This window comes from Mesorhizobium sp. M4B.F.Ca.ET.203.01.1.1 (genome assembly GCF_004791025.1).
In the GTDB taxonomy this organism is placed as follows: Bacteria; Pseudomonadota; Alphaproteobacteria; order Rhizobiales; family Rhizobiaceae; genus Mesorhizobium; species Mesorhizobium abyssinicae.
Map to the genome: position 1 here is coordinate 1 of NZ_SRUO01000011.1, position 111,257 is coordinate 111,257.

110 protein-coding genes and 1 riboswitch (1 of these 111 running past the window's edge) are annotated in these 111,257 nt (G+C 65.4%); of the genes, 56 read left to right on the plus strand and 54 right to left on the minus strand.

Annotation, left to right across the window (positions count from 1 at the left end; all coding sequences use genetic code 11):
- Positions 1–473: 473 nt before the first annotated feature.
- Entirely contained in the window at positions 474–695 is a 222-nt protein-coding gene (gene rpmE, locus EN846_RS21925) for a 50S ribosomal protein L31 (protein ID WP_023668748.1), read from the minus strand.
- Positions 696–900: 205 nt separating this feature from the next.
- Between rpmE and EN846_RS21930 the strand changes: the two genes are divergently transcribed.
- Complete coding sequence (locus tag EN846_RS21930) at positions 901–2,703, plus strand: ABC transporter transmembrane domain-containing protein (RefSeq protein ID WP_135859625.1); 1,803 nt, start codon at positions 901–903, stop codon at positions 2,701–2,703.
- A gap of 17 nt (positions 2,704–2,720) precedes the next feature.
- On the opposite strand, the gene EN846_RS21935 is transcribed toward EN846_RS21930, so the two are convergent.
- A complete protein-coding gene (locus EN846_RS21935; RefSeq protein WP_127392558.1) occupies positions 2,721–4,205 on the minus strand; it encodes a carboxypeptidase M32 in 1,485 nt (494 codons plus the stop codon).
- A 152-nt stretch (positions 4,206–4,357) separates the two neighbouring features.
- Between EN846_RS21935 and EN846_RS21940 the strand changes: the two genes are divergently transcribed.
- Positions 4,358–4,711: a DUF1304 domain-containing protein gene (locus EN846_RS21940; RefSeq protein ID WP_127392557.1), complete on the plus strand. Its 354-nt coding sequence runs from the start codon at positions 4,358–4,360 to the stop codon at positions 4,709–4,711.
- Between the two features lie 62 nt (positions 4,712–4,773).
- Here the strand turns inward: EN846_RS21940 and EN846_RS21945 are convergent, their stop codons facing one another.
- The 9 genes from EN846_RS21945 to EN846_RS21985 all read right to left on the minus strand — a co-directional run bounded on the left by EN846_RS21945 (position 4,774) and on the right by EN846_RS21985 (position 12,809).
- The gene (locus tag EN846_RS21945) at positions 4,774–5,199 is read right to left on the minus strand and encodes a hypothetical protein (protein WP_127392556.1); all 426 of its coding nucleotides are present in this window, start codon (positions 5,197–5,199) and stop codon (positions 4,774–4,776) included.
- A 241-nt stretch (positions 5,200–5,440) separates the two neighbouring features.
- On the minus strand, positions 5,441–6,472 hold the full coding sequence (locus tag EN846_RS21950) for a peptidoglycan -binding protein (protein WP_127392555.1): 1,032 nt from the start codon (positions 6,470–6,472) through the stop codon (positions 5,441–5,443).
- A gap of 1 nt (position 6,473) precedes the next feature.
- On the minus strand, positions 6,474–7,499 hold the full coding sequence (locus tag EN846_RS21955) for a MotA/TolQ/ExbB proton channel family protein (protein WP_127392554.1): 1,026 nt from the start codon (positions 7,497–7,499) through the stop codon (positions 6,474–6,476).
- A 196-nt stretch (positions 7,500–7,695) separates the two neighbouring features.
- A complete protein-coding gene (locus EN846_RS21960) occupies positions 7,696–8,382 on the minus strand; it encodes a hemolysin III family protein (protein WP_127392553.1) in 687 nt (228 codons plus the stop codon).
- A gap of 98 nt (positions 8,383–8,480) precedes the next feature.
- Entirely contained in the window at positions 8,481–9,290 is an 810-nt protein-coding gene (locus EN846_RS21965; RefSeq protein ID WP_127286859.1) for an inositol monophosphatase family protein, read from the minus strand.
- A gap of 26 nt (positions 9,291–9,316) precedes the next feature.
- The gene (gene efp / locus EN846_RS21970) at positions 9,317–9,883 is read right to left on the minus strand and encodes an elongation factor P (RefSeq protein ID WP_127286858.1); all 567 of its coding nucleotides are present in this window, start codon (positions 9,881–9,883) and stop codon (positions 9,317–9,319) included.
- A 139-nt stretch (positions 9,884–10,022) separates the two neighbouring features.
- Positions 10,023–11,072, minus strand: a complete 1,050-nt coding sequence (locus tag EN846_RS21975; protein ID WP_187331444.1) for a tetratricopeptide repeat protein — start codon at positions 11,070–11,072, stop codon at positions 10,023–10,025.
- 46 nt (positions 11,073–11,118) lie between these two features.
- Positions 11,119–11,766 (minus strand): thiamine phosphate synthase, encoded by a 648-nt coding sequence (locus tag EN846_RS21980; RefSeq protein WP_127392551.1) that lies wholly within the window; start codon positions 11,764–11,766, stop codon positions 11,119–11,121.
- 143 nt (positions 11,767–11,909) lie between these two features.
- Positions 11,910–12,809 carry a DMT family transporter gene (locus EN846_RS21985; protein ID WP_127392560.1) on the minus strand — a complete coding sequence of 300 codons (900 nt, stop codon included), beginning with the start codon at positions 12,807–12,809 and terminating at the stop codon, positions 11,910–11,912.
- Positions 12,810–12,941: 132 nt separating this feature from the next.
- On the opposite strand from EN846_RS21985, the gene EN846_RS21990 reads away from it, so the two are divergent.
- Positions 12,942–13,382 (plus strand): Lrp/AsnC family transcriptional regulator, encoded by a 441-nt coding sequence (locus EN846_RS21990; protein WP_127283750.1) that lies wholly within the window; start codon positions 12,942–12,944, stop codon positions 13,380–13,382.
- Between the two features lie 84 nt (positions 13,383–13,466).
- Here EN846_RS21990 and EN846_RS21995 read toward each other — a convergent pair whose 3' ends face one another.
- A complete protein-coding gene (locus EN846_RS21995) occupies positions 13,467–14,564 on the minus strand; it encodes an adenylate/guanylate cyclase domain-containing protein (RefSeq protein ID WP_127283770.1) in 1,098 nt (365 codons plus the stop codon).
- A 161-nt stretch (positions 14,565–14,725) separates the two neighbouring features.
- On the opposite strand from EN846_RS21995, the gene EN846_RS22000 reads away from it, so the two are divergent.
- A complete protein-coding gene (locus tag EN846_RS22000; protein ID WP_127283751.1) occupies positions 14,726–15,160 on the plus strand; it encodes an SRPBCC domain-containing protein in 435 nt (144 codons plus the stop codon).
- 40 nt (positions 15,161–15,200) lie between these two features.
- Here the strand turns inward: EN846_RS22000 and EN846_RS22005 are convergent, their stop codons facing one another.
- On the minus strand, positions 15,201–15,659 hold the full coding sequence (locus tag EN846_RS22005; protein WP_127394031.1) for a GNAT family N-acetyltransferase: 459 nt from the start codon (positions 15,657–15,659) through the stop codon (positions 15,201–15,203).
- A gap of 175 nt (positions 15,660–15,834) precedes the next feature.
- Here EN846_RS22005 and EN846_RS22010 point away from each other — a divergent pair, with 175 nt between their 5' ends.
- Positions 15,835–16,605, plus strand: a complete 771-nt coding sequence (locus EN846_RS22010) for a sulfite exporter TauE/SafE family protein (protein WP_128346409.1) — start codon at positions 15,835–15,837, stop codon at positions 16,603–16,605.
- A 43-nt stretch (positions 16,606–16,648) separates the two neighbouring features.
- On the opposite strand, the gene EN846_RS22015 is transcribed toward EN846_RS22010, so the two are convergent.
- Positions 16,649–17,200: a DUF2269 family protein gene (locus EN846_RS22015; RefSeq protein WP_127393340.1), complete on the minus strand. Its 552-nt coding sequence runs from the start codon at positions 17,198–17,200 to the stop codon at positions 16,649–16,651.
- Positions 17,201–17,728: 528 nt separating this feature from the next.
- Here EN846_RS22015 and EN846_RS22020 point away from each other — a divergent pair.
- The 7 genes from EN846_RS22020 (at position 17,729) to EN846_RS22050 (ending at position 22,570) form a co-directional block, all read left to right on the plus strand.
- Positions 17,729–18,259, plus strand: a complete 531-nt coding sequence (locus EN846_RS22020) for a DUF1465 family protein (protein WP_127393339.1) — start codon at positions 17,729–17,731, stop codon at positions 18,257–18,259.
- Between the two features lie 320 nt (positions 18,260–18,579).
- Positions 18,580–19,092 carry a crossover junction endodeoxyribonuclease RuvC gene (gene ruvC, locus EN846_RS22025; RefSeq protein ID WP_127283756.1) on the plus strand — a complete coding sequence of 171 codons (513 nt, stop codon included), beginning with the start codon at positions 18,580–18,582 and terminating at the stop codon, positions 19,090–19,092.
- 61 nt (positions 19,093–19,153) lie between these two features.
- The gene (locus tag EN846_RS22030; protein ID WP_127283757.1) at positions 19,154–19,405 is read left to right on the plus strand and encodes an AbrB/MazE/SpoVT family DNA-binding domain-containing protein; all 252 of its coding nucleotides are present in this window, start codon (positions 19,154–19,156) and stop codon (positions 19,403–19,405) included.
- Between the two features lie 2 nt (positions 19,406–19,407).
- Complete coding sequence (locus EN846_RS22035) at positions 19,408–19,821, plus strand: type II toxin-antitoxin system VapC family toxin (RefSeq protein WP_127283758.1); 414 nt, start codon at positions 19,408–19,410, stop codon at positions 19,819–19,821.
- 14 nt (positions 19,822–19,835) lie between these two features.
- Complete coding sequence (ruvA, locus tag EN846_RS22040; RefSeq protein WP_127283759.1) at positions 19,836–20,456, plus strand: Holliday junction branch migration protein RuvA; 621 nt, start codon at positions 19,836–19,838, stop codon at positions 20,454–20,456.
- A gap of 43 nt (positions 20,457–20,499) precedes the next feature.
- On the plus strand, positions 20,500–21,537 hold the full coding sequence (ruvB, locus tag EN846_RS22045) for a Holliday junction branch migration DNA helicase RuvB (protein WP_127283760.1): 1,038 nt from the start codon (positions 20,500–20,502) through the stop codon (positions 21,535–21,537).
- A gap of 130 nt (positions 21,538–21,667) precedes the next feature.
- Positions 21,668–22,570, plus strand: a complete 903-nt coding sequence (locus EN846_RS22050; RefSeq protein WP_127393338.1) for a metallophosphoesterase — start codon at positions 21,668–21,670, stop codon at positions 22,568–22,570.
- A 27-nt stretch (positions 22,571–22,597) separates the two neighbouring features.
- On the opposite strand, the gene EN846_RS22055 is transcribed toward EN846_RS22050, so the two are convergent.
- Positions 22,598–23,848: a cellulase family glycosylhydrolase gene (locus tag EN846_RS22055; RefSeq protein WP_128274978.1), complete on the minus strand. Its 1,251-nt coding sequence runs from the start codon at positions 23,846–23,848 to the stop codon at positions 22,598–22,600.
- Positions 23,849–23,900: 52 nt separating this feature from the next.
- On the opposite strand from EN846_RS22055, the gene ybgC reads away from it, so the two are divergent.
- The 10 genes from ybgC to ftsH all read left to right on the plus strand — a co-directional run bounded on the left by ybgC (position 23,901) and on the right by ftsH (position 34,410).
- Entirely contained in the window at positions 23,901–24,374 is a 474-nt protein-coding gene (gene ybgC / locus EN846_RS22060) for a tol-pal system-associated acyl-CoA thioesterase (RefSeq protein WP_127393784.1), read from the plus strand.
- A 287-nt stretch (positions 24,375–24,661) separates the two neighbouring features.
- A complete protein-coding gene (gene tolQ / locus EN846_RS22065; protein ID WP_126057874.1) occupies positions 24,662–25,372 on the plus strand; it encodes a protein TolQ in 711 nt (236 codons plus the stop codon).
- Positions 25,373–25,381: 9 nt separating this feature from the next.
- Positions 25,382–25,834 (plus strand): protein TolR, encoded by a 453-nt coding sequence (gene tolR, locus EN846_RS22070; RefSeq protein WP_126057875.1) that lies wholly within the window; start codon positions 25,382–25,384, stop codon positions 25,832–25,834.
- Positions 25,835–25,841: 7 nt separating this feature from the next.
- Positions 25,842–26,999 (plus strand): TonB family protein, encoded by a 1,158-nt coding sequence (locus EN846_RS22075; protein WP_127393783.1) that lies wholly within the window; start codon positions 25,842–25,844, stop codon positions 26,997–26,999.
- A 39-nt stretch (positions 27,000–27,038) separates the two neighbouring features.
- On the plus strand, positions 27,039–28,343 hold the full coding sequence (gene tolB, locus EN846_RS22080) for a Tol-Pal system beta propeller repeat protein TolB (RefSeq protein WP_127283765.1): 1,305 nt from the start codon (positions 27,039–27,041) through the stop codon (positions 28,341–28,343).
- Positions 28,344–28,394: 51 nt separating this feature from the next.
- Complete coding sequence (locus EN846_RS22085) at positions 28,395–28,772, plus strand: four helix bundle protein (RefSeq protein ID WP_127393193.1); 378 nt, start codon at positions 28,395–28,397, stop codon at positions 28,770–28,772.
- A gap of 232 nt (positions 28,773–29,004) precedes the next feature.
- The gene (gene pal / locus EN846_RS22090; RefSeq protein WP_127283767.1) at positions 29,005–29,511 is read left to right on the plus strand and encodes a peptidoglycan-associated lipoprotein Pal; all 507 of its coding nucleotides are present in this window, start codon (positions 29,005–29,007) and stop codon (positions 29,509–29,511) included.
- Between the two features lie 279 nt (positions 29,512–29,790).
- Entirely contained in the window at positions 29,791–30,894 is a 1,104-nt protein-coding gene (gene ybgF, locus EN846_RS22095) for a tol-pal system protein YbgF (RefSeq protein ID WP_127393192.1), read from the plus strand.
- Positions 30,895–30,949: 55 nt separating this feature from the next.
- The gene (gene tilS / locus EN846_RS22100) at positions 30,950–32,350 is read left to right on the plus strand and encodes a tRNA lysidine(34) synthetase TilS (protein ID WP_127393191.1); all 1,401 of its coding nucleotides are present in this window, start codon (positions 30,950–30,952) and stop codon (positions 32,348–32,350) included.
- 125 nt (positions 32,351–32,475) lie between these two features.
- Complete coding sequence (ftsH, locus tag EN846_RS22105) at positions 32,476–34,410, plus strand: ATP-dependent zinc metalloprotease FtsH (RefSeq protein ID WP_127311644.1); 1,935 nt, start codon at positions 32,476–32,478, stop codon at positions 34,408–34,410.
- A 369-nt stretch (positions 34,411–34,779) separates the two neighbouring features.
- On the opposite strand, the gene EN846_RS22110 is transcribed toward ftsH, so the two are convergent.
- Together EN846_RS22110 and EN846_RS22120 are read right to left on the minus strand one after the other, a co-directional pair.
- Positions 34,780–35,238 carry a hypothetical protein gene (locus EN846_RS22110; RefSeq protein ID WP_127312334.1) on the minus strand — a complete coding sequence of 153 codons (459 nt, stop codon included), beginning with the start codon at positions 35,236–35,238 and terminating at the stop codon, positions 34,780–34,782.
- A 600-nt stretch (positions 35,239–35,838) separates the two neighbouring features.
- A complete protein-coding gene (locus EN846_RS22120; RefSeq protein ID WP_135859419.1) occupies positions 35,839–36,858 on the minus strand; it encodes a hypothetical protein in 1,020 nt (339 codons plus the stop codon).
- Between the two features lie 370 nt (positions 36,859–37,228).
- Between EN846_RS22120 and glmM the strand changes: the two genes are divergently transcribed.
- From glmM to EN846_RS22155, 7 genes are all read left to right on the plus strand, one after another.
- Entirely contained in the window at positions 37,229–38,581 is a 1,353-nt protein-coding gene (gene glmM, locus EN846_RS22125) for a phosphoglucosamine mutase (protein ID WP_127393485.1), read from the plus strand.
- A 234-nt stretch (positions 38,582–38,815) separates the two neighbouring features.
- Positions 38,816–39,667, plus strand: coding sequence for an outer membrane protein (locus EN846_RS22130; protein ID WP_127311747.1), 852 nt, complete (start codon positions 38,816–38,818; stop codon positions 39,665–39,667).
- Between the two features lie 205 nt (positions 39,668–39,872).
- Positions 39,873–40,742: an outer membrane beta-barrel protein gene (locus tag EN846_RS22135; RefSeq protein ID WP_127393486.1), complete on the plus strand. Its 870-nt coding sequence runs from the start codon at positions 39,873–39,875 to the stop codon at positions 40,740–40,742.
- Positions 40,743–40,938: 196 nt separating this feature from the next.
- On the plus strand, positions 40,939–42,114 hold the full coding sequence (locus tag EN846_RS22140) for a phosphoserine transaminase (RefSeq protein WP_135913957.1): 1,176 nt from the start codon (positions 40,939–40,941) through the stop codon (positions 42,112–42,114).
- A gap of 69 nt (positions 42,115–42,183) precedes the next feature.
- On the plus strand, positions 42,184–43,785 hold the full coding sequence (gene serA, locus EN846_RS22145) for a phosphoglycerate dehydrogenase (RefSeq protein ID WP_135860861.1): 1,602 nt from the start codon (positions 42,184–42,186) through the stop codon (positions 43,783–43,785).
- Positions 43,786–44,050: 265 nt separating this feature from the next.
- Positions 44,051–45,349 carry an adenylosuccinate synthase gene (locus EN846_RS22150; protein ID WP_127285153.1) on the plus strand — a complete coding sequence of 433 codons (1,299 nt, stop codon included), beginning with the start codon at positions 44,051–44,053 and terminating at the stop codon, positions 45,347–45,349.
- A 74-nt stretch (positions 45,350–45,423) separates the two neighbouring features.
- Positions 45,424–47,121 carry a hypothetical protein gene (locus EN846_RS22155; protein ID WP_135859421.1) on the plus strand — a complete coding sequence of 566 codons (1,698 nt, stop codon included), beginning with the start codon at positions 45,424–45,426 and terminating at the stop codon, positions 47,119–47,121.
- 65 nt (positions 47,122–47,186) lie between these two features.
- Here EN846_RS22155 and EN846_RS22160 read toward each other — a convergent pair whose 3' ends face one another.
- The 3 genes from EN846_RS22160 to EN846_RS22170 all read right to left on the minus strand — a co-directional run bounded on the left by EN846_RS22160 (position 47,187) and on the right by EN846_RS22170 (position 49,964).
- Entirely contained in the window at positions 47,187–47,429 is a 243-nt protein-coding gene (locus EN846_RS22160; protein WP_127286941.1) for a type II toxin-antitoxin system CcdA family antitoxin, read from the minus strand.
- A 68-nt stretch (positions 47,430–47,497) separates the two neighbouring features.
- Positions 47,498–49,318: an ABC-F family ATP-binding cassette domain-containing protein gene (locus tag EN846_RS22165; protein WP_127394084.1), complete on the minus strand. Its 1,821-nt coding sequence runs from the start codon at positions 49,316–49,318 to the stop codon at positions 47,498–47,500.
- Between the two features lies 1 nt (position 49,319).
- Positions 49,320–49,964: a thiamine diphosphokinase gene (locus tag EN846_RS22170; RefSeq protein WP_135859422.1), complete on the minus strand. Its 645-nt coding sequence runs from the start codon at positions 49,962–49,964 to the stop codon at positions 49,320–49,322.
- 101 nt (positions 49,965–50,065) lie between these two features.
- Positions 50,066–50,179: riboswitch (TPP riboswitch) on the plus strand.
- A 43-nt stretch (positions 50,180–50,222) separates the two neighbouring features.
- Here EN846_RS22170 and thiB point away from each other — a divergent pair.
- The 4 genes from thiB (at position 50,223) to EN846_RS22190 (ending at position 55,750) form a co-directional block, all read left to right on the plus strand.
- Positions 50,223–51,227: a thiamine ABC transporter substrate binding subunit gene (gene thiB / locus EN846_RS22175; RefSeq protein WP_127392909.1), complete on the plus strand. Its 1,005-nt coding sequence runs from the start codon at positions 50,223–50,225 to the stop codon at positions 51,225–51,227.
- A gap of 411 nt (positions 51,228–51,638) precedes the next feature.
- Positions 51,639–53,249, plus strand: a complete 1,611-nt coding sequence (gene thiP, locus EN846_RS22180; RefSeq protein ID WP_127392910.1) for a thiamine/thiamine pyrophosphate ABC transporter permease — start codon at positions 51,639–51,641, stop codon at positions 53,247–53,249.
- The gene (thiQ, locus tag EN846_RS22185) at positions 53,249–54,016 is read left to right on the plus strand and encodes a thiamine ABC transporter ATP-binding protein (RefSeq protein WP_189523710.1); all 768 of its coding nucleotides are present in this window, start codon (positions 53,249–53,251) and stop codon (positions 54,014–54,016) included. The genes thiP and thiQ overlap by 1 nt, the downstream gene beginning before the upstream one ends.
- A gap of 258 nt (positions 54,017–54,274) precedes the next feature.
- Entirely contained in the window at positions 54,275–55,750 is a 1,476-nt protein-coding gene (locus tag EN846_RS22190) for a M48 family metalloprotease (RefSeq protein ID WP_245493465.1), read from the plus strand.
- A gap of 17 nt (positions 55,751–55,767) precedes the next feature.
- Here EN846_RS22190 and EN846_RS22195 read toward each other — a convergent pair whose 3' ends face one another.
- Positions 55,768–56,631 carry an RNA polymerase factor sigma-32 gene (locus EN846_RS22195; RefSeq protein WP_127285705.1) on the minus strand — a complete coding sequence of 288 codons (864 nt, stop codon included), beginning with the start codon at positions 56,629–56,631 and terminating at the stop codon, positions 55,768–55,770.
- Between the two features lie 337 nt (positions 56,632–56,968).
- Between EN846_RS22195 and EN846_RS22200 the strand changes: the two genes are divergently transcribed.
- From EN846_RS22200 to EN846_RS22210, 3 genes are all read left to right on the plus strand, one after another.
- Positions 56,969–57,742, plus strand: a complete 774-nt coding sequence (locus EN846_RS22200; RefSeq protein ID WP_127392912.1) for an amino acid ABC transporter substrate-binding protein — start codon at positions 56,969–56,971, stop codon at positions 57,740–57,742.
- Positions 57,743–57,897: 155 nt separating this feature from the next.
- Positions 57,898–58,578: an ABC transporter permease subunit gene (locus EN846_RS22205; RefSeq protein WP_127311582.1), complete on the plus strand. Its 681-nt coding sequence runs from the start codon at positions 57,898–57,900 to the stop codon at positions 58,576–58,578.
- Positions 58,575–59,339, plus strand: coding sequence for an amino acid ABC transporter ATP-binding protein (locus EN846_RS22210; protein ID WP_127394329.1), 765 nt, complete (start codon positions 58,575–58,577; stop codon positions 59,337–59,339). The genes EN846_RS22205 and EN846_RS22210 overlap by 4 nt, the downstream gene beginning before the upstream one ends.
- A 171-nt stretch (positions 59,340–59,510) precedes the next feature.
- Here the strand turns inward: EN846_RS22210 and EN846_RS22215 are convergent, their stop codons facing one another.
- The 6 genes from EN846_RS22215 to EN846_RS22240 form a co-directional block, all read right to left on the minus strand.
- Positions 59,511–60,092, minus strand: a complete 582-nt coding sequence (locus EN846_RS22215) for a CarD family transcriptional regulator (RefSeq protein WP_127285709.1) — start codon at positions 60,090–60,092, stop codon at positions 59,511–59,513.
- Between the two features lie 430 nt (positions 60,093–60,522).
- Positions 60,523–60,861, minus strand: coding sequence for a ferredoxin FdxA (gene fdxA, locus EN846_RS22220; RefSeq protein WP_006202440.1), 339 nt, complete (start codon positions 60,859–60,861; stop codon positions 60,523–60,525).
- A gap of 158 nt (positions 60,862–61,019) precedes the next feature.
- Entirely contained in the window at positions 61,020–61,406 is a 387-nt protein-coding gene (locus tag EN846_RS22225) for an RNA-binding S4 domain-containing protein (protein ID WP_128275510.1), read from the minus strand.
- Between the two features lie 12 nt (positions 61,407–61,418).
- Positions 61,419–64,781: a helicase-related protein gene (locus EN846_RS22230; RefSeq protein WP_135898998.1), complete on the minus strand. Its 3,363-nt coding sequence runs from the start codon at positions 64,779–64,781 to the stop codon at positions 61,419–61,421.
- Positions 64,782–65,539: 758 nt separating this feature from the next.
- Positions 65,540–66,265: an acetoacetyl-CoA reductase gene (gene phbB, locus EN846_RS22235; protein WP_127285533.1), complete on the minus strand. Its 726-nt coding sequence runs from the start codon at positions 66,263–66,265 to the stop codon at positions 65,540–65,542.
- A gap of 118 nt (positions 66,266–66,383) precedes the next feature.
- The gene (locus EN846_RS22240; RefSeq protein WP_127285534.1) at positions 66,384–67,568 is read right to left on the minus strand and encodes an acetyl-CoA C-acetyltransferase; all 1,185 of its coding nucleotides are present in this window, start codon (positions 67,566–67,568) and stop codon (positions 66,384–66,386) included.
- Between the two features lie 301 nt (positions 67,569–67,869).
- On the opposite strand from EN846_RS22240, the gene phaR reads away from it, so the two are divergent.
- A complete protein-coding gene (gene phaR, locus EN846_RS22245; RefSeq protein WP_127285535.1) occupies positions 67,870–68,481 on the plus strand; it encodes a polyhydroxyalkanoate synthesis repressor PhaR in 612 nt (203 codons plus the stop codon).
- A 100-nt stretch (positions 68,482–68,581) separates the two neighbouring features.
- Here the strand turns inward: phaR and EN846_RS22250 are convergent, their stop codons facing one another.
- Positions 68,582–69,724, minus strand: coding sequence for a citrate/2-methylcitrate synthase (locus tag EN846_RS22250; protein WP_128275948.1), 1,143 nt, complete (start codon positions 69,722–69,724; stop codon positions 68,582–68,584).
- Between the two features lie 109 nt (positions 69,725–69,833).
- On the opposite strand from EN846_RS22250, the gene EN846_RS22255 reads away from it, so the two are divergent.
- Both EN846_RS22255 and EN846_RS22260 read left to right on the plus strand, forming a co-directional pair.
- A complete protein-coding gene (locus EN846_RS22255) occupies positions 69,834–70,922 on the plus strand; it encodes a citrate synthase/methylcitrate synthase (RefSeq protein ID WP_127285536.1) in 1,089 nt (362 codons plus the stop codon).
- 185 nt (positions 70,923–71,107) lie between these two features.
- Complete coding sequence (locus EN846_RS22260; RefSeq protein ID WP_128346153.1) at positions 71,108–72,238, plus strand: patatin-like phospholipase family protein; 1,131 nt, start codon at positions 71,108–71,110, stop codon at positions 72,236–72,238.
- 15 nt (positions 72,239–72,253) lie between these two features.
- Here the strand turns inward: EN846_RS22260 and EN846_RS22265 are convergent, their stop codons facing one another.
- Positions 72,254–72,850 carry a TetR/AcrR family transcriptional regulator gene (locus EN846_RS22265; protein WP_127285538.1) on the minus strand — a complete coding sequence of 199 codons (597 nt, stop codon included), beginning with the start codon at positions 72,848–72,850 and terminating at the stop codon, positions 72,254–72,256.
- A 125-nt stretch (positions 72,851–72,975) separates the two neighbouring features.
- Between EN846_RS22265 and EN846_RS22270 the strand changes: the two genes are divergently transcribed.
- The 6 genes from EN846_RS22270 (at position 72,976) to EN846_RS22295 (ending at position 81,154) form a co-directional block, all read left to right on the plus strand.
- On the plus strand, positions 72,976–73,437 hold the full coding sequence (locus EN846_RS22270; protein ID WP_127285539.1) for a (2Fe-2S)-binding protein: 462 nt from the start codon (positions 72,976–72,978) through the stop codon (positions 73,435–73,437).
- A 2-nt stretch (positions 73,438–73,439) separates the two neighbouring features.
- Positions 73,440–75,713, plus strand: coding sequence for a xanthine dehydrogenase family protein molybdopterin-binding subunit (locus EN846_RS22275; protein WP_128275794.1), 2,274 nt, complete (start codon positions 73,440–73,442; stop codon positions 75,711–75,713).
- Positions 75,710–76,318, plus strand: a complete 609-nt coding sequence (locus EN846_RS22280) for a hypothetical protein (RefSeq protein WP_127310918.1) — start codon at positions 75,710–75,712, stop codon at positions 76,316–76,318. Before EN846_RS22275 ends, EN846_RS22280 begins: the two co-directional genes overlap by 4 nt.
- A 161-nt stretch (positions 76,319–76,479) precedes the next feature.
- Positions 76,480–77,655: an efflux RND transporter periplasmic adaptor subunit gene (locus EN846_RS22285; RefSeq protein ID WP_127392858.1), complete on the plus strand. Its 1,176-nt coding sequence runs from the start codon at positions 76,480–76,482 to the stop codon at positions 77,653–77,655.
- Positions 77,656–77,727: 72 nt separating this feature from the next.
- Complete coding sequence (locus EN846_RS22290) at positions 77,728–80,898, plus strand: efflux RND transporter permease subunit (protein WP_127392859.1); 3,171 nt, start codon at positions 77,728–77,730, stop codon at positions 80,896–80,898.
- A gap of 97 nt (positions 80,899–80,995) precedes the next feature.
- Positions 80,996–81,154 (plus strand): DUF3309 family protein, encoded by a 159-nt coding sequence (locus tag EN846_RS22295; protein ID WP_127283862.1) that lies wholly within the window; start codon positions 80,996–80,998, stop codon positions 81,152–81,154.
- 50 nt (positions 81,155–81,204) lie between these two features.
- Here EN846_RS22295 and EN846_RS22300 read toward each other — a convergent pair whose 3' ends face one another.
- Positions 81,205–82,164: an SDR family oxidoreductase gene (locus EN846_RS22300; RefSeq protein WP_127392860.1), complete on the minus strand. Its 960-nt coding sequence runs from the start codon at positions 82,162–82,164 to the stop codon at positions 81,205–81,207.
- 94 nt (positions 82,165–82,258) lie between these two features.
- Here EN846_RS22300 and EN846_RS22305 point away from each other — a divergent pair, with 94 nt between their 5' ends.
- The gene (locus EN846_RS22305; protein ID WP_127392861.1) at positions 82,259–83,152 is read left to right on the plus strand and encodes a LysR family transcriptional regulator; all 894 of its coding nucleotides are present in this window, start codon (positions 82,259–82,261) and stop codon (positions 83,150–83,152) included.
- A 78-nt stretch (positions 83,153–83,230) separates the two neighbouring features.
- Here the strand turns inward: EN846_RS22305 and EN846_RS22310 are convergent, their stop codons facing one another.
- From EN846_RS22310 to EN846_RS22325, 4 genes are all read right to left on the minus strand, one after another.
- Positions 83,231–84,406, minus strand: a complete 1,176-nt coding sequence (locus tag EN846_RS22310; protein WP_189379564.1) for an MFS transporter — start codon at positions 84,404–84,406, stop codon at positions 83,231–83,233.
- Between the two features lie 220 nt (positions 84,407–84,626).
- On the minus strand, positions 84,627–85,541 hold the full coding sequence (locus EN846_RS22315; protein WP_348630828.1) for an alpha/beta hydrolase: 915 nt from the start codon (positions 85,539–85,541) through the stop codon (positions 84,627–84,629).
- Between the two features lie 85 nt (positions 85,542–85,626).
- Positions 85,627–85,935 (minus strand): DUF1244 domain-containing protein, encoded by a 309-nt coding sequence (locus EN846_RS22320; RefSeq protein ID WP_127393989.1) that lies wholly within the window; start codon positions 85,933–85,935, stop codon positions 85,627–85,629.
- Positions 85,936–85,965: 30 nt separating this feature from the next.
- A complete protein-coding gene (locus tag EN846_RS22325; RefSeq protein WP_127393990.1) occupies positions 85,966–86,766 on the minus strand; it encodes an N-formylglutamate amidohydrolase in 801 nt (266 codons plus the stop codon).
- Positions 86,767–87,011: 245 nt separating this feature from the next.
- Between EN846_RS22325 and EN846_RS22330 the strand changes: the two genes are divergently transcribed.
- Together EN846_RS22330 and pyk are read left to right on the plus strand one after the other, a co-directional pair.
- On the plus strand, positions 87,012–87,506 hold the full coding sequence (locus tag EN846_RS22330; protein WP_127283857.1) for a DUF1036 domain-containing protein: 495 nt from the start codon (positions 87,012–87,014) through the stop codon (positions 87,504–87,506).
- Positions 87,503–88,942, plus strand: coding sequence for a pyruvate kinase (gene pyk, locus EN846_RS22335; protein ID WP_127283856.1), 1,440 nt, complete (start codon positions 87,503–87,505; stop codon positions 88,940–88,942). Before EN846_RS22330 ends, pyk begins: the two co-directional genes overlap by 4 nt.
- A gap of 9 nt (positions 88,943–88,951) precedes the next feature.
- On the opposite strand, the gene EN846_RS22340 is transcribed toward pyk, so the two are convergent.
- The 4 genes from EN846_RS22340 to ykgO all read right to left on the minus strand — a co-directional run bounded on the left by EN846_RS22340 (position 88,952) and on the right by ykgO (position 91,547).
- Positions 88,952–89,416, minus strand: a complete 465-nt coding sequence (locus tag EN846_RS22340) for a hypothetical protein (protein ID WP_127393589.1) — start codon at positions 89,414–89,416, stop codon at positions 88,952–88,954.
- Positions 89,416–90,477 (minus strand): alpha/beta hydrolase, encoded by a 1,062-nt coding sequence (locus tag EN846_RS22345; RefSeq protein ID WP_127393588.1) that lies wholly within the window; start codon positions 90,475–90,477, stop codon positions 89,416–89,418. The genes EN846_RS22340 and EN846_RS22345 overlap by 1 nt, the downstream gene beginning before the upstream one ends.
- Positions 90,478–90,657: 180 nt before the next feature.
- Complete coding sequence (locus EN846_RS22350; RefSeq protein WP_127393587.1) at positions 90,658–91,254, minus strand: hypothetical protein; 597 nt, start codon at positions 91,252–91,254, stop codon at positions 90,658–90,660.
- Positions 91,255–91,421: 167 nt separating this feature from the next.
- A complete protein-coding gene (gene ykgO / locus EN846_RS22355; protein WP_006203764.1) occupies positions 91,422–91,547 on the minus strand; it encodes a type B 50S ribosomal protein L36 in 126 nt (41 codons plus the stop codon).
- A gap of 244 nt (positions 91,548–91,791) precedes the next feature.
- Between ykgO and EN846_RS22360 the strand changes: the two genes are divergently transcribed.
- Positions 91,792–92,214, plus strand: a complete 423-nt coding sequence (locus EN846_RS22360) for a lysozyme inhibitor LprI family protein (protein ID WP_127393586.1) — start codon at positions 91,792–91,794, stop codon at positions 92,212–92,214.
- Positions 92,215–92,222: 8 nt separating this feature from the next.
- Here EN846_RS22360 and EN846_RS22365 read toward each other — a convergent pair whose 3' ends face one another.
- The 12 genes from EN846_RS22365 to EN846_RS22420 form a co-directional block, all read right to left on the minus strand.
- A complete protein-coding gene (locus tag EN846_RS22365) occupies positions 92,223–93,299 on the minus strand; it encodes a 5-(carboxyamino)imidazole ribonucleotide synthase (protein ID WP_127393585.1) in 1,077 nt (358 codons plus the stop codon).
- Positions 93,296–93,793: a 5-(carboxyamino)imidazole ribonucleotide mutase gene (gene purE, locus EN846_RS22370; protein WP_128346974.1), complete on the minus strand. Its 498-nt coding sequence runs from the start codon at positions 93,791–93,793 to the stop codon at positions 93,296–93,298. Before purE ends, EN846_RS22365 begins: the two co-directional genes overlap by 4 nt.
- A gap of 96 nt (positions 93,794–93,889) precedes the next feature.
- Positions 93,890–94,801 (minus strand): anti-sigma factor, encoded by a 912-nt coding sequence (locus EN846_RS22375; RefSeq protein ID WP_127394314.1) that lies wholly within the window; start codon positions 94,799–94,801, stop codon positions 93,890–93,892.
- Positions 94,798–95,337 (minus strand): sigma-70 family RNA polymerase sigma factor, encoded by a 540-nt coding sequence (locus EN846_RS22380; RefSeq protein WP_128346802.1) that lies wholly within the window; start codon positions 95,335–95,337, stop codon positions 94,798–94,800. The genes EN846_RS22375 and EN846_RS22380 overlap by 4 nt, the downstream gene beginning before the upstream one ends.
- Before the next feature lie 46 nt (positions 95,338–95,383).
- Entirely contained in the window at positions 95,384–95,728 is a 345-nt protein-coding gene (locus EN846_RS22385) for a cupredoxin family copper-binding protein (RefSeq protein ID WP_127287105.1), read from the minus strand.
- Between the two features lie 18 nt (positions 95,729–95,746).
- Positions 95,747–96,703, minus strand: coding sequence for a metallophosphoesterase (locus EN846_RS22390; RefSeq protein WP_127394210.1), 957 nt, complete (start codon positions 96,701–96,703; stop codon positions 95,747–95,749).
- Between the two features lie 110 nt (positions 96,704–96,813).
- Positions 96,814–97,989: an aminotransferase class V-fold PLP-dependent enzyme gene (locus EN846_RS22395; protein ID WP_245493488.1), complete on the minus strand. Its 1,176-nt coding sequence runs from the start codon at positions 97,987–97,989 to the stop codon at positions 96,814–96,816.
- A gap of 42 nt (positions 97,990–98,031) precedes the next feature.
- On the minus strand, positions 98,032–98,493 hold the full coding sequence (locus tag EN846_RS22400; protein WP_127394310.1) for a RidA family protein: 462 nt from the start codon (positions 98,491–98,493) through the stop codon (positions 98,032–98,034).
- A gap of 92 nt (positions 98,494–98,585) precedes the next feature.
- Positions 98,586–99,380, minus strand: a complete 795-nt coding sequence (locus EN846_RS22405; RefSeq protein WP_128346799.1) for an amino acid ABC transporter ATP-binding protein — start codon at positions 99,378–99,380, stop codon at positions 98,586–98,588.
- Positions 99,381–99,384: 4 nt separating this feature from the next.
- Positions 99,385–100,035, minus strand: coding sequence for an amino acid ABC transporter permease (locus EN846_RS22410; RefSeq protein WP_127287158.1), 651 nt, complete (start codon positions 100,033–100,035; stop codon positions 99,385–99,387).
- A 1-nt stretch (position 100,036) separates the two neighbouring features.
- Positions 100,037–100,702 (minus strand): amino acid ABC transporter permease, encoded by a 666-nt coding sequence (locus EN846_RS22415; RefSeq protein ID WP_126057930.1) that lies wholly within the window; start codon positions 100,700–100,702, stop codon positions 100,037–100,039.
- A gap of 98 nt (positions 100,703–100,800) precedes the next feature.
- Complete coding sequence (locus EN846_RS22420) at positions 100,801–101,682, minus strand: transporter substrate-binding domain-containing protein (RefSeq protein ID WP_127391567.1); 882 nt, start codon at positions 101,680–101,682, stop codon at positions 100,801–100,803.
- Between the two features lie 129 nt (positions 101,683–101,811).
- Between EN846_RS22420 and EN846_RS22425 the strand changes: the two genes are divergently transcribed.
- A complete protein-coding gene (locus EN846_RS22425; RefSeq protein WP_127391568.1) occupies positions 101,812–102,612 on the plus strand; it encodes an IclR family transcriptional regulator in 801 nt (266 codons plus the stop codon).
- Positions 102,613–102,642: 30 nt separating this feature from the next.
- Here the strand turns inward: EN846_RS22425 and EN846_RS22430 are convergent, their stop codons facing one another.
- Positions 102,643–102,846, minus strand: coding sequence for a YdcH family protein (locus EN846_RS22430; protein WP_126057933.1), 204 nt, complete (start codon positions 102,844–102,846; stop codon positions 102,643–102,645).
- Between the two features lie 242 nt (positions 102,847–103,088).
- Here EN846_RS22430 and EN846_RS22435 point away from each other — a divergent pair, with 242 nt between their 5' ends.
- The 3 genes from EN846_RS22435 (at position 103,089) to EN846_RS22445 (ending at position 105,712) form a co-directional block, all read left to right on the plus strand.
- A complete protein-coding gene (locus EN846_RS22435; protein ID WP_006203778.1) occupies positions 103,089–103,268 on the plus strand; it encodes a YdcH family protein in 180 nt (59 codons plus the stop codon).
- Positions 103,269–103,601: 333 nt separating this feature from the next.
- Positions 103,602–104,852, plus strand: coding sequence for a flavodoxin-dependent (E)-4-hydroxy-3-methylbut-2-enyl-diphosphate synthase (gene ispG, locus EN846_RS22440; RefSeq protein ID WP_127391569.1), 1,251 nt, complete (start codon positions 103,602–103,604; stop codon positions 104,850–104,852).
- A 5-nt stretch (positions 104,853–104,857) separates the two neighbouring features.
- On the plus strand, positions 104,858–105,712 hold the full coding sequence (locus EN846_RS22445) for a lytic transglycosylase domain-containing protein (protein WP_127391570.1): 855 nt from the start codon (positions 104,858–104,860) through the stop codon (positions 105,710–105,712).
- Positions 105,713–105,791: 79 nt separating this feature from the next.
- Here the strand turns inward: EN846_RS22445 and EN846_RS22450 are convergent, their stop codons facing one another.
- The gene (locus EN846_RS22450; protein ID WP_127391571.1) at positions 105,792–108,128 is read right to left on the minus strand and encodes a response regulator; all 2,337 of its coding nucleotides are present in this window, start codon (positions 108,126–108,128) and stop codon (positions 105,792–105,794) included.
- Positions 108,129–108,236: 108 nt separating this feature from the next.
- On the opposite strand from EN846_RS22450, the gene EN846_RS22455 reads away from it, so the two are divergent.
- Positions 108,237–108,560 (plus strand): hypothetical protein, encoded by a 324-nt coding sequence (locus EN846_RS22455; RefSeq protein ID WP_127391572.1) that lies wholly within the window; start codon positions 108,237–108,239, stop codon positions 108,558–108,560.
- A complete protein-coding gene (locus EN846_RS22460; protein ID WP_127391573.1) occupies positions 108,557–108,763 on the plus strand; it encodes a hypothetical protein in 207 nt (68 codons plus the stop codon). The genes EN846_RS22455 and EN846_RS22460 overlap by 4 nt, the downstream gene beginning before the upstream one ends.
- Positions 108,764–108,769: 6 nt before the next feature.
- On the opposite strand, the gene EN846_RS22465 is transcribed toward EN846_RS22460, so the two are convergent.
- A complete protein-coding gene (locus tag EN846_RS22465; RefSeq protein WP_127391574.1) occupies positions 108,770–109,786 on the minus strand; it encodes a zinc-dependent alcohol dehydrogenase family protein in 1,017 nt (338 codons plus the stop codon).
- 25 nt (positions 109,787–109,811) lie between these two features.
- Entirely contained in the window at positions 109,812–110,207 is a 396-nt protein-coding gene (locus EN846_RS22470; protein ID WP_127391575.1) for a cupin domain-containing protein, read from the minus strand.
- A gap of 205 nt (positions 110,208–110,412) precedes the next feature.
- Between EN846_RS22470 and EN846_RS22475 the strand changes: the two genes are divergently transcribed.
- On the plus strand, positions 110,413–111,257 hold the 5' portion of the coding sequence (locus EN846_RS22475; protein WP_127283435.1) for a LysR family transcriptional regulator. 49 nt of this gene lie beyond the right edge of the window; the window shows 845 of its 894 coding nt (coding positions 1–845); it begins with the start codon at positions 110,413–110,415; the stop codon falls past the right edge of the window.

Here is a 111,257-nt window from a genome sequence, read left to right on the forward strand (position 1 = left end):
CATGCACATCCAGCCGATCCTTCGAAACGTCGATGCCAACAACGATTTCCATCCTATCCCATCCTTGCCTAATCGGGCTTCGCTTGCGGCCCAGGCGACTGTTCGGGGTCGATGGAACGGCGGACGATGACCCTCGCTCTCCCACGGGCTTCAAGGCCCAAAGATGCTCCGGTCTCTCGTCCGCCACCGCACCTGCTGCAATAGCAGAGTCGGCAAGGGACAAGTTACAAGGATGCCGGCAGGCAGGTGAGGGGCAGCGCCAGCCTATGATATCGGTGTCGTTTTACCGCGACGAGTCCTGAACTTCCAAGGCCGGCTATGTTGCCGATGGCCGAACCTACCAACGCTGGCGCCGCCCCTCATCCGCCTGCCGGCACCTTCTCCCCGTATAGTGACGGGGAGAAGGGAGCTGTCATGGCAACAAAAAACCCGCCTCGAGGGCGGGTTTTTCAAAATCTGCAGGCGCGCCTGGCTTAGAGGCCGAAGCCTTCGAAGCGCTTCTTGAACTTCGACAGGCGGCCGCCGCGGTCGAGCAGGGTCTGCTGGCCGCCGGTCCAGGCCGGGTGCGTGGTCGGGTCGATATCGAGGTTCATCGTATCGCCTTCCTTGCCCCAGGTCGAACGGGTCGAGTATTCGGTGCCATCGGTCATGACGACCTTGATGGTGTGGTAGTCGGGATGGATGTCGGCCTTCATTGTCGTTTTTCCTGGCTTGTGGCGCTGCCGACGGGCCCATGGCCTGCGTCGATGCGCCCCTTTTTTAAAACTCGAAGCCGCAGCTATTGAGGAGCCACGGCTTCTAAAACGGTCGGCGAGCCTATACATCAGCCGGAATTGAATCACAAGGCCGCGGCGGGCGCATATTGCACGCACTGCCCGAAGGCGGCCAGAGGAAACGCTCATGGCGGATATCAGTGGCGATGCAGACGGGCGCCGGCGCTCGCTCGGGCCGCTCAAGCGCCTTTATCCCTACATCTTCCGCTACCGCACGATGGTCGTCGGCGCGCTCATCTCGCTGGCCGTGGCGGCGGGGACGACGCTGGCCTTGCCAATGGCCGTGCGGCGTATGATCGATAACGGGTTCTCGTCCTCCGGCTCGACCTTCATCGCCGAATATTTCGCAGCGCTGGTGGCGATGGCGGCGCTTTTGGCGGCTGCATCGGCGGGGCGCTACTATTTCGTCATCACGCTTGGCGAGCGCGTCGTCGCCGACATCCGCCGCGACGTTTTCGCCCATGTCACGACGCTGTCGCCGGCCTTCTTCGACAAGGCCCATTCGGGCGAGATCGTGTCGCGGCTCGCCGCCGACACCACGCAGGTGAAATCGGCGGTCGGCGCCACCGCCTCGGTGGCGCTGCGCAACGTCATCCTCGGCCTCGGCGCGGTGGCGATGATGGTGTTCACCAGCCCGAAACTGTCCGGCCTCGTCATCGCCGCCATCCCGCTCATCGTGCTGCCGCTGGTCGCCTTCGGCCGTTCGGTCAGGCGCAAGTCGCGGCAGGCGCAGGACACGCTGGCCAACGCCACCGCCTATGCCAGCGAGCAGATCGGTGCGGTGCGCACGCTGCAGGCCTTCACCAACGAGACGCTGGTCACCGGCCGTTTCTCCGCAGCAGTGGAAGCCGCCTTCGAGGCGGCGCGCGGCTCGGTCCTCGCGCGCGCCTTCCTCACCTTCTTCGCCATCTTCATGATCTTCTCCTCGGTGGTGGCGGTGCTGTGGTTCGGCTCGCGCGACGTGCTCTCCGGCACGATGTCGGCGGGCACGCTCGGCCAGTTCCTGCTCTATTCGGTGTTCGCCGCCGGCGCGCTCGGCGCGCTGTCGGAAGTGTGGGGCGAGCTCGCCCAGGCGGCGGGTGCTGCCGAGCGGCTGACCGAGATCCTGGCCGAGAAGCCGGCGATCCAGCCGCCCGCCGATCCGCGGCCGCTGCCGGCGAAGGCGAAAGGCGCGATCAGCTTCGACGACGTCTCCTTCTCCTATCCGGCGCGGCCGGACCGCGCCGCCGTGCATGGTCTCAGCTTCCAGGTGAAGCCGGGCGAGACGGTGGCGATCGTCGGCCCCTCCGGCGCGGGCAAGAGCACGGTGTTTTCGCTGATCCTGCGCTTCTACGATCCCGAGACGGGCCGCATCGTCATCGACGGCGTCGATCTGCGGGAGGCCGATCCCGCCGCGATCAGGCAGCGCATCGCCATCGTGCCGCAGGACGTCACCATCTTCGCCGCCAGCGCGCGCGACAACATCGGCTTCGGCCGGCCGGGCGCCAGCGATGCCGAGATCGAGGCGGCGGCGAAGGCGGCGCTTGCCGACGAGTTCATATTGAAGCTCGACAAGGGTTATGACAGCCAGGTCGGCGAGCGTGGCGTGACGCTTTCCGGCGGCCAGCGTCAGCGCGTGGCGATCGCCCGCGCCATCCTGCGCGACGCGCCGATCCTGTTGCTCGACGAGGCGACCTCGGCGCTCGACGCCGAAAGCGAGACGCTGGTGCAGACGGCGCTGGAACGGCTGATGCAGGGCCGCACCACCATCGTCATCGCGCATCGGCTGGCGACGGTGCTGAAGGCCGACCGCATCCTGGTCATGGAAGGCGGCCGCATCGTCGAGGAAGGCACTCACCAGAGCCTTGTCGCCAAGGGCGGCATCTATGCACGGCTGGCCAAGCTGCAGTTCGAGACCGGCGCCAGTGCTTTTAGAGGCGCGGCTGAGTAGTCACGCTTCGTGCGGGCTCAGACGCCATAACGCTTGCGCAGATGTTCGGTGAAGTAGGCTGCGTTAAGCTTCTCGCCGGTGGCGCGTTCGAGCAGCTCAGGCGTCGACCAGCGCGAGCCCTGCGACCAGATCCTCTCACGGCGCCAGGCGTTGATGGCGCTGAAATCGCCCTTGGCGAGGTCGTCATCGGCGGACGGATGCTCGCGGGTCAGCGCCGCCCATTGCTGCGCCGCCATCATGGCGCCCAGCGTGTAGGAGGGGAAATAGCCGAAGGCGGCGCCCGGCCAGTGAACGTCCTGCATCGGTCCGTCGGCCGGATTGTCGAGCGTCGACAGGCCGAGATAGTCGCGCATCCTGGCGTCCCAGGCCTCGGGCAGGTCGGCGACCTCGAGCCGCCCCGAGACCAGTTCTTGCTCCAGTTCGTAGCGCAGGATGACGTGCAGCGGATAGGTCACCTCGTCGGCATCGACGCGGATCAGGCCGCGCTCGACCCGGTGCACATGCGGCAGGATATCGTCGAGCGACCAGGCCTCGCCGAGATGCCGCTCGACCACCGGCAAGGCCCAGCGCCAGAAGGCCGGGTTGCGGCCAATTTGCTTTTCGACGAACAGGCTCTGGCTTTCGTGGACTGCCATGCCGCGCGCCTTGCCGAGCGGCCAGTGCGCCCAGGCCTTGGGCAGGTTCTGCTCGTAGAGCGCATGGCCGGTCTCGTGCAGCACGCCCATCAGCGCCGACAGGAAATCGGAGGTCTTGTAGCGGGTGGTGATGCGCACATCGCTCGGCACGCCGCCGCAGAAGGGATGGTGCGACACCGACAGCGAGCCATGGGTGAGGTCGAAGCCGACGGCTGCCATCATGGCGAGGCCAAGCTCGCGCTGGCGGTCGATTGCGTAGCTGCCGGAAAGCGGCTTCAACGGATGCCTGGCCAGCCGCGCCTCCTGCGCCGCCAGTGCTTCCGGCACGAATTCCCGAAGGAAGCTCTTCAGCTCGGCGAAGACTGGCGTGATGTCGGCGGCGCGGTTGCCGGGGTCGTACTGTTCCATCAGCGCGTCATAAGGGTCGAGGCCCAGCGCATCGGCGCGCAGGGCCGCCTCCTCGCGCACCAGGGCGACGACACCTTCCAGCGCCGGCAGGAAGCCCGCCCAATCGTTCCTGGCGCGCAGGTCGCGCCAGAGCTGCTCGGAGCGCATGCGCGCCGTCGTCTGGCGCTCGACGAACTCGACCGGCAGGCAGGTGAGGTTGGTGTATTGCCGGCGCAACTCCCTCACCGCCGCCTGCTGCTCCTCGTTCAGCGCTTCCTCCTCGGCCGCCGCGATCCAGTCGCCGATCTCCGGCGCCGTCGCCCGGGCGTGAAGCATGCCGGCTAGCGCCGACATCGCCTCGGCGCGCTTCTCGCCGCCGCCGACCGCCATATGCGTCGCCTCGTCGGCGCCGAGGATGGCGAGCGCATGCTCCAGCGCTTCGAGCTTGTGGCCGAGGTCGTCGAGTTTCTGAAAGGACATGGCGGCTCCGGTCTGGTCAGCTAGCGAATTGGACGGCGCGAAAAGATACCAACGCGCCAGCCTTGGCAACCCTGCCGCGCAGGGTGCTCAAACCATCTTGCGTGGACAAGCCCGCGCGTGATCAATGCTGGCATCGAAAGCGGAGGGGGAAAATGATCGGCAACATACTGGTCGCGCTGGTGGCGCTGATCCACTGCTACATCGTCTATCTGGAGATGGTGCTGTGGGATACGCCGCAGGGCCACAAGGCGTTCAGGCTGACGCCGGATTTCGCCAAGGCATCCAAGGTGCTGGCCGCCAATCAGGGGCTCTACAACGGGTTCCTCGCCGCCGGCCTGATCTGGGGGCTCTATCTAGGCGCGGCCGGCTTCCAGGTCAGGATGTTCCTCCTGATCTGCGTCGCCATCGCGGGCCTCTACGGCGCGGCGACCGTCGGCAGGAAGATCCTGTTCATCCAGACCGTGCCGGCCGCGCTTGCCATCATCGCGCTCTGGCTGGGCTGGTAAAAAGGACGCCCTTGGGACGGAGTTCCCTCGGGCGCCAGGTGTCCCTTCCTCGGGTCGAGCGATCAGCCGTTGGGATAGTGCCCGCCGTCGGCGCCGTCGCCCATCAGGAAGCCGGTCCCGCTGTCGATGCGCAGCGCCTGGTCGACATTGTCGAGCCGGCGCAGCAAATCATGATACTGCGCAGCCGGTATCCTGCCGCGATCGGCGGCGGCGGTTTTCGCGGCGGCCTGGCTGATATGGGCGGCGCGCATATGCAGCGTCTGCGCCTCGGCCTGCGTGATCGTGTTGTCCTGCCTGGCGTCGGTGATGCCCTGGTCGACACCCTGCACCTGCGCCATAAGGCCCGCCACGCGCGGACCGGTGAAGTCGGTCGGCGAGGATTCATCGAGTGCGCCCTTGTGATGTCCGGCAGCGTAGGCGCCGGCGAGCGGAGCGGAGGCGAGAATGGCGGCAAGCGTTGCAGTCTTGAGAGAGATTGAAGAGCGCATGGCGGCGCTTCCTTCTGCTGGGGAAGGGAGCGGCCGCGCCGCTCCGCCTTCCGACCTTCCGGGCCGTCCGGTTCCGTCGCGTCGCGATGGGAGGCATCGCCGGCGGTTCTCGGCCCTGCGCGGAAAACTAGGAGCGCCCGGTCGTGAAGTGTAATTAAAAAAAGATAATCTTTTCAGGCCTTGCCGGCCTGGCTGCTGCGCCCTAGCGTTGAGCCGGCGAACAAATTCGCGTGATACGCGATCACCGTTCAGTGAGCTTCAACTCGATGCGGCGGTTCTTGGTGCGCGCTTCGTCGGTGTCGGCGGGGTCGAGCGGCTGGAACTCGCCGAAGCCGGCAGCGACCAGCCGATTGGCCGGCACGCCGTTCTCGATCAGGAACTTCACCACCGAGGTCGAGCGCGCCGTCGACAGCTCCCAATTATCGCGATAACGGCCGGTGCCGGACAACGGCTTGTTGTCGGTGTGGCCGTCGACGCGCAACACCCAGCTGATCTCCGGCGGGATTTCCTTCTGCAGTTCGATGATGGCGTCGGCGAGCTTCTTCATCTCGACCTTGCCGGCATCGTTGATTTCCTCGGAGCCAGTCGGGAACAGCACCTCCGACTGGAAGACGAAGCGATCGCCGACGATGCGGATGTTCTCGCGGTCGGCGAGGATCTCGCGCAACCTGCCGAAGAAGTCGGAACGGTAGCGGTTCAGCTCCTGCACGCGCTGCGCCAGCGCGACATTGAGGCGGCGGCCGAGATCGGCGATCTTGGTGTTGGAATCGCGGTCGCGCGCTTCCGACACGTTGAGCGCGTCCTCGAGCGCGCCGATCTGCTTGCGCAGTGCTGCGATCTGCTGGTTGAGGATCTCGACCTGGCTCAGCGCCTGCTGGCTGATCTGGCGCTGGCTGTCGAGTTCGCCGGAGAGGGTGGCGGCGCGCTGGTTGGCGGCGTCGCCGGCGCCGGCGCCTTGCGCCAGCAATTGTTCGAGCCGGCTCTTTTCCGCCTCAGACGCCGACAGCGACGCCTGCAGATTGGCGAGCGAATCCTCCCTGTCCTGCGTCGTCGAGCGCTCCAGCGCCAGCAGCTGGGTCAGTTCGTTGATCTGCGAGTTGAGGCGGTTGAGCACCGTGTCCTTGCCGGAGATCTCGCGGCCAAGCAGGAACTGCGCCAGCACGAAGACGGTGAGCAGGAACATGATGGCGAGCAGCAGCGTCGACAGCGCGTCGACGAAGCCCGGCCAGTAGTCGATGCGGCGATCGGCACGCCGCGCCCGCGCCAGTGCCACGTCAGTGCACTCCCTGCTTCTTCAGGGCGTCGGCGATCTTTTCCAACGTGTTGCGCATCGCCTTCTGCTCGTCGGACTGCGCCTCGACCCAATCGCGCATGATCTGCTGCTCCGAGCGCATGTTCTTGACCAGGCCGGAAATGCCGTCGGCGAGATTGGCCATGGCGGTGGCGACGCGCGGGTTGGAGCCGCCGCCATTCTCCTGCAGGCTGCGCAGCCGCTCCGACAACAGGCGGATCTCGTCGGAAGGCTCGCTCCTGGCATTGTCGGATACGACGATGTCGGAGGAAAGGTCGGTGACCGAGGACAGCCAGTTCTCGAGCTCGGTATAGAAGCGGGTCTGGGCCCGGCCGGCCTGCAGGTCGAGGAAGCCGAGCACCAGCGAGCCGGAGAGGCCGAACAGCGAGGACGAGAACGCGGTGCCCATGCCGGCGAGCGGCGCCGACAGGCCCTGCTTCAGTGAATCCAGGACGGCGGCGGCGTCGCCGGTGCCGGGATCGAGCGCTTCGATGGTTTCGCGGATCGAGCCGATGGTGCCGAGCAGGCCCCAGAAGGTGCCGAGCAGGCCGAGGAACACGAGCAGCCCGACCAGGTAGCGCGAGGTGTCGCGGCTCTCGTCCAGGCGGGTGGCGATCGAGTCGAGCATGGTGCGCATCGAGGTCGTCGAGAAGGCGACCGTCGACGAGCGGCCGATCATCGCCTTCATCGGCGCCAGCAGCACCGGTTCGGTGGTCTCCGAGCCGGCGCGGAAGGAGTTGACCCAGCGCACCTCGCGAAACAGGCGCCCGACCTGGGCGAAGGCGAGCAGGATGCCGACCACCAGCACGCCGATGATCAGTCCGTTGAGGCCCGGATTGGTGGCGAAGGCGGTCGAGACCTGGCGGGTCAGGATGGCGGCGATGAAAGCGACGATGATCAGGAAGATCAACATGGTCAGCAGGAAAACCTGCGGGCTCGACAGTTTATGAGGGTCGTAGATCAGAACGTCGGAGCGTCTGCCGATGCCGAAGGATCTGAGAAAAGCCATTCGTGCCCCGTTTCCGATGCGGCTGCCGCCGATCAACCAGTTCGCGACTCTAAACGGAATTGTGACCAAATTGAATGGCGCTTGGCAAGAATGCCGAGCCGGGCTTGCGGCCTGTTCCATCCCGATGGGAACGGGATGGGGCTCCATCTTCCTGTTGCGGCATGATCTTTTCCGAAAACCGGTTCGGGGTCATGCCCTAGAAGCGGTTTATCACCAGACAGTCGACCATGGCGGCCAGGTGCAGGCCGGCGCCGGTGACGACGAAGCCGTGCCAGACGGCGTTGTGGAAGCGCAGGCCCTTCCAGGCGAAGAAGATGACGCCCAGCGAATAGACGATGCCGCCGGCGACGATCAGCGCGATCGATGTCGCCGGCAGGGTCTGGACGAACGGGCCGACAAGCACGATGCCGCTCCAGCCTATGGCCAGGTAGAAGACGATCGCCAGGCGGTCGAAGCGACCGGGGAACAGCACCTTGATGGCGATGCCGACCACCGCCGCCGTCCACACCAGCACGATCATCGAAACGGCCAGCGGCGAGCCGTCGAGCTGGGCGAGAAAGGGCGTGTAGGTGGCGGCGATGAGGAGGTAGATCGCGGCATGGTCGAAGCGGCGCAGGATCCACTTCGCCGGCGACGACACCGGCCACAGATTATAGGCCAGCGACACCGAGAGCACGGTGAGCAGCGCGACGACATAGAAGGCGGCGGCAATGTATTCGCCGGGTCCGGCATGGAAGGCTGCAAGCGCCAGGAAGGCCGAGCCCGCGGCGATCGCCAGCACGATGCCCACCGCGTGAACGATGCCGTCGGCGATCATTTCGGCGCGCGAATAGTGCCAGCGTCCGACGAACGGGATCTCGATCTGTGGCCCTGAATTGCTCATGAGCGGTCCTGCATCGCCCTCATCTGGGCGCTTGCCGGACAGTATTTCAAGCTTTGGTTGCGGTTTTGCGACTGCGGCGCTTCAGCGCGGCGCGCCCGTCAACCGGATTTGCCGGATGACAGCGGCTTCTTGACGGTCTTCAGCAGCGCGCGCTGGATGATCTCGTTGCCGGCGACGACAGAACCACGTTCCAGCATCTCCTGGCCGCCCTCGAAATCGGAGGCGAAGCCACCAGCCTCGCGGATCAAAAGCAGGCCGGCGGCGATGTCCCAGGCCGACAGGCCGACTTCCCAGAACCCGTCCATGCGGCCTGCGGCGACATAGGCGAGGTCGAGCGAGGCGGAGCCAAGGCGGCGCACGCCCGACACCTCGGCCATAACGTTGCGCAGCTCGATGAGGAAATTGCCGTGCTGGCCGCGGCCGAGATGCGGCACGCCGCAGCCGATCACAGAATCGATGAGCTTGGTGCGGCCGGCAACCCGCAGCCGGCGGTCGTTCATGAAGGCGCCGCCGCCGCGCTCGGCGGTGTAGAGCTCGTCCATCGCCGGATTGTAGACGACGCCGGCGACGACCTGGCCCTGGCGCTCCAGCGCGATCGAGATGGCGAACATCGGGATGCCGTGCAGGAAGTTGGTGGTGCCGTCGAGCGGATCGACGATCCAGCGGTGCTGGCCGTCCTCGCCCTCGACGGCGCCGCGCTCTTCCATCAGGAAGGAATAGCCGGGCCTGGCCTTCGACAGTTCGGTAAACAGGATGTCCTCGGCCTTGCGGTCGGCCTGGCTGACATAGTCGCCCGGCCCCTTCATCGACACCTGCAGGTTCTGCACTTCGCCGAAGTCGCGCGACAGCGAGCGGCCGGCTTTCATCGCGGCCTGGACCATGACATTGAGGATCGCGGAACGCGCCATTTTTTCGTTTCCTGCTGCTAGGCGCTTTAGTCTGCGCGGCGCACGTAAGTGATCTCGTTGGTGTCGACGATGATGCGCTCGCCGGCACCGATGAACGGCGGCACCAGCACGCGGATGCCGTTTTCCAGCACCGCCGGCTTGTAGGACGAGGCGGCCGTCTGGCCCTTCACCACCGGGTCGGCCTCGGTGATGGTCAGCGTCACCTGGTCGGGCAGCGAGATGCCGATCGGACGCTCCTCATAGAGCTGGACCGTGACCATCATGCCATCCTGCAGGAAAGCGGCGCGGTCGCCGACGAAATCCTTGTTCAGCTCGAGCTGCTCATAGCTTTGGGTGTCCATGAACACCAGCGCGTCGTCCTGTTCGTAGAGGAAGGAAAAATCCTTGAGGTCGAGGCGGATCTGCTCGACGGTCTCGGCCGAGCGGAAGCGCTCGTTGAGCTTGGTGCCGTTGATCAGGTTCTTCAGCTCGACCTGGTTGTAGGCGCCGCCCTTGCCGGGCTTGACGGTGTTGGTCTTGACCGCGACCCAGAGGCCGCCATCGTGCTCGATGACATAGCCGGGACGGATTTCGTTGCCATTGATCTTGGCCATGATGATGTGATCCGGAATGAGATTTTCGCCACGAACGGCGATTTGGCGCTTCCAAGACCACAAATCGCCAGGAGAGGCAAGGGAGCGGGGCGACGCAGCCCGATCGGCGGCTGCCTCGTGCCCGCTGCCCGCCGGCGCGTCAGGGCAAGCGGTTCGCCTTCTGCAGCGCCTGCTTGGTCTGGTCGTCGTCGAGCCCTTGCAGGAAATCGTCCATCTGAGGGTCGATCAGCCCGGCGCGGCGGGCGACGATATACCAGGCACCGGCAAGGATCAGATCCGGGTCGGTGCCGATGCCTTCCATGTAGAGCTTGGCGAGGCGGTTCTGGGCGGCGACATTGCCGCCCTCGGCTGCCTGTTTCATCCAGCCGAAGCCCGACTTCAGGTCGCGGCTGCCGCCGCGCCCCTCGATCATCCAGGTGGCGAGGTCGATCTGCGCGGTGTCGTAATTCTGCCTGGCGGCCTGCGCCAAAAGGGTGCGCGCCTGGGAGTCGTCGCGCGGCTTGCCGCCGACGCCGTTGGCGTAGATCTGCGCCATCGCATATTGCGCGTCGGCCAGTCCCGTCGCGGCGGCGCGCTCGTAATAGGTGGCAGCCTTGGCGATGCCGGCGTCGCCGGGATCCTGCTGGACGAGCAGTTGCGCGAAATTGAACTGCGCCAGGCGGTTGCCGGCCTCGGCGGCGGCCTGCATCAGCGCATACGCGGCCTTCTCGTCCTTCTTGACGTAGCGGCCGTCGAGCAGCATCAGCGCGTACTGGAATTGCGATTCCGGCACGCCCTGCTCGGCGGCGAGCGCGTACCATTTGGCGGCCTCCGCGGCGTTGAGCGGCACGCCGAGCCCGCGCGACAGAATCTCCGCTACCAGGGTCTGCGCGGCGGGATCGCCATTCTGGGCACGCGCCAGCGCGAGATTGTAGGCGGTCTTGTAGAGCCCGCGCTGGAAGGCGCCATAGGCGGGATCGGCCGGCTTCGCGCCGAACCGATCGGGGTTGATGCTGTCGGCCGAAGGCAACGGCGCCGTGGTAGCGGGCTGCGGCAAGGGCGTGGCGATAGGCTTGTCGACATGCACGCCTGTGGCCGGTGCGCCCGCGGCTGGCGCGTTTGCAGCCGGTGCGCTTGCATCCGGCTCGCCCGCATCCGGCCGGGGCTGCGGCAGCGGAACGGTCTGTGCGGCTGCCGCCGCCTCGGTCATGAAGGCCGCGGCGAGAACCGCGAGGGGAAGCACGGACCGGCGCACCTCAGTCCTCGAAGCGGGGCGCGGTTTCGTCGAGCAGCGCATTGGCCGCCGCGACCGCCGCCCTGGGATCGGTCCCGTCGGCGAAGACGGCGCTGGACAGGGCCACGAATTCGGCGCCGGTGGCGGCCACCGCCTCGACCGATGCAAGGTCGGAGCCGGCCATGACGATGCATGGGATCTCGATCATCTCGGCCCACCATTGACCAAGCGACAGGTTGCGCGGATGCGGCTCCGGCTTGTTGTCGTAGCCGAAGCGGCCGAAGAACATATAGTCCGGCCGCGCCTCGCCGAGCTCCAGCGCGTCGTCGCGGGTCTTGGCGCCGCCGGCGCCGACCATCATCTTTCCCTGGAAATGTCCGATGGTCTCGGCGAGCTCCTGGCTGGAGACCTCGACATGGATGCCGTCGGCCTGAACGCGGCCGGCGATGCGGGTGTCGCCGGCAATGACGACCGCCACGCCCGCCGCTTGCGCCGCGGGCACGATCTTCTCGGCGAAGGCCTGGAAGGAAGCCTCGTCCATGCCGTTTTCCGGCAGGATGAGCGAGGCGACGTCGCCGCCGTCGAAGGCCGCTGCAATGCGCTCGGCCGGCGCGTCTTTCGGCGCGATCAGCACGATACGGCAGCGATTGGGCGGCGTGGCGTCGTTCATTGGTCTTCGATCCCGGTTTTCGCCTATGCCGGGCGAAGATGGTTGCATTGCGGCATAGAGCAAAGCGCCCGGTTTGAACAGGCGGGCAAGCGGGATCGTTATCGTGAAGGCGAATGCAGGCCTGGGGCGCCGGGCGCGTTCCGTCACTCGGCCGGTTGCGGGCCCGGTGTCTTTCGCTTCCACGGCGTCCAGCCGAGGGTCATGCCGGCGGCGGCGATCAGGATGGCGGCGGCGCCAACGATCTGGGCGGGGTGCAGCCGATGGCCGAAGGCGCCGACATCGACGAGGATCGCCACCACCGGATAGACGAAGGAGAGCGCCCCTTGCAGATGCGTCGGCAGTTTCTGGATGGCGCCGTACATCAAAATGTACATCAGGCCGGTGTGGACGACGCCAAGCGTCGCCAGCATCATCCAGCTCCAGGCGTCCGTGGGGAGGTGGGAAAGATTGGCGAAGGGCGCCAGCATGAGAACGCCGACGCAGACCTGGATAAGCGCGATCAGATGCGGCGGCGTGCCCTTGAGCGCCTTGGTGACGATGGCCGCCACGGCCCAGAAGAAGGCCGCGCCCAGCGCCATCGCGATGCCGGTCGCATAGTCGGTGCCGACGTCGCCGGCATCGGGGCCGGTTTGGACGATCAGCAGCATGCCGGCGAAGGCGATGCCGAGCCAGGCCAGCTTGGTCAGGGTCAGCCGTTCGCCAAGGAAGAGCGCGCCGAAGCCGACCAGCATGAAGGGCTGGGTGTTGTAGACGGCGGTGGCGATCGAGATCGAGGCGCGCGGAAAGGCGCTGAACAGGAGCAGCCAGTTGATGACGATGGCGGCGCCGCCAAGCGCGGCAAGCGCGACGACGCGCGGCGTCAGCGTGCCGCGCAGCAGGCCAAGCGCCGCGCAGATGACAAGCAGCGTCGCCGCGCCGAAGGCGCAGCGCCAGAACACCACGTCGATGGCGGGCTGGCCCGAAAGCACGACGAACCAGCCGATCGTGCCGAGTATCGCCATTGCCGCGGTCATTTCGACCGTGCCGCGCAGCGTATTGCTCATGAAAGACCCCAAAGATTTTCGAGGCTTCATGATCACAAGAGGTCGAGGTCATTTCCATGCTGCGAAAAAGATGATATCGCCTATTCGCCTAATTAAAAAAGGCAGAAATGGCTTTCATCGTGGAATGTGAAAATGCTCGACGATCTTGACCGGCGCCTTCTCGACATCCTCGTCCGAGATTCCAGGACGTCGCTGAAGGATCTCGCGCAGCAGGTCGGCATGTCGTCGCCGAGCGTTTCGGAGCGGTTGCGGCGGCTCGAGGAGCGCGGCGTCATCCGCGCCTTCACCATCGATGTCGATCCGGAAGCGCTCGGCTACCCGCTGCAGGCGATCGTGCGCATCCGGCCCCTCCCGGGCAAGCTGCACATCGTGCAGAAGCTGATCGAGGAGACCCCTGAATTCGGCGAATGCGACAAGGTGACGGGCGACGACTGCTTCGTCGCGCGGCTGTTCGTGCGCTCGATCGGCGAGCTCGACCGGCTTCTCGACCGGATCGCCGACAAGGCGGAAACCAGCACCGCGATCATCAAGGCGCAGCCGATCCGGCGGCGCCCGCCGCCGCTCGGCATCTAAGCCACCCAGGAAAAGTGGAAAAACAGTTCCGTTCGGAATTGCGTAAAAACAATTCGCTGTTTGCGTGAAAGGGGACTGTTGAGGTCACCCGTCCGGCAGGCCGAAGACGGCACACGGTCTAGCGATTCCGCGCAATAGATGTTCGCCCAGCGGGACCACGGGCGTTGATGTTTCCGCCGCGACAGCGCCCGAAATCAGCACGCTCCGTCCTAGCGGCCGGCACAGGCCCTCGAGCCTGCTGACGAGATTCACGGCCGGGCCGATGGCGGTGAAATCCAGCCGGTCGGCTGTGCCGATATTGCCCCACACCATGTCGCCCAGATGCAGCGCCATGCCGAACTGCAGTTCGGGCATGCCCTGTGTGGCGCGGACCTGATTGAGCTGCGCCATTCCCGCCCGCGCCGCTCCGATCGCGCGCAACGCCGCCTCGCAAGCCTCCGAAGCCGAGCGCTCGCCGACAGGAAAGATCGCCAGCACCCCGTCGCCGATGAATTTCAGCACCTCGCCGCCAAAAGCGTGAACGGCGCCGGCGATGCGGTCGAAGCTGGCGTTGAGCGCCGCCACGACCTGTCCGGCGTCCGTCTCCTCCGACAGGGCGGTAAAGTCGCGCAAATCGCTGTAGAGCAGGACGGCGCGGATCGTCTCGCCAACCTCGCGCCGAGAACGGCCGGCCAACACCTGCGCCGCGCTTCGCTGCCCGAGATAGGCCTGAAGCAGGGCCGACAGCGCCGACCTGGCGGCGAGAGCGGCAAGTGGCGCAGCGGCGAAGCGCGCCACCTCGTCCAGTGTATTCGATTCCTGCTCCGCGAGAGGGCGGACCGCGACCCAATTCAGTTTTGGAGTCTCGGATTGCGCATCCTGACGTCCGGGCCCAACCGTGTAATCGTGCACGACACCGGTACCCAGTCCCGCCAGCCAATCGCGTCCGAGATCGCCCTCCCCGGCTCCAGGCATCATGCCGGCGCCAAAACCCAGCGCCTCCATGACGAGGCCTGTCTCGGCCCGCCACAGCCAGGCGCGGCGCGTTATGATCGGATGCGGTGCGGCGAGCGTCAGGGCTCCGCCGGCGAGCGGCAGCCCATCGTCAACCAGCCGCGCGCCGAGTGTGGCCAGAAAGTCATCCGGTTGGACGGCGACGCCGGCGTGGTCGACCAACCAGGCGAGAGTTGCAGAAAGCCGCATCGACACGATCATGCTTCGGCGTTCCGCCGCTGTCACCAGCGCGAAATGCCCAAGGCGTTTTTTGTTGAAAGGAAGGCCGATCTGGCGTCGAATCGAATGCGCTGGTCCGGCGCCGCCTGTCGGGCGAGCCATGTTGGCGCGCGCACACCCAGGAGATTTCGATGGCTGAACCCTTGATCGTTCGTCGTGAGGTGCAGATCGCGGCGCCGCCGGCGACGGTCTTCGCCTTCCTGGCCGATCCCGACAAGATCGTGCGCTGGATGGGAACGGAGGCCATGGCAGAGCCCCACCCCGGCGGTCTTTACTTGCTGAATTTGGCAGGAAGGGCCACGGCACGCGGCCAATTCACCGAGGTCGTACCTGTCCACCGCCTGGCCTACAGCTTCGGCTGGGAGGGCAACGACCAGACGCCGCCCGGTTCGAGCCTCGTTGAAATCGACCTGGTCGAAGAGTCCGGCGGAACGCGGGTCAAACTCACCCATAGCGGCCTTGCCGACCGAGAGATTTGCGACAGCCACGAGAAGGGCTGGACGCATTATCTGAGCCGGCTCGCAATCGCCGCCGCCGGTGGCGACCCGGGACCGGACAAGATGTAGGGCTGCGGCCGCGATTGCCGACAGCCAACGACACCAACCGCTAGAGATCCAGCTTGTAGCCGATGTGGCTGGCCTTGAAGCCGAGCCGCTCGTAGAAGCGGTGCGCGTCCGCCCGGCTCTTGTTGGTCGTCAGCTGGACGACCCTGCAGCCGCGCTTGCGGCATTCCTCGACCGCCCATTCCAGCAGGCGCTGTCCAAGCCGTTCGCCGCGCCGGTCGGCGGCGACGCGGACAGCCTCGATCTGGCCGCGCCTGGCGCCTTGCAGCGACAGTCCGGCAAGGAAGGAGATCTGCAGCGTGGCGATGACGCGGCCACCGTCCGTCATGACAGCGAGGAACTGGTTGGGATCGGCATCGATGGCGGCGAAAGCGTCGCGATAGGGCTTGGCCAGCGGTTGGCTGGCATCCTCACGGCCGCGGCCCAGCGGATCGTCGGCGAGCATGGCGACGATCGCCGGCAGATCGGCTTCCTGCGCGCGGCGGATGCGGATTTCGCTCATGTCAAACCTCGTGCATGGGCCGTGACCTTATGCATGGGCGGCGCGTTGCCGCAAATCCGGAAAGCCGTGTTACGGACAGTTGATCGCGCAAGCTGCCGCCAGGGCACATTGGCTATCGCGGCGCCAGGCATTCTGGTCTATTGCAGGGCTCCCACCCTCCAGCCGTTCTCATCCCATGACAGGCCTGCTCAGCGATCCGTGGTTCTATGCCGCCGCCATTCCGGCGGTCTTGCTCGTCGGCCTGTCGAAAGGCGGCTTCGGCGGCGCCGTCGGCTTCGTCGGCGTGCCGCTGATGGCGCTGGCCATGCCGCCGGTGCAGGCGGCCGCCATCCTGCTGCCGATCCTGTGCCTGATGGACATCGTCTCGGTGTGGACATGGTGGGGCGTCTATGACCGCAAGATGCTGGTCGACATGATGCCGGGCGCGGTGATCGGCATCGGCCTCGGCTGGCTGACGGCGGCGCTGGTCACCGAAGAGATGGTGCGGCTTATCGTCGGCGCGGTCGCGCTGATCTTCGTGCTGCGCTGGCTCTATCTGCAGTTCCGCCACGGCGCCGACCATGCGGCGGCGCCCAACCGGTTGGCTGCCGCCTTCTGGGGCACCGTCGCCGGCTTCACCAGCTTCGTCGCCCATGTCGGCGGCCCGCCGTTCCAGGTCTATGCGCTGCCGATCCGGCTCGATCCGAAGGTGCTGTCGGGCACATCGGCGATCTTCTTCGCCGCCACCAACGCGCTGAAGCTGGTGCCCTATTTCGCGCTCGGCCAGTTCGACACCACCAACCTGACGGCGTCGGCGGTGCTGATGCCGCTGGCGCCGCTGGCGACCATCGCCGGCGCCTGGCTGGTGCGGCGGATGCGGCCGGAGGTCTTCTATCCCTTCACCTACGCGACGGTCGCGGTCGTCGCGGTCAAGCTGTTGTGGGACGGGATCGCCGGCCTGCTGTAGGAGGCAAGGGGCGGCCACGCGGCCGTCCCTCGCCGTCATGCTTTCAGGCGGCGCTCGGCACCAAGCGGCGGCTGCCGCCGAAGGCCAGCGTGGCGCCCGCCGCAACCACCAGCGCCATGCCGGCGAGGATGGCGATGTCGTGCACGGTCGGCTTGAGCACCATGTCGGCGATGACCACCAGCATCACCGAATAGTCGAAGCGGGCGGCGCTCATGATGCGCTGGCCCACGGCAAGGACGGCCGGCGTAACGCCATCCTTGGCGATCATGTCGGCCATGCGGTCGGCGCTCGGCTTGAACACGAACATGCCGATCGAGAAGGTCGTGGCGTAACCGGCAAGGCCGATCAGGATCCAAAGGTCGGAAAAACCGACCCAGAACGCGCACATGATGAGGCCGAACAGCAGCGTCAGCATCGACATCGGCGCGAAGTAGCGGTTGCCCAACTGCCCGGTGGCGCGCATCGCCTGCAGCTTGCCCTCGACGTTGCCGGCGCGCTCGGCAAGCAGGCCAAGCAGGAACAGCGCGAAGCCGCCGCCGACCCACAGAGTGGCCGAGACGACGTGGAGAAATTTGACGATTGAATACCAGTCCATAGTTTTGCCCCCCGAGGTTCTGGCAATTGCGATGGAGCTGATTTGCTCCACCCGGTTCAGAGGAGCGGGCGTTTAGCGCGGCGCGTGTTTCGGAACGATGTCGCGGCGGCGGCCGGCGTGTTTCGTGGTGCCGGGAACGTCGGGTTTTTGCACCGCGCGCAGTTGAGGGCGATTGTGCTGTTACGGCACAGAAGCCGGGCGGCCGGTAAAAAAATCTCGTCGTCGTTAAGGCTTCATTAAGCTTTACGGGCGTTTACTATGCGCATCCAGTGATCTGGATTCTTACCGAGTGGTTGGAGCCACTTTGTTTGACGCCTCCCTGTTAAACTCCTGAGAGCCGCCTTATCCGCGGCTCTTTTTTTGCCCGCAAAGCGGCGCAGTCCGGTCAGGCGTTCGGCGTTAACCGTTTGTTAAACATGTGCTTGCCTTCACCTGCGCCGAAGCGCATTTTCAAGCTCAGTCGTTTAAGGGTGCAGGGCGTTACGGCAAGAGTGCCGATTCGGCTTGCGGCAGTGCAGGGGCGTATCGATGAACGAGCCTTCCAAGGGAAGCGCGAAAACCATCAAATTGGCGGAGCGCCGGGTTTTCTCCCAATCCTTCAAGCCGCTCTACCAGGAGGGCATGGGCCTCGTCGAACAGGCCGCCGAATATCTCGACGGCAAGGGCCGGGCCGAAGCCAAGAAACTGTCACGTACGGCGGCGACGCTCTACGCGGCCGAATCGATGCGGCTGACCACCAGGCTGATGCAGGTCGCTTCCTGGCTGCTTCTGCAGCGCGCGGCGAATTCCGGCGAAATGACCCGCGACCAGGTCGCCTCGGAAAAGTCCAAGGTGCGTCTCGACACCGCTTCCGCGCATGACGAGGCGCTCGGCTGGAGCGAACTGCCGAAGGATTTTCTCGACCTCGTCACCCGCTCGCTGCGCCTGCAGGCGCTGGTGCGGCGCATGGACGAGGAAATCTACGGCAACGCGCTGGTCGACACGCCAGCCGTAGCCCGCCGCGTCAATCCGGTCTCCGACCAGATCAGCCTGCTCAACACCGCCTTTGCCCGCGGCTGATACGGCAGTTTGACAATTCGCTCTGATGGCCATCTAGCGCCGTTTTCTGCGCTTTCCTACAGCGCCGCGCATCCTTTCGGACGCGCAAAGGACGCTGTAGCATTTCTTGATCCTGCGCATCATCCTTTCCGAAAATCGGCTCGATTTTCGGGGTCATGCGCGTAGCTCACGTATTTGAGTACGCTCCGCTCCGGTTCTCGAAAACGACGCTATATGCCTCTCCAGACCGAATTTTGAAGCTGCCTGGGTCCTTGCATCGGTCGTTTCTGGTTTGTTCACATTTTGCTGGCATCGCCCTGCTTCGGAGGTAGACTTCGCGCATGGGGGAAACGATTCGCATCATCGGCATCGATCCGGGGCTGAGGCGCACCGGCTGGGGCATCGTCGAGAGCCTCGGCAATTCGTTGCGCTTCGTCGGCTCCGGCACGGTGCGCTCCGACGATAAGGCGGCGCTGGCGACCAGGCTCTGCCAGCTGCATGACGGGCTGGCCGAGGTGCTGCATCAGGCCATGCCGCACGAGGCTGCGGTCGAGCAGACCTTCGTCAACAAGGATGCGACAGCGACGCTCAAGCTCGGCCAGGCGCGCGGCATCGCCATGCTGGTGCCGGCGCGCGCCGGGCTTGTGGTCGCCGAATATGCGCCCAACGCCGTCAAGAAGGCGGTGATCGGTGTCGGCCACGGCGACAAGAAGCAGATCCATATGATGGTCAAGGTGCTGATGCCGAAGGCGGTGTTCGAGACCGATGACGCGGCGGATGCGCTGGCGATCGCCATCTGCCATGCGCATCACCGGCAAAGCGCCGCCTACCGGATGGCCGCGCTGGCCGGGTAGTTTGTTCTTGACTTGTTCTCGCAGTTGGAATATTTCTTACCGGTAAGAACCGGAGACTCCAATGCGTGTGACCAGCAAGGGCCAGGTGACCATTCCGCGCGACTTGCGCGACACTTTCGGCATTGATGCGAATAGCGAAGTCATCTTCGGCATTGAAGGCGGCAAGATCACCATCACACCCCGACATGACAAGGGACGGCAGGCAGATCGTGAAAGACTCGATCGGTTTCTCGCCGCGCTTGACCGGCTGGAGGGTAGCGGCGACCAGACGATGAACGCCGACGACGTCATGGCCTTGACGCGGGATCGCTGATCTTGGCGACGCTTGTCGACACCAATGTTCTTATCGATGTCGCCGTTCGCGATCCTCTCTGGTTGAAATGGTCGCGGCCGAAAATAGAAACTGCACGCAGGCGAGGCAGCCTGGTCATCAATCAGATCATCTACGCTGAGTTTTCGATCCGCTACGACACGATCGATGATGTCGACAATGTGTTGCCCGAGGATGAGTACCGACGTGAGGGATTGCCGTTCGAAGCTGCCTTCGCGGCGTCGAGAGCATTCTCGATCTATCGTCGGCAAGGGGGACCGCGAGAGAAGGTCATGCCCGATTTTTTGATCGGGGCGCATGCCGCCATCCGGGGTTATCCCATTCTTACTCGCGATCCGGCAGGCTTCAGGAAATACTTTCCGGATGTCGAGCTGATCGCTCCTGACACCCACCCCTAAGAAAGTTCCCGGACATGATCGGCAAGCTGAAGGGCACGCTGGACGAGGTCGACGAGGACTTCTGTGTCGTCGACGTGCATGGCGTCGGCTATGTCGCCCATTGCTCGGCGCGCACGCTGGCCTCGCTGCCGGCGCCCGGCGAGGCGGTGGTGCTGTTTATCGAGACCTATGTGCGCGAGGACATGATACGGCTCTACGGCTTCCAGTCGGCACTGGAGCGCGAATGGTTTCGGCTCTTGATGAACAACGTGCAGGGCGTCGGCGCCAAGGTGGCGCTGGCCATCCTCTCGACGCTGGCGCCGGCCGACCTCGCCAATGCGATCGCCTTGCGCGACATCGCCATGGTGTCGCGCGCGCCGGGCGTCGGCAAGAAGGTGGCCGAGCGCATCGTCACCGAATTGAAGGCCAAGGCGCCGGCATATGCGGGCGCTGCCTCCGGCACGATCGGGCTGAAGCAGGAACTCGGCGAGGGCGTGGCGCCGGCGCCGATCACCGACGCCGTCTCGGCGCTGGTCAATCTCGGCTATTCGCGCGACATCGCCGCCAACGCGGTGTCGGCGGCGCTGAAGTCGGCCGGCGAGGGCGCCGACGCCTCGAAGTTGATCCGCTTCGGCCTGAAGGAACTGGCGCGGTGAGGGGCTGCTTGTTCTGGTCCCTGCCGTATGCAAGGAAAGCGGCATGAACCTTTCGCCCCGCCTCATTGCCCCCGACAAGCGCGGCGAGGATGCCGACCAGACCTTGCGGCCGCAATCGCTTGACGAGTTCGTCGGCCAGGCGGCGGTCAGGGCCAATCTCAAGGTCTTCGTCGACGCCGCCAAGGGTCGAGGCGAGGCGCTCGACCATGTGCTGTTCGTCGGCCCGCCCGGCCTCGGCAAGACGACGCTGGCGCAGATCATGGCGCGCGAGCTCGGCGTCAATTTCCGCTCGACCTCCGGACCGGTCATCGCCAAGGCCGGCGATTTGGCCGCGCTGCTCACCAATCTCGAAGACCGCGACGTGCTGTTCATCGACGAGATCCACCGCCTCAATCCGGCGGTGGAGGAAATCCTCTATCCGGCGATGGAGGATTTCCAGCTCGACCTGATCATCGGCGAGGGGCCGGCGGCGCGCTCGGTCAAGATCGATCTCGCCCGCTTCACGCTGGTTGCCGCCACCACGCGGCTTGGGCTGTTGACCAATCCGCTGCGCGACCGTTTCGGCATTCCGGTGCGGCTCAATTTCTACACGGTCGAGGAGCTGGAGCAGATCGTGCGCCGCGGCGCCCGCATCCTGTCGATGCCGCTCGGCGACGACGGCGCGCTGGAGATCGCCAGGCGGGCGCGCGGCACGCCACGCATCGCCGGCCGGCTGCTGCGTCGCGTGCGTGACTTCGCGTCGGTCGCCGGCGATGGCCATGTCGACCGGCGGATCGCCGACGAGGCGCTGACCAGGCTTGAGGTCGACGGGCTCGGCCTCGACGCGCTCGACCGGCGCTATCTGTCGATGATCGCCCGCAATTTCGGCGGCGGGCCGGTCGGCATCGAGACCATCGCGGCGGGGCTGTCGGAGCCGCGCGACGCCATCGAGGACATCATCGAGCCTTATCTGATCCAGCAGGGCTTCATCCAGCGCACGCCGCGCGGCCGTGTGCTGACGGCCAATGCCTGGCGCCATCTCGGCCTCGAGGCGCCAAAGGATCTGGCGCAGCAGCAGATCAGCCTGTTCCAGGAGGAGTAACGGAGATTTGTTCCCTAGTTGTTTGGGGAACGGCTCGTCTGCGCAAAATCTGCTCGCCGCGGCCAAGCTGAAGGCACAATTGCCGCCTCTAGCTTGATGCAATCGCCATACCAAGGGCCGGGGCGGAGCAATGATCACCAGACGTGGCTTCCTGCGCCTCATCGGCGGCTCGTTCCTGTCGATGGTGTCGCTCAGCGCCTATGCGGTCGGCATCGAGCCGATGCTGTTGACGCATGTGAAGCGCTATTTTCTGACGCCGCCGCATTGGCCGGCGGACCTCAAGCTGCGCGTCGTTGTGTTGGCCGATATCCATGCCTGCCGGCCGTGGATGACGCCCGAGCGGATCGCTTCGCTGGCCGAAGAGGCAAACGAGCTCAAACCGGATGTGATCGTCATGCTTGGTGATTTTCCGGCCGGGACCCGCCTGGTGTCGGATTGGGTGGACGCGTCGGAATGGGCTCCTGCCTTATCCGGGCTGAAGGCGCCGCTCGGTGTCTGGTCGATCCTTGGCAATCACGATTGGTGGGAGGATCGCGCCGCGCAAGCGGCTGGGGCAGGGCCTACGATCTCGCGCAAGGCGCTGGAGCGCGTCGGCATCCCGGTGTTGGAGAACGATGTCGTACGCCTGGAAAAAGACGGGCACGGCTTCTGGCTCGCCGGACTTGCGGATCAACTGGCACTGCGCCCCGGCCGGGCCTGGGGCCGGACCGATTTCAAGGGCCTGGACGATCTCGACGGCACGCTGGCCAAGGTGAGCGACAACGCTCCCATCATCCTGCTCGCGCATGAACCCGACATCTTCCCTAAAGTGCCGTGGCGGGTTTCGCTGACGCTCTCCGGCCACACCCATGGCGGGCAGGTCAGGCTGTTCGGCTATTCGCCGGTCGTGCCTTCCGCCTACGGCAATCGCTTCGCCTATGGCCATGTCGTCGAAAACGACCGCAACCTGATCGTCTCCGGCGGGCTCGGCTTCAGCATCATGCCGGTGCGCTTCGGCATGCGCCCGGAGATCCTGCAAATCGATCTCGGCTAGGACGCGCTGCTGCTCAACCGGCCCTCGTCAGGGCAGCGAGCGGATCGCATCCATCACGGCGGGTTCCGCCTTGTCGCCATTGAAGGCGTCGACGATGCCGAAGGCGCCGCCATAGCCCCATACCGACCAGGAGAAGCCGTGCGCCTCGGCGCGCGCGATCATCTGCCTGACATAGGCGGCGCGGTATTCGGCGGGCATCACATAGCCGTTGCCATATTCCTGGCGGATCATGCCGAACTCGCCGAGCGTGATGTTTTCCGGTCTTATCCCGTTGGCCTTCGCCCATGCTTCGACGGTCTTGAACGGCGCGTCCATGATGGCGAGCAGCTTGTCGTCCGTATCCATGCTGGCGACCTGCTCGTCGAGATAGGCAAGCATGCCGCTTCGCCGCGTCCATGGCGCCTCGGCCCTGATGCGGGCGCGGATCGTGTCCAGCGCCACGTCGAGCTGCGTCTGCGGTACGGCCGTCAGCGGAAAGGGCAGGCCGGTGACATAGCGGATGAAGTCGCCGGCCCAGGTCGCGCCCTGATGGGTGAGCAGGAACGGATCGTAGGAATGGAAGGTCCAGATGATGTTGTCGTCGGCGATCAGCTTCGGGTCGATCCTGGCCAGTGACGCGGCGTTGGAATAGCAGGCGCCGGTGAGGATCAGCGTCAGCCTGGTGGCCGAGGAGCGCGCCGCCGCGAACAGCTTCTTCTGGCGCTCCGGCCACAGATTTGTGCCGTCGCCGTCGCAGTCGACGATCGGCTCGTTCATCGGCTCGAAAGCGACCTGGCCCGGATCCTCGTTTGACAGCGTGCGCGCCATCTTGCGCACCACATCGACATAGGCGTCGAAGGTCCCGGGGTCGTCCATCACCTGCCCCATGCCGGTCTTGCGGTTGCCGCCGGCCGGGATCAGATGCATGTCGACGATCACCTTCAGCCCGGCGCGGTTGATCATGCGCGCGGAGTCCAGCACGCTGGCGTAGAGGTCGTCGCGCAGCGCAAGCGTCTCGTCGGACAGGAAGGGCGAGGGGTCGACCGGCATGCGCAGGAAATCGAAGCCGGCATCCTTCAGCGCCTTGAGGTCATCCTCCTTGAGGAACTTTCGCCATTCCGGATAAGGCAGGATGGCGGTCGGGTCGTTCCATTTCTCCTCGCCGGTCCAGGTCGTCCACTGGTCGAGATTGAGGCCGCGTTTCATCGAGAACGTCGCGGCAGGGGCCGGCAATGCCAAAGCCCCAAACGCCAGCAGTGCCGCCATCAAGGTCTTGATCATCGCGCCCAACAGTGCCATCCGGTTCCAGCGCCGCAACACCTGCCTGCTCGGGCCAGAAAAGGAAAGCGCGATGGACGATCATGGTGAATCGGCGGCGCTCGGCGCGGGCCTTTCCGGCGCGCTGACGGAATTCGGCCATCGGCTGATGGCGCGGGTCTACTATGCCGACACCGATTTCTCAGGCGTCGTCTATCACGCCCGCTATCTCGAATTCTTCGAGCGCGGCCGCTCCGATTATCTGAGGCTCGCCGGCGTCCATCACACCGAGCTTGCCGATGGCAAGCATGGCGAGCGCATCGTCTGGGTGGTCAGGCGCATGGAGATAGACTTCAAAAGTCCCGCCCGCATGGACGACATCCTGACCATCGAGACGCGTACGCAGGATATTTCCGGCGCCCGCATCTACATGGCGCAGCAGCTCAAGCGCGGCGACGAGGTGCTGGTCGAGGCCAAGGTCGAAGCGGCGATCATCGGCGAGAATGGCCGCCCAAGGCGTTTTCCGAGGGAATGGGTCGCGGCTTTCATGCCAAGAGCAGACGGCTGATATCTCTGGTCAGGGCGATCTGGCGGTCACCATCCGCGCCATGACGGGGGCGCGGCAATGCGCCGCGCTTCATATCATAACCCATCCTTAACCATAACGGTTCATGAAGAGATTGGTGAAGATTGGCGGAATCCGAACGCCTTCCTTTCACCAATATTTGCCCCGAAAAGGCCGCGAAACGGTGCATTCGGGGTGATCCCGCAAGCTTCAAGCTCGCGCGAACGGACCACAAGGGATGCCCATGGGCCCAGCCGCCAGCGACGCCCGGAAAATCTAAGGACGTAACCATGGAAAACATCGCACTCGCCGAACCGGGCGCGCATTTATCGATTTGGGCGCTGTTCATGCAGGCCAGCTGGGTCGTCAAGCTGGTCATGATCGGCCTGCTCTGCGCCTCGATCTGGACCTGGGCGATCATCGTCGACAAGCTCGTCGCCTATGGCCGCATGCGGCTGGCGCTGAACCGCTTCGAGCAGGTGTTCTGGTCGGGACAGTCGCTGGAAGAGCTCTATCGCACGCTCGCCGACCGCAAGACCACCGGCATGGGCGCGATCTTCGTCGCCGCCATGCGCGAATGGAAGAAGAGCTTCGAGAAGGGCGCCAAGTCGCCGCTTGGCCTGCAGACCCGCATCGACAAGGCGATGGACCTGGCGCTGACGCGCGAGATGGAGCGGCTGGAGGGACGGCTCGGCTTCCTCGCCACCACCGGTTCGGCCGCGCCCTTCATCGGCCTGTTCGGCACCGTCATCGGTATCATGACCTCGTTCCAGGCCATCGCCGCTTCGAAGAATACCAGCCTGTCGGTGGTCGCACCCGGCATCGCCGAGGCGCTGCTCGCCACCGCCATCGGCCTGCTCGCGGCCATCCCGGCCGTCATCGCCTACAACAAGCTGTCATCCGACGCGAACAAGATCGCCGTGCGCATGGAAGGGTTCTCCGACGAGTTCTCCGCCATACTCTCGCGGCAAATCGATGAAAAAGTCGCGCAGAAGGCCTGAGGTACGATCATGGGTATGTCCGTAGGCATGGCGGGACGCGGCGGGCGCGGCCACAGGCGGCGCGGCCGCCATCACGGCCTGATGTCGGAAATCAACGTCACGCCGATGGTCGACGTGATGCTGGTGCTGCTGATCATCTTCATGGTCGCGGCGCCGCTCTTGACGGTCGGCGTGCCGATCGACCTGCCGGATACGCAGGCCAAGGCGATGAACGTCGACACCCAGCCGATCACCGTCTCGATCAACGCCTCCGGCCAGATCTATCTGCAGGAAACCGAAATCCCGATCGAGGAACTGGTGGCCAAGCTGCAGGCGATCTCCAAGACCGGCTATGACGAGCGCATCTTCATCCGTGGCGACAAGCTGACGGACTACGGCACCGCCATGAAGGTGATGGCCCGCATTTCGGCGGCCGGATACAAGAACATCGGTCTGGTTTCGCTGCAGGAACAGGATCAGTAGAAGCAAGATGAGGACGGGACTCACCACATCGGTGATCTTGCATACGGTAGTGTTGGCCTTCGGGCTGTTCACGCTGTCGTCGCCGCCTGCCATGCCCGCGTCCGATGTCGAGTCGGTGGCGGTCGACATCGTGCCGATGGAGGCCATCGCGCAGACGCTGCAAGGCGACAAGAAAGCGGTGATGCATGACAAGCCGGCGCCGACGCCGACCAAGCGCCCGGACATTGTTCCCGATGCGCAGAAGGTCGGTGAAAACAGCGTCGACACCGACAAGCCGATCACGGACGAGGCCAAGCCGAAGCCGGTCGACCTGACGTCGGCGCCGCCGCCGGCGCCGACGCCGACCGAAAAGCCGAAGCCCGAAGACGCGCCGAAGCCGAAGGAAGCGCCGAAGCCGACGCCGGCGACGGAAGTGGCGCCGGTGCCGCAGCCAAAGGAAGAGGTCAAGCCCGAGCCGGTCAAGCAGGTGGAACCGAAGCCGACGCCGGCCAAGGAGCCGACACCAGCGCCGCAGCCGGACAAGACCGCGGCCATCCAGCCGAAGGAAGAGGTCAAGCCGGACGCCGTCGCCGAGGCCATTGCCCAGGAGCCGCCGACCGAAGAGGCCAAGCTTCCGGACTCCGCGCCCGCGCCCGAGGCGCGGCCGAAGCCGCAGCCGGCCCAGGCCGAGAGCGCCAAGGCGCCGGACCGCAAGGACGCCGACAAGCCGGTCAAGGAAGCGTCGTCGAAGCCGAAGTCGGAAGACAAGCAGTTCAACGCCGACGAGATAACGGCGCTGCTCGACAAGCAGAAGCCTTCCGGTGGCGGCGCCAAGCGCTCGACACAGCAGGCCTCGCTGGGCGGCGAAAAGGATCAGGGCCAGAAACTCTCCAGGTCGGAACAAGGCGCGTTGGAAGATCAGCTCGGCCATTGCTGGACCCTTCCGGTCGGCCTCGAAGGTTCCGAGGATTTCACCGTGGTCGTTCGCTTCAACCTGAACGCCTCCGGTAAGTTGGAAGGCCGCCCGACTATCGAAAAGTCCAGCGGCAACCCCCAGTTCGACGCCAGTGCGGTTCGCGCCGTGCAGAAATGTGATGTCGCCGGGCTGCAGGTGCCCGCCGGCAAGCAGGACATATGGTCCGACGTCCGCGTCAACTTTGATCCGAGAGCGATGCTTGGCCTGTAGCCTGAGCGCCCAAAAAATCAGCAAGAGAAGCGAGAAGACATGAAAGCCATCCTCAAGCCGCTCCTGATGGTCGCCGCAATGGCGATGGGCATGATTTCTGTCGCCACCTTGCCTGCTCGTGCAACCCTCGAGCTCAACGTCAACAGAGGCAATGTCGAGCCGATGCCGATCGCCATCCCCGACTTTCAGGGAGAGCTTGGCGCGCAGATATCGGAGATCGTAACCGCCGATCTGAAACGGTCAGGACTGTTCGCGCCGATCGACAAGGCCGCTTTTGTCGAAAAGATCACCAACCCAGATGCGGCGCCGCGCTACGAGGACTGGAAGGTCATCAACGCGCAGGCGCTGGTGACCGGCAGCGTGAGCAAGGAGGCGGACGGCCGCATCCGCGCCCAGTACCGGCTGTGGGATATTTTTGGCAACACGCAGTTGGCCGGCGAGCAGTTTTTCGCCAACGACGCCAATCAGCGCCGTGTCGCTCATATCATCGCCGATGCGATCTATGAGAAGATTACCGGCGAAAAGGGCTATTTCGACACGCGCGTTGTCTTCATCGACGAATCCGGCGCCAAAAACGCGCGCAAGAAGCGGCTCGCCATCATGGACCAGGACGGCGCCAACGTGCGCTATCTCTCCGACGGCCGCTCGATCGTGCTGACGCCGCGCTTCTCACCGAACCGGCAGGAAATCACCTACATGTCCTATGAGAGCGGCCAGCCCAAGGTCTATCTCCTGCAGATCGAGACCGGGCAGCGCGAGCTGGTCGGCAACTTCCCCGGCATGACGTTCGCGCCGCGCTTCTCGCCCGACGGCCAGAAGGTGATCATGAGCCTGCTGCGCGACGACGGCAATTCCAACATCTTCGCCATGGATCTGAGGAGCCGCTCGACCACAAGGCTGACCAATTCCACCGCCATCGATACCTCGCCGTCCTATTCGCCCGACGGCAGCCAGGTGGTGTTCACCTCCGACCGTGGCGGGCGCGCGCAGATCTATGTGATGGGCGCCGACGGCTCCGGCCAGACCCGCATCTCCTTCGGCGACGGCGTCTATTCGACGCCGGTGTGGTCGCCGCGCGGCGACCTCATCGCCTTCACCAAGCAGACCGGCGGCGAGTTCCAGATCGGCGTCATGAAGACCGACGGCTCGGGCGAGCGCATCCTTTCCTCCGGCTTCCAGCAGGAGGGGCCGACCTGGGCGCCCAACGGCCGCGTGCTGATGTTCTTCCGCGACTCAGCCGGCGGCCCGAAGCTGGTTTCGGTCGACCTCACCGGCCGCAACGAGCAGTCGATCCCGACCTCGAACTTCGCGTCCGACCCGGCCTGGTCGCCGCTGCTGGAGTGAGGGGGAGGGAATTGGGGAATTGGGGAATTGGAGAATTGAAGAACTGAAGAAATGGAGAAGCGGGGAAGCTACGTTGGACGTGCAAGGGACCTGGAGGTCTATAAGCGGGCGTACGCAGTTTCTCTTGAAATTCACAAAGCCACGTTGGCGTTTCCGAGGATCGAGCAATACGCGCTAGCCGATCAGTTGCGTCGCTCGAGCAAGGCCATCTGCGCCAACTTGGCTGAGGGCTTTGCCAAGCAACCTCATTCCAAAGCGGAATTCGCTCGCTTCATTTCAATGGCTATGGGGTCGTGCAGCGAAGTCGAGACATGGATCTCCTACGCGTTCGACCTTGAGTACATCTCTAAGACACAGCTCGACGAGTGGCTACGGTCCTATAATCAGATCTACGGAATGCTGGTGAATCTCAGAGGGTCGCTGAAGTGACCTCTTTTCTCCAGTTCTTCAATTCTCCAGTTCCCCATTTCCCTCTTTTTTCATGTTTTGGCCGCATTTCCGCCTACGGTCCGCGCGCATTGTCGCCCTTGGTAGTGCGTGGGCGTACGGCCGCGGACGGCGGCCTAAAACCAAATATTAACCGTGTTTCTTGAATGCCGGTTAACCCAAACGTGGTTACTGGGTGATCAACGAAATCACTCGAATGCGAAGGAGAGGCGGCATGGGCCGTATCGCAGCACTTACCAGAAACCCGGCCATGATCGCGCTGGTGGCGGCACTCGCCATCACCGGTTGCGCCTCGAAGAAGACCCCGAACAGCGCGGCCGATCTCGGCCTCAATGGCGCAGGCGCCGCTACGCCGGGCTCGGCGCAGGACTTCACCGTCAACATCGGCGACCGCATCTTCTTCGACACCGACTCCTCGTCGATCCGCGCCGACGCGCAGACGACTCTTGGCCGCCAGGCGCAGTGGCTGAACCAGTACAAGCAGTATGCCATCGTCATCGAAGGCCATGCCGACGAGCGCGGCACGCGTGAGTACAATCTGGCGCTCGGCGCTCGCCGCGCCGCCGCCACCCGCGACTTCCTGGTCTCCAAGGGCGTTTCGGCCCAGCGCCTGAAGACGATCTCCTACGGCAAGGAGCGCCCGGTCGCCGTCTGCGACGACATCTCCTGCTGGTCGCAGAACCGCCGCGCCGTCACCACGCTCTCCGGCGCCGGCTCCTGACGCATGACCCCGAAAATCGGATTCGATTTTCGGAAAGGATCATGGGTCAATCCAAAAGTGCCACAGCGTCCTTTGCGCGTCTGACGACGCGCGGCGCTGTGGGCGGCAAAATTGCAACAGATCCATGCGAAAGGCGGCCATTTGGCCGCCTTTTTCATATCCAGCGCCCTGAAACAAAATTTGGCCGAAGTCTCGCGCCCTGCTATGAGCCGAGGGCGCTTGGTCCCACTCGGAATCGGAAGGGCGCAACGGGCTATCAATTTCACGGCGAGAGACATAATGCACTTCAGAACGGTCCTCAGCGGCACGCTTGCGCTGCTGCTCCTATCCAGCATCGCCGCCCCGGCAGCCGGCACCGGGCAGCCTGCCGATAGCGGTTTTTCCTTCCACCTGCCGACCCTTGGCATCTTTGGCGAGAAGAAGAAGCCGGAGCAGCAGCAGGTCGCGCAGCAGGATGGCGCCAGCGCCACCGGCCTGGAAGACCAGCTCAGGCAGATGAACGGCAAGATCGAGGAACTCAATTTCCAGATCCTGCAGATGCAGGAGCAGATCCGCAAGCAGCAGGAAGACAACGAATTCCGCTTCCAGCAGCTCGAGGGCGGCACGCAAGGCGGGCAGCAGCCGGCCAGCCAGAAGAAGTCGGACGCCACGCCGGCTCCCAACAGCGATGGCAATACCGAAAGCGGCACCGACAACAGCGTCGCCGAGGCTCCGGCCAAGCAGGCGCCGGCCGATGCCGGCAATCAGTCGGACGGCGGCCAGAGCGTCGGCGAGGTCATCGTCGAGTCGCAGACCGGCGACCCCGGCAAGGTGATCACCGGCGCGCCGCCGAAGACGTTCGGCACCATCACCGTCGACAAGAACGGCAATGTGGTCAACGCTGACGGCAACACCCAGGCCAGCGCCCCTGCCGAGACCGCACCGGCTGCCCCCGCGCCGGCAACCGACGCCAAGGCTGGCAAGTCCGGCGGCACGGTGGTCGCGGCACTGCCTTCCACCAACGATCCGGACGAGCTTTACCGCAACTCCTACCAGTTCATCCTGTCGGGCGACTATGGCACGGCCGAGCAAGGTTTCCGCGATCACATCAGCCGCTTCCCGAAGGATACAAAGGCGGCGGACGCTCATTACTGGCTGGGTGAGTCGCTGCTCGGGCAGCAGAAATATCGCGACGCGGCCGAGGTCTTCCTCGCCGCCAGCAAGGACTACCCGAAGGCCAAGAAGGCGCCCGACATGCTCCTGAAGCTCGGTGTGTCGCTGGTCGGGCTGAAGCAGAACGACGTGGCGTGCGCCACTTTCGGCGAGATCGGCAAGCGCTACCCCGATATCTCCAGCGCGCTCAAGGAGCGGGTCAAGCAGGAACGGGCGCTCGCGGCGTGCTAGCTCCTTTGCATGTCGTCGTCCCAAAGCCGGGACCTGTTTCGGACGACATGCGGTGATGCTCGACGCCGAGCCTGACCTTTCGGAACGGCTTTTTTCTGATATCGATTTTTCTGACGGCGCCGTTGTAGCCGTGTCCGGCGGCAGCGACTCGACCGCCCTTCTCATCCTCCTCAAGACCCATCTCGACCGCGTCGCGCCTGCGACCAGGCTGCTGGCGGTGACAATCGACCACGATCTGCGGCAAGGCTCGGCGGCGGAAGCGCGCGAAGTGGCCAGGCTTTGCGCCGAGCGCGGCATCGCGCACCGCACCCTCGTCTGGTCGGGCAAGAAGCCGTCGTCCGGCCTGCCCGCCGCTGCGCGCGAGGCGCGCTACCGGCTGCTGGCCGAGGCGGCGCAAGCGGAAGGCATTGGCCTCATCCTCACCGGCCACACCGCCGACGACCAGGCCGAAACGGTGCTCATGCGGCAAGCGCGTGAACAAGGGGGCCGTGAAGAGGCGCGACGTGAAAAGGAGATCGACGACGAGGGCGGGCGCGGCGTTGCCGGAATGGCGCCGGCTACGCTCCACGACTGGCAACGCTGGATCGTCAGGCCGCTGCTTGGCACGCGGCGCGCGGCGCTGCGCGAAGTGCTGCGCCGCCGCAACATCGCCTGGGCCGAGGACCCGACCAATCTCGATCGGCATTTCGAGCGGCCGCGCGTCAGGGCCACACTTGCCGGCGACGACGGCGCGCGGCGGTTCGCGGAGGCGATGGCGTCGGCCGGGCAGGCCGCCGCCAGCCGTGAAGAGCTTGGCCGGCGCGCCGCCCTGCTGATCCGCGATCTTGCCAGCATGGCGGCCCAGGGCCTCGTTCGCCTCGATCCGGCCTTCGCCGCGCTCGGCGACGTTGCGAGTGCTGTCTATGCCTTGCGCATTCTGCTCGCGACGATCGGCGGCGTTTCCTTCCTGCCGGACGCGGCCCGCAGCCAGGCGCTGTTCGATCGACTTCGGGCCGGATCGCTTTGCGCCACATTGTCGCGGACGGTGCTCGATGCACGGCGTTCCGGCATCTTCCTGCGCCGGGAGTCGCGCGGTTTGCCAGAGCTGGCGCCGGCCGCCAGCGAGGGCCTCTGGGATGGTCGGCGGCGGATCACATTGGCCGACAGGGAAAGCCGATTGTTGATCGCGCCGCTGGGCACGGCGGCCGCGGCAAAGCGGACCGTCGCCGAGGACGGCACGCCGCCGAGCCTTGCACGTGCAGCCCTTGCCGCCGAGCCCGCGCTGTGGCTCGGGGCGGAATGCCTCGGCTTTCCAGGCGAGGCTGGGGTGCCGCCGCAGGTCGGGATCGCTCCCGTCGTGGCGCCGTTCGCGCGCTTCCTGCCGTCCTTCGATCTTGCGCCCGCCGCCGCCGTGGCCCGGCTGATCGGCGCGCCGCCGCTCCCGGCCTTGCCTTTCCACGGCCACAGTGCCGGCTGATGGTTGGGCGAAAGCTTAACCCACACGTGCTGTTATGCTTGGCAAGGGGAGGCGCTCTCCCTATGTTAGGCCCAAGCTTCCTCAGATCATGCGTGTCCGTCCGCGGACGCCCAACGGGACAATAGATGAATCCGAATTATCGCAACCTCGCGCTCTGGGCGATCATAGCGGTCCTGCTCATCGCCCTGTTCAACCTGTTCCAGACGCCGCAGACGCGCGGCGCCTCGAGCGAGGTCGCCTATTCGCAGTTCCTGCAGGATGTCGCGGCTGGACGGGTCAAGACGGTGACCATCGCCGGCGCCCGTATTTCCGGCACCTACACCGACAGTTCGACCGGCTTCCAGACCTATTCGCCCGGCGATCCGTCGCTGGTGTCGCGGTTGCAGGACAAGAACGTCACCATCAACGCCCGGCCTGAATCCGACGGTTCCAACTCGCTGTTCGGCTACCTGATCTCGTGGCTGCCGATGATCCTGATCCTCGGCGTCTGGATATTCTTCATGCGCCAGATGCAGTCCGGCTCCGGACGCGCCATGGGCTTCGGCAAGTCGAAGGCCAAGCTTCTGACCGAGGCGCATGGCCGCGTCACCTTCCAGGACGTCGCCGGCGTCGACGAGGCCAAGGAAGACCTGGAAGAGATCGTCGAGTTCCTGCGCGACCCGCAGAAGTTCCAGCGCCTCGGCGGCAAGATCCCGCGCGGCGTTCTGCTCGTCGGCCCTCCCGGCACCGGCAAGACGCTGCTTGCCCGCTCGGTCGCCGGCGAGGCCAACGTGCCGTTCTTCACCATCTCCGGCTCGGACTTCGTCGAGATGTTCGTCGGCGTCGGCGCATCCCGCGTCCGCGACATGTTCGACCAGGCCAAGAAGAACGCGCCTTGCATCATCTTCATCGACGAAATCGACGCTGTCGGCCGCCATCGCGGCGCAGGGCTGGGCGGCGGCAATGACGAGCGCGAGCAGACGCTGAACCAGTTGCTGGTCGAGATGGACGGCTTCGAGTCCAACGAAAGCATCATCCTGATCGCCGCCACCAACCGGCCCGACGTGCTCGACCCGGCGCTGCTGAGGCCCGGCCGCTTCGACCGCCAGGTGGTGGTGCCGAACCCCGACATCGTCGGCCGCGAGAAGATCCTCAAGGTGCATGTGCGCAACGTGCCGCTGGCGCCCAATGTCGACCTCAAGGTGATCGCGCGGGGCACGCCCGGCTTCTCCGGCGCCGACCTGATGAACCTCGTCAACGAATCCGCCCTGATGGCGGCGCGGCGCAACAAGCGCCTCGTCACCATGGCCGAATTCGAGGACGCCAAGGACAAGATCATGATGGGCGCGGAGCGCCGCTCGTCGGCGATGACGCAGGCCGAGAAGGAGCTGACCGCCTATCACGAGGCCGGCCATGCCATCCTGGCGCTCAACGTGCCGACGGCCGACCCGCTGCACAAGGCGACGATCATCCCGCGCGGCCGCGCGCTGGGCATGGTCATGCAGCTGCCGGAAGGCGATCGCTATTCGATGAGCTACAAGTACATGGTCTCGCGCCTCGCCATCATGATGGGCGGCCGTGTCGCCGAGGAGTTCAAGTTCGGCAAGGAGAACATCACCTCCGGCGCCTCCTCCGACATCGAGCAGGCGACCAAGCTGGCGCGCGCCATGGTCACGCGCTGGGGCTTCTCCGACAAGCTCGGCCATGTCGCCTATGGCGACAACCAGGAAGAGGTCTTCCTCGGCCATTCAGTGGCGCGCACGCAGAACATCTCGGAAGAGACGGCGCAGATCATCGACGCCGAGGTGCGCCGGCTGATCGACGACGCCTATTCGACGGCCAAGGCCATCCTGACCAAGAAGAAGAAGGAATGGATCGCGCTGGCGCAAGGGCTGCTCGAATACGAGACGCTGACCGGCGAAGAGATCAAGCAACTGATCGCCGGCCACAAGCCGGCCCGCGACCTCGGCGACGATACGCCGCCCAGCCGCGGCTCGGCCGTGCCGAAGGCCGGCACCGGCGGCCGCCGCAAGAAGGGCCCGGAGCCCGAAGGCGGCATGGAGCCGCAGCCGCAGGGCTAGAGCAATTCCAGGAAAAGTGTGTAACGGTTTTCCGTCCGGAATTGCGTCGAAACAAATAGTTAGCGCGGTTCGGCGATTCCATGAAACGCTGAACCGCTCTAGTCGAGATCAGAGCGCTTTGCCGTTTCAGGGAACGCAGAAGCGCTCTATTCTTTGGTTTCGGCTTCGCACGACGCGTTGTGAATCAGGAGACGCGCCGGATGTACATTGGAGCGTCATCCTCGGGCCTGTCCCGAGGACCAGCAACGCAACCGGGTTGGCGGTTTCCAACTCCGTCGCCCAGATGTCGCACGACAGCAGATCCTCGGGACAGGCCCGAGGATGACGGCCTGGCGGCTGTGGAATCGCTTTATCCGCCGTATCCGTTTTTTATGATTCAGCTTTCAGCCGCGCATTGCACAGGCTGTAATAGCCGCCGCCCTTCTGGATCCAACGAAGGCCGTTCAACGTACCTGCCTCCTTGTTGCCGTGGTACCCCTGCAGGCAGGTCTTCATCCGCGCCTTCGCGGGCTTTTCGGTCTTGAACTCGGCGGCCAGCGTGGTCGGGAATGTCACGCCCGCCGGCGCTACGGTGGGCGCGACCGCCGCGCTGGTTTCCTTTTTCGGCTGCGGCTCGGTTTTGACCGTATCCGTGCTGACACTCTCCGCAACGGGCATCGCACATTTCTCCTTGCGGAAGGCGGCCCAGTCCATGCCGTTCAGAGTGCCGCCTTCCTTGGCTGCGCGATAGGTCTCTCCGCATTCCTTCATCGTCAGTGCGCTTGCAGGGGCGACGCCCCACGCAACCAATGCCGTCACAGCCAATACCGCCAATTTCAAACTAGACATAAGACCCTCCGGGTTGCTAACGAGATCGATGTCTTTTTGTATACTGTTTGTTCTGTATATGTTCAATCGGAATTTTGCGAGCGACTATAAAGCTGGCGGTGGAAGTGTGGGCGGGTTGACGATGCCGATCGCTCCCGCGAGATGCAGATGCCAGCAAGGCCGGCACCGGCGGGCGCCGCAAGAAAGGCGGCATGCGGCCCCAGCCGCAGGGGTGAGGATGAGCGAATACCTACCAAAAGCGCCGCGGCTGGTCGGTGGCGTTTTTGCTTTTGACCCGCTCTCTTTTCATAAGTCGGCGCTGCCCCTCATCGCCCTGCCGGGCACTTCTCCCCGTATAGTGACGGGGAGAAGGGGCTGGCCGCAACCTCGTCGCCTTTCCTGAAACGTTAGCGATTGGCGAGACCGGCGATGAGAGCGCCCCTCTCCCCGTCACTATACGGGGAGAGGATGCCGGCAGGCAGGTGAGGGGCAGCGCCAACGCCTGAGGAATATCCGCTGGCCAGCTCAAATGCGCCGTACTCGCTCAAATACCCCCAACAAAGAAAAAGGCCCGCGAACCTTACGGTTCGCGGGCCTTCGTCAGCCGTAAACGAAGCGAAATCAGCTCTTCAGCTTGGCATTGCAGAGGCTGTAGAAGCCGCCGCCCTTCTGGATCCACCTGAGCCCATTCAGCGTGTTGGCGTCCTTGTTGGCGTAGTAGAGCTCGAGGCAGGTGTGCATGCGGCCCTTGCCCGGCGTCTCGCTGGCATACTTCTTGGAGATCGCCGTCGGGAACTTCACGCCCTTGGGAGCGGCAACGGTGGGCTTCTCGGGCTCGCTGGTGTAGGTCGCCTCGGTCGGAGCCGGCACCGTGTCGTCGTCGTCCGCGGCAGCGCCGCACTCTGCCTTGCGGAAGTCGTTCCACTTCATGCCGTTCAGCTTGTTGGCGGTCTTGGCCGCCTGATACTTGGCGCTGCAATCGGCCATGCTGAGGCCCTTGCCGCCTTCAGCGGCGGCGGCTTTGGTGGTTGCCTTGGCGGGTTCCGCCGCGGCGGTGGCGCCGGGGCCGCATTCGGCCTTGCGGAAGTCGTTCCACTTCATGCCGTTCAGCGTGCCGGCGGCCTTGGCGGCCTGGTATTTGGCGCTGCATTCCTTGGCGGTCAGGCCCTTGGCGGGTTCTTCGGTCGCGGCCGCCGCCTTGGTCGTCTTGGCGGGCTTGGCGTCGGCAGCAGCGGCGGTGGCACCGGCGCCGCACTCGGTCTTGCGGAAGTCGTTCCACTTCATGCCGTTCAACGTGCCGGCGGCCTTGGCGGCCTGGTATTTGGTGCTGCATTCCTTGGCGGTCAGGCCCTTGGCCGCGTTGTCGTCGGTGGCAGCGGCGGCCTTGGTGTCGGTCTTGGCCGCATCGCTCGCCTTCGCCGTCTTCTTGGCGGCTTTGGTCTCGGCGGTCGTTGCCGCCGCGTCGGTGCCGCATTCAGCCTTGCGGAACTGGTTCCATGTCTGGCCGTTAAGTGTTCCGGCGTCCTTGGCCGCGTTATACTTGGTGCTACACTCGGCCATGGTCAGCGCATTGGCCGGCGCCGCCAGGAACAGGGTTGCGACGGCTAATCCCGTCAAGGTTGCAAGTCGGTGGATGAGCATGGCGTTTTCTCCGTTGCTGCCGCCCATAGGTTGTCCCTTTGCGAAACCAATAGCCCTCAACGCCCGCCCGCGCCAGATGCCAGCGGCGCGGACACCCTCACAAACTGTGTTGCTCCCGATAAGGTGATGGAATCCTTGCGCTCAGATGCCCTCGAGCAAGGTCTGGCGGGCGATTCCGGACCCCATGGAGCTGCAACGCCTGGTCGTTCCCGCAAGAAGGACCGCCATGATAGACTGTCGAATCGCTTGCACGGCCCGCAACAATGATTTTCTAAGGAATGGTAATATATAATCACGAAATGTGATGTTCGGGTGCGGCTCAATTGTGGCAATACGAGCGGCTGAAAAACCGACGGGGATCAGGGAACGCATGGCAGGGCAGTATTTCGGCACCGACGGTATTCGCGGACGCGCCAACAAGTTTCCGATGACGGCGGAAGTCGCCATGAGGGTCGGCATGGCCGCCGGCCTTTCGTTCCAGCGCGGCAGCCATCGCCACCGTGTCGTGCTCGGCAAGGACACCCGGCTTTCCGGCTATATGATCGAAAACGCCATGGTCTCGGGCCTGTGCGCCGCCGGCATGGACGTGTTCCTGCTCGGTCCCATCCCGACGCCGGCCGTCGCCATGCTGGTGCGCTCGCTGCGCGCCGATATTGGGGTGATGATCTCGGCCTCGCACAACCCCTACTACGACAATGGCATCAAGCTGTTCGGCCCTGACGGCTACAAGCTCTCCGACGAGATCGAGGAGCGCATCGAGGGCATGCTGGACAAGGACATCGATCTGGCGCTTGCCGATTCCGACGGGCTGGGCCGCGCCAAGCGCGTCGACGGCGTGCATGACCGCTATATCGAATTCGCCAAGCGCACGCTGCCGCGCTCGATGTCGCTGTCGGGCCTGAGGATCGTCGTCGACTGCGCCAACGGCGCCGCCTACAAGGTGGCGCCCGAGGCGCTGTGGGAACTCGGCGCCGAGGTCGTGGCCATCAATGTCGAGCCCAATGGCTTCAACATCAACAAGGAATGCGGCTCGACCCATCCGGCCGGCCTGCAGAAGAAGGTGCATGAGGTGCGCGCCGATATCGGCATCGCGCTCGACGGCGACGCCGACCGGGTGGTGATCGTCGATGAGAACGGCACCATCGTCGACGGCGACCAGATCATGGCGCTGATCGCAGAGTCCTGGCACCAGAGCGGGCGGCTGGCCGGCGGCGGCGTCGTTTCGACGGTGATGTCCAATCTCGGCCTGGAACGCTTCCTCGGCGACATGAAGCTGCAGCTGCACCGCACCAAGGTCGGCGACCGCTATGTCGTCGAGCACATGCGCGCGCATGGGCTGAATGTCGGCGGCGAGCAGTCGGGCCACATCGTGCTCTCCGATTTCTCGACCACCGGCGACGGGCTGGTCTCGGCGCTGCAGGTGCTGGCCTGCATCAAGCGGCAGAACCGGCCGGTCAGCGAGCTGTCGAAGAAGTTCGAGCCGGTGCCGCAGCTTCTGAAGAATGTCCGCATCGCCGGCGGCAAGCCGCTCGAGGAAGCGCCGGTCAAGGCGGCGATCGAGGAGGCGCGCAACCGGCTTGGCAAGGCCGGGCGCCTGGTCATCCGCCCCTCCGGCACCGAGCCGCTGATCCGCGTCATGGCCGAGGGCGACGACCCGCAGCTGGTCGAGGCTGTCGTGAACGATCTCGTCGGCATCATTTCGGAAACCCGCAGCGCCGCCTGATCCGAGCGCGCACGGCCGCCGAATTCGCGAAGCCCGCCATCCGGCGGGCTTTTTTGCGCAATCGCCTCGGCAAGGCCGGGCCGGCCGGGCGAGCAGTTCGCTCTAAAATTGTATAGATTCGTAGTTAATCGGTACGGTTAAACGGCTTTTAACCTTTGCAATTCATTATCCACACCCGAGGTCAATCGCATTCGGGCGGATTCGTTGTTCCGAGGCTTCTTAGGGGTGACAAGCATGTTCAATACAGCAAGAATGGCACTGTTTGCCGCGCTGTTCGCGGGGGTGGCCGGACCGGCGCTTGCCGCCGATCTCGCGGAACCGCCAGTGGTCGAAGCGGCGCCGCCGCCGGTCACCTACGAGCAGCCCGTCGACGTCGGCGGCTGGTATATCCGCGGCGACATCGATTATCACTGGTCGCGTTTCGGCGGCGGCGACTATATCACCTATGGCGCGGCACCGCAGATCCCCGGCAGCTTCGACAGCGGCAAGCTGAAGGGCGCCTTCTCCGCCGGCGCCGGCGTCGGCTACCAGATCAACCAGCACTTCCGCACCGACCTGACGGGCGACTGGATGTTCGGCTCGAAGTTCCGCGGCTCGACCAGCGGCTTCTGTAACACGCCCGCTCCTGGCACGCCTTGCGTGTCGACCGACACCTCGTCCTATTCGGCGCTGCTGCTCCTGGCCAATGCCTATGTCGATATCGGCACCTGGCACGGCTTCACGCCCTATGTCGGCGCCGGTATCGGCGGTGCCTGGGTGAAGTGGGACACGCTGCACAACAGCGACGCCGACGGCGATTTCTTCCATCGCGGCGGCAAGGGCTGGCGCTTCGCCTATGCCCTTATGGCCGGCACGTCCTACTGCCTGACCGACCGCGTCAAGCTGGACGTCGGCTATCGCTACAGCCACATCAACGGCGGCAAGATGTTCGACTACGAGGCGACCAGCAACGTCGGCCCGGGCTACGACCGCGGCATCGACGTGCACGAAGTGCGCGGCGGCCTGCGCTACCAGTTCGGCAGGTCCGACTGCGCCCCGCCGCCGGAGCCTTATGTTCCGGAGCCGGAGCCGATCTACACCAAGTAAGCGCCTGAATATTCGAGAAGTTCCTCAGCCGCCCGACCTTGCCGGGCGGTTTTTCGTTTGCAAGAAAAGTCAGGTCGAAAGCTCTTCGAAATCAATTCGCTAACGCTCTGTTATCCTTAACCGGCACTTAACCACTATGGTTAACAATGCTCCTTGAAAAACGGTGCTGCGCTTGCGGCGCGCGCCAAGTTCGGGAGCCGGGGACATGGTATTCAAATCGCGTATTGCGCTGGCGCTGGCCGCCATCGTGCTGATGCCGGTGACGCAGGCGCTGCCGGCCGACTACGATCCGCCGATCTATGTCGACCAGGCGCCGGACTACGTGCCGGTCGAGGTCGGCTCGGGATGGTATCTGCGCGGCGATATCGGCTACGCGTTCAGCCATCCGTTCGAGCATCAGATCTCGGCGAGCGGAGCGACCAGCTTCACCAACGACAGCAGCCTGTTCACGGGCAGCATCGGCATGGGCTACCACCTCAATGACTTCCTCAGGGTCGAACTCAATGGCGGCATCCTGCCGACCAACAAGTTCGGCGACCACGCAGTGGTGCCGGACGGCTGCGCCGGCCACACCAATACGGTGACGATCGGGCCCGGCGGCGTCATCATCATCGGCACGGCCCCGGATACGGAAGACTGCGTGGCCACGAACCGCGCCACCAACAAGGGCTACAGCGTGATGGCCAATGGCTATGTCGACCTCGGCACCTATGTCGGCATCACGCCCTATGTCGGCGGCGGCATCGGCGTCGCCTACAACAAGTATTTCAAGACCCAGGGCGAGCGCAATTGCGTCGAGATCGCGCCGGATTCGTCGGGCGGCGGCGGCTTCACCTGCGATGATCCGGCGGGTTACCAGGGATCGGAGGATTCCGAAGCAAAATTCAACCTCGCCTATTCGATCGGCGCCGGGTTCTCCTATCAGGTGAGCAAGAACCTCTCGGTCGATCTCGGCTACGAGTACTTCTCGGTGCCGAGCGCCAAATACGTGGCCTTTGACAGCGGCGCCTTCAACATCCACAAGGGTATCGACTACCAGACGGTCAAGCTCGGGCTGCGCTACGATCTCTGGTAGGTCCGCCGGGGCAGGATTCTTGACGGCGGGTCCGTGGCCCGCCGTTTGCTTTTGCGGGCCGCTGCTTGCCGACTCAGCGCGAGTATCCCGCCAGCGACAAAAACTTTCCTCTTGACGCCGGAAGCCTGAACGCATATCGCCGTCCGTGGGCCACCCCTCCCCAACGAGGGGCCACTATCTGGAAGGATAGACCACGATGACGACGCTTACGAAGCCCGGACTCCGTCCGGCAAATCCCAATTTCTCCTCAGGTCCCTGCGCAAAACGTCCCGGCTGGTCGGTCGAGGCGCTGAAAGCTGCCACGCTCGGGCGCTCGCACCGCGCCAAGATCGGCAAGAGCAAGCTCGAACAGGCGATCGAGCTGACGCGCGACATCCTCAAGGTTCCGGCCGACTACCGCATCGGCATCGTGCCGGCGTCCGACACCGGCGCGGTCGAGATGGCGGTTTGGTCGCTGCTCGGCGAGCGCGGCGTCGACATGGTCGCCTGGGAAAGCTTCGGCTCGGGCTGGGTCACCGACGTGGTCAAGCAGCTGAAGCTCGCCGACGTGCGCAAGTTCGAGGCCGGCTATGGCGCGCTGCCGGACCTGGCCGGCATCGATTTCGACCGCGACGTGGTCTTCACCTGGAACGGCACGACGTCGGGTGTGCGGGTGCCGAACGGCGATTTCATTCCCGCCGATCGCAAGGGTCTGACCATCTGCGACGCGACCTCGGCGGCCTTCGCGCAAAGGCTCGATTTCGCCAAGCTCGACGTCGTCACCTTCTCCTGGCAGAAAGTGCTGGGCGGCGAGGGCGCGCACGGCATGCTGATCCTGTCGCCGCGCGCCGTCGAGCGGTTGGAGACCTACAAGCCTTCGTGGCCGCTGCCGAAGATCTTCCGCCTCACCTCGGGCGGCAAGCTGATCGAGGGCATCTTCAAGGGCGAGACCATCAACACGCCGTCGATGCTGTGCGTGGAAGATTATCTCGACGCGCTTCATTGGGCGAAATCAATCGGTGGCCTCGACGCCCTGGTCGCCCGCGCCGACGCCAATGCGGCGGTGCTCGACCGGTTCGTCGCCAAATCATCCTGGCTCGGCCATCTCGCCGTCGACCCGGCGACGCGCTCGAACACCTCGGCGTGTTTTTCCTTCACAGATCCAGATGTCGCGGCGCTCGACGCCGACGGGCAAGCGGCTTTCGCCAAGGGGCTGGTCTCGGCGCTCGACAAGGACGGCGTCGCCTATGACATCGGCGCCTATCGCGATGCACCGCCTGGCCTGCGCATCTGGTGCGGCGCAACCGTCGAGACCGCCGACCTCGAGGCGCTGCTGCCTTGGCTCGACTGGGCCTTTGCCGCGCAGAAGGCGTCGCTGAAGGCAGCGGCCTGAGTTTCTGGCGGGCGGCCCGCAAAGGCCGCCCATTCCCAACCGGATCAATCTCATTCGAAGGAGGCCGCTATGGCGCCCCGCGTTCTCGTCTCAGACAAGCTTTCAACCACCGCAGTGCAGATCTTCAAGGATCGCGGCATCGAGGTCGACTATCTGCCCGATCTCGGCAAGGACAAGGAAAAGCTCGCCGAAGTCATCGGCCAGTATGATGGCCTCGCCATCCGGTCGGCCACCAAGGTCACCGAAAAGCTGATCAACGCCGCGACCAATCTCAAGGTCGTCGGCCGCGCCGGCATCGGCGTCGACAATGTCGACATCCCGGCGGCCAGCCGCAAGGGCATCATCGTGATGAACACGCCCTTCGGCAATTCGATCACCACCGCCGAGCACGCGGTCGCGATGATCTTCGCGCTCGCCCGCCAGATCCCGGAGGCCAATGCCTCGACGCATGCCGGCAAGTGGGAAAAGAACCGCTTCATGGGCATCGAGATCACCAGCAAGACGCTGGGCGTGATCGGCTGCGGCAATATCGGCTCGATCGTCGCCACGCGCGGCGTCGGGCTGAAGATGCATGTCATAGCCTTCGACCCGTTCCTGTCGGACAGCCGCGCAGAGGAGCTCGGCGTTCAAAAGGTCGAGCTCGACGAGCTTTTCGCGCGCGCCGACTTCATCACCCTGCACACGCCGCTGACCGACAAGACACGCAACATCATCGACGCGGCGGCGATCGCCAAGATGAAGACCGGCGTGCGCATCATCAACTGCGCCCGCGGCGGCCTGATCGTCGAGGCCGACCTGGTTGCGGCGCTGAAGAGCGGCAAGGTGGCGGGCGCCGGCATCGACGTGTTCGAGGTCGAGCCGGCCGAGAACAACGAACTGTTCGGCATGGAGAATGTCGTGGCGACGCCGCATCTCGGCGCCTCGACCACCGAGGCGCAGGAGAACGTCGCGCTGCAGGTGGCCGAGCAGATGTCCGACTACCTGATCAAGGGCGCCGTCTCCAACGCCATCAACATGCCCTCGATCACCGCCGAGGAAGCGCCGCGGCTGAAGCCCTTCGTCAAGCTCGCCGAGGTGCTCGGCGCCTTTGTCGGCCAGGTCACCGAGGATCCGATCAAGGAGGTCGAGATCCTGTTCGACGGCTCGACCGCGACCATGAACACGCGCGCTTTGATCAGCGCGGCCCTTGCCGGCCTGATCCGGCCGCAGGTCTCCGACGTCAACATGGTGTCGGCGCCGATCATGGTGAAGGAACGCGGCATCATCGTCGCCGAGGTCAAGCGCGACAAGTCGGGCGTCTTCGACGGCTACATCAAGCTGACCGTCACCACCGAGCACAGGACCCGGTCGATCGCCGGCACCTGCTTCTCGGACGGCAAACCGCGCTTCATCCAGATCAAGGGCATCAATCTCGACGCCGAGGTCGGCCGCGACATGCTCTACACGACCAATGCCGACGCGCCCGGCATCATCGGCCTGCTCGGCACGGTCTGCGGTGAGAACGGCGTCAACATCGCCAACTTCCAGCTTGGCCGCAACCGGCCGGGTGGCGACGCCATCGCGCTGCTCTATCTCGACGCGCCGTTCCCGGAAACGGTCCTGGAGCAGGTGCGGGCGCACAAGTCGATCGACTCGGCGAAGCGCCTGCGGTTCGACGTCGGCGCCGACTGAACGAAGTCTCGCCGTTTGCATGACAGCGCCGCGCGTGCGATAGCCGCGCGGCGCTTGCATTTGTGCCGGCGTCGGCTTGGCGGGAGCGCCCGGGAGCAAAGCCGCGGCATCGCGCCCCGCTCGCCCGGGCAAATGGCGCGGCAGGCAAAATTCTTATGCCTTTGGCCGTTTTCGGCGGCAAAGAATGGTCGCGTTCGCCGGGTCTTGACGCTATAGAGGCCTGTCGTTTTCAAGCCGCAAGTCGGCATCTCAAGGGAAAAGCAACATGGCCAATGTGGTGGTCGTCGGCTCGCAGTGGGGCGACGAAGGCAAGGGCAAGATCGTCGACTGGCTGTCGGAGCGGGCCGACGTCGTCGTGCGCTTCCAGGGCGGCCACAATGCCGGCCACACGCTGGTCGTCGACGGCAAGGTCTACAAGCTGTCGCTGCTGCCCTCCGGCGTGGTGCGGCAGGGCAAGCTGTCGATCATCGGCAATGGCGTGGTCTTCGATCCGCACGCGTTCGTCGCCGAGGCGGCGAAACTGAAGGCGCAAGGCGTCGAGGTGACGCCGGACCGCCTGAAAATAGCCGAAAACACCGCGCTTATCCTGTCGCTGCACCGCGAGCTGGACGGATTCCGCGAGGACGCCGCCTCCAATTCCGGGACGAAGATTGGCACGACCCGCCGTGGCATCGGACCCGCTTACGAGGACAAGGTGGGCCGGCGCGCGGTCAGGGTGATGGATCTGGCGGATTTGGAAACGCTTCCCGTGAAGGTCGACAGGCTGCTGACGCATCACAATGCGCTGCGTCGCGGGCTCGGCCACCCGGAAGCGACGCATGAGGCGATCATGCAGGAGCTGACCTCGGTCGCCGGCGACATCCTGCCCTACATGGACCGGGTGTGGAAGGTTCTCGACGACCGTCGCCGCGCCGGCGAGCGCATCCTGTTCGAAGGCGCGCAGGGCACGCTGCTCGACATCGACCACGGCACCTATCCGTTCGTCACCTCGTCCAACACCGTCGCCGGCCAGGCGGCAGCCGGGTCGGGCGTCGGTCCGGGCGCCATCGGCTATGTGCTCGGCATCACCAAGGCCTACACGACGCGTGTCGGCGAAGGTCCGTTCCCGACCGAGCAGAAGAACGAGATCGGCGAGTTCCTCGGCACGCGCGGCCATGAATTCGGCGTCGTCACCGGCCGCAAGCGCCGCTGCGGCTGGTTCGACGCGGTGCTGGTGCGCCAGGCGGTGGCCGTCAACGGCATCAAGGGCATCGCGCTGACCAAGCTCGACGTGCTCGACGGGCTGGACGAGATCAAGGTCTGCACCGCCTACCGCCTCGATGGCGAGACGATCGACTATCTGCCGGCAAGCCAGGGCGCGCAGGCACGTGTCGAGCCGGTCTACGAGACGCTCGAAGGCTGGAAAGGCACCACCGCCGGCGCGCGCAGCTGGAACGATCTGCCGGCCCAGGCGGTCAAGTATGTCCGATACATCGAGGAGCTGATCGGCGCGCCGGTGGCGCTGCTTTCCACCAGCCCGGAGCGGGATGACACGATACTTGTGACCGATCCGTTTCAAGACTAGTTTCTCAGCCTTTCCAGGCATAGCGGCTGATTTGCGGGGGCCGGCCCGGGAACAAAATGCAGGTCCACTGAAGCATGGCAGATTTCATCACCGTTCTGAAAAAGACGATCGACAGTCTCAGCGAGAACACGCCGGAGATGCGGTCGAAGGTCTATGACAAGGCGCGGGCGACAATCGCCAAGAAGCTTGCGGACCACGTCCCGCCTTTGGCGCCGTCGGTCGCCGATCAGCAGAAGCGCACTCTCGAGGATGCCATTTCCAGCGTCGAACGGGGCTATGCCAAAAGCGCGCCGGCGGCCGATCCGCTGGCCGAGCTGGAGCACATCTTCTCCTCGATCGACCGCAACAAGAACCAGCCGAGCCATGTCCGGCAGCCTGTCGTCGCCAAACCCGAACCGGCCAGGCCGGAGCCCGCCAAGCCCGAACCGTTCCGGCCGGCGCCGCCCGTCGCCAAGACGGAGCCAGGCTGGCAGAAGGCGCCGCCAGCGCCGCCGCCATTCGAGACCGATGTCCCCCTGGCTGGCATGGACAGCTCGGTGCCGAACGACCAGGATGAGGTCTTCGACAACGACCAGGAGCCGGCGCCGGCCGAAACTTTCCAGCGGCTGCGCCCCGCCGCGCGCAAGCGCAGCTATGGCGGGCTCATCGCCGCGGCCGCCGTGCTCGTGGTGATCGGCGGCGGTGGCTACGGCATCTGGCTGAACAAGGACGCGTTCGGCTCGATGCTCGGTCTTGGCGGAGATAAGACCGTCACCACCGAGCCGCTGGTGAAGCCGGCCAAGCCTGCCGCCGACGCCGCGGCGGCGCCGCCGGCGGCGGGCGCCGGCGAACCGGCCGAGGCGACCAAGTTCACCCAGCGCCTGACGCCCGAGGGCAAGGAGACCGATCCCGGCCCGGCCGGCGGGCAAAGCGGCATTGGCGAAGGCGAATCCGTCGCTGCGCTGACGACACCGCCGTCAGCCGCTCCGCCGCCAGTCAGCCAGCCGGCAGCGGCTACCGCCGCACCCGCGGTTCCCGCGCCCGGTGCAACGCCGCCGGCCGATGCTGCCGCACCTGCCGCTCCCGCCGATGCTGCCGCACCCGCCGCGCCGGCTGATGCGGCCGCTGCGCCGCCAACACCGGCCGCCGGCGCACAGCCCGCGCCGGCAGCCGGCGCCGCACCGGCCGCTGGCGCTGCGCCAGCCGCACCGGCCGCCGCGCCGACTGAAACCGCGCTGCCGGTCGGCCAGAAGGCGATCTTCTATGAAGAGCGCACCAGCACCCAGCAGGGCTCGGCCGAGCCCGGCAACATCGTCTGGTCGCTGGTGCAGGAATCGCCTGGCGGCGACCTGCCGCCGGAACCGGCGATCCGCGCCGAAGCGACCATTCCGGGCAAGGACATCCAGCTGCGCATGACGATCAGGCGCAACACCGACCAGACGCTGCCGGCCAGCCACATCATCGAGATGATCTTCCTGACGCCGGAAGGGTTTGACGGCGGCGGCGTCGACAACATCCTGCGCATCGCCATGAAGAGCTCCGAACAGGATGCCGGCAGCCCGCTGATCGGCATCCCGGCCAAGATCGCAGACGGCTTCTTCCTTGTTGCTCTCAACGACACCAAGGCTGACGAGGACGCCAATCTGACGCTGCTCAGGGGCCAGGACTGGATCGACGTTCCGGTCGTCTACAAGACCGGACGCCGCGCCCTGCTCACCATGGAAAAGGGCATTCCCGGCGAGAAGGTGTTCGACGAGGCGCTGAAAGCCTGGCAGGCGAAAACGTCGGGATGAGGAAGGGCTGTCGTCGGCTCAGAAGCCTTGGAACAGCCTGGCGGCGAAGACGTCGTAGCGTGACATCAGAACTGCCGATGTTCTTTCAGCGGAACGCCATGCTTGTCGACATAGTCGTTCCAAGCATCCATGGTGGCGCGGTTCTCAAGCTTCCATAGTGGCGTTTTCTCGGCGGCGACCGCTTCGGCTATCCCGGCTTCGGCGGCTCGCGAGACGTTCACATTGAGCCCCTTCGCTTCCTTCATGATCTGTGAATCGATCGACAGATTTGCCGGCTGACGAACCGCGTTCGCGGCTATCTTGCGCATGATGGCCTCCGCAACATGCGTATATGCGCATTGTACGGTTACGGCAGCGAGGCGGCGTTGATTGCCGCTCACCCCTCCATCTCTTCCCGCAGCATCTCCAGCTCGAGCCACTCCTCTTCCAGCGCCGCGAGCGTTACCCGCTCCTTGTCGAGGGCGGCGATGGTCTTCTGGAACGAGGCCGGATCGCGCTCGTAGTAGGAGGGGTCGGCGATGTTGTTCTCCAGCCGGGATATCGAGGCGGTTACTGCCTCGATCTTCTTTGGCAGCGATTCCAGCGCGAATTTCTGCTTGAACGACAATTTCTTCGCCGGGCCTTTCGGCGCGGCCGTTTCAGATCTCGCTGCGGCGGGCGTTTCGCCGGCCTCCGCCCTTGGCCTTGCCTTGCGGTCTTCGAGCTTCGAGCCGCCGCGCTGCGCCAGCATGTCGGAATAGCCGCCGGCATATTCGATCCAACGGCCGCCGCCATCCGGTGCGATCACGCTGGTGACGGTGCGGTCGAGGAAATCGCGATCGTGGCTGACCAGGATGACGGTGCCGGCGAAGCCGGCCACCATTTCCTGCAGCAGCTCCAGGGTCTCCATGTCGAGGTCGTTGGTCGGTTCGTCGAGCACCAGCAGGTTGGCCGGCCTGGCCAGAACGCGGGCGAGCAGCAGGCGCGCCCGCTCGCCGCCCGAAAGCTCGCGCACCGGCGTGCGCGCCTGCTCCGGCTTGAACAGGAAGTCCTTCATGTAGGAGACGACATGGCGCTGCTCGCCATTGACGAGAAGGTTCTCGCCGCGCCCGTCGGTGAGGTAATGCGCCAGCGTCTCCTGCGGATCGACGGCCTCGCGCTTCTGGTCGAGCGTGGCGATCTCGAGATTGACGCCGAGCCGCACCGAACCGGCATCCGGCGCCAATTCGCCGGTCAGCATCTTCAAAAGCGTCGTCTTGCCGGCGCCGTTCGGCCCGACCAGGCCGACGCGGTCGCCGCGCTGGATGCGGGTGGAAAAACCCTTGACCACGGTGAGGTCGCCGAAGCTCTTTTCGATGCTCTTGGCCTCGATCACCAGCTTGCCGGACTCGGCGGCGTCGCTGGCCACCAGGGTGGCCGTGCCCTCGGCGCCGCGATGGCTGCGGAAACGCTGGCGCATGGTCTGCAACTCGCCGAGCCGTCGCATGTTGCGCTTGCGCCGTGCAGTCACGCCGTAGCGCAGCCAGTGCTCCTCGCGCACGATCTGGCGGCCGAGCTTGTGCTGCTCGCGCTCTTCCTCTTCCAGCACCTGGTCGCGCCACTCCTCGAAATGGCCAAAGCCCTTGTCCAGCCGCTTGGTCTGGCCGCGGTCGAGCCAGACGGTGGCGCGTGATACGCGCTCGAGGAAGCGGCGGTCGTGCGAGATCAGGATCACCGCCGAGGAGGTGCGGGCAAGGTCCTCCTCCAGCCATTCGATCACCGACAGATCGAGATGGTTGGTCGGCTCGTCCAGCAGCAGAATGTCGGGCTCCGGCGCCATGACGCGGGCAAGGGCGGCGCGCCGCGCCTCGCCGCCGGACAGGTCGTTCGGCCGCTCCTCGCCGGTGAGGCCGAGATGCTCCATCAGATAGGTGGCGCGGTAGGGATCGTCGGCCGGCCCGAGTCCCGCCTCGACATAGGCGCGCACATTGGCGAAGCCATCCATGTCGGGCATTTGCGGCAGGTAGCGCACCGTCGCCGAAGGCTGGCGGAACACCTCGCCGTCCTGCGGCTCGATCATGCCGGCGGCGATCTTGAGCAGCGTCGACTTGCCGGAGCCGTTGCGGCCGACCAGCGCGATCTTGTCCCCGGCGGATGCGCTGAGTGCCGCCCCGTCGAGCAGCGGCGTGCCGCCGAAGGTCAGTCTTATCCCGTCGAGATTGAGAAGAGGCGGGGCCATGTCAGCTTTCAGGAAGAGGATAGGGGTGAGCGAGCAGCAGCGCGCGGCCGTGGCCGAGAGCGACCTCAAGCCGCCCCTTGACCTCGTTGGATATAGTCAGCGACGAGCCGAACGCCACCTCGACATGGTCGAGCGGCCATTTGGCGCCGGTGACGCTGAAGCCGGAAAGATCGGAAAAGCCGAGCACTGAAACCAGCGTGCCGTCGGCATAGTCGAAGCCGGCCTTGCCCGGCAGAAGGGGGATGCCCTCCTGCGCGCCGCTGGTCAAAAGCACGCTGATGCCGGCCTCGGCCAGGCGGACGGCGAGCGCCAGATGCAGGAAGGCGTGGTCGGCACGCTTGCCGCCGAAGGCGCCGGCCAGCACCAGGCCGGTGGCGCCGCGCTCGAGGGCGGCAGCGATCGCCAGCTCGCCGTCCGTCTTGTCCTTCTCGGCCGGAAACACCTGGCGCGGCACGGCGGCCAGATCATGCGGCAAGTCCGCCGGCACGGAATCGAAATCGCCGACCCAGAGCTCGGGCGTCAGGCCCAGCATGCGGGCATGGCCGATGCCGCCGTCGGCGGCGATGACGCGCGCGCCGGCGAGCTGGCTGTCGAGCCTAGGCGTGCGGACGAGGTCGCCGCCAAGCAGGATGGTGAATGTGCCCATGGGCGTCGCCCTTATCAGCCTCGCCGGCGAAACGGAAGCGGCGCCTTGGAAACCCGGCAAACTTCCGCTTGCGCGGTGCCGTGGCCGGGCCTATGTGTCGAAACGCTCTAACGGGGTGCCGGACGCGGGTTTTCGCGGGCCGGCTGAGAGGCAATCGCCAACCCGCTGAACCTGATCCGGTTTGTACCGGCGGAGGGATTAGACGTTTCGGAACATCCGACGCCTCAATTCCTTTCAACACCAACGAAGGAGGCGCCGATGCGCACGCTCTTATCCCACCTTGTTCTGGCCACCGGCCTGGTTTCGCTTCTCGCGGGCCCTGCGGCCGCGAAGGACAAGCTCACCGTCTACACCTATGAAAGCTTCACCGCCGAGTGGGGGCCAGGCCCGGCGGTGAAGAAGGAATTCGAGGCCGAATGCGGCTGCGATCTCGAATTCGTCTCGGTCGCCGACGGCGTGGCGTTGCTCAACCGCGTCAAGCTGGAAGGCGCGGCGACCAAGGCCGACATCGTGCTCGGCCTCGACACCAACCTGACGGCGGAAGCCAAGGCGAGCGGCCTGTTCGCACCGCATGGCGGCGTGTCCGGCCTCAACGTCCCCGGCGACTGGAGCGACGACACGTTCGTGCCGTTCGACTACGGCTATTTCGCCGTCGTCTACGACACCGAAAAGCTTAAAGTCCCGCCGAAGAGCCTGAAGGAACTGGTCGAGGGCAGCGCCACCGACAAGATCGTCATCCAGGATCCGCGCACCTCGACGCCCGGCCTCGGCCTGCTGCTCTGGGTGAAGTCGGTCTATGGGGACAAGGCGCCGGAAGCCTGGGCCAAGCTCAAGCCCAAGGTGCTGACGGTGACGCCGGGCTGGAGCGAGGCCTATGGCCTGTTCACCAAGGGCGAGGCGCCGATGGTGCTGTCCTACACGACCTCGCCGGCCTATCACATGGTCGCGGAAAACACCGAGCGCTACCAGGCCGCGTCCTTCGAGGAGGGCGAATATCTGCAGATCGAGGTTGCCGGCATCACCACGACAGGGGCGAAGAACCCGCTGGCGGAAAAGTTCATCGCCTTCATGACCGGGCCGAAATTCCAGGATGTGATCCCCGAAACCAACTGGATGTTCCCGGCCGGCAAGACCGACAAGCCGCTCAATCCGGCCTTCGACAAACTGGTCAAGCCGACCAAGACCTTGCTGTTCAGCGCCGAAGAGGTCGCCGCCAACCGCAAGGCCTGGGTGGACGAATGGCTGGCGGCGATGAGCAAGTAGGTTTTTCGATGCTTGCGCCAAGCCACCCCCCGCAAGGGGGGAGAGATCACACAATCTTCGGAAGGGAGCCTTTGCCGCTGAGGACAGGCGCCGGCTCGGATGACTTGGCATCCTTCCTCTCCCCCGTCGATCGGGGGAGAGGTGGCGTGCGAAGCTCGACGGAGTGGGGGTCGACCTTGGCGCGCATCAAGACGATGCTTGCACGCGATCCTCTTTCCTGTGTCCGCTGCGGCGGTTTCCAGGTGGTTCCCCCACTCCGTCGCCGCTTCGCGGCGCCACCTCTCCCCCCTCCGGAGGGAGAGGAAAGCAGCCTCCGCGGGGGAGATGGCCGGCAGGACAGAGGGGGGCGCGAAGGAACTCGACGTTCATTGAGTTCGAGCCAACCAGCCATCCGGAGACTGGTGGTGCAGCGTGCAGCTCGCGCCTCGCTCTGACCCCCGTATCACCGCCGGCATCGCCGCGCTAGGCGCCATCACCTTGCTGATCGGCGGGGCGTTTGCCGGCCTTGTCATCGAAGGCGCGCATGATTTCTCCGGCGCCGCCTCGGCCTTCGATCCCTATCTGCTACGCGTCGTGCGCTTCACGCTGTGGCAGGCGCTGTTGTCGACGCTGCTTTCCGTCGTGCCGGCGCTGTTCGTCGCACGGGCGCTCGCCCGGCATCCGCGGTTTCCGGGCCGCGGGCTGATCCTGCAGCTCTTCGCCCTGCCGCTGGCGCTGCCGGCGATCGTTGCGGCGCTCGGGATCCTGGCGCTCTACGGCAGCGCCGGCTATTTCGCCGGCCTGCTCGGCGGTCGGGATTGGCCGGGCATCTACGGACTGTCCGGCATCCTCGTCGCCCATGTCTTCTTCAACCTGCCTTTGGCCACGCGCCTGTTCCTCGAGGCGCTGGGCACTGTGCCGGCCAATCACTGGCGGTTGGCAAGCCAGCTCGGCATGGGCGTCAGGCACGCCTTCCGGCTGATCGAGTGGCCGGCGCTGCGGGCGGCGCTGCCCGGCGTCGCCGGGCTGGTGTTCATGCTGTGCATCACCTCCTTCACCATCGTGCTGACGCTCGGCGGCGGGCCGGCCGCCACGACGCTGGAGGTCGCCATCTACCAGGCGCTGCGCTTCGATTTCGATCCGGCGCGGGCGGTGACGCTGACGCTGCTGCAGATCGCGCTGACCTTTGCCGTGGTGCTGGCGCTGACGCGGCTCGGCGCCAACACGGCCGGCGACGCCAACCTGCCGGTGGCGGCGCGTCGGTACCTTTCGGCGAGCCCCACGGAAACCTTGCTGAACGCGGCCCTGATCGTGCTCGCCCTGCTGTTCGTGGCCGGCCCGATGGCGGCGACGGTCGCGGCGGGCCTTGGCGCCGACCTTGGCCGGCTGGCCGGCGAGGGCGCGGTGCGACAGGCGACGCTGACCAGCGTGGTGCTGGCCTTCCTGTCGGCGTCGCTCGCGGTGACGATGTCGCTGGCGCTGATCGCGGCGCGCCGGGCGCTGGCCCTTAAACGCCGTGCCGGCCGCAAGACATTGCTGGAACATGCAGCGGATACCGGCGCCGGCTTCGTCCTCGTCGTGCCGCCCATCGTCGTCGGCGCCGGCTGGTTCCTGCTCTTGCGCACGGTCAGCGACGTCTTTGCCATTGCCCCGCTGATGGTCGTCACCGTCAACGCGGTGATGGCGATGCCCTTCGCCATCCGCGCGATCCGCCCCGCCTATGACGCGGCAAGCGAACGCCACGAAAGGCTCTGCCTGCTGCTCGGCATATCCGGCTGGAACCGGCTCAGCCTGATCGACTGGCCGTCGCTCAGGCGGCCGCTCGCCACCGGCTTCGCCTTCGCCATGGCGCTGTCGCTCGGCGATCTCGGCGTCATCGCGCTGTTCGGCAGCGATTCCGTGCAGACCTTGCCCTATCTTCTCTTGGCGCGCATGGGCAGCTATCGCACCGCCGACGCCGCCGGCCTGGCGCTGCTGCTCGGCCTCGTCTGCCTGGCGCTGGTGCTTGCCGCCGACCGGCTCGGGCGCGGGGAGAGATCATGATGCCGGCGAACGAAAGCAGGGCGAAAGGGGTGACGGTTCGGCTGGAGGACGTGTCATTCGACTATGGCGAAGCGCCGTTCCGTTTCGACGTCGGGTTCGCCGCCGCGAAGATCACCGCCATCATGGGGCCGAGCGGTTCGGGAAAGTCGACGCTGCTCAACCTTGTGGCCGGTTTCGAGGCGCCGCGTTCGGGGCGCGTGCTGATCGACGGCAGCGATGTCAGCGCCGCGCCGCCTTCGGCACGGCCGGTCTCGATGGTTTTCCAGGAGAACAATCTGTTCGCCCATCTTTCGGTGGAGCGCAATGTCGGGCTCGGCCGCTCGCCATCGCTCAGCCTCGGCGATGCCGACCATGCGGCGATTGCCGAGGCGCTGGCGCGTGTCGGCCTTGCCGGCAAGGAGAGGCGGCTGCCGCGCGAGCTTTCCGGCGGCGAGCGGCAGCGGGTTGCGCTGGCGCGTGTGCTGGTGCGCGACCGGCCGGTGCTCTTGCTCGACGAGCCGTTCGCCTCGCTCGGACCGGCGCTGCGCGACGACATGCTCGATCTGCTCGCCAACGTCCATACCGAACGGCAGATGACGGTGCTGTTCGTCACGCACCAGCCCGAGGATGCGCGCCGCATCGGCCAGGACATGGTGTTCCTCGACAACCACACGGTCGCCGCGACAGGGACGGCGGCCGATTTCTTCGACGGCTCTGGACCGGACGCCTTCCGGCGCTATGTCGGCATGGACGCGGCCAAAGGGTCGCGCCTCGACGACCGCGGATGAGGCGCTGGGGTTCTGTTCGATGCAGGCCGTTGCCTCAAAACCACAGTGCATTTTCGGGCGGCATGCATCGCCGCCGGATCATGGCATGTTGCCCGGAAGCGGACATAATTTACGCTCAAACCGGGTTTGGGTGATGCAGCGTTTGCTTGCCTTGACTGGAGGAGTATGGCTAGGTCCGCCCATACTGGTCCGGCACAGGCCGTGATTTGCCCGCAAAGATTTGGAAAGGAAGCCGATCTGCCGACCGGCAAGCATAGAGTGCTGACGAAACCGCTGGCGCGTCTCCTCGCGTTGGCCGGCCTTGCCGTGGCGCTGGCCAGCTGCCAGATGTTCACGCCGCCGGATGTGCAGGAATCCGGTTTCCAGCCGTCCGACAAGCCGATCACCGTCGACAATGTCGTCGCCAACTCGAAGCTTGCCGAAATGGCGAAGGCGCAGCACCCGCGCATCCTTGCCACCTATGGCGGCGAATATTCCGATCCCAAGCTCGAGCGCATGGTGGCCAAGGTCGTCGGCAGCCTGACGGTGGTGTCGGCCAATCCGACCCAGACCTATCGCATCACCATCCTCAATTCCCCCAACGTCAACGCCTTCGCGCTGCCCGGCGGCTACCTCTATGTCACCCGCGGCCTGCTGGCGCTGGCCAATGATTCGTCCGAGCTCGCCGCCGTCATCGCGCACGAGATGGGCCATGTCACCGCCAATCACGGCCTGCAGCGCCAGCAGCTCGAAGCCGAGGAAGGCTTGGCGACCAAGGTGGTGTCGGATGTGCTGGGCGACAGCCCGACCGCCAAGGCGGCGCTCATCCGCGGCAAGCTGAGGCTCGCCCAGTTCTCGCGCAACCAGGAACTGCAGGCCGACGCCATCGGCATCAAGTCGATCGGCGAGGCCGGTTATGATCCGTACGCCGCCGGCCGCTTCCTGCAGTCGATGTCGGCCTATACCGATTTCCGCTCGATCAGCGGCGCCACCGATGCCAGCCTCGACTTCCTGGCCACGCATCCAAACACGCCGCAGCGCATCGAGCTTGCCCAGCGGCTTGCCCGCAACTTCGGCCCGCCGGGCATCGGCACGCGCGACCGCGACGCCTTCCTGGCCGGCATTGACGGGCTGCTCTACGGCGACACGCCGGAAGAGGGCTATGTGCGCGGCCAGACCTTCCTGCATCCGGGCCTCGGCGTGTCGTTCACGGTGCCCGACGGCTTTGTCATCGACAATTCGGCGGCGGCGGTGACGGCGACCGGCCCTGGCGACATGGCGATCCGCTTCGATGGCGTCTCGATCGACAGGTCGCGGGCGCTGACCGACTATATCCGCAGCGGCTGGGTGGCCGGCCTCGACGATGCCAGCGTTCGCCAGGAAACCATCAATGGCAACGAGGCGGCCGTGGCGCATGCCGGCGCCGACGGCTGGCAGTTCGACATCGCTGTGATCCGCGCCGGCGGCCAGGTCTACCGGCTGCTGACGGCGGCACCTTCGGCCAGCACCGCGCTGGAGCCGGTGGCGCGCTCGGTCAGCGGCTCGTTCCGCATCCTGAGCGCTGCCGAGAAGGCGGCGCTGAAGCCGCTGCATATCCGCGTCGTCACAGTCCAGGCCGGGCAGACCATGGGCTCGCTCGCCGCGCAGATGGTCGGCGTGGACCGCAAGCTCGACCTGTTCAGGGTGCTCAACGCGCTATCGCCGGGCGCCGCCGTCTCGACCGGCGACAAGGTCAAGATCGTCACCGACAGATAGGCTGGGGCAGACAGAAGTCAGGCGGCGGTCGCCAGGAATTCAGGATTCTGCTCGACCAGCGCGACTTTCAGCTTTTCCATGGCGCGGGCCTCGATCTGACGGACGCGCTCCTTGGAGATGCCGAGCGCCTCGCCGAGCGCTTCCAGCGTCGCGCCCTCGTCGGTCAGCCGGCGCTCCTCGATGATCCTCAGCTCGCGCGCGTTGAGCGCGCCGAGCGCCGCCTTCAGCCACAGCGAGCGGCGTTCGATGTCGATCGTGTCGCCGACGACCTCGTCCGGCAGCGGATCGTCCGAAATCAGGAAATCCATGCGCTCGGCCGGACCGGAATCATCGCCAAGCGGCGCATTGAGCGAGCTGTCCGGAGCCGACAGGCGCGAATCCATCATCGCCACGTCGGCTTCCGGCACGCCGAGTGCCGCCGACACCTCGCGATAGAGCGAGGCGTTGGAAATCGGCTCGGCGCCGTTCGCCAGCCGGGCGCGCAAACGCCTGAGATTGAAGAACAGCGCCTTCTGCGCCGAGCTGGTGCCACCGCGCACGATCGACCAGTTGCGCAGGATGTAGTCCTGCATCGAGGCGCGAATCCACCAGGTGGCATAGGTCGAGAAGCGCACTTCGCGTTCCGGCTCGAAACGGGCGGCTGCTTCCAGCAGGCCGACATGACCCTCCTGAATCAGGTCGCCGAGCGGCAGGCCGTAATGGCGGAACCGCGAGGCCATGGAGATGACCAGCCGCATATGGGCGACCGTGATGCGGTGCAGCGCGTGCTGGTCGTTGTCCTCCTTCCAGCGCAACGCCAGGAGATGCTCTTCCTCGCGCTCGAGATAGGGAGCCTTCATCGCCGCGCGGACCATGGTCCGTCCTGCCGTGTCGTCGATCATGCCGCGCTCCATTTTCCGATATCGCGGACATTCCGGTGTCCGGATACCATCCCTGGCGTCAGCGGCGGTTGAAATGGCGGCGCCGCGCCCTACAAAGCCAAGAACGTGCCATGCCGGGGAATGTTCCGCAGCGACGGCCGGGCGGCTTTGCGTTGTCTCGGACGACTCTAAACAGCAGGGAGCCTGCTTGCGGATCGGTTCTCGCATGCGCTTGAGCATGTCATTCCTGGAATGCCAGATTTTTGAAATCTGGTTCCTTATTTTGCTCAGCCCTATCTGTCAGTTTCCGGCTCTCACAGACGCGCCGGGGCACCGGCCAAAACGGGATCACAGAAAAATGAAATGGCTTAAATCGCTCATCATCGCCGGTACGCTGCAGGCCCTGGCGGTCACCGCCGGCCATGCCGGCGCCAATCTCGACCAGATCAAGCAGGCCGGCGTCCTCAAGGTCGGCACGGAAGGCACCTACGCGCCCTTCACCTATCATGACACGTCCGGCGCGCTGGTCGGCTTCGACGTCGAGATCGCCAAGGCGATCGCCGACAAGCTCGGCGTCAAGGTCGAGTTCCTCGAAGGCAAATGGGACGGGCTGATCGCGGGCCTCGACGCCAACCGCTACGACGCCGTCATCAACGAGGTCGGCATCACCGACGCGCGCAAGGCCAAGTACGATTTCTCCGAGCCCTACATCGCCTCCAAGGCGGTGCTGATCGTGCGCGGCGACAACACCGACATCAAGACCTTCGCCGATCTCAAGGGCAAGAAGTCGGCGCAGTCGCTGACCTCCAATTTCGGCAAGCTGGCCGAGACCAACGGCGCCGAGCTGGTCGGCACCGACGGCTTCGACCAGTCGATCCAGCTTCTGCTCACCGGCCGCGCCGACGCCACCATCAACGACAGCCTCTCCTTCCTCGATTTCAAGAAGCACAAGCCCGACGCCAATGTGAAGATCGCCGCGCAGGAAGAGAATGCCGACTATTCCGGCGTCATCGTGCGCAAGGGCGATCCGGAGCTGGTCGCGGCGATCAACAAGGCGCTGGCCGACATCAAGGCGGACGGCACCTACAAGAAGATCGCCGACACCTATTTCGGCCAGGACGTTTCGCAGTAAGCCAGGCCGTCTGGCACTTCGATCCCGGCGAGTCGTCTTTGACGGCCCGCCGGTTTTCGCGTGATATGCACCGCGCAGCCCCTCGCCGGAGCCACCCGCCGCGACGCCGGAGGCGATGGACGGTTATCCAGGCTGCACCTCAAGGAGAGGGCCCCGTGCCGCACTGGCTGCAATTGATGCTGGAATCGCTGCCGACGCTGTTGTGGGCGGCGCTGATCTTCACCGTGCCGCTGACGCTTTTGTCCTTCGCCTTCGGGCTCGTCGCCGGGCTGGCCACGGCGCTGCTCAGGCTGTTCGGCCCCAAGCCCCTGGCGGCCGTGGCCCGCTTCTATGTCTGGATCTTCCGTGGAACGCCGCTCCTGGTGCAGCTCTTCCTGATCTTCTACGGCCTGCCCTCCGTCGGCATCCTGCTCGACGCCTTTCCCGCGGCGCTGATCGGCTTCACGCTCAACATCGGCGCCTATACGTCGGAGATCATCCGCGCCGTCATCGGCTCGGTGCCGAAAGGGCAGTGGGAGGCGTCCTATTCGATCGGCATGACCTGGAGCCAGGCGATGCGGCGCACGATCCTGCCGCAAGCAGGCCGCGTCGCCGTGCCGCCGCTGTCCAACACCTTCATCTCGCTGGTCAAGGATACCTCGCTGGCCGCAGCCATCACCGTGCCGGAGATGTTCCAGGCGGCGCAGCGCATCGTCGCCACCACCTACGAGCCGCTGATCCTCTATATCGAGGCGGCGGCGCTCTATCTGGTGATGAGCTCGGTGCTGTCGGCGCTGCAGGCGCGGCTGGAGGTGCGCCTCAACCGTTACGGCGGATTCCTGGAGGCGAACGCATGATCGGCCTCGACAAGATTGAGAAGCGGTTCGGCGACAACCTCGTGCTGAAGGGGGTCACCGTCAGCATCGAGGAAGGCAGCGTGACCGCGCTGGTCGGCCCGTCCGGCGGCGGCAAAAGCACGCTCCTGCGCTGCATCAACCTGCTGGAGATTCCGACCTCCGGCACGGTGCGGATCGGCGAGGAGACGCTGGAATTCCGCCCGGGCATCAAGGTGCACGCCAGGGACATCCAGCGCATTCGACTGCAGACCGGCATGGTGTTCCAGAACTTCCAGCTGTTCCCGCATCGCACCGCGATCGAGAACGTCATGGAGGGACTGGTGACGGTGCTGAGATGGCCGGAGGCGAGGGCGCGCGAGCGTGCGCTGGCGCTGCTGGGGAAGGTCGGCATGGCGCACAAGGCCGATGCCTGGCCGGCGACGCTGTCGGGCGGACAGCAGCAGCGCGTGGCGATCGCCCGCGCGCTGGCGCCGTCGCCGAAGGTGCTGCTCTGCGACGAGCCGACCTCGGCGCTCGACCCGGAGCTGGCGCAGGAAGTGGTCGAGGTGCTCGGGCAGCTCGCCCGGGAGGGCACGACCATGGTGATGGCCACGCACGATCTGAGGCTCGCCTCCAAGATCGCGCAGGAGGTGGTGTTCCTCGATGCCGGCGTCGTCGTCGAGAAAGGCCTGGCCTCGGTCGTGTTCGACAGGCCGGAGCGCGAGCGGACCAAGCGCTTCATCGCCTCGCTGCGGCAGGAGGAGGCTCAGAAGGGTAGCTGAGCCCCCTACCTCCCCCTTGTGGGGAGGTCGGACCGAAGGTCCGGGTGGGGGTCGGTGCCGCACCCCCGCCCCGCTGGTTCGCAGCGACCCTCCCCACAAGGGGGAGGGTAAAGTCCCAGCAACAAAAAACCCGGCGCGAGGCCGGGTTTTTCGTTTTCTTGAGCGAAAAGCTCAGGCAGCTTCTTCCTGCTCGGCTTCCTCGTTGTCGGCCTTGGCGCCACGCTTCGGGCCCTTGTTGAGGTTGACCTCGATGAGGCGAACCGCCTCGGTCTCCGACATGCGGTTGACGGCGGCGATCTCGCGGGCCATGCGGTCGAGCGCGGCCTCGTAAAGCTGGCGCTCGGAATAGGACTGCTCCGGCTGGTTGTCGGCACGGTAGAGGTCGCGCACGACTTCCGAGATCGAGATCAGGTCGCCCGAGTTGATCTTGGCATCATACTCCTGGGCGCGGCGCGACCACATGGTGCGCTTGATGCGGGCGCGACCCTGCACGACCTTCAGCGCGCGGTCGACATAGTCCTCTTCCGACAGCTTGCGCATGCCGATGGAGGTCGCCTTGGCGACCGGCACCTTGAGGCGCATCTTGTCCTTCTGGAAGTCGATGACGAACAGTTCCAGCTTGTGGCCGGCGACTTCCTGCTCGTCGATCGAGACGATCTGGCCGACGCCGTGCGCCGGGTAGACGATGAACTCGCCGGTCTTGAAACCGTGACGTGCTGCGCTGGACTTCTTCTGCGGGGTGATCGTTGCCATTACGCCCTGAACTCCTTGTTGTAGCGCCGGCATGGCGGCGCCGGCTGAAACTCGCGCGATCGGGGTCACCGACCGTTAGCCGCACAACAGATGAACCCATCCGGAAAAACCGGGGCCAGCCAACCGCACAATTGCGACCGCCTGCCCCAGATCGCTCTGGTCCGGATTGTGAAGTTCACCTTTCAGTGATTTGGGGCGTCTGCGCCATAAATCGACGTTGTGTCACCGGCATGTTTGGCTGATGTAGCACAAAAAGTCGGAAGAATCAAGGTTTTGCTGCATTCGCGAAGGCCGTGCGCCATCCCTGCCTGTCAAGACAGTTCCTGTTTCGCACCTGTTACGCAGCGTCATGCCGGCCGAACCGGCCGTGTCGCTTTTGATTTGCGCACGATCCTTTCCGAAAATCGAAAGCGATTTTCGGGGTCATGCGCTAGTCGCCTTCGCCGGGCTCGGCCGAGAAATATTTCTCGAATTTGCCAGCCTCGCCATCGAAGGTCTTGGCGTCGGCCGGCGGCTCTTTCTTGGCGGTGATGTTCGGCCACTTCTCGGCATATTCGGTGTTGACCTGCAGCCACTTCTCGAGCCCCGGCTCGGTGTCGGGCTTGATCGCGTCGGCCGGGCATTCCGGTTCGCAGACGCCGCAGTCGATACACTCGTCGGGGTGGATGACGAGCATGTTCTCGCCTTCGTAGAAACAGTCGACCGGACAGACCTCAATGCAGTCCATGTATTTGCATTTTATGCAATTGTCGGTCACGACATAGGTCATCGCAGGCTCCGGGACGTCCCGTTTTTGCTGGGCTTTTTGGTGAGGTAACGCCTTTGCCGGCCGCTGGCAAGGGCGGCCGTCCCCAGCGCTGCCGGCGTGCCCGGAAAGGATTTTCCAGACGGCCCGCCGGACAAGGCCGGTCTTGTCTCAATCCTCTCTCAATCCTCGCCGAGCAGCCGGTCGGTTTCCCGCCGCTCTTTCTTGGTCGGGCGACCGCTGCCGGCTTCGCGCAGCGCCGGAATGGCGTCCGGAACCGCCTCGCCCTTCGGCGTGGGCTGTGGCGACATATCCTCATAGAGCAGGCGGGCCTCGTCGGCGGGGCCGCGCCTGGCGCCGGCGCCGAGCACCTTCCAGACCAGAATGCGTCGGTCCAGAGTGAGGGTCAGGACGTCGCCGGGGCGGACAATGTCGGAGGCCTGCGCTGCTTTGTCGCTGTTGATGCGCACGCGGCCAGCGACCACGAGCTTAGCCGCCAGCGAGCGCGATTTTACAGCGCGCGAGAAGAACAGCCATTTGTCGATGCGCTGGCGGGCATCGGTGACCATCGTAACCGCAGGCTACTTCTTCAGCTGGTCGCGCAAGGCGGCGAGCTTGGCAAAGGGCGAGTCCGGATCGAAGCGCGCCGGCCGCTCCTCGCGCGGCTTGGCCTGGAAGGCAGGCTTGCCGGCTTGCCCGCCGCCCTTGCCGTCCTGCCGGCCGCCTTTCCAGTCGGGCCTGCCGTCGCGGCGATCCGGACGTTCGCCTTGCGGCCTGCCCTCGCGGCGCTCGCCAGCCTCGCCTTGCGGTCTCGGCTTGAACTTGGAGCGGTCGAAGCGAGGCTTGCCGTCGCGCTGATCGCGGCGTCCTTCCTGGGCTCCGCCAGGCTGCCCGCCGGCGGCGTCAGCCTGGCCCTCGCGCGCGGCCTGGCCGTTGCGCGGGCGATTGTCCCTGCGGTTGTCGTGGCGATGGCGCGGGCGCTGGTCGAAGCGGCCCTGCCGCCATAGAAGGATGGGCTTCGGCTCCTCGGCCTCGGCGGCCGCCTCGCTGGAGGCGGCTTCCGGCGTCGCGGCAGGCGCGGCGGACACCGCTTCGGCCGCCAACGACTCCGCGGCCACCGGCTCTGCGGCGACGGCGTCAATTTCGGCATCTGCCTGTGGCTCGGCTGCCGGAGCACTATCCGCAGGCTGCTCGGCGACGGCTTCCGCGGCGAGCGGGGCCTCGTCAGTGGCCTCTTCCGAGACCGGCTCGGCAACCATCTCGGTGACGGGTTCGGCCGAAACCTCAACCGGGGCATCCGACGCCACAGCGGCATCCGGGCCAGGTTCGGAACCCTCGGCCGGTGTTTCGACGCCGGCTTCGGCAGACGCCGCTTCGGCCGCGGCGGCCAGCTCGGCCTTTGCCGCTTCCTCGGCCGCAAGCTTGGCGGCGGCGGCCTCGCGCGCGGCATTGTCCTGCGCGTCGAGCCGCGCCTTGACCTCGGCGGCCGGCTTCGGCTCGGCGCGGTAGCCGAGGCCTTTGAGGATCTCTTCCATATCGTCGGCCGTGGCGCCGAGGATCGACATCATCGGCGGCGTCACCATGAAGGCGTGGCCGTCATAGGCGCCGTCGGGACGCTGGCCGAGGCCGGGCTTCCAGTTGGTGGCGGGACGGATCAGGTCGGCCAGCCGCTCAAGAATATCGACGCGCACGGCGCGGCGGCCGAGATTGCGATAGCCGGCGAGCTTGTAGAAGCTCTTGTCGAAGGCGGGATCGATGACCACCGAGGTGCGGCCCGACGCCAGCGCATGAACCACGTCGCCAAAGCCGGGCTTGTCCTTGCCGTCGTTCTTCAGCGCCCACAGCAGCGTCACCAGCCCGGCGGGCGCCGGCTTGATCAGTGCCGGCACGAAGACGTGATAGGCGCCGAAGCGCACGCCCAGCCGGCGCAGCGCGGCGCGGCCCTCCTGGTCGAGCGACTTCATCTCCTCGGCGATGTCGCGGCGGTTGATGAGGCCGAAATGCTCGACGAGCTGGAAGGCGATGCCGCGGCCGATGCCGGTGAGCTGCTCGGCATTCTTGAGGTCGACCAGGGGCTTCAGCAGCGACTCGATCTGGAAATTGACGAAGCGCTCGGCGCGCGCCGCCACCTTGTCGCGAGCCGGACCGGTGAGCTGCTCGTCGGCCAGCAGCACGAGGCGCGGCTTCAGCGGCTCGTCGCTGGCAACCAGCGTTCCGATCGGCGCGCCGATCCAGCGCAGCGTGCCGTCCGAGCCAAGCGCGAGATCGCCATTGGCGCAGGCGCCGAAGCGCTCGGCGCGTGTCTCGAACTCCGCGGCAAGCGCCTTCTGGGCGGCCGTGCGCACGGCCTTGGCATCCTCGCCACCGGCGCTCTGGTCGGCGGTGAAGCGGAACCCCTGCAACTCGCCGACATGATGGCCTTCGACGAGGACGGTTCCGGTTGGGCTGATTTCGGCTTCAGGCATGGTATTTTCTCTAAGGCGCCGCATGAGGACGGAAGTCCTGCGGTCTACGAAGCGTTTCGTCAACCGCTCATGCAGCGCATCCGACAATCTGTCTTCGATTTCGCGCGTCTTTTCCTGCCAGTGTGCCTGATCGGCCAGCCAGCCGGGGCGGTTGGCGACGAAAGTCCATGTGCGGATCTGGGCAATGCGGTGCGACAGCGTGTCGATGTCGCCGTCGGTCGTGTCGGCGCGGCGCACCTGCTCGGCCATGTAGTTCTCGTCGACATGGCCATGTCGGGCGAGGTCCATGTAGATCGAAGCGATCAAGTCTGCATGCTGGGCCGGCGCGATCTTGCGGTAGTCGGGCAGGGCGCAGGCCTCCCAGAGCAGCGCGACGCGCTTGGCGTCGGTGGCGAGCGCGCGGATAGCCTCGTCGCGCGACAGATGCTCCAGCGCCTGCGCGTCCACCGCCGGCAGGGCGCGCGTCAGGCCTTCGACCGGGGCGTTGGTCTCGATCGAGCGCTTCAGCGCGTCGAGGCTGGCGAAGTCGAAATCGGCAGTGCGCCATTGCATGACCTTCACCGGATCGAAATCATGGCTCTCGATCTTCTTGATCAGCTCCTCGTCCAGCGGATCGACCTGTCCGGTGACGCCGAACGTGCCGTCGCGCAAATGCCGGCCGGCGCGGCCGGCGATCTGGCCGAGCTCGGCGGCGGTCAGGTTGCGGTACTGGTAGCCGTCGAACTTGCGGTTCTGGGCGAAGGCGACATGGTCGAGGTCGAGGTTCAATCCCATGCCGATGGCGTCGGTGGCGACGAGATAGTCGACATCGCCGGCCTGGAACAGCGCGACCTGGGCGTTGCGGGTGCGCGGCGACAGCGCGCCGAGCACGACGGCCGCGCCGCCCTGCTGGCGGCGGATCAGCTCGGCAATGGCATAGACCTCGTCGGCGGAGAAGGCGACGATCGCCGTGCGCCTGGGCAGGCGGGTGAGCTTCTTCGAACCGGCATAGGCAAGGTGCGACAGCCTGGGCCGCGTCACCACCGAGACGCCCTTGAGGAGGCGCTGCAGGATGCCGTGCATGGTGGCCGCGCCGAGCAGCAGCGTCTCCTGGCGGCCACGCAGATGCAGGATGCGGTCGGTGAAGATGTGGCCGCGCTCGAGATCGCCGGCAAGCTGCACCTCGTCGATGGCGACGAAGGCGGCATCGGTCTCGCGCGGCATCGCTTCCACCGTGCAGACCGAATATCTGGCGCCTGGCGGCTGGATCTTCTCCTCGCCGGTGATCAGCGCCACCTTGTGGGCGCCGACCTTCTCGCAGACGCGCGTATAGACCTCGCGTGCCAGAAGCCTGAGCGGCAGGCCGATGACGCCGCTCTCATGCGCCACCATGCGCTCGATGGCGAGGTGGGTCTTGCCGGTGTTGGTGGGCCCAAGCACAGCCGTCACGTCACGGCCGGAAAGGATCAACGGCTGAGGATGTTTCGGCTGGACGTTCATCGGCCCGGAAATAGACTCTCTGCCGCTCGTTGTCGGGAGCACGCCAGCGATGGCGCGTGTGACAGGCGACACATAAGGACTTCATGCGCGAAGCGAAAGCGGAATGTTCCGCGGTCAGTCTCCCTGACTCCATATGAGGGTCCGAAATGCGGTCTCGGTTAATGGTTGGAACGAGTCTGGAACGAATCGGCGACGAATCACTGACTCGCCGAGATTCAGGTTTTGTTCACGGCTACATGTGGGTTTTTCGACGGCGAGTCTCACCACATGCTGAATCTCTTGATTGGCCCGATTCATGCAGGGCGAACGCGAGTCGCGCGGCGCCGTTAACCTTTGCCGATCGGCGACGGACCCTGATCTTCCGGCCTTGCCCAAGATTATGAAATTCTTGACTTTTCCTAACGCGCGTTAACCTTTTGGGGCGGATTTTCGGTCCTCGGCGTTAACGTTCCGGCCAAAGCCGGAACGAATCGGCGACGAATCAGCGATGACGGTGTTTTCCCGGTTTGTTCACCCCAACATGTTGTGTCGTGGCAAAGTTTTCCACCGAGAATCCACAGGGTTGCGAACAGCTTTTGCACAGGCTCCGTGACGGCCGTTAACTTTTGCGTGCCGGATCGGGGCAGGGCGTCGCGCGGGAGACGCCGCGGGGGCGGCAACGGCAACAAAAAACGGGCCGGTCTCCCGGCCGTTTGTCAGATCGCTGTCTCGGAATTTCGGACCCGAACGCGTCGCGTCTTCAGGCGAATTGGCGGGCCTCAGGCGAAATACTGGCCGCCATTGGCACTGATGGTCGAACCGGTGATGAAGCCGGCTTCGTCGGAGGCGAGGAAGACGACGCAGCGCGCGACCTCTTCCGGCTCACCGAGCCGGCCGACGGGGATCTGCGGGATGATGCGCTCGTTGAGCACCTTCTCGTCGATCGCCTTGACCATCTCGGTGGCGATGTAGCCGGGGCAGATGACGTTGACGGTGATGCCGGCGCGGGCGCCCTCCTGGGCCAGCGCCTTCGAGAAGCCGATATCGCCGGCCTTGGCGGCGGAATAGTTGACCTGGCCGGCCTGGCCCTTCTGGCCGTTGATCGAGGAGATGGTGATGACGCGGCCGAACTTGCGGTCACGCATGCCGCCCCACAGCGGATGCGTCATGTTGAAGACGCCGGACAGATTGGTGTCGATGACCTCTTTCCACTGCTCGCGCGTCAGCTTGTGGAACATGGCGTCGCGGGTGATGCCGGCATTGTTGACGAGCACCGAAACCGGGCCGAGATCGGCCTCGACCTGCTTGATGCCGGCAGCGCAGGCGTCATAGTCGGCAACCGACCATTTGTAGACCGGGATGCCCGTCTCGGCCTTGAACTTCGCGGCCGCCTCGTCATTGCCGGCATAGTTGGCCGCAACCGAATAGCCGGCCTTTTTCAGAGCGATCGATATTGCCGCGCCGATGCCGCGCGATCCGCCCGTGACGATTGCTACCTTGCTCATGTGGTCCTCCCTTTAAATCGTCAGCGAATAGAGAGCAGCGAAGCGAATAGGATCTGTCGTCCCGGCGCGCGACGCTTTTCTTCTTTATTCGCTACTCCCTTTTCGCTATTCGCTGAGCTCAGAGCGCTTCGACGCACATGGCGACGCCCATGCCGCCGCCGATGCACAGCGTGGCAAGACCCTTCTTGGCGCCACGGCGGCGCATCTCGAAGACCAGCGTGTTGAAGACGCGGGCGCCGGAGGCGCCGATCGGGTGACCGATGGCGATGGCGCCGCCATTGACGTTGACGATCGACGGATCCCAGCCCATGCCCTTGTTGACGGCGCAGGCCTGCGCCGCGAAAGCCTCGTTGGCCTCGACAAGGTCGAGGTCCTTGACCGACCAGCCTGCCTTCTCCAGCGCCCGCTTCGAGGCCGGGATCGGGCCGGTTCCCATGATCGCCGGATCGACGCCGGCGGTCGCCCAGGAGGCGATGCGGACCAGCGGGGTGATGCCGCGGCGGGCGGCTTCGGCCTCGCTCATCAGCAGCGCGCCGGCAGCGCCGTCGTTGATGCCGGAGGCATTGGCGGCGGTGACCGTGCCGTCCTTGTCAAAAGCGGGCCTAAGCTTGGTCATGGCGTCGAGCGTCGCGCCGTGGCGGATATATTCGTCCTGGTCAACGATCGTATCGCCCTTCTTGCCCTTGATGGTGAAGGCGACGATCTCGTCCTTGAACTTGCCGGCCTTCTGCGCGGCCTCGGCCTTGTTCTGCGAAGCCAGCGCGAACTCGTCCTGGTCGTCGCGGGTGATCTGGAACTGGCGCGCGACATTCTCAGCGGTGTTGCCCATGTGATAGCCGTTGAAGGCATCCCACAGCCCGTCCTTGATCATGGTGTCGATCATCTTGTAGTCGCCCATCTTGACGCCGGCGCGCAGATGCTGGGCATGCGCCGAGAGCGACATCGATTCCTGACCGCCGGCGACGATCACCTTGGCATCGCCGGTGGCGATCTGCTGCATGCCGAGCGCGATCGCGCGCAGGCCCGAGCCGCAGACCTGGTTGAGGCCCCAGGCGGTGGTCTCCTTGGGAAGGCCGGCGTTGATCGAAGCCTGGCGGGCCGGGTTCTGGCCCTGGGCGGCGGTCAGCACCTGGCCGAGGATGACCTCGTCGACTTCGGAAGGCTCGACGTTGGCGCGCGCGAGCAATTCCCTGATCACGACGGCGCCGAGTTCATGTGCCGGGGTGGCGGCGAAGCTGCCGTTGAAGGAGCCGACTGCTGTGCGCGCGGCACTGGCGACAACGATGCCATTGGATGCGGACATTTTCTTCTCCAGACTTCGAGGTGTGGTGTTTTTGGGTGTCGTTGAGGAACTTTCTTGCCCTTTCCCGGTGCCAAGTCAAACCGGAAATGGGCATGCCGGCCATGCGCGGCAAGCAGGCCTGCGCCGGCCAGGGCGGCGGTCCTCGCTTCGCTGCGCAGCATATTCCGGCCGCCGTGCAGCATTAATCGATCTTGCACTGCACAAACCGCTTGGAATTGTGACGCTTTTGCGCATATCCTTGACAGGGCGCAATCGTTACCGGCTGCTTACTCAAATGCGCCGGTGTCCGGGGAGGATACTGATGGCCGCAAAAGACGACCCGATCGTCATCAAGAAATATGCCAACCGCCGACTCTACAACACCGGCACCAGCACCTATGTGACGCTGGAAGACCTCGCCGACATGGTCAAGAAGGGCGAGGAATTCACCGTCCAGGACGCCAAGACCGGCGACGACATAACGCATCCGGTGCTGACCCAGATCATTTTCGAGCTGGAGAACAAGGATGGGCAGAACATGCTGCCGATCCCGTTCCTGCGCCAGCTGATCGCCTTCTACGGCGACCAGATGCAGATGATCGTGCCCAGCTTCCTCGAGCAGTCGATGATCGCCTTCTCCAAGGAGCAGGAGCGTTTTCGCGAACAGATGAAGGGCGCGTTCGGCAAGTCGCCGATGGACATGATGAAGATGTCGACGCCGATGAAGGCGCTGGAGGACCAGACGCGCCGCAACATGGAGATGTTCCAGAACGCCATGCGCATGTTCACGCCGTTTCCGTCGGCGACCTCGAATGGCACTGCGCCCGCCCCGGCCGAGCCGGTGAAAAAGGAAGCGCCGGAAAAATCCGATGACCTCCAGGAACTGAAGGAACAGATCGCGGCCATGCAGCGCAAGCTCGACACGATGTCGTGACGGGCACGTTGCCATACAGGTGAAGCCGGCCTGACCCTGAATCTCAACAAGCCCTGGAGCGACGCGCCCCAGGGCTTGGCTTTGATAAGCACCAGTTCCGCTAAATCCCGACGGGCCCGTCGTAGCGGGCGCGCGGCCGGATCAGGCGGTTGCTCACGACCTGCTCGACGGCATGCGCGGCCGAGCCGACGCTGCGCCCGAGCGCGAACAGGCGGAACGGCGCGTCGGGCGGCAGGCGCAACTGGCGCGTCAGCGCGGCCAACGCGAAGTCGATGTTCGGGCGCGCCCCCGTCGCGCCGAGGACGGTCTCGCCGAGGCATAGCATACAGCCATCGATCTCGACATCGGCCAACAACGCCTCCGCCCTTGGGTCGCCCTCCGGATAGAGTGGATGGCCAAAGCCGGGCAGCGGCCGGTCGTGGCCAAGCCAGCGCTCGACCGCCGCATCGGCTCCCAGCCTTTCGGCGTCCTCGACCAGATTGAGCAAGGCCTCGCCGGCGCCGCCATGGCGCGGTCCGGACAGGGTGGCAAGACCGGCAAGCAGGCAAGCGGCAACTGACGCGCCGGTGGACGCGGCGACCCGCGTGGCGAAGGTCGAGGCGTTCAACTCGTGATCGGCGAGCAGCACCAATGCCCTGCGTATCAGATTGGCGCCGGCAGCGCCGACCGACCAGCTGCGCGCCAATCTCTCATGCACGGCGCCGTTTCCCGCAGCCGCGCCGAGCGCCTCTGCCAGGGCCGCGATGGCGTCGGCGGCATCGCGGTAGAGCATGGCTGGCCCGCGTCCCAGCGAAGGCCGGCCTTCGGCAGCCAGTCCAGCCAGCGTCGCGAATGCCGCGCCGCGACCGCTGTCGCGCGCGTCACCGCGGCCGGGCGAGGCAAACGACACCGGGACGTCCGCTGCCCAGAGCAGGCTTGCCGTCTCCTCCAGCGTCGCCGCGCTGGAGAGCGTCACAGCATCCTTTCCGCGATAGAAAAGGCCGCCATGCTGGATGGTCGAGATCGAGGTGGCAAAAGCCGGCTCGCCCCAGTCGATGGCGCTTTCTGCGATCGCTCGCGGGCTTCGGCCGCGCGCGCGGCGCGTGGCGAGGGCGGCGATGTCGTCGGCGCGATACTGGCTGCGGCGCGGATCGGCTGCGTCCGGACGCATGCCGATACGGCCACGGCTGACATAGGCATAGAGCGTCTGCGGCCGCACCTTGAGTCGTTCCAGCGCCTCCTCACGCGTCAGCCATTCGGACATGTTGTTTGTCATGCAGCCGATTGCTTGGACATATTGATTCACTTGATCAAGATTGATGCCTCGAACTTGCACCATTAATTCAGCTCCGTAAATGGCGAAGGAGACGAACATGGCAAACGGGCTCGATGATGTGGTGGCGGCGGAAACCGTGCTTTCCGATGTCGACGGCCTCGGCGGCCGGCTGACGATCCGTGGCCATTCGCTGCCGGAACTCGCCGGCCGCTGGCGCTATCCGCAAGTGGCGCGCCTGTTGCTCGACGGCTTCTTCGACGACCTTCCCGGCGATGCTGAACTGGCCGAGGCGATCGGCCGGGCGCGGGTCGAGGTGTTCCAGCGGCTGCAGCCGACTCTTTCCACACTGGCCGCGCTCGATGTCTACAGCGGCATGCGCGCCGGCATCGCCTTGCTGCCGGATGGCGGGACGCTGGCGGATGCGCTCCGGCTGATCGCCGCGCCAGCGGTACTGACACCGGCCTTGCTGCGGGCAAAACGCGGCGACAAAGCGGTCGCCCCCGACAAGGGTGCCGATCATGCCGCCGACATGCTGCGGATGCTGAGCGGCAAGGCGGATTCACCCGACCTGGCCAGGGCGCTCGACACCTATCTGGTCACCGTCTGCGACCATGGCCTCAACGCCTCGACTTTTGCCACCCGTGTCGTCGCCTCGACCCAGGCCGGGCTGACCTCGGCGATCCTGGCCGGGCTCGGCGCGCTCAAGGGGCCGCTGCATGGCGGCGCGCCCGGACCGGTCATCGAAATGCTGGACGCGATCGAGGCGAGCGGCGACGCAGCAGGCTGGCTGCGCGACGAGATCGTGCATGGCGAGCGCATCATGGGCTTTGGCCACCGTATCTACCGGGTGCGCGATCCGCGCGCCGACGTGCTGAAGGCGGTGGTGCGGCAGCTGGGCGGCAAGGGTGGAACCGGCCGCCGGCTGGCCTTCGCCGAAGAGGTCGAGCAGGCAGCGCTCGAGGTGCTGCGGGTCGCCAAGCCGCAGCGCTCGATCCAGACCAATGTCGAATTCTACACCGCGCTCCTGCTGGAAGCGGCGGGCTTTCCCGCGGAGGCGTTCTCCAATGTCTTCGCCGCGGGCCGCATCGCCGGCTGGATCGCCCATGCGCGCGAGCAGCAGACGACCGGGCGGCTGATCCGGCCGCAGTCGCGCTATGTCGGGCCGGTGCCGGATCTCGTCGCCTGAAGTCGGTCTCCGCCTTCAGGCGGAGAATCTCGCTCATGAGCGAAATTTCATGTGATCACGCGAGCGTGTTCGTGTTCTTGCCTTGGTCAGGACTTATATGCTGCACTGCAACATAGGTCCGCCGCGGCCGCGCCGACCCGATTCCCGGGCCGGATGAGCTGCTGGCACCCAACGACAGGAACGCCATGACGACGAACGGCAAGGCGGAGGAAAACAAGAAGATCAACGTCGCGCTGCAGGGGGGTGGCTCGCACGGCGCCTTCTCCTGGGGCGTGCTCGACCGCCTGCTGGAGGACGGGCGGCTGGAGATTTCTGCGGTGTCCGGCACCAGCGCCGGCGCCATGAACGCGGTGGCGCTGGCCGACGGCTTCGTCCGTGGCGGCGTCGAAGGCGCGCGCAAGAAGCTCGACGATTTCTGGCGCGCGGTGGCGCGGAAGGGCCGCTTCAGCCCGGTGCAGCGCATGCCGTGGGACGTCGCCTGGGGCAACTGGTCGATCGAGAACACGCCGGGCTATGTCTTCTTCGACACGATGTCGCGGGTGTTCTCCCCTTATGTCGCCAACCCGCTCGGCCTCAATCCGCTGCGCGACGTGGTCAAGCAGGAGATCGACTTCTCCAATGTGCGCGCCTGCAAGTCGGTGGAGCTGTTCATCTCGGCGACCAATGTCGAGACCGGGCAGTTGCGCGTCTTTTCCGATGGCGAGATCGACCTCGACACGGTGATGGCCTCGGCCTGCCTGCCGCAATTGTTCCGCGCCGTCGAGATCAAGGGCGTGCCCTACTGGGATGGCGGCTATGGCGGCAATCCGGCGCTCTATCCGTTCTTCAAGACGACTGCCACCGAGGACGTGCTTCTGGTGCAGATCAATCCGGTGGTGCGCGAGGGCACGCCGAAGAGCGCCAACGAGATCCAGAACCGCATCGACGAGATCACCTTCAACGCCGGGCTGTTGCGCGAATTCCGCTCGATCGCCTTCGTCAAGGAGCTGATCGCCGCCGGCCGGCTGCCGCATGGCGAGTACCGCGACATCCGCATGCATCGCATCGATGCCGACGAGGCGTTCAAGGATCTGTCGGCGTCGTCCAAGGTCAATGCAGAATGGGCCTTCCTCGCCTATCTGCGCGATCTTGGCCGAAGTGCCGCCAGCGACTGGCTGGAGGAGAACTACGACGCCGTCGGCAAGCGGCCGACACTCGATCTCTCCGGCGAACTCGACGACGGCTACCGGCCGGTGCGCGGCCCGGCGCCGGGCCGGCGGGTCAAAGAGTTTCTCGCCATACGCAGGAAGCCGGAGCAGGCGCGGCGCGGAGCCTAGCGCAACCGGGGCACCTCAACCCTTCCGCAGCACCAGGTCGATCACCCTGATCAGTGCGGCGGCGGCCTGCCGCTGCTCGTCCGGATTGCTGATGCGCGTTTTCATGCCCTCCAGCCCATCGAGCAGCATGTCGGCGAGCAGCCGCGCCGAAAGTCCCTTGGCGGCGAGGTCGACGCCGTTGTCTTTCGCTTCGCCCTCGATCGCCCTGGCAATGTGCTCGACAAGGCCGCCGCGCCAGCAGCCGACGAGGTCGGCGACGCTCGACTTCATGTCGAGCAGTTCGGCGCCGTGCGGGGAGGCGTGCACGGCGCCTATCATCGAGATCAGCGCGGCGTCGACGGCGCGCATCATGCGTTCGGCGAAGGTGCCGCCGCCTTCGAGCTCGCTCTTTGCCTGTTCGACCGAACGGCCGAGCAGCATCAGGGCGATGGCGCGAAAAATGTCGGTCTTGTTCTTGAACAGCAGATAGAGCGCCGGCCGCGACATGTCGGCGGCGCGCGCGATGTCGTCCATGGTGGTGCGCGAAAAGCCATAGGCGAGGAACACCTTCATCGCGCCCTCCAGAATGCGGGCGCGCTTGGGGTCGACGGCAATGTCCTCGGCTTCGATCATGGCGGCAAGTCTATCCTGTACGAACTCTATTGACAAAATGACGGATTTTGTCAAGTTGTATGAAGGCGAAGTGGCCGAGACCTGCCATTTCGCTCCTGGCTGTGGACGACAACGAAGGGTACCCCATGCGCCTCACCGTCGATGGACAATCGTTCGACATCGATGCCGATCCTGAAATGCCGCTGTTGTGGGCATTGCGCGATCTCGTCGGCAAGACGGGCCCGAAATTCGGCTGCGGCATCGCCGCTTGCGGCGCCTGCACCGTGCATGTCGACGGCCAGCCGGTGCGCTCCTGCTCACTGCCGGTCGGAGAGGTCAGCGGCCCGATCACCACGATCGAAGGCATCAGCGCCGGCGGCAAGCTGCACCCGGTGCAGCAGGCCTGGCTCGAGGAGCAGGTGGCGCAGTGCGGCTACTGCCAGGCCGGCCAGATCATGAGCGCGGTGGCATTGCTCGAGGAGGTGGCGGATCCGAGCGACGACGACATCGACAACGCCATGGGCGGCAACCTCTGCCGCTGCGGCACCTATCCGAAGATCCGCGCGGCGATCAAGAAAGCCGCGGCGCTGAAGACGGCGGGGCTCTGATCATGGCCAGCATCGGAAAGATCGCCCGCCGCACCTTCCTCATCGGCGCCGCCGCCGTCGCCGGCGGTGTCGCCGTCGGCTATTATTACTACCGCAAGCCCTTCGCCAACCCGCTCGAGGCCGATCTCGGCAAGGGCGAGGCGACCTTCAATCCTTATGTGAAGATCGGCGCCGACAACACCATCACCATCGTCGCACCGCGCGCCGAGATGGGGCAAGGCGTGTCGACGACGCTTGCCGCCATGGTCGCCGAGGAGCTCGACGTCGGTCTCGACCAGGTCAAGGTCGAGCACGGCGCGGCCTCCTATGCCTATTACAACGCGGCGATCCTCCAGGAGGGCGGTCCGTTCGCCTTCTTCGACGAGAGCATGACGGCGGAAGCGGTGCGCTCCGGCCTCGGCGTCGTCGGGAAGCTGCTCGCTTTGCAAGGCACGGGCGGCTCGTCCTCGATGCGCGACGGCTTCGACAAGATGCGGCAGGCGGGCGCTGCCGCAAGGCAGATGCTGATCGCGGCGGCGGCGCAGAAGCTCGGCGTTTCCGCCGGCGAGCTGGAAACCGCCAGCGGCACGGTCCTGCACAAAGCGTCGGGAAAATCGGTCACCTATGGCGAAGTCGCCGCCTCAGCCAACACCATGCCGCCGCCCGCCGAGGTCAGGCTCAAGGACAAGGCCGACTGGAAGCTGCTCGGCAAGCCGCAGAAGCGCGTCGACATGCTGGCCAAGGTCACCGGCGCGCCGATCTTCGGCATCGATGTCCGGCTGCCGGAGATGCTCTACGGCACGGTGAAGATGAGCCCGCGCTTCTGGTCGAAGCCGGTGAGCGCCGACCTGTCCAAGGCGGAAAAAATGCCCGGCGTGGTCAAGATCGTGCCGATCGAGACCAGCTACGGCCATGGCTTCGGCGTCATCGCCGAAAACACCTGGGCGGCATTCAGGGCCGCCGAGGCGATCGAGGCCAAATGGGCCGACCCCGAATATCCGCTGGACAGCGCCGCCATCGACGCGGCGCTGAAACAGGCGCTCACCACCAAGGGGTCGGCACTCCGCAACGACGGTGACGTCGACACCGCCTTCGCCGACGCGCCACGCGAAAAGATCGTCGAGGCCGACTATGCGGTGCCGTACCTGGCGCACGCGACGATGGAGCCGATGAACGCCACGGCGCGGCTGAAGGACGGCGCCCTCGACATCTGGTGCGGCAACCAGGCGCCGACGCTGGTGCGCCAGCTCTGCGCCAACGCGGTCGGCATCGAGCAGGACAAGGTCACGGTGCACACAACCTTCCTCGGCGGCGGCTTCGGCCGGCGCGTCGAGATGGACTATGCGCTGTGCGCGGCGCTGATGGCCAAGGAAGCCGGCGGTCGTCCGGTCAAGGTGACCTGGACGCGCGAGGAGGACATGCGCCACGACGCCTACCGCCCCGCGGCAATCGGCAGGTTCCAGGCGCGGCTCGGCGACGATGGCCTGCCGGTCGCGGTCGACATGAAGGTATCGTCGCCATCGATGATCGCCAGCACCTTGCGGCGGCTGTTCCCCTCGCTGTCGGCGATGGGACCGGACAAGACCATCGTCGATGGCGCCTACGACCAGCCCTACACGATCCCGAACTACCGGGTGAGCGGCATCGCCGCGCCCGTCTCGATCCCCGTCGGTTCGTGGCGATCGGTCGGAAGCTCGATCAACGGCTTCTTCCATGAAGGCTTCATGGACGAGATCGCGGCCGCCGGGAAAACCGATCCGGTCGAATTGCGCAAGAAGCTGATGGCCGCTTATCCGTCGGCGCTGAAGGTGGTCGAGGCAGTCGCCGGGATGGCGAAATGGGGCGAGGCGCTGCCGGCCGGCAAGGCCAAAGGCATGGCCTTCACGCTGTCCTTCGGCAGTTGGGTCGGCGAGATCGTGCAGGTCGCGGACACGCCGGCCGGCATCCGCATCGAAAAGGTGTGGATCGCTGCCGATGTCGGCACCGCGCTCGACCCGGACATCATCAAGGCGCAGCTCATCTCCGGCGCCATCTACGGCCTGTCGGCGGCGATGGGCCAGGAAATCACCTTCGCCGACGGCATGGTCGAGCAGTCGAACTTCCACGATTTCGACGCCATGCGCATCTTCCAGACCCCGGTGTTCGAGGTGGCGGTGCTAGAGAATTTCCACAAGATGGGCGGCGTCGGCGAGGTCGGCACGCCGCCGGCCGCTCCGGCGCTCGCCAATGCCATCTTCGCGCTGACCGGCAAGCGCATCCGTAGGTTGCCGCTGTCGAAAGAGGTGACCTTCGCATGAGGAAGCTTCTCATCATGCTGACGCCTGCTGCCATCATCTTGCTGGCGGCGCCTTTTGCAACCGCGCAGGAGTCCCAGCAGCCAGCCCCAGCAGCAGTCGACACGGCCAAGGGCTTGCCCGAATGGGACAAGGTCTATGCGGTGTTCTCGCATCCGCGCTGCGCCGACTGCCATGTCGCCGACGACCGGCCGCGCTGGTCCGGCGCGCATTATGGCGGCACGCGCGTGCATGGCTTCAATGTCCAGCGCGGCGCCGACGGCTCCGGCTTCGGCAATCCCGGCCTGCGTTGCACGACGTGCCATTTCTCCAGCAATTCCAAGGCATTGCATGGGCCGCCGGGGGCCGAGAACTGGCATCTGGCGCCGGCCGAGATGGTCTGGTTCGGAAAGTCCTCGGCCGAAATCTGCGCCCAGATCAAGGACCCCGCCCGCAATGGCGGGCGCAGCCTGCAGGATGTCGCGCTGCATGTTCGCGACGACAAACTGGTTGCCTGGGGCTGGGCCCCGGGAGCGGATCGTGAGCCGGCGCCAGGCTCGGCGGAGGAGACATACACAGCGATCGAGAACTGGATGGCGGCGGGCGCGCCCTGTCCGGCAGCGCAATAATCCATCAAAGTTTCTGACTATTTTGCGTTGCAACTTTGAGGTAGAAGCGGCGCTTCGCCTATCACGGCAAATTGAATAGGGCCTTGCGCGCACCCATATCGGCGACGCGCCCGCATCTGAAAGAAGCGGCCTGGCCGAACCCCGCAGTGGAAACGACGACGATGCCGAAAATCAGGTTTCACAAGCTTGCAGCCATTGTTGTGCTTATCGGATTCGCAGCCTGGATGGGAACGGGTGAATTCTCGTCCGTGGGCAGCGCCGCCGCCGACAAGCCGAAGGCAGAAGACGCCTCGAAGGCTGCGCAGCCGGAGGCCGCCAAGCCGAAAGCCGCTGAGGCCGAGGCGAAGGCGCCGCTGCGCACCGTCGCTGTGGTGACGCCGCCGCGCAAGACCTATGCGCGTGCCATCCGCATTTCCGGGCTGACCGAGGCCGACAAGCGGGCGGTGCTGGCGACGCGCGTCGCCGGCGTCATCGATAAGCTGCCGGTCAAGCAGGGCCAGCGCGTCAAGACCGGCGACCTGGTGCTGATGCTGGCGGCCGAGGAGAAGATCTCCAACGTCGACAACGCCAAGCAGCTTCTGGTGCAGCGCCAGGCCGAGCTGGAAGCGGCCCTGCGGCTGATGAAAACCGGCAATCTGCCGGCGCTGCAGCTCGACACCGCGCGCTCGAACCTGACGTCCGCGCAATCCCAGCTGGAGACCGCGCAAGCCGAGCTCGACCGCAATGAGGTCAAGGCGCCGTTCGATGGCGTCATCGACCGCGTTCCGGTGGAACTGGGTAGCTCGGTGATGCAGGGCGGTGAGGTGGCAACCATCCTCAAGCTCGACCCGGTGATCGCGCGCGGCGAGGTCAGCGAGCGCGACCTGCGCTACATCAAGATCGGCGACGAGGCCAATGTGCGGCTGGTGAACGACCAGAAGGTCACCGGCACGGTGCGCTACATCAGTCGCGACGCCTCATCGCAGACCCGCACCTTCCGTGTCGAAGTGGCGATCCCCAATGCCGATGGCGCCATCCCCGCCGGCATGACGGCCGAAATCACGCTCAGCGCGCAGCCGACCGACGCGGTCATGCTGCCGCGTTCGGTGGTGACGCTCGGCGACAAGGGCGACCTCGGCATCCGCGCCGTCGGCAAGGACAATAAGGTGGCGTTCTACCCGATCGATCTCGTCGACGACACGCCGAACGGCCTGGTGCTGGGCGGCATACCGCAGGATGCGCGCATCATCGTCGCCGGCCAGGAGCTGGTGAAGGAAGGCGACGCGGTCAAGCCGGTCGAGGCCGACCAGGCGACCATCAACAAGCTGATCGGCGAAGCCACCTCCGGGACGCAGTAGCGCAGTCCGACGTCGGGCGCGCCCGGCGTCGGCCAATTCGCCACTCCTCGAAGACAACAGCAGGCATAAGTCATGGATATCGTCAGACTCGCCATCCACAACGCCCGCCTCACAATATCCGCGCTGCTGTTCCTGCTCGTGGCGGGCTGGGTCGCCTATCAGTCGACACCGAAGGAAGCGGAGCCGGACGTTCCGATTCCGATGATGTATATCAGCCTGATCTATCAGGGCATCTCGCCGGAGGATTCCGAGCGTCTTCTTCTGCGTCCGATGGAAAGCAAGCTGAAGAGCCTGAAAGGCCTCAAGGAGATGCGTTCGGCCGCCTTCCAGGGCGGCGGCTACGTGCTGGTCGAGTTCCAGCCGCAGACCAATCTGGCGACGGCGCTGCAGGACACGCGCAGCAAGGTGCAGGACGCCAAGGCCGACCTGCCGCAGGCGGCCGAGGAGCCGACCGTCAACGAGGTCAACGTCTCCGAGTTTCCGGTCCTTGTCGTGACGCTGTCCGGCGACGTGCCGGAGCGCGTGCTGACGGCGGCGGCGCGCGAATTGCGCGACCGCATCGAGGAAGTGCCCGGCGTGCTCGAAGGCTCGCTGCAGGGCGCGCGCGACGATCTGGTCGAAGTCGTCATCGACCCGGTCAAGCTGTCCTCCTACGGGCTGCAGCTCGACCAGGTGATGCAAGGCGTCGGCGCCTCCAACAGCCTGGTCGCGGCCGGCAATCTCGAAGGCTCGGAAGGCAAATACGCGGTCAAGGTGCCGTCGCTGATCGAGACGCCGGAGGATGTCGCCAACCTGCCGGTCGTCGCCACGCCCAATGCCGTGGTGCAGGCCAAGGACATCGCCACCATCCGCTCCACCTTCAAGGACGCCGAGACGGTGACGCGCCTCGACGGCAAGCCGGCGATCGCCATCGAGGTGAAAAAGCGCATCGGCGCCAACCTGATCGACACCCTGAACCACGTCAGGGAAGTGTCCGACAGCTTCATCAAGACGATGCCGGAAGGCATGCACGTCACCTACACGCAGGACAAATCGGTCTTCGTCAACCAACTGCTTGGCGACCTGCAGAACCACGTGATGATCGCCGTCATCCTTGTGTTCATCGTCATCCTCTATGCGCTGTCTGGCCGCGCCTCGCTGCTCATCGGGCTGGCCATTCCGTCGTCCTTCCTGATCGGCATCCTGCTGCTCGCCATGATGGGCTACACGATCAACATGATCGTGCTGTTCAGCCTCATCCTGGCGGTCGGCATGCTGGTCGACGACGCCATCATCGTCACCGAATTCGCGGAACGGCGCATGAGCGAAGGCATGCCGAAGGCGGACGCCTTCGCGCTGGCCGCAAGGCGCATGGCCGGTCCGGTCATCGCCGCGACGATGACGCGCATCGCCGCCTTCTCGCCGCTTTTGTTCTGGCCGGGCATCATCGGCGACTTCATGAAATACATGCCGATCACGCTGATCGTGACGCTGTCGGCTTCGATGCTCTATGCGCTGGTGTTCGCGCCGACGTTGGGCGCCATCTTCGCCAAGGCGCCCAAGCATCATGAGGACGAGAACCGCGACGGCTGGTACATGGCGCTGGTCAAGCAGGCGGTGCGCTTCCCCATTACTGTGATCCTGCTCACCGTCGGCCTGCTGGTCGGCGTCGGCTTCGCCTATTCGAAATACGGTGCTGGCGTCGAATTCTTCCCCAGCGTCGAGCCGGATTACGGCCTGCTCTACGTGCATGCGCGCGGCAACCTTTCGCTGGCCGAAATGGACGCCGCCACCAAGGAAGCGGAAAACCGGCTGCTCGGCTGGCCGGGGGTGAAGTCGGTCTATACGCGCGCCGGCAAGACGCAAGGCGGCGGCCAGGACATTCCTGAGGATGTCGTCGGCGTCATCCAGTACGAGTTCGTCGACTGGCGCGAGCGCAAGTCGGCCAACCAGATCCTCAGCGACCTGCGCGGCGTCATGGCCGGCATTCCCGGCGTCGATGTCGAGGTGCGCGTGCCGGAGGCCGGCCCGCCGACCGGCAAGCCGATCCAGATCAGGCTTTCGGCCGCCGATCCCAAGGGGCTCGACGACAAGGCGCGCGCGGTGGCGGCGCGGATCGCCAAGATTCCCAACGTCATCGACATATCGGACGGCCTGCCGCCGCCCGGCGTCGACTGGGCGCTCGAGGTCGACCGCGCCAAGGCGGCGCAATACGGCATCAGCCCGACCTCGGTCGGCACGGTGGTGCAGCTGGTGACCAACGGCCTGAAGCTCTCGGAATACCGGCCCGCCGGGGCGGACGACGCCGTCGACATAAGGCTGCGCCTGCCCGAGGACCGGCGCACGCTGTCGACGCTGGATGAGCTGAGGGTACAGACCTCGCAAGGCTCGGTGCCGATCTCGAACTTCGTCGTGCGCAAGCCCGAGCCGACGGTCGGCATCCTCAACCGCATTGACGGCGCGCGCACGGTGGTGGTGCAAGCCAATGTCAGCGCCGGCGCGCAGGTCGCGGCGGTGCAGCAGGAAGTGACCAAGGCCGTCTCCGAGATGGAGCTGGGCAGTGGCATCCGCTGGAAGCTCGCCGGCTCCAACGAGGACAGCGCCGAGGCCGGCGCCTTCCTCAGCAAGGCCTTCGGCGCGGCGATCTTCCTGATCTTCCTGGTGCTGCTCATGCAGTTCAACAAGTTCACCAGCGTCTGGCTGGTGCTGTCCTGCGTGGTCATGGCGACGGTCGGCGTCTTCCTCGGGCTGCTTCTAACGGGCGAAGCCTTCGGCATCGTCATGTCGGGCATCGGCGTCATCGCGCTCGCCGGCGTGGTGGTGAACAACAACATCGTGCTGATCGACACTTACGACCGGTTGCGCGAGGAAGGCTGGGACAAGATGGACGCGGTGCTGCAGACCTGCCGCGAGCGCGCCCGTCCGGTTGTTCTGACGGCGGTGTCGGCGATCCTCGGCGTCTTGCCGATCGCCTTCGGCCTCGGCCTCGAGATCTTCCATCACGAGACGACGATCAACGCGCCGTCGACGCAGTGGTGGATCTCGCTGTCGTCGGCGATCGTCTTCGGCCTGTCCTTCGCCACCTTGCTGACGCTGGTGGTGACGCCATCGATGCTGATGGTGTTCACGCGCAGCAAGGACAGTCGCTTCAACGCGTTTTTCCGGCGGCTGTTCGGTCGCGGCAAGGGCAAGGTTGCAACGACTGTCCCAGGCGACGATGCGGGCGCCGAGCCGGCCATCGCCTTCCAGAAAGCCGCCGAATAAGTCAGCTCAACCAGGAAGATAAAGGCCGCCCGGGGAACAACCGGGCGGCCTTTTGCATTGTCCCAGCATAACTTCACCTCACGGCGAGGGCTTTCTCATGACGGTCAGCACACTTCTCGTCATCATTCTCATCCTCATCCTGATCGGCGCCGTGCCGGCATGGCCGCATTCGCGCTCCTGGGGCTATGGCCCTTCGGGCATCGTCGGCGTCATCCTGGTGGTGCTTTTGATCCTGTTGTTGATGGGCAGAATCTGATCCCTTATACGACCGAGCCTCCTCGGAGGCCCGGTCGTCGTCGGCCGCAGTCAGGCGGCCTCGCGCGAGGCGGGAGCGACGGCAATGCCGATATCCCGCATGGCCTCCTTCACCGCCTGATCGAGACGGGTGTGCGGGATTTCGCCGATGATCTTCTCCAGCCGTGTCGAGGCCAGCTGGTGCTCCTCGAAACGAAGGTAGGACATCGAGACGATCTCACGCCACATCGCCACGAACGGGCTGCCGGCGCGCAGCACCCACCACGGCATGAAGCCGAGCTTCAGCTTGCGCCCGAGCGCATTCTCGGCCGCGGCCTTGATATCGAGGTCGGTGACGGCATGGCCGGGGAAGTTGAGCGCCTCATAGAAGCCGAGCTTGTCGAGATTGCGCGCCAGGCCGACGAAAGCCGCTGCGAAATCCGGCAGATAGGCCCATTCGTGGACGAGATCGGCCGGACCGGGCGCCGTGTAAATGCCCTTCGCCATCTTGGCGGCGACGACCAGATCGAACCAGGAGCCGCTGCCGGTGCCGCCGAAGAAGTCGCCCGCCCTGAGCAGAATGGTGCGCACGCGGCCGGCCTCGGCCTCGCGGCGAAACAGATCCTCCATGGCGACGCGGATGCGGCCCTTCTCGGTCGTCGGCCGGAATGGCGTGTCTTCCGTGATTACGCGAGGCATCGGCGAGCCGTAATTGTAGACGGTGCCGGGGAACAAATGCAGCGCGCCGTTGGCGCCGCAGGCGGCCATGACATTCTCGGCCATCGGCAGGCATTTGCCCCAGTCGGTGTAGATCGGGTTGAGGCCGTTGAAGATGATGTCGACGCCTTGCGTTGCGCGGATCAGCGAGCCGCGGTCGAGCGCATCGCCGGCTATCGCCGCGGCGCCCTTGAGCTCGGCCGGCACCTTGCCGCTGCGGGTGACGGCGCGGACGTCGAAGCCGGCGTCGATGAAGGCCTTGCCGACGACGCGGCCGAGCCGGCCGTTGGCGCCGAGGATTGCTATCTTGGTCATTTCTCGTCTCCGTGTTTGCGTTGGGCCCTCAATCTGTGTCTTTCGCAAACGAATGGAAATTGACTGAAGTTGACGTTCTGATATTCATAAATGAATGACACAGATCGACTGGAACCTGATCAAGAGTTTCGTCGCCGTGGCGGAGACCGGCAGCCTGTCGGCCGCCGCGCGAAAGCTTGCGGCGAGCCAGCCGACACTCGGCCGGCACATCGCCGAGCTGGAGCAGGCGCTCGGCGTGACGCTGTTCCGTCGCGGCCGCAGCGGCTACGCGCTGACCGAGGCCGGCAGCGTGCTCTACGAACGCGGCCGCGCCGTGAGCGAGCAGGCGAGCGCCTTTTCGCTGCTGGCGCTGGGGTCGGTCGAAGCGATCGAGGGCACGGTGCGCATCGCCGCCAGCGAGGTGGTGGCGGCCTATGTGCTGCCGGCGATCACGGCGCGGCTTGGTGTCGAGGAACCGGGCATCGAAGTCGAGATCGTCGCCTCGAACCAGGTCGAGAACCTGTTGCGCCGGGATGCCGATATCGCCATCCGCATGGTCAAGCCGGCGCAGAACGAGCTTGTGGCGCGCAAGGTCGCCGACATTCCGCTCTGCGCCTGCGCGGCCATATCCTATCTCGGCAGGGCCGGCCGCCCGCTGGAGCCCGCCGACCTTGCCGGCCATGCGCTGATCGGCTTCGATCGCAGCGACGAGATGATCCGAGGCTTTGCCGGGTACGGCATTCCGGTCAGCCGCAGCAGCTTTCGCTTCAGGACCGACAATCAGATCGTTTTGTGGGAGGCGGTGCGGGCCGGTAATGGCATCGGCCTTGGCCAGCGTCCGCTGGCCGCGCGCGATCCGCTGGTGGAGATCGTGCTGCCACAGCTTCCACTGCCGGTGCTGCCGGTGTGGCTGGCCATGCATCGCGACGTGCGCAGCAGCGTGCGCATCCGCCGCGTCGCGGACTTCCTCTACGAGGAGCTGAAGCGCTATTCGGCCGGCGCCGGCTAGCCCATGATGCCGAAAAGTGTGAAGCGGTTTTCGGACGGCATCATGCTCTATTTCTCTGATCTCAGAGCCGGATGGATTTCAGGTCGATCCGACCTGAAATCCATCCGGCTCGGGAGCGAACTCGGCGCGGTGAGCAAGCCCGGCCATCAGCAGGACGACGATCAACAGCCCCGACAGGGCGACGAAGATCGGGCCGAAGCTCGAATGCTCGGCGACGAAGCCGATCGCCGACGGCGCCACCAGTATGCCGGAATAGCCCATGGTGGTGACGACGCTCATGCCGGTGCCGGATGACATGCCTTCCTGGTTGCCGCCGGCCGAGAAGATGATCGGCACCATATTGGCGATGCCGAAGCCGCAAAAGGCAAAGGCGGCGATCGCAAGCCAGGGCGAGGGCGACAGGCCGGCCACCAGCATGCCGGCGGCGGCGGCAAGGGCCGAGCCGCGCAGCGTCGCCACCGCGCCGAAGCGGTTGCGCACGCCGTCGCCGAGGAAGCGCATCAATGCCATGACGCCGGAAAAGGCCGCGTAAGCAAGGCCGGCGATGGCAAGGTCGGCGCCGAGCTCCTGCTGCAGGTAGAGCGCCGCCCAGTCGAGCACCGCGCCCTCGGAGACCATCGTCAGCAAAGCCATCAGCCCGACCAGATAGACCAGCGGATTCGCCGGCAGTGAGAATTTCCGATGCTCGGCGGCCTCGGGCTTGTCCTCAACAATGAGATAGCCGACAGCGAGCGCGATCACCGCGAAGGCGAGCACCGTCACCACCGTCGCATGGGCGAAATGGCCGTAGTTCTGGATGGCGAAGCCGCCCAGCGCGCCGCCGGCGAAACCGCCAAGGCTCCAGAAGCCGTGTGAGGACGACATGATGGCGCGGGAGAGCCTTCTTTCCACCGCCACCGCGTTGGCGTTCATGGCGACGTCCATGCCGCCGATCGAGCCGCCGAAGATGAACATGGCGATGGCCGCCAGCGGCACATTGGGGGCGAGCGCAACGGCCAGCAGGCCGAGGCTGCCGCACAGGCCGAACCAGCGCAGCACGGCGCGGGAGCCATGCCTGGAGATCAGATGGCCGCACCAGGTCATCGCCGTCACCGCGCCGGCGCCGAACAGGAGGATCAGTAGGCCGAGCGTGAATTTCGAGATGTCTAGCCGGGTCAGGAACACCGGGATCTGCGGTGCCCAGCTGCCGGTCAGAAAGCCGTTGGCGAGGAAGATGCCGGCCACGGCCCAGCGTCCGCGCGTCGCGGCTTGCATCGTGATTTGCACGCTCATGATGTGAAGTACGCCGGTGGATCTGGGCAGAAAATTAGATCGATTCAATTCATAGTCAAGCGCTGAGCAGGCGGAAGTGCTTGGGCCAAAGCTGCGACATCGGGTTGGTCCTCACAGCGTCAACGACAAACTCGTGGACAGGCCATCGGCATGCCGGCGCATGTCATTGCAGGCTGACCGCCAAGTCAGCCAAGGACAGTTATCAAGACATTCGACTCTTGAGAAAATCGGTTATCACACCAGCCGTGATCGCTGGATGCTCCTCAGGGAAGAAGTGTCCTCCCGTCATCGGCCTTCCCTGTACATCGATCGCCCACCGGCGCCAGAGGGCCAAGGGACCCCCAGCATCGTCGTACCAGCTCGCCAAGGCGCCGCTTTCGCTCCAAAGGGCGAGCAGAGGGCAATTGATGCGCCGGCCAGCACCGAGATCTGCCGCGTCGTTCTCGCGGTCGATACTCGACGCTGCGCGATATTCCTCGCAGATTGCATGGATATGGCCAGGATCGCTCAGGGCGGCAATATAGGTCTCTCGAACCCAGTCGGGAAAAACGTCTCGCGGTGTTCCCCACTCACCAAGCGCATTGTCCACGACCGCGCCGGGCGCGGAGAAAATCAGGCGCTCTGGAAGAGGAGATGGTTGCGCGAGCAGCGAAAACGGCCAGAAAGCCAAGGCAAGACGCGCGTCAGCGCGATCCCACACGTCGAAAGTTGGCACAACGTCCAACACCGCGACGTGAGATACGCATGCGGGATGGTCAAGCGCGGCCCGATAGGCAACTCTGCCTCCTCGGTCGTGGCCGACTATGGCGAAGCGATCATGGCCGGCGGATCGCATGGCTTCCACCAGCGTCGTGGCGATCTCGCGCTTCGACATAGCGTCTCTCAAGCGCTCGTCTGGACAATTGCTTCGCCCGTATCCGGGCAGGTCGGCCGCAATCACCTTATATTCGCCGGCCAACAATGGGGCGATCTCGCGCCACATCAGGTTCGTCTCTGGAAAGCCGTGCAGGAGAAGTACGGGAAACCCGTCGCCACCTTCGTAAACGAAAATTGCGCCGCGCTCGCCTTCAACCACGCGGCTTGTGAAGCCGGGAATCTCTGTCGTATCTGTCATCATGACTTTAGAACGGCAACGAGCCGCTAAAGTTCATGGCGGGTCAGCCGAACGAACGTCGTCGCCTTTGAACACAGCACCAGATTCGCTAGTGATCCTTCGGCCGCCTTGCCTCGAACTCGGCCTTTTTGGCCTCCGACGCCTCGGTCTGGTGGAGCGCCTGCCATTCGGCATAGGGCATGCCGTAGACGATCTCGCGCGACTCGTCCTTGGAGAGCGCGACGCCCTCGGCCTCGGCCGCGTCGCGATACCAGTTGGAAAGGCAGTTGCGGCAGAAGCCGGCAAGGTTCATCAGGTCGATGTTCTGCACGTCGCCGCGCTGGCGCAGGTGGTCGATCAGCCGGCGGAAGGCGGCGGCCTCGAAATCGCGCTTCTGCTCGTCGCTGAGTTCGGTCATGTCATGCACTCCTTGGGCCCTTCTCAGGCCCTATGATACCGGCCCGGTGCGCGAGCCGAACATCTTCACCCGATGTATATCGGGACGGCCATCGATCGCGTCAACGATCGGCGCCAACCGCTCGGCCCAGGCGAGGGCGGCCTCGCGCCCGGCGATCAGATCCTGGCGGATCTCGAGCAGCGCGTGGGCAAAGCCGTTGACGATGGCGTGCCGGAACATGGTGTCGCCGCGCAGCGCGCCGTCATAGGGTTCGTTGTCGCCGACGACGAGGTTCTTGTCCTCGGCCAGCATGTCGATCAGCGGTCGCGCCACGCGATCATCCAGGTCCCACAATATGCCGACATGCCAGGGTCGCCGGATGCCTTGCATGACCGGCGTAAAGGAATGGATTGAGAAGATGAAGGGCGCCTTGGCGGAAGCCTCGGCCACCGAGGCGATCATGGCGCCGACGGCGTCGTGATAGGGCCGGTAGAAGCGGTCGAGCCGTCGCTCGCGCTCTTCCTCGGCCATGGGATAGTTTCCGGGCACGATGGTGCCGTCATAGAGCTGGCGGATCAGGGTCGGGTCGTCTTCGCCGCGATTGGGATCGATCAAAAGCCGCGAGAAATTGGCCAGCACCGCCGGCACGCCGAGCGTCGCCGCCAGTTCGCGCGTCACCGTCTCGACGCCGATGTCGTAGGCGATGTGGCGCTCGAACTCGCTCGCCGGCAGGCCGAGGCTGCCATACTCTTCCGGCAGCGCGCGGCGGGCATGATCGCCAAGCAGAACGATGCCTCGCTTGCGGTCGCCTTCGACAATATCGAAAGGCGCGAAAACTGTGGATCGGGTCATCGGCTGGAAATGGTCTGGTCGCTGGCTTCCCGGCAGGGTGGTAACGTCATTCCACGAAGAGGACGCTGGCGCAATGCCGTTGTTTGGCCACGGTTTCTGCGAAGAATCCAACGCATGGCGGCAAATCGCGCCTGGGGCCTTTCTAAATCGATTGGAATTGAACAAAACGGCGCGTTGACATGCGCCCGGAGTTTGCCGAAAAGGGGCGTCGAGAGATGCAGATGTCGTTCTTGAGGGGTTTCAGGATGGGTTCCGCCGGCAGGCCGCGCATGCGCCGCGCCTTCGCCTTGCCGATCCTGACCGTCGCCACCGGGCTCACAGCCATGGTCGCGGCGTCGCCCGCCCGGGCCGATTTCCGCGTCTGCAACGCCACCCAGAACCTGGTCGGCGTCGGCATCGGCTACCGCGCCAAGGCCGGCTGGATCACCGAGGGCTGGTGGCACATCGAAGGGTCGAGCTGCAAGACGCTGATCGAGGGTCCGCTGTCATCAAGGTTTTACTATCTTTATGCAGAAGACGCCGAGCGCGGCGGGCGCTGGGACGGCCCGATCAACATGTGCGTGGCCGAAAAAGAGTTCAAGATCGCCGGCGTAACCGATTGCGTCGCCCGGGGCTTCCAACGCGCCGGATTTCAGGAATATGACACGGGCGAGCAGGCAAGCTGGATGGTCCAGCTGACCGACGAGCCCGCAACGGGAGGCGCACCAGCGGCCCCCGCCCCGGGAACAAACAGTCAATGAGACGTAACCGTAAGGTCAAGATCCTCGCCACCATCGGTCCGGCTTCCTCGTCGGAGGAGATGCTGAAAAAGCTTTTCGAAGCCGGCGCCGATGTCTTCCGCATCAATATGAGCCATACCGACCACGATTTGATGCGCACGCTGGTCGGGCGCATCCGCGCGGTCGAGGAAACGGTCGGCCGTCCAATCGGCATTCTCGCCGACCTGCAAGGGCCGAAGCTCAGGGTCGGCAAGTTCGCCAATGGCAAGGAGACGCTCAGCGTCGGCCAGACCTTCACGCTCGACAACAATCCGGAGCCGGGCACGTCGAGCAGGGTCTATCTGCCGCATCCGGAAATCCTGAGTTCGGTCGAGGCCGGCCATCGTCTTTTGATCGACGACGGCAAGCTGGAGCTCAGGGCGGTGAAGAGCGACGGCAAGTCGATCACCTGCACCGTCGTCGCCGGCACCACGATTTCCGACAAGAAGGGCGTCAGCCTGCCCGACACCGACCTGCCGGTCGGCGCGCTGACCGAGAAGGACCGCGCCGATCTCGACGCGGTGCTCGCGGCAAGCGTCGACTGGGTGGCGCTGTCCTTCGTGCAACGGCCGGAAGATCTCGCCGAAGCGCGCAAGATCGCGCGCGGCCGGGCGCTGATCATGGCCAAGATCGAGAAGCCGCAGGCGGTTACCCGCCTGGCGGAGATCATCGAACTGTCGGACGCGCTGATGGTCGCGCGCGGCGACCTCGGCGTCGAGATGCCACTCGAGGCGGTGCCCGGCATCCAGAAGCAGATCACGCGTGCGGCGCGCCGCGCCGGGAAGCCGGTGGTGATCGCAACGCAGATGCTGGAATCGATGATCACCGCGCCGGTGCCGACCCGCGCCGAGGTGTCTGACGTGTCGATCGCCGTGTTCGAGGGCGCCGACGCCATCATGCTTTCGGCCGAATCCGCCGCCGGCGCCTATCCGGTCGAGGCCGTGGCGATGATGAACCGCATCGCCACCAAGGTCGAAACCGACCCGACCTATGCCGGCATCATCAACGCGCAGCGCTCGGAACCGGAAGCGACGGGCGCCGATGCGATATCGCTCGCCGCTCGCGAAATCGCCGAAACGCTGAAACTGTCGGCGATCGTCACCTATACGGCCTCCGGCACGACCGGCCTGCGCGCCGCGCGCGAGCGACCGCAAGTGCCGATCGTGGCGCTGTCGCCGATCCTCAACACGGCGCGGCGGCTGTCGCTTTTGTGGGGCACGCATTGCGTGGTGTCGCCCGATGCCGTCGACCTCGACGACATGGTCGACCGCGCCTGCCGCATCGCGATCGACGAGGGCTTCGGCAAGCCGGGCGACCGCGTCATCATCACCGCGGGCGTGCCGCTGAGGACGCCGGGCTCGACCAACATGCTGCGCATCGCCTATGTCGGGTCGGAGACGCAGGCCAGCCGCACCTGACTTCTCGGTTTAGCCCGCCGCAGTTCCGAGCGCTCTTGCCGCACCTTCGCCGTGATCGACACGCCGCAGGAAATGGCGAGCGCGAGGGATGGGATCATGCAGATACTGATCCGGCCCGCGCATCTTGCGCCGGTTGAGTTCGGCGGTGTCGAGCAGATCGAAGTCGACCCTTTCGAGCGCGCAGTGCCAACCGGCGCTGTGCGCGGCCCATCCTCTTTTGTGGTGCACCAGAAGCCGCTCGCGCCGGGAATAGCCATGGTAGTCGAAGGCGATCACGCCGTTCGTCACATAGATGTGGTTTCCCGAAAAGCCTTCGCCCGGAATGATCCGCTCGCCGTAAAATCCGCCCTTGGGAGGATGACCGAGGAAAGTGCCCGCAAGGATGTGGCAGGCGCCGTAGCCAAAGAAAATGCGGTCCGGCAGTGCCCAGAATTTTTCGGGGTTTTTCTTGATGCCGTGCTTCAGGACATACATCAGGTCGGCGCCAGCTCGGCGTCGGGCACCGTGATGTCGGGACATTGTCCCTGGTTGTAGGCATCGTCGGCAAGCCGCGCCTCGACCCTCCTCGCCATCGCCTGCAGGTCGATGCTCTTGCCGGCGGTCTTCTCGATGGCGCCGACGACGAGATCCGGCGCGATCCAGTCGGGTTTGTGGCCGAGATTGTGTACCCAGACCAGCTCGGCGCCGGGGATATCGCGGGCAAGGCCGGTCGAATGGATGGTGGCGTAGACCACCTTGTCGTGGTCACCGGAAATGATGACGGTCGGCGCCTTTATGTCATGGTAGTGCGGCGAAGCGTCGAGCGCGTAGCTGTAGAGCCCAGCCACATCGGCGGCGTTGGCGCGAAAGGCGCCTGGCCGCAGCACCAGGGGAATCGAGGCGGCGGCGACGTAGCCGTCCGGCGCCTTGTTGGGAGAAAAGACGCAGGCCGTGGCGGCATCGATGCGCAGCGCTCCGGCCGGATAGGCTAGCGTCTCGGAAAACAGCGGGCCGATCAGCGGAATGGCCGTCAGATTGTAGTACCAGGCCGTCGCCCCGCCCGGCCAGGGATGGCTGGCGGGCGACAGGAAGACGAGGCCCAGCGTCTTGTCCGGATGCTTGCGGGCAAAGGCGGTGGCGACCGCGCCGCCGAAGGAGTGGCCGACGACGATCGCCTTTTTCATGCCAAGCTGATCCATCAGCGCGGCGATGGTGTCGGCCTGCGCCGGCAAGGTCTCGTTGTCGCCGCGCTCCGACCAGCCAAAGCCGGGCCGGTCCAGAAACAGCATCTCGGCCCGGCCTTCGAGCAGCGGCCGCAGCGGCAGCATCTGATCCTTGAGATTGGCGCTGGCGCCGTGGATGAAGACGATCGGCGGCAGCTCCGCATTGGCCGGCGCCGGAACATGGACATAATGGATGCGCGCGCCGCCGATGTCGGCGAAGTCGCCGACCGGCAGGTTGCGGCGCTCGATCAGCCAGGCACCGGCGCGGGTGACGCCGACAAAGGCAAGGACGAGCGCGAGGAAGAAGGCAAACGCAGCGTAGATGAGGTTCATGCGGAGGAAATACGAGCCGGAGAGAAATTAGTTTTGGTAGGGGAGTAGGGGAGTAGGGGAATAGGGGAATAAGGGAATAGGGGAATAGGGGAATAGGGGAATAGGGGAATAGGGGAGTGTGTTCCATGAAGCACTGCCTACTGCCTTACTCCCCTATTCCCCTACTCCCCTACTCCCTTATCAGATGCCTTCGCCGGCAAGCTCTTCCGACAGCGTGCCGACCTGGTCCTGGGCGCTGCGCATCATCGGGTAGATGGCGAGCACCTTCTGCCAGGCTTCCAGCGCCGACTGCTTGTGGCCGGTTTCGGCCATGATCTGCGCCAGGCCGGACAGGGCGCCGAAATGGCGCGGCTCGAGATGCAGCGTGTGGTCGATGTCGGACATCGACTTGCCGTAGTTCTTCATCATGAAATGCAGCGTGGCGCGCCGGTTCCAGCCTTCGGCATAGGTCGGCTGCAAGGTCACCACCTGGTCGAGGAAATCGAGCGCGACGTCGTATTTCTGGTCTTCCATCGCCTTTTGCGACCATTGCATCATCAGGTCGATCGAGGCGCTGCCGGATTGCGACCATTCGCTCCAGATGCGCTGGGCAATGCGCTCGGCGGCCTTTTCATTGCGCTCGCGCTTCAGGTCGGTGAACAACTGGTCGAGGCGGGCTTGCTTGGTCACAGCCACAGGCGGCGCGGCCGGATCATTCGCCCAAGCGGGCGCCAAAGCGGCCGGCAGGACAGCGCCGGACAGGCAAAGGGTCGCGAGGAATGCAAAACGAATCCGCATCGCCGGAATCTAATCCCGGACGGCGGATCGGCAAAGTGATTTTAGCGTGAAGGGGCCGGCAAGCCGGCAATACCATCATAGACGCGCGGCGTGGTCTCTATGTGCATGTCGTTGTCCCAAAACCGCTTGGCACCTTTGGGCGACATGCACTAAGCCGCGCGCAAGGCTCAGCCCTGGCGCGCCTTGTAACGCGGGGCGGTCTTGTTGATGATGTAGATGCGACCCTTGCGACGAACCAGCTGGTTGTCGCGGTGACGCGCCTTCAGCGCCTTGAGCGAATTCTTGATCTTCATGGTCTTGCCTGTTCGGTCGGGGCCCGCTGCCGGGCCGAATTTTAAAGGCGCGCCCGAAAAAGCGCGCCTCTGAACTTGCGTGGCTCATAAACGAGGAGCCTTGCCCGTGTCAACCGCAAGCGTGCTTTATGGCCGGCTGAAATCGCGGGCAATCAAATGTTCGCCATCTTCGCTGCGTGGCATTGCGCAGCCGGGGTCGGGCTGGAATGGTGCCGTCGCCTCGCAAGATGATTTGGAGACGCACATGCGCCTGATGGTTCTATCCACCTGTCTTGCCGTGCTGGCGGCGGCCCCGGCCGCGCGGGCGCAGGAATGCGACCGCAACGACGACAGCCAGCAGATGATGAATATCTGCGCCGATGCCGACTACCAGGCGGCCGACGCCAAGCTCAATGCAACCTACAAGGGTCTTGTCGGCGATGGCGACGAGAAGTCCAACAAATTGCTGCAGGCGGCGCAGCGCGCCTGGATCACGTTCCGCGACGCGGAATGCGCCTATTCCGCCGCGGACAGCGAGGGCGGCTCCATCTACCCGATGGAGGTCTCGCAATGCCTGACGGAGCTGACCAATGAGCGCGTCAAACAGCTCACGTCCGGCCGCAACTGCCAGGAAGGCGACGCGAGCTGCGCCAGCCCGGACGAGGACGAAGACCAGGACATGCAGTAAGCCGGTGCTCAGCTTCGACGGCTGATCCGCGTGAAATGGCCCATCTTGCGGCCGGCGCGCGCCTCGGCCTTGCCGTAGAGATGCAACATCAGGTCGGGCTCGGCGAGCAAGGCCGGAACGCGGCTGACATCTTCGCCGATCAGGTTTTCCATGACGCAGTCCGAGTGGCGGCCGGGCGTGCCCAGCGGCAGGCCGGCAACGGCGCGGATATGCTGCTCGAACTGCGAGACCGTCGCGGCGGCCTCCGTCCAGTGGCCGGAATTGTGGACGCGCGGCGCCATCTCGTTGGCGATCAGCGAGCCGTCGGCGAGCACGAAGAACTCGACGCCGATGACGCCGACATAGTCGAGCGCCGCCAGCACCTTTGCCACCGCGGCCTGGGCGGCGGCCGCCGTTTCATGGCTGATCCCGGCCGGCAAGGTCGAAGTGTGCAGGATGCCGTCGCGATGGACATTCTCGGCCGGATCGTAGGCGGCGATGCTGCCGTCAAGGCCGCGCCCGGCGATCACCGATATCTCGCGCTCGAAGGCGACGAAGGATTCGAGGATCAGCGGCACATTGCCCATCGCCTCGCAGGTGCCGGAAAAGCCGCCGGTGTCCATGTTGCGGAAGACGCGCTGGCCCTTGCCGTCATAGCCCAGGCGCCGGGTCTTCAGGATGCCGCTGCCGCCGAATTCCTTCAGCGCGGCCGTCAGTTCGGCATCGTTGTCGATCGCGCGGAAATCGGCGGTCGAAATGCCGACGCCGTTGAGAAACTTCTTCTCGGCCAGCCGGTCCTGCGCCACTTCGAGGGCGCGCGCCGGCGGGTAGACCGGCACCTTGGCGGCCAGCGTGCTGGCGGCGGCCACCGGCACGTTCTCGAATTCGTAGGTGACGACGGCGCTGGCCGCGGCGAGTTCGGCGAGGGCCGCTGCATCGTCATAGGCGGCTGTTATCTGGCGGTTGGCGACCTGGGCCGCCGGGCAATCGGCCTGCGGTTCGAGCACCACGGTGCGATAGCCGAGACGGGCCGCGGCCATCGCCAGCATGCGGCCGAGCTGGCCGCCGCCGATGATGCCGATGGTCGATCCCGCAGGCAGGCTCATGGCGCGTCCGTCGGTTCGGCGGCAACCTTGGCGGTCTGGGCGGCGCGCCACGCGTCCAGCCGGGCGGCGAGCCGGTCGTCGTTCAGCGCCAGCACGGCGGCGGCGAGAAGAGCGGCATTCGCGGCACCCGCCTTGCCGATGGCGAGCGTGCCGACCGGAATGCCGGCCGGCATCTGGACGATGGAGAGCAGCGAATCCTGGCCGGACAGCGCCTTCGATTCCACCGGCACGCCGAAGACGGGAAGCGGCGTCATCGCCGCCGTCATGCCGGGCAGGTGCGCGGCGCCGCCGGCGCCGGCGATGATCACCTTGTAGCCGGCCGCCTTGGCGCCCTTGGCGAAATCATAGAGCCGGTCGGGCGTGCGGTGGGCGGAGACGATCAGCCGCTTGTGCGGAATGCCCAACGCCTCCAGTGTTTCGGCGGCGTGACGCATCGTCGCCCAGTCGGACTGGCTGCCCATGATGATGGCGACGTCGGCACGCTGATCGGTCAAAGTTTTCGCTCCCGGCGGCAAAGGCGCGCCTTAGCGGAATTCGCCGGCAACGGCAAGGACGCGCCAGCATCGCGAGGCCGGCGGCCATAAATCGGCTTACACGGCCGCCTTGCGGAAGCGGGCGACGAAGTCGTCGAGTTCGGGCCGCTCCATGTCCGAGATCGCCCAGTAGGAGAAGGCCCCGTCGCTCCAGTGGACCAGCGAGAAGCCGCCGGACGATAGGTCCTCGGGCTGGCTGACACTGCCACCCTGCTGCGGTTCGGCGACCAGCGTGATCAGGTGTTCGCGATGGCGATAGACCAATGCCGGCACGGGCCGGTCGGCGATCACTTCGACCCGGCCGCCGATCAGCGCATAGCCGTCCTGCGCGAGGTCGGGCGCCGGGGGCGACACGCCGATGCGGGCGTCGAGCCACGGCTTCACGGTGTGGCGGTCGGACGAAACGATGTCGATCGGGCTGGCGGCGAGCAGGCTGCGGCGATGGCCGCTGGCGACCGCCGCGGCAAAGCTGTCGGACGCGCCGTTGAACATCAGCCATTGCGTTGCGCCGCTGGCCAGCACCGCGCTGATCACAATCGACGCCGCCAGCGCCCGCCAATCGAACGAGCCAAAAAGGCGTGTCTTTGACGATGGCCGAGTCTGGAAGGGACGCGTCCCGGTTTCTCGCCTCTGGCCTCCGCCAGCGCCCGCAATCAATCTTGGTAGCGCCGGCGACGCACCCCGCTGCGGCTCCGCCGACTCGGCGGGCGCCTGCTGTTCGATGCCCGCCATGCCGATCGCCGCGATGCGGGCCCGAAAGGCATCGCTGACATCGGGACGCGGCAAGCGGCTGACCGCCGCTTGCAACGCGACGATGCGGGCATGCTCGGCGGCAAGCGCCGGGTCGGCGGCGATGCGCCGCTCCACGGCCAACGCCGCTGCCGCATCAAGTTCGCCATCCACCAGGGCATGGATCATCAGCCTGATACCTTCCGGATCGTTGGGCAGTCCGTCGTCATGTCCGGTCATGGCGCTCTCCCCAGTTCAGACACAAGCAGGCCGCGGGCGCGCGCCAGCCGCGACATCACGGTGCCGATCGGCACGCCGAGCATGGCCGCTATCTCGCGGTAGCTCAGGCCATTGATGTCGCGCAGCACCAGCGTCTCGCGGAACGGCTGCGCCAGTGCCGCTATCGCCGCCCCAAGTGCCGCCGTATCGGCCTTGGCGATGAGGCTCGCCTCGAGACCATTGTCATCCGGCAGGCCGGCGCCATGCGCCGCCGCCATCTCGTCGAGATCGCCGAGGTCGCCGACGGCGATCGTGCCGCGCGGCCGGTTGCGCGACATCCAGCTGTAGGCGGTGTTGCGCACGATTGTCAGCAGCCAGGCGCGGGCGTTGCCGCCGGCGTAGCCGGCAATGCCGGCATGCGCCTTGAGGCAGGCTTCCTGCACCACATCCTCGGCGTCTGCGGCGTTGCCGGTCAGCCAGCGGGCGAGCGCAAGCGCGTCGCCGAGATGGGGCAGCACCACCGCGCCGAAGCGCTCGGCCAGGGCCTTTTCGCTCAACACCGCACCATTGTCCGGCACTCTGGGCTGGGTCCGCCGCGCGCCTTCAGGGGGCGACGGTGATCCTGCCCTGCATGTGCGGGTGAAGCCCGCAGAAATAGGCAAAGTCGCCTGCTTTGGTGAAGGTGAATTCATATGTGTCACCGGTGTCAAGCGCCTTGGAGCGGAAGGAGGAATCGTTGGCGACGACCAGATGCGGGATGTCGTCGTCGTTGCGGAAGGTCACAGTGGTGCCGGGCTTGATCGTCAGCACCGGCGGCGTGAAGGCGAAGTTCTCGATCTTGACCATCGGCGCGTCCGCCGCGCTGAGCGGCTGGGAGGTCGCCGCGGTCAGGGCGAAGGCGGTCAGCATAGCGGCCATGTGCCGGGCCGGAAGGCGTATGCAGATCATGGTGGGCTCCTTTGCCGTTCAGGCGTCGGCCAGCGTCGAATCGATGATGGCGAGGTCCTGGCCGCCTTGCTTGACCATGACCCGGCTGGTGCCGAGCAGGCTGCGCAACTGGCCGGCCGGCACCGTCATCGGTCCGGGCGAGGCAGCGGTGCCGGGCGCCGGCTGCGGAAAAGCGGTCGAGCGCGCGGTGTGGAAGGTGACGTTGCCTTCCACCTTCTGCATGATCTGATGGATGTGGCCGTTGAGCACGGTGACCGAGCCGAAGCGCTTGAGCAGGCCGAGTGCTTGCGCCGCGTCGTCGGTGCCCCAGCCCCATTCTGGATAGACCGCCCACAGCGGAATATGGGCGAAGACGACGACCGGCGTCGAGGCGCTGACGGCCTTCAAATCGTCCGCCAGCCAGGCGAGTTGCTCGGCACCGAGGTTGCCGAGCCCGCCGGCTTTCAAGTTGACGACATTGACGAGGGCCACGAAATGCACGCCGTTCTGGTCGAACGAGTACCAGCCGGCACCTTTCGTGCCCTTGCCGTAGCGTTCGAGATAGGCCTGGCCGTTGCCCTCGTCGATCAGGTCATGCTCACCCGGGACGTAGTGCACGTCGAAGCCGGCGCCGCCGATGATCTGGGCGGCATTGTCGAACTGCGCCGGCTTGGAAAGATGGGTGATGTCGCCGGTGTGGATCAGGAAGGCGGGCTTTTGCGGCAACGCCTGGATCTTGCCCATCGCTTCCTTCAGCGTGTCGATGGCATGAGGATTGGCCGCTTTGTCGAAGCCGATATGGCTGTCGGAGATCTGCAGGAAGGTGAAGCCGGTGGCCATGGCCTCGGCGGCTTGAGCAGCCCCGAGCAGGTTGAGCGATACGGGCACGCCGCCCGAAATCGTCCACAGCACGCCGGTGCCGGCCCAGATCATGCATTCCAGCGCATGGCGGCGGCTGATGCCGTCGCCGCCGTCGTCATCGTGGTGATGGGTCATGTCGGTCTCCTCAACGCCCGAAGCGGCGTATGTCGAGGAGACCCATCATGCCGGCGGTTTATTCCCGCCCGGCGAAAACCCGGCCGTTCACACTGTCGTGATCGCGAATGCTAGTCCGGCCAGCGCAAGGCACCGGCTGAATCCTTGCGCGCCACCTTCATGGCGTCCGCCGGGCGGTCCTTGGCGGCCAGCACGGCGCGCAGGCGCTCGGCGACGATCTCGGCCTCGCCCGGATGGAGATTGCACGGATCGAGGAAGAAATGGCCGCGCTCGACCTCGTGGTTGCGCACGATGATCGGCGGTGAGCCGACGGCCAGCGCCGAGGCGAGGCCGGCGGCGGTGAAGCGGCTTTCGGGCGCGACGAATATCTGCAGGCGATCGAGCGGATTGGCGGTCGGATCGGGGATGATGCGCGCGACGATGCCGGGCAGGCCCTGCAGCGCGTCCTTCCACAGGTTGAGCGCCGCTTCCTCGCGCTTGCGGATGCCGGCATGGTCGCGCTTCTCCCACGCTTCCAGCGCGGCAATGGTGCCGGCGATGCTTTCCTTGCCGACCTTCATGGCGCGCGCCACGCCACGGTTCTGCAGATAGGCGGCGCGCACCAGGTCCTTGCGGCCGGTGACGATGCCGCTGGTCGGGCCGGAGAGGAATTTGTGGCCGCTGTAGACGACGATGTCGGCGCCGCGGGCGAGGAAGCTGCGCAGATCATATTCCGAGGCGGCGTCGACGATCACCGGCACGCCCTTGGCATGGCAGATCTCGCAGAACTCCTCCAGCGACAGCATGCCGTACTGCACGGTGTGATGGGCGACGACGTAGAGGGCGGCCGCCGTGCGCTCGTTGATCGCCTCGCGCACATGATAGTCCTGCGTGACGCTGACGGTGCCGGCCGGCACGACCCTGGCGCCGGCCAGCCGGATCGACTGGTCGATCGGCGCGCCGTAGTTGACGATGTGGCCGAGCTGGATGACGACCTCCGACTTCAGCCCTTCCGTATCGTCTGGCAGCCGCTCGATCGCCAGAAGGTTGGTGCCGGTCATCGCGCCGGCGATCGCCATGGTGATGCCTGAGGCGCAGCAGGCGGTGATGAATCCGGCCTCGCCGCCCGTCAGCCGCGCGACGACCGTGCTGGCAGCGCGCTGCAGGTCGTCCATCTCCACCCATTGCGAGGCGATCTCCGCCATTGCCGCGATCGCTTCCGGAACGATGATCGAGGCACCGAGCGTCGTCATCGTGCCGGAGACGTTGATGATCGGGCGCAGGCCGAGCCGTTCGCGGATTGTCATGTTGGAGATCGTCATCTTCTGGAATCCCGTATTGAAAAGACCTCAGGCGGCGATTTCGACCACCGCCTCGATTTCGACCGTGATGTTGCCCGGCAGCGAGCCGACGCCGATCGCAGAGCGGGCATGTCCGCCGATCTTATCAAAGACGTCGGCGAAAAGATCGGAGCAGCCATTGACCACCTTGGGGTGGTCGCTGAAGGTCGGCGTGGCGTTGACGAAGCCGAGCAGTTTCACCACGCGCACGATGCGGCCGAGGTCGCCGGCAGCGGCATGCATGACGGCAAGCAGGTTGAGGCCGGTGAGGCGGGCGTGCTCGTAGGCTTCCTCCACCGTCACGTCCTCGCCCACCTTGCCGGTGCACAGCGTGCCGTCGGCGCGCAACGGCCCCTGGCCGGAGAGGAAGATCAGCCGGCCGCTCTCGGCATGGGTGACGAAGTTGGCGATGGGCGTCGGCGGCTCGGGCAGCTTCAGGCCGAGTTCGGCGAGCCGGATATAGGGCGTCATGTAGTCTCCTTGCGGCTTCTCTTTGTTCTACGCAACTCCGGACGGAAAACCGCTTGCACTTTTCCTGGAGTTGCTTGGGTCGCCGCCCGATGTCAGAAATGCGAGGCGCGGAACCGCGCCAGGAAGCTGCGGAGACGCTCGTTGGTGGTCTCCGCCGCCAGGATCTCCTTCGGCGGGCCGACGGCACTGACCCCGCCATCGGCCATGAAGACGATGCGGCTGGACGCATCGCGGGCGAAAGCCATTTCATGCGTCACCATCAGCATGGTCATGCCGTCCTCGGCGAGGCTGCGCACGACGGCCAAGACCTCGCCGACCAGTTCCGGATCGAGCGCCGAGGTGATCTCGTCGAGAAGCAGGATCTTCGGCTCCATGGCGACCGCTCGCGCGATACCGACGCGCTGCTGCTGGCCGCCGGACAGCTCGGCCGGCAGGCTGTCGGCCTTGTGCGCAAGGCCAACGCGGCCGAGCCAGTGTTCGGCGATCGAGCGCGCCTCGGCCGCGCTCTTGCCGCGCACCTTGGTGAGGCCGAGCATGATGTTGCCGGCCGCCGTCAGATGCGGGAACAGGTTGAAGCCCTGGAACACCATGCCGGTCTCGGCGCGCATGCTGGCCAAGTCGCGCTCGCTGCGGCGCTGGCGCGTTGCGGCGTCGCGGTAGCCGACCTCCCTGCCGTCGATGCGGATCGAGCCGCTGTCGTAGCTTTCGAGGAAGTTGACGCAGCGCAGCAGCGTGGTCTTGCCGCTGCCTGACGGCCCGATGACCGTCACCACCTCGCCGCGCGTTACCTCGAGGCTGACGGAGCGCAGCACCGCGACGGCGCCGAAGGCCTTGGACACATCGCGGACTTCGAGCAGCGCGGGACGGGCGTTTGAGGCGTCGGACATCATGCTATTCCCGAATGAAGGAGAAGCGTCGCTCCAGCCGACGGCTGGCCAGCGAAAGCGCGTAATTGACGGCGAAGTAGACCAGCGCGCCGAGGATATAGAGCGGCATCGCCTCGTAGGTGCGGCCGATGACCTGGTTGATCGCCTGCATCAGGTCGGTGATGCCGAGCAGCGAGACCAGCGCGCTGCCCTTGACCGCGTCGGTGACGCCATTGATCCAGGGCGGCAGGAAGCGCCTGAAGGCCTGCGGAAAGATGACGTAGGTCAGCCGCTGGCGAAAGGTCAGCCCGATCGCCATCGCTGCTTCGGACTGGCCCTTGGGGATCGAGCCGACGGCGCCGCGCACATACTCGACCACCTGCGCCGTCTTGAACAGCGTCAGCGCCAGCACCGCGGCCCAGAAGGACTGCAGATGAAGCCCGACCGCCGGCATGCCGTAATAGACGAAGAACATCAGCACCAGGATCGGGATGCCACGGATGGTGTCGCTGAAGATGCGCACCGCCCAGCGCAGTGGGGCGGGGCCATAGACCAGGCCGACGCCCAACAGGACACCGGCGATGAGCGAAAGCACCACGACCAGCAGCGACACCCACAGGGTGATGGCGAAGCCTTGGGCGAGGAACGGGACGGCGTAGAGGATCTGGCTCAACATGTCAGCGCGCCGCCCTGAACCGGCGCTCGACGAGCCTGAGCGCGAAAAGCAGCGCATAGCCGGTGACCAGGTACATCGCGGTGGTGACCAGGTAGACCTCGACGATGCGGAAGGTGTTGAAGTTGATCCACTGCGCGCCGTAGGTGAGTTCGGGCACCGAGATGACCGAGGCGATCGAGGTGTCCTTGAACAACGAGATGAAGGTGTTGGAGAGCGCCGGCAGCGTGATGCGCAGCATCGTCGGCAGGCGCACATGGAGCAGCCGCTGCCAGGGCGTGAGGCCGATCGCCTTGCCGGCATCCAACTGGCCGCGCGGCACGGCCTCGAGGCCGGAGCGGAACACCTCGACCAGATAGGCGCCGCTATAGACCGACAGCGTGAGCACGAACGAGGTCGGCGCGCTGTAGGCGATGTCGATCACCGTCGGCAGGCCGTAGAAGACCAGATAGACGAGCAGGATCAGCGGTACGTTGCGGATGAACTCGACATAGGCGGCGATGATTGCCCGCACCGTGCGTCCGGCCGAAACGTACCAGACCGCCAGCACCAGCCCGATGACGATGCCGATGGCGATCGAGATCACGGCAAGCTCGAGGCTGAGCAGCAGCCCGCCCCAGAGCTTGTCGAAATGGCGCCAGATCAGGTTGAAGTTGAGCGCGTAGCCCATTTGCTGCAGCCCTCAAGACTTCCGCCGCGGCGCGAACAGGTCGCGCCGCGCTGGAAGAGAATGGAAGGGCGCGCCAGGCGCCCTTTCTGCGAACGGCATCAGATGACCGGGAAGCCCGGATGACGCGCCGGCGGCTCCAGCCCGAAATAGTCCTTAAACGCCGCGTCGTAGAGCGCGGTTTCGTGGCCGAACATGGCGATGGTGAAGGTCTGGTTGACGTAGGTCAGCCAGTCGAGATCGCCTTGCCGGAGTGCCGCGCCGTAGAGCATCGAGTACCAGCTCTTGCCGGCGTCGAAATATTTGTCGGGATTGCGCGAGGCGAGCCAGCGCACCGTGGAAAGATCGACGGCGGCGGCGTCGACGCGCTTGGATTCCAGCGCCTGCAGCACATTGGCCTGGGTGTCGATCTGCATCACCTGAGCATCTGGCAGGGCGAAATGGACCGAGGTCTCGGCATCGACGTTCTGCAGGATGGAAATGCGGGTCGCCGAGCCGGCGGCGAGCAGCTTGTCGAAGGTCTTGTTCTCGGCCGAAGGAAGCGTCAGCAGGGCGACGCCTTCGACGTAGTAGGGCCGCGAGAAGTTGATCAGCTGCGAGCGCTGCGCCGTCATGGTCATGAACTGGATTGTGATGTCGACCTTGTTGGTGGTCACGTTGGGAATGCGCTGCGCCGGGTCCTGCATGACGAACTCGACCTTGGTCGGGTCGTCGAACAGGCCCTTGGCCAGGATCCGGCCCATGGTGATGTCCATGCCGACAAGCTCGCCGGCATCGTTCTCGAAGTGCCAGGGCGCGTTGGTGCTGCCGGTGCCGACGATCAGCTTGCCGCGATCGAGCACGGTGCGCAGCAGGCTGTCGGGCGCCGCCTGAGCCGCCGCCTTCTTGGCGTCGACCGTTGCGGCCGCGGCTACCACGCCGGCCGTTGCCAACCCCGCCATTCCCAGTTTCAGAAAATCACGTCTTTTGGATGTGTCGTTCACGGCGACCTCCTTTCGTGTTGTGTTCCCCAGTGGACGAGCGATACACGCGTCGGTGATCGACAAGGCGATTGTCTCTTACAAGAGACGCGTGTATCCTGTACAAGACAATACTAACACCAGGAATCGACAATGCAAGATGGCGAAACTCTCGCGGAGTGGCAGACCGGAACGGACGAAGAGAAGCCCGCGAACTCACGCGAGAAGGGCCTCAACCGGGTGCTGCACATTCTGGACTTCCTGCACGCCACCCAGCGCGCGATCGGCATAGGCGAGCTGGCCAAGGGGGTGAATGCGCCGCGATCGACGACCTACACGCTGGTGCGCGAGCTGGTCGACGCCGGGCTGCTGGAGCTGGCCGGCGACGGCAACCGGGTCTATTTCGGCAAGAAGCTCTACCTCTATGGAATGGCCTACATGCGCGGCAACGACATGCTGCGGCGCGGGCGGCAGGAGGTCGACACGCTTTCGCACGAGACCGGCGAGACGTCCGAATTGTGCATGCTGCAGAGCGGCCGCTACACGATCATCCATTCCAGTCCCGGCACGAGGCCGTTCCGCATCAGCTCGGCCACCGGCCTGCAGATACCGCTCCCCTGGACCGCTTCCGGCAGGCTGCTGCTTGCGGGCTTCGACCGGGACCGGATCGAAGCCATGGTATCCGAGGCCGACCTCATCCTGCCGGATGGCCGCAAGCTCAAGCTCGACGATTTCATCGACGACATCGGCAAGGCGCGGGCCACCGGCTATTGCGTGACCTCCGGGCTCGTCGACGCCTACACCAAGTGCCTGGCAGCGCCGGTTTTTTCGGCGCCGGGCAAGGTCGAGGCAACGATGTGCCTTGTCGTTCCGATAGACACATCCGAGGAGCGGACAGCCGAACTCATCGCTCTGCTGCGCGAGCGCGCGGCACGGCTGTCGATCGCGGCGTGAGCCTATCGGGCTGGGACGCCCGGTCGCGCGTCAGGCGATGATGTCGGGGATGATGCGGTCTTCCAGCGCCATCAGCCGGTCCTTGAGGAAGAGTTTCTTCTTCTTCATGCGCTGAATCTGCAGGGGGTCGCAGCCGGTGGCGATCATCGCATTGATGGCGGCGTCGAAATCGGCGTGTTCCTGCTTCAGGCGGGAAAATTCGAGCCGGATCTCGGCCTGTTCCTGTTCGGACATTCTCTACCGTCTGCACGTCTGCGGCGCCCAAGAGATGGGCCTGATTGGGCGGGGCCGGTGGGATTTTGCAACCGGCGGGCCGCTCATATCACATTTCACATTGTCGTGGAATGCTACCACGCGGCATTCGACATCGAGATCGGTTGGTGGCAGAGTGTCATCGTGCTGTCACAGATGCGGACTGGCGGTGGGCGCATTTTGGCGGCTGCAATCGAGGAAAATCATGAAAGGGAGAACCAATCATGTCTCTTGCATCCCATCTTGATGAGTTGCAGCGGAAACACGGTGACATCGAGCGCGAGATCACCGATGCGATGAACCATCCGTCGGTCGACGACCTCGAAATCGTGAATCTCAAGCGGCGCAAGCTGGCAATCAAGGACGAGATTGAAAAGCTGAAGGCGAAACCGACGACGCACTGACGCTCCTTTAACAAAGCCGCGCCGCCTTCGGTGCGATCATCTCTCCGGTGGCAGCCTGTCGCCGGAGATGTTTCCTTCTTTAGCCCAATAAAGGTTCCCACGGCTTCAGGCATGCGGATCGCGTGCCTCGGGTGCCGTATATCGGACCGTTCTCGCCATTCATCTCGGCATGCGGGTGGCCGGCAGTCGGCCAACGCGGTGCGCGACGGCCGCATCGCCGCCCCGCCAATTTGCCGCTTCCGCTTGGACGTTGCCATTGACAAGCCATCTTTGCTCCTCCACCTCATGCCCGGACCCTTGAGCACGCTTTGCTCTGAGCAAAAGGCAGCCGGCATGACCGGATATTTTTCCTCTCCCTTCCCGCGCCGGACATCGGTCGGCGTTTCCGTCGGCGGCGTGGTCGTCGGTGGCGGCGCGCCGGTCGTCGTGCAGTCGATGACCAACACCGACACCGCCGACATCGACCAGACCGTCGCCCAGGTCGCGGCGCTGCACCGCGCCGGCTCCGAGATCGTGCGCATCACCGTCGATCGCGACGAAAGTGCCGCCGCCGTGCCGGCCATCCGCGACCGGCTGGCGCGGCTCGGCATCAATGTGCCGCTGGTCGGCGATTTCCACTATATCGGCCACAAGCTGCTCGCCGATCATCCCGCCTGCGCCGAGGCGCTGGCCAAATACCGCATCAATCCCGGCAATGTCGGCTTCAAAGACAAGAAGGACAGGCAGTTCGCGGCGATCGTCGAAATGGCGATCAAATACGACAAGCCGGTGCGCATCGGCGTCAACTGGGGCTCGCTCGACCAGGAGCTGCTGACGCGACTGATGGACGAGAACCAGACCCGGGGCTTTCCGCTGACCGCGCAGGAGGTGACGCGCGAGGCGATCGTGCAGTCGGCGATCCTGTCGGCCGAAATGGCCGAGGAGATCGGCCTTGGCCGCGACAAGATCATCCTGTCGGCCAAGGTCAGCGGCGTGCAGGACCTGATCGCCGTCTACGCCGAGCTTGCCACCCGCTCCAACCATGCGCTGCATCTCGGCCTGACCGAGGCCGGCATGGGCACCAAGGGCATCGTTGCCTCGTCCGCCGCCATGGGCATCCTTCTGCAGCAAGGCATCGGCGACACCATCCGCATCTCGCTGACGCCGGAGCCGAACGGCGACCGCACCCGCGAGGTGCAGGTGTCGCAGGAACTGCTGCAGACGATGGGCTTTCGCCAGTTCGTGCCGATCGTCGCGGCCTGCCCCGGCTGCGGCCGCACGACGTCCACCGTATTCCAGGAACTGGCCCAGAACATTCAGGCCGACCTGCGCAAGAACATGCCGGTGTGGCGCGAAAAGTATCCCGGCGTGGAAAACCTCAAGGTCGCGGTGATGGGCTGCATCGTCAACGGTCCGGGCGAATCCAAGCATGCCGATATCGGCATTTCGCTGCCCGGCACCGGCGAGACGCCGACGGCGCCGATATTCGTCGACGGCAAGAAGGCGGCGACCTTGCGCGGCCCGTCGATCGCCCAGGATTTCGAGAAGATGGTCGCCGACTATATCGAGCAGCGCTACGGACGCGGCAAGGCAGCGGCAGAGTAGATCCGATGCGGCGTTTCCTCAGGGCGACGCTGATCCTGTTGTGCGGGGCAGGCTGGGTGACCATCGCTCAAGCCGATCCGCCGCCGTCGGCCAAGCAGCGACTCATCGGCAAGGTCTGCAATCTGATCGAGGCGCATGCCGTCGGCAACGGCCTGCCCAAGGACTTCTTCGCCCGGCTGATCTGGAAGGAAAGCCGCTTCGATCCCAATGCGGTGAGCCCCGTCGGCGCCGAGGGCATTGCCCAGTTCATGCCGGGCACGGCCAAGATGCGGGGACTGGCCAACCCCTTCGACATCGAGCAGGCGATTCCCGCCTCCGCGAAATACCTCGCCGAGATGAAGGTCAGCTATGGCAATCTCGGCCTTGCGGCCGCCGCCTACAATGCCGGCGAGAACCGTGTGTCGCGCTGGCTCGGCTCCGGCGGTTTCCTGCCGATGGAGACCGAGAGCTATGTCTTCGACGTCATGGGCGAGCCGGTCGACAAATTCTCGGATGGTTCCTATGCCGGCAATATCGAGCCGCTCGACGCCAAGGCAAGCTTCGCCGTCGCCTGCCGCAAGCTGCCGGTGATCATGTCGCAGACCGTTGCCATGGCCTCGATCAACGTGAAGCCCTGGGGCGTGCAGGTGGCCGGCAATTTCCGCCGCAGCGCCGCGGTCGGCCAATGGCTTAGGGTCAGGAGCCGTTTCCCGGCCCTGCTTTCCAACCACGATCCGGTGGTCAGCCGGGTGCGTACGCCGATCGGCCGGCGCGGCATCTACGCGGTCCGGATCGGCGCCGACAGCCGGGGCGAGGCGAATGGCATCTGCCAGAAACTGCACGGCGTCGGCGGCGCCTGCCTGGTGGTGCGCAACCGATAGCCGGCCTTCAAAGAAGATATGAGACGCTAGCGGGAAGGAATTCGACGGGCGATCGTTGCGACCAGTTCCTCAACGGCGATCACGCCGTCTTCACCGCCACCGTCTCGCTGAGCCAGGTGCCGATCTTGCTGCCGAGGCGGTCGGGCGAGATCGGCTTCGGCAGATAGTCGTCCATGCCGGCCTCGATGCACTTTTCGCGGTCGCCCTTCAGCGCGTGCGCGGTGACGCCGATGATCGGCGTGTGGTTGCCGCTCTGCCGTTCGATCTGGCGGATGGCGCCGGTCGCCTCGTAGCCGTTCATCTCGGGCATGGAGACATCCATCAGGATCAGCCTTGGCCGCAGCGCCTTGTACATCTCGACGGCCGTGCGGCCATTGCCGGCGATGCGGTAGCTGAGGCCGAGACCGTTGAGGATCTGGCCGAAGACCAGCTGGTTCACGTCATTGTCCTCGGCGATCAGGATGTCGATCGGGCCGTTCGCGGCGGCAGCCGGTTCCGGTGCGGCGGGCGCCGGCATGGCCGGACCGCGGATGACGGTGAAGGCGGGTGCGGGCGCTGCTTGCGGGGCGACCGCCTCGCGGACGAAGCGTGCCTTGCCGACCTGCGAGCGCGCCTTCTGGATGACCGAGATGACGGTGCCGAGCAGGACGGCCGAGCGCGCCGGCTTGGTCAGATGCGCGGCAATGCCGAAATCGATGACCATCTTGCCGAAATCGACCTGGTCGACCGAGGTCAGGATGACCACCGGGATTGCGGACATGCGGCTGTCGGCGGCAATCGCCTTGGCGACGTCGGCGCCGTTCATGCCCGGCATTTGATAGTCGAGGATGATGCAGTCTACGGCGGCGCCGAGCTGGCTGGCGCGATCGAGGAAGGCAAGGCCGACGGCGCCGCTTTCGGCGGCGGCGCAGTCGAAGCTCCAGCTTCGCAACTGCTCCAGCAGAATCTCGCGGTTGACCGGGTTGTCGTCGATGACCAGCACGCGGGCGCCGGTGACGTCGACCGGCACGATCTCGTCGCGCGAGTCCTGGCTGTGCGCCGGCAGCGGCACGGCGAACCAGAACACCGAGCCGCGTCCGATCTCGCTCTCGACGCCGATCTTGCCGCCCATCAGGTCGACAAGGCGGGCGGCGATCGCCAGGCCGAGGCCGGTGCCCTCATGACGGCGCGTCGAGGAGCCGTCGACCTGCGCGAACTTCTCGAACACGTTCTGCAGCTTCTCGGCCGGAATGCCGATGCCAGTGTCCTCGACACGCACCTTGAGCTGGACGACGCCGTCCGTCACCTCGCCGCCGACATCGACCAGCACGTGGCCCTTCTCGGTGAACTTCACCGCGTTGCCGACCAGGTTGGTGACGATCTGGCGGAAGCGCCCGGCATCGCCGACGACGAAGGACGGCAGGCGCGGATCGACACGGACGATGAGCTCGATGTTCTTCTCGGCGACCCGCGCCGACACCAGCGTGGCCACATCCTCGACCGCTTCCGCCAGGCGGAAGGGCGCCGGGTCGAGCATCATCTGCCCGGCATTGATCTTGGAGAAGTCGAGGATGTCGTTGATGATGGTGAGTAGCGCGTTGCCGGATTTGACGATGACGTCGGTGAAGGTCTTCTGGCGCGTCGTCAGTTCGGTCTTGGCCAGAAGCTCGGCCATGCCGAGCACGCCGTTCATCGGCGTGCGGATCTCGTGGCTCATATTGGCCAGGAATTCCGACTTGGCGCGGTCGGCCGCCTCGGCCTTGAACAGCGAGGCGGCGGTCTCGGCGAAGGCGCGGCGGATCGCCTTTTCCATCGGCCTGAAGACCCAGAAGGCGACGATGGCGAGCACGGCGAACAACAGCCCGCTCGCCCACAGAAGCAGCCTGTCGCTGGCGGCGTCGGCCAGATGGCGCTCATTGTCCATCGCGGTGCGGACGCGAACCAGCATCGGCTGGGCAAACAGGTCGTTCTGGTTGCGGATCTCGCGGTAGCTCCATTCATCGACCTTCTGCGCCACCGACATCAGATTGAAGTTGCGCACCATGTCGCGTGCCGACCAGAACAGGTCGCCGTTGACGGACGTGGAATCGAGGTCGTTGAGGGTGCTCTTCGACAGGCGCGGTCTGATGGCGGCTAGCTGGGCGGTCAAGGCCTCGATCTCGCCGGAGAGCCGCTCGGAATGGCCGCGCGCCGACGCCACCAGCCCATCGCGCGTCTCGGCGCGCCAGGCGGTGCCGGTGGTCTCGGCGAAATTGGTGGCGTTGCGCAGATCGCGGCCGAAAATGACCAGATTGCTGCTCAGCGCGTCCACGTTGTGACGGAAAGAATTGACCCGGTTGAGCGCGAACATGACCGCGGTGGAGGCCAGCGCGAAAATCAGCAATCCCGAGAGATAACGGACCCGGATCGACCGGATGAAGGAAGAATATTCCGGCATGCGCAACCCCAACACATACGCATAATTTTAATTGTCGGGATTACGCTTGATTTACATTAAGATTTCGTTCGCGCGGCAGTCGCCGCGCAGTTTGCTGAGGACGTCAAAATGCGGGCATTGCGCTTTTCGGCGATCGGCTTCGCTTCTGTGCTGCTGTCGACCTTCGCCTGGTGGGTCGCCGCCCCAAGTGGCGCGGCGGCAGCCACGACCACGAACCTCCATGAATTGTGCCGACAGGTGAAGAACGACGACACGATCCGCCCCTATTCGCACGATCTCTACGACGGCACGGCCAAGGCTTTCAAAAAGCTGTTTCCGGACGCCAAAGCCGCGCCGCAGGAGTCCGAATTGCAGGCACAGGCCAGCTATCGCTGCATGAACGGCAAGGTGCTGGTCTGCTTCGTCGGCGCCACCTGCCTTGCGCCAGGATGAACGCCGCGCGCGACAATCCCGGCGCGGATGGATTCTGCAACGCCAACCCGAATGACGACGTCGTGCCGGCCTTCGCGACCGGCCACGACGCCGTCTATTCCTACAAATGCCGGAACGGCAAGGCGGAGGTCACCGGCAATCCGTGGCAGCTCGACAAGCGCGGTTTTGCCGCCAAGCTGTGGACCGTGCTTCCCGGCAACTGAAGCCGGCTAAACGGAAAGCATCACCTTGATCGCGCGGCGCTCGTCCATGGCGCGGTAGCCTTCGGCGACGTCCGCCAGCGGGAGCTGCAGGTCGAAGACCTTGCCGGGCTTGATCCTGCCCTTGAGCACGCGATCCATCAGGTCGGGCAGGAAGCGGCGGACCGGCGCCGGGCCGCCGAGCATGCGCTTCTGGCCGAAGAACAGGCGCTGTCCGTCCAGGGAAACGTCATGCGGCACGCCGACATAGCCGATGGTGCCGCCGGGTCGCGAGACGGCCAACGCCTGGTCGAAGGATTCGGCCGTGCCGACGCATTCCAGCACCGAGTCGGCGCCGACGCCTCTGGTAAGGTCCTTGATGCGCGCCACGCCTTCCTCGCCGCGCTCGGCCACGATGTCGGTGGCGCCGAACTCGCGTGCGAGTCTCTGGCGGCTTGCGTGGCGGCTCATGGCGATGATGCGCTCCGCGCCCATCTCCCTCGCCGCAAGAACGCCCATCAGGCCGACGGCGCCGTCACCGACCACGACCACGGTCGATCCTTGCCGCACCTCGGCCGCGTCGGCCGCATACCAGCCGGTGCCGAGCACGTCCGAGACGGCCAAGAGGTCAGGCACCAGTTCGGCCGGTGGAACCTCCGCGGTAGCCACCAGCGTGCCGTCGGCCTGCGCCACGCGGGCGTAAGGCGCTTGCGCGCCCGACATGAACTCGCGCTGCACGCAGGAAGACTGGAAGCCGAAGCGGCAATGCGGGCAGGTGTTGTCGGAGAGGCAGAACGAGCCGACGACGAACTGGCCGGGGCGGACGTTACGCACCTCTGCGCCGACCTCGACGACGATGCCGCAATATTCGTGGCCCATGTGCATCGGGCCGTCCACCGGCTGCAGCCCGCGATAGGGCCACAGATCCGAACCGCAGATGCAACTCGCCGACAGCTTGATAATGGCGTCCGTCGGGTGAAGGATTTTCGGATCGGCGACCTCCTCGCAGCGGATGTCGCCGGGCTTGTGGAGAACGGTTGCGAGCATTTTTCTTCCTTTCGTTCGATCGGGATCAGGCGCCGTAATCGGCGTCGCTGACATGTTCCAGCCAGTCCACGGTCTTGCCGTCCCTGGGCTCCTGGACCGCGATGTGGACCATCGCGGTGTTGGGCGACGCGCCGTGCCAGTGTTTTTCGTCGGGCGCGAACCAGACGACATCGCCCGGCCGGATCTCTTCGACCGGACCGCCTTCGCGCTGCACACGGCCGAAGCCGGAGACGACGATCAGCGTCTGTCCCAGCGGATGCGTGTGCCATGCGGTGCGGGCGCCCGGCTCGAAGGTCACCTGAGCGCCCTGCACCCGCGCGGCATCGAAGGGATTGAAGAGCGAATCGATACGGACCGTGCCGGTGAACCAGTCCGAGGGGCCGTTGGCGGAGGGTCTCGTGCCGGCGCGAATAATGTCCATGGTGATCTCTCGTCTGATGCGTTCAATGTGGGCGGCCGCAGGGCGGTTGAGGGATCTTCGACCCAGTCGGCCGAGCCCGACCGGCGCGCCGGAGAGCCTCCTGCGCCGACTTGCGGGGAACATATTGCGGTCGACCTCGTTCGAATAGGCGATATAATCCGCATGGACTTATCGAGATCTGATATAAATCTGGTACAAGGAAGCGATGCAGCGCGACGGCATGAAGGATCTGCTCTGGTTCGTGGCGGTTGCGCGCGAGCGCAGCTTCACCAGGGCGGCGGCGAAGCTCGGAACCTCGCAGTCGACGCTCAGCCACACGATCAAGGAGCTGGAAGCGCGGCTGGGTGTTCGGCTGCTGACGCGCACGACGCGAAGCGTCGCGCCGACCGATGCGGGCGAGCGGCTCTACCAGTCGCTCGTGCCGCGTTTCGAAGAGATCGAAGCTGACCTCGCAAGCCTGGTGGCCTTTCGCGACAAGCCGTCGGGAACGGTCCGCATCACGCTCTCCGACCATGCGCTGCAGTCGACCGTCTGGCCAAAGCTCGAGCCGATGCTGCGCGACTATCCCGACCTCAATGTCGAGCTCTATAGCGACAACGGCATGCGCAACATCGTCGAGGAGCGCTTCGATGCCGGCGTGCGGCTCGGCGAGAGCATCGACAAGGACATGATCGCGGTGCGGATCGGCCCGGACTGGCGGCTGGTGGCCGTCGCCTCGCCAGACTATTTCGCTCGCCGCCCGGTGCCCAGGACGCCGCAGGATCTGGTCGCGCACGACTGCATCAACCTGCGGCTGACGACGTTCGGGGGCCTCTATACGTGGGAATTCGCCAAGGACGGCCGCGACCTCAGGGTCCGGGTGGAGGGCCAACTCACCTTCAACTCGACCATCCCGATGGTCGACGCCGCGATCAGCGGCTCAGGCATCGCCTATGTGCCGGAAAGCCTTGTCAGCCGCCACATCGCCGAGGGACGGCTGACGCTGGTGCTCGGCGACTGGAGCCCGCCCTTCGCCGGCTATCATCTCTACTATCCGAGTCGGCGGCAGCT

Bases quoted from the DNA above. Each gene is read 5' to 3' on its own strand.
- EN846_RS22050 (WP_127393338.1), top strand. From the start codon at position 21,668: ATGATCACCAGACGTGGCTTCCTGCGCCTCATCGGCGGCTCGTTCCTG.
- EN846_RS22165 (WP_127394084.1), bottom strand. From the start codon at position 49,318: ATGGCCCCGCCTCTTCTCAATCTCGACGGGATAAGACTGACCTTCGGC.
- EN846_RS22120 (WP_135859419.1), bottom strand. From the start codon at position 36,858: ATGCTCATCCACCGACTTGCAACCTTGACGGGATTAGCCGTCGCAACC.
- ykgO (WP_006203764.1), bottom strand. From the start codon at position 91,547: ATGAAGATCAAGAATTCGCTCAAGGCGCTGAAGGCGCGTCACCGCGAC.
- EN846_RS22310 (WP_189379564.1), bottom strand. From the start codon at position 84,406: ATGCAAGCCGCGACGCGCGGACGCTGGGCCGTGGCCGGCATCTTCCTC.
- EN846_RS22300 (WP_127392860.1), bottom strand. From the start codon at position 82,164: ATGACCAAGATAGCAATCCTCGGCGCCAACGGCCGGCTCGGCCGCGTC.
- EN846_RS22410 (WP_127287158.1), bottom strand. From the start codon at position 100,035: ATGTTGAGCCAGATCCTCTACGCCGTCCCGTTCCTCGCCCAAGGCTTC.
- EN846_RS22320 (WP_127393989.1), bottom strand. From the start codon at position 85,935: ATGACCGAACTCAGCGACGAGCAGAAGCGCGATTTCGAGGCCGCCGCC.
- EN846_RS21955 (WP_127392554.1), bottom strand. From the start codon at position 7,499: ATGGCTTTTCTCAGATCCTTCGGCATCGGCAGACGCTCCGACGTTCTG.
- EN846_RS22405 (WP_128346799.1), bottom strand. From the start codon at position 99,380: ATGTCCGACGCCTCAAACGCCCGTCCCGCGCTGCTCGAAGTCCGCGAT.
- EN846_RS22460 (WP_127391573.1), top strand. From the start codon at position 108,557: ATGAACGCCGCGCGCGACAATCCCGGCGCGGATGGATTCTGCAACGCC.
- EN846_RS22265 (WP_127285538.1), bottom strand. From the start codon at position 72,850: ATGATCGAAGCCGAGGACATTGCCGTCGACCCCAAGCGCGCCCGCATT.
- EN846_RS22055 (WP_128274978.1), bottom strand. From the start codon at position 23,848: ATGGCACTGTTGGGCGCGATGATCAAGACCTTGATGGCGGCACTGCTG.
- EN846_RS22015 (WP_127393340.1), bottom strand. From the start codon at position 17,200: ATGGACTGGTATTCAATCGTCAAATTTCTCCACGTCGTCTCGGCCACT.
- EN846_RS22110 (WP_127312334.1), bottom strand. From the start codon at position 35,238: ATGTCTAGTTTGAAATTGGCGGTATTGGCTGTGACGGCATTGGTTGCG.
- EN846_RS22325 (WP_127393990.1), bottom strand. From the start codon at position 86,766: ATGACCCGATCCACAGTTTTCGCGCCTTTCGATATTGTCGAAGGCGAC.
- EN846_RS22140 (WP_135913957.1), top strand. From the start codon at position 40,939: ATGACGACGCTTACGAAGCCCGGACTCCGTCCGGCAAATCCCAATTTC.
- EN846_RS21995 (WP_127283770.1), bottom strand. From the start codon at position 14,564: ATGCGGCTTTCTGCAACTCTCGCCTGGTTGGTCGACCACGCCGGCGTC.
- EN846_RS22395 (WP_245493488.1), bottom strand. From the start codon at position 97,989: ATGACAATCCGCGAACGGCTCGGCCTGCGCCCGATCATCAACGTCTCC.
- EN846_RS21980 (WP_127392551.1), bottom strand. From the start codon at position 11,766: ATGAACGACGCCACGCCGCCCAATCGCTGCCGTATCGTGCTGATCGCG.
- phbB (WP_127285533.1), bottom strand. From the start codon at position 66,265: ATGAGCAAGGTAGCAATCGTCACGGGCGGATCGCGCGGCATCGGCGCG.
- EN846_RS22280 (WP_127310918.1), top strand. From the start codon at position 75,710: ATGAGGAAGCTTCTCATCATGCTGACGCCTGCTGCCATCATCTTGCTG.
- EN846_RS21935 (WP_127392558.1), bottom strand. From the start codon at position 4,205: ATGTCCTTTCAGAAACTCGACGACCTCGGCCACAAGCTCGAAGCGCTG.
- EN846_RS22345 (WP_127393588.1), bottom strand. From the start codon at position 90,477: ATGAACCTCATCTACGCTGCGTTTGCCTTCTTCCTCGCGCTCGTCCTT.
- EN846_RS22305 (WP_127392861.1), top strand. From the start codon at position 82,259: ATGACACAGATCGACTGGAACCTGATCAAGAGTTTCGTCGCCGTGGCG.
- thiB (WP_127392909.1), top strand. From the start codon at position 50,223: ATGCGCACGCTCTTATCCCACCTTGTTCTGGCCACCGGCCTGGTTTCG.
- EN846_RS22470 (WP_127391575.1), bottom strand. From the start codon at position 110,207: ATGGACATTATTCGCGCCGGCACGAGACCCTCCGCCAACGGCCCCTCG.
- EN846_RS22360 (WP_127393586.1), top strand. From the start codon at position 91,792: ATGCGCCTGATGGTTCTATCCACCTGTCTTGCCGTGCTGGCGGCGGCC.
- EN846_RS22150 (WP_127285153.1), top strand. From the start codon at position 44,051: ATGGCCAATGTGGTGGTCGTCGGCTCGCAGTGGGGCGACGAAGGCAAG.
- pal (WP_127283767.1), top strand. From the start codon at position 29,005: ATGGGCCGTATCGCAGCACTTACCAGAAACCCGGCCATGATCGCGCTG.
- ruvC (WP_127283756.1), top strand. From the start codon at position 18,580: ATGGGGGAAACGATTCGCATCATCGGCATCGATCCGGGGCTGAGGCGC.
- EN846_RS22075 (WP_127393783.1), top strand. From the start codon at position 25,842: ATGAGGACGGGACTCACCACATCGGTGATCTTGCATACGGTAGTGTTG.
- EN846_RS22260 (WP_128346153.1), top strand. From the start codon at position 71,108: ATGACGACGAACGGCAAGGCGGAGGAAAACAAGAAGATCAACGTCGCG.
- EN846_RS22215 (WP_127285709.1), bottom strand. From the start codon at position 60,092: ATGGCAACGATCACCCCGCAGAAGAAGTCCAGCGCAGCACGTCACGGT.
- EN846_RS22415 (WP_126057930.1), bottom strand. From the start codon at position 100,702: ATGGGCTACGCGCTCAACTTCAACCTGATCTGGCGCCATTTCGACAAG.
- pyk (WP_127283856.1), top strand. From the start codon at position 87,503: ATGAGACGTAACCGTAAGGTCAAGATCCTCGCCACCATCGGTCCGGCT.
- EN846_RS22170 (WP_135859422.1), bottom strand. From the start codon at position 49,964: ATGGGCACATTCACCATCCTGCTTGGCGGCGACCTCGTCCGCACGCCT.
- EN846_RS22130 (WP_127311747.1), top strand. From the start codon at position 38,816: ATGTTCAATACAGCAAGAATGGCACTGTTTGCCGCGCTGTTCGCGGGG.
- EN846_RS22385 (WP_127287105.1), bottom strand. From the start codon at position 95,728: ATGATCTGCATACGCCTTCCGGCCCGGCACATGGCCGCTATGCTGACC.
- EN846_RS22240 (WP_127285534.1), bottom strand. From the start codon at position 67,568: ATGTCCGCATCCAATGGCATCGTTGTCGCCAGTGCCGCGCGCACAGCA.
- rpmE (WP_023668748.1), bottom strand. From the start codon at position 695: ATGAAGGCCGACATCCATCCCGACTACCACACCATCAAGGTCGTCATG.
- EN846_RS22285 (WP_127392858.1), top strand. From the start codon at position 76,480: ATGCCGAAAATCAGGTTTCACAAGCTTGCAGCCATTGTTGTGCTTATC.
- efp (WP_127286858.1), bottom strand. From the start codon at position 9,883: ATGGCCAAGATCAATGGCAACGAAATCCGTCCCGGCTATGTCATCGAG.
- EN846_RS22435 (WP_006203778.1), top strand. From the start codon at position 103,089: ATGTCTCTTGCATCCCATCTTGATGAGTTGCAGCGGAAACACGGTGAC.
- EN846_RS22340 (WP_127393589.1), bottom strand. From the start codon at position 89,416: ATGTATGTCCTGAAGCACGGCATCAAGAAAAACCCCGAAAAATTCTGG.
- EN846_RS22425 (WP_127391568.1), top strand. From the start codon at position 101,812: ATGCAAGATGGCGAAACTCTCGCGGAGTGGCAGACCGGAACGGACGAA.
- ruvB (WP_127283760.1), top strand. From the start codon at position 20,500: ATGAACCTTTCGCCCCGCCTCATTGCCCCCGACAAGCGCGGCGAGGAT.
- ftsH (WP_127311644.1), top strand. From the start codon at position 32,476: ATGAATCCGAATTATCGCAACCTCGCGCTCTGGGCGATCATAGCGGTC.
- EN846_RS22255 (WP_127285536.1), top strand. From the start codon at position 69,834: ATGGCAAACGGGCTCGATGATGTGGTGGCGGCGGAAACCGTGCTTTCC.
- EN846_RS22375 (WP_127394314.1), bottom strand. From the start codon at position 94,801: ATGACCGGACATGACGACGGACTGCCCAACGATCCGGAAGGTATCAGG.
- EN846_RS22400 (WP_127394310.1), bottom strand. From the start codon at position 98,493: ATGACGCCCTATATCCGGCTCGCCGAACTCGGCCTGAAGCTGCCCGAG.
- EN846_RS21985 (WP_127392560.1), bottom strand. From the start codon at position 12,809: ATGAGCAATACGCTGCGCGGCACGGTCGAAATGACCGCGGCAATGGCG.
- EN846_RS21975 (WP_187331444.1), bottom strand. From the start codon at position 11,072: ATGACCGAGGCGGCGGCAGCCGCACAGACCGTTCCGCTGCCGCAGCCC.
- EN846_RS22445 (WP_127391570.1), top strand. From the start codon at position 104,858: ATGCGGCGTTTCCTCAGGGCGACGCTGATCCTGTTGTGCGGGGCAGGC.
- EN846_RS21990 (WP_127283750.1), top strand. From the start codon at position 12,942: ATGCTCGACGATCTTGACCGGCGCCTTCTCGACATCCTCGTCCGAGAT.
- glmM (WP_127393485.1), top strand. From the start codon at position 37,229: ATGGCAGGGCAGTATTTCGGCACCGACGGTATTCGCGGACGCGCCAAC.
- EN846_RS22365 (WP_127393585.1), bottom strand. From the start codon at position 93,299: ATGAGCCTGCCTGCGGGATCGACCATCGGCATCATCGGCGGCGGCCAG.
- tolQ (WP_126057874.1), top strand. From the start codon at position 24,662: ATGGAAAACATCGCACTCGCCGAACCGGGCGCGCATTTATCGATTTGG.
- EN846_RS22330 (WP_127283857.1), top strand. From the start codon at position 87,012: ATGGGTTCCGCCGGCAGGCCGCGCATGCGCCGCGCCTTCGCCTTGCCG.
- EN846_RS22390 (WP_127394210.1), bottom strand. From the start codon at position 96,703: ATGACCCATCACCACGATGACGACGGCGGCGACGGCATCAGCCGCCGC.
- EN846_RS22085 (WP_127393193.1), top strand. From the start codon at position 28,395: ATGGAGAAGCGGGGAAGCTACGTTGGACGTGCAAGGGACCTGGAGGTC.
- EN846_RS22290 (WP_127392859.1), top strand. From the start codon at position 77,728: ATGGATATCGTCAGACTCGCCATCCACAACGCCCGCCTCACAATATCC.
- EN846_RS21940 (WP_127392557.1), top strand. From the start codon at position 4,358: ATGATCGGCAACATACTGGTCGCGCTGGTGGCGCTGATCCACTGCTAC.
- tilS (WP_127393191.1), top strand. From the start codon at position 30,950: ATGCTCGACGCCGAGCCTGACCTTTCGGAACGGCTTTTTTCTGATATC.
- EN846_RS22030 (WP_127283757.1), top strand. From the start codon at position 19,154: ATGCGTGTGACCAGCAAGGGCCAGGTGACCATTCCGCGCGACTTGCGC.
- EN846_RS22135 (WP_127393486.1), top strand. From the start codon at position 39,873: ATGGTATTCAAATCGCGTATTGCGCTGGCGCTGGCCGCCATCGTGCTG.
- EN846_RS22250 (WP_128275948.1), bottom strand. From the start codon at position 69,724: ATGTCCGAATGGCTGACGCGTGAGGAGGCGCTGGAACGACTCAAGGTG.
- EN846_RS22275 (WP_128275794.1), top strand. From the start codon at position 73,440: ATGGCCAGCATCGGAAAGATCGCCCGCCGCACCTTCCTCATCGGCGCC.
- thiQ (WP_189523710.1), top strand. From the start codon at position 53,249: ATGCCGGCGAACGAAAGCAGGGCGAAAGGGGTGACGGTTCGGCTGGAG.
- EN846_RS22000 (WP_127283751.1), top strand. From the start codon at position 14,726: ATGGCTGAACCCTTGATCGTTCGTCGTGAGGTGCAGATCGCGGCGCCG.
- EN846_RS22230 (WP_135898998.1), bottom strand. From the start codon at position 64,781: ATGAACGTCCAGCCGAAACATCCTCAGCCGTTGATCCTTTCCGGCCGT.
- EN846_RS22295 (WP_127283862.1), top strand. From the start codon at position 80,996: ATGACGGTCAGCACACTTCTCGTCATCATTCTCATCCTCATCCTGATC.
- EN846_RS22430 (WP_126057933.1), bottom strand. From the start codon at position 102,846: ATGTCCGAACAGGAACAGGCCGAGATCCGGCTCGAATTTTCCCGCCTG.
- EN846_RS21960 (WP_127392553.1), bottom strand. From the start codon at position 8,382: ATGAGCAATTCAGGGCCACAGATCGAGATCCCGTTCGTCGGACGCTGG.
- EN846_RS21945 (WP_127392556.1), bottom strand. From the start codon at position 5,199: ATGCGCTCTTCAATCTCTCTCAAGACTGCAACGCTTGCCGCCATTCTC.
- ispG (WP_127391569.1), top strand. From the start codon at position 103,602: ATGACCGGATATTTTTCCTCTCCCTTCCCGCGCCGGACATCGGTCGGC.
- tolB (WP_127283765.1), top strand. From the start codon at position 27,039: ATGAAAGCCATCCTCAAGCCGCTCCTGATGGTCGCCGCAATGGCGATG.
- ruvA (WP_127283759.1), top strand. From the start codon at position 19,836: ATGATCGGCAAGCTGAAGGGCACGCTGGACGAGGTCGACGAGGACTTC.
- serA (WP_135860861.1), top strand. From the start codon at position 42,184: ATGGCGCCCCGCGTTCTCGTCTCAGACAAGCTTTCAACCACCGCAGTG.
- EN846_RS22315 (WP_348630828.1), bottom strand. From the start codon at position 85,541: ATGATGACAGATACGACAGAGATTCCCGGCTTCACAAGCCGCGTGGTT.
- EN846_RS22160 (WP_127286941.1), bottom strand. From the start codon at position 47,429: ATGCGCAAGATAGCCGCGAACGCGGTTCGTCAGCCGGCAAATCTGTCG.
- EN846_RS22020 (WP_127393339.1), top strand. From the start codon at position 17,729: ATGAACGAGCCTTCCAAGGGAAGCGCGAAAACCATCAAATTGGCGGAG.
- EN846_RS22455 (WP_127391572.1), top strand. From the start codon at position 108,237: ATGCGGGCATTGCGCTTTTCGGCGATCGGCTTCGCTTCTGTGCTGCTG.
- ybgC (WP_127393784.1), top strand. From the start codon at position 23,901: ATGGACGATCATGGTGAATCGGCGGCGCTCGGCGCGGGCCTTTCCGGC.
- EN846_RS22465 (WP_127391574.1), bottom strand. From the start codon at position 109,786: ATGCTCGCAACCGTTCTCCACAAGCCCGGCGACATCCGCTGCGAGGAG.
- EN846_RS21930 (WP_135859625.1), top strand. From the start codon at position 901: ATGGCGGATATCAGTGGCGATGCAGACGGGCGCCGGCGCTCGCTCGGG.
- EN846_RS22210 (WP_127394329.1), top strand. From the start codon at position 58,575: ATGATCGGCCTCGACAAGATTGAGAAGCGGTTCGGCGACAACCTCGTG.
- EN846_RS22010 (WP_128346409.1), top strand. From the start codon at position 15,835: ATGACAGGCCTGCTCAGCGATCCGTGGTTCTATGCCGCCGCCATTCCG.
- tolR (WP_126057875.1), top strand. From the start codon at position 25,382: ATGGGTATGTCCGTAGGCATGGCGGGACGCGGCGGGCGCGGCCACAGG.
- EN846_RS22225 (WP_128275510.1), bottom strand. From the start codon at position 61,406: ATGGTCACCGATGCCCGCCAGCGCATCGACAAATGGCTGTTCTTCTCG.
- phaR (WP_127285535.1), top strand. From the start codon at position 67,870: ATGGCCGCAAAAGACGACCCGATCGTCATCAAGAAATATGCCAACCGC.
- fdxA (WP_006202440.1), bottom strand. From the start codon at position 60,861: ATGACCTATGTCGTGACCGACAATTGCATAAAATGCAAATACATGGAC.
- EN846_RS22005 (WP_127394031.1), bottom strand. From the start codon at position 15,659: ATGAGCGAAATCCGCATCCGCCGCGCGCAGGAAGCCGATCTGCCGGCG.
- EN846_RS22270 (WP_127285539.1), top strand. From the start codon at position 72,976: ATGCGCCTCACCGTCGATGGACAATCGTTCGACATCGATGCCGATCCT.
- EN846_RS22450 (WP_127391571.1), bottom strand. From the start codon at position 108,128: ATGCCGGAATATTCTTCCTTCATCCGGTCGATCCGGGTCCGTTATCTC.
- EN846_RS21965 (WP_127286859.1), bottom strand. From the start codon at position 9,290: ATGGCGCGTTCCGCGATCCTCAATGTCATGGTCCAGGCCGCGATGAAA.
- EN846_RS22155 (WP_135859421.1), top strand. From the start codon at position 45,424: ATGGCAGATTTCATCACCGTTCTGAAAAAGACGATCGACAGTCTCAGC.
- ybgF (WP_127393192.1), top strand. From the start codon at position 29,791: ATGCACTTCAGAACGGTCCTCAGCGGCACGCTTGCGCTGCTGCTCCTA.
- EN846_RS22200 (WP_127392912.1), top strand. From the start codon at position 56,969: ATGAAATGGCTTAAATCGCTCATCATCGCCGGTACGCTGCAGGCCCTG.
- EN846_RS22350 (WP_127393587.1), bottom strand. From the start codon at position 91,254: ATGCGGATTCGTTTTGCATTCCTCGCGACCCTTTGCCTGTCCGGCGCT.
- EN846_RS22195 (WP_127285705.1), bottom strand. From the start codon at position 56,631: ATGATCGACGACACGGCAGGACGGACCATGGTCCGCGCGGCGATGAAG.